Raw genomic sequence first — 114,056 nt, forward strand, 5'->3', positions numbered from 1 at the left:
GCTTGTCCCGTTCGACGAAGCGGCCGGTGGCCACGTCCCGTATCCCCTGTCCCCCCTCCCACCCCCCATCACGATCCACCCCGCACCCAGCCCGCTCCGTCCGCTGCGTTACGAGGTCCGCCGGGCGACCGGCATCGCCACCGGTTACCTCACGGCGGCTGCCGTGCTCGTCGCCTCCGCGATTGTCGCCGTACTGCTCGCCCGGACCGGTCACACGCCGCAGTCCCGTCTCCTGGCGGCCTGGCCGCAGGAACTGCCGCTTCCGCCGGCCGCCCTCGGTGCGGGGCTGCTCGGGGCCTTCGCGTTCGGCGATGAATTCCGTCACCCCGCGCTGGCCGCCGACCGCGGCACCGTCCCCCGTCGCCTGGGACTTCTCTGCGCGAAACTCGTCGTCGCAGCGGCCATCGCCGTCTCGCTGGCCTTCCTCGTCGTCGTGTCCGACGCGGTGCTGCTTCACCTTGTATACGGAGAAGAGCTCAGCAAGGTTCCCGTCGACTGGCTTTCATCGAGCGCGAGTTGGCTCGCGCTCGTCATGGGCTGCGCCTGGGCCGGGGTGCTGGCCGCCGGTGTCTTCCGGTCCACGACGGCCGGACTGGCCGCCGTACTCGCCGTTCCGATCCTCGTCGTGCCCCTCGTACAGGAGGCCTTGGCGGGTCCATCTGTGCGAACGGCGGCGGGACTGCCGTCGCGGCTTCGTGATCTGGCACTTGTGCACTGGCCGTTCGGGGCGGAGCGTTTTCTGGCCGCGGGACTGCGGATGATCGCTCAACCTGTGGGCGGCGCGCTGATGTTGTCGCTGACCGCTCTGCTCTGCGCTTATCTGCTCACAGTGCTGCGTCCCAGGGCTCGATGACGACCGTCCGGCGCCTTCCGGTCCGGCCACGCGCACAACTCCGCGATGATCGCCTATTTCCGTCCGATAAGGCGTCAATTGCGACGAGGTAAGCGATCACCCTTTCGTGTGCTTTTCACCAAAGACCTCAAGGGACTTGGGAGCGGCGCCGACAACAGATCCGTGAGTACCCTTGCGCACACCATGATGACCGCCGCCCGCTCCGCCGACTCCGGCCTGAGCGGCCCGGGCGAACTCGACCGTTACCCCTATGGGGAGGCCAATGGTGCCGACCGTGTCGGCGCCCCTGTTTGGGATGTCGCGGATCAGGATCTCGGCCGGATGGGGCGGCGTGCCGCCGGCAGCCGCGGCCGCGGCCTGCACGGCCAGCTCGTCCAGCAGCTGGGCCAGATGATCGTTTCCGGGGACCTCGGCGCGGACCGCCCGCTCGTCCCCGAGGAGATCGGCCAGCGATTCGAGGTGTCCCGCACCGTCGTCCGCGAGTCGCTCCGCGTCCTCGAGGCCAAGGGCCTGGTCAGCGCCCGCCCGAATGTCGGCACCCGCGTCCGCCCCGTCAGTGACTGGAACCTGCTCGACCCGGACATCATCGAATGGCGAGCCTTCGGCCCGCAGCGCGACGACCAGCGCCGGGAGCTGAACGAGTTGCGCTGGACGATCGAGCCCCTCGCCGCCCGGCTCGCGGCCGGACACGGCCGTGAGGACGTCCAGCAGCGGCTCACCGACATGGTCGAGATCATGGGGCACGCCCTGGGTCAGGGCGATCCGATCACCTTCGCCCGCGCCGACGCCGAGTTCCACTCCCTGCTCATCCAGCTCGCGGGCAACCGGATGCTCGAGCACCTGTCCGGCATCGTCTCCGCGGCCCTCCAGGTCTCCGGGGGACCCGTCACGGGCTGCGACCGTCCGAACGAGGTGGCCGTAGCCCACCACAGCCGGATCGCCGACGCGCTCGCCGCGGGTGACGGCACGGGCGCGGAGGCCGCCATGCGGCAGCTGCTCACCGTCCACCCCGATGTCGAACGTGTGGTCCCCGCGCCCCGCGAGCACTGACGCCTTCCACGGCGATTCGGTGATCGGCGCCTCGGTGCAGGCTCCCGGTGTCCGATGCACCGCACGGTCCGGGTGCGCCCACCATCTGTTCCACATGTGTCGCCGGATCGCGCCTGATCCCCCCGGACCTGGCGCGATCCGGCGACATATGCGTGGACCATGAGTTCCGCCGGTTCGAGCTGGGTACTCAAAGAGTGGCCATGTTTGACCGTATCCATTAGTTTTTGACCGCTTACGGGGTGTGACTCGGGCCACGCAGATTGGGCGTAACGCTCCTCGGAACAGCGCGATGACCTAAGAGGCGACAGTCGAGGAGGGAATACAGCAGCCGCGTATGGCGCTGTCCATCTCCCCGGCCCCCGCCCACGCCGTCGGCCCATCCCCAAGTCGGCGGTCGTCGGCTCCGGTCCTCACAGGACGGGGCCGGAAGCCGTTTTCCAACGTTCCGAGAGGTTGTTCGTGTCGGCCAGCACATCCCGTACGCTCCCGCCGGAGATCGCCGAGTCCGTCTCTGTCATGGCGCTCATTGAGCGGGGAAAGGCTGATGGCCAGATCGCCGGCGACGACGTGCGCCGTGCCTTCGAGGCCGACCAGATTCCGGCCACTCAGTGGAAGAACGTTCTGCGCAGCCTCAACCAGATCCTCGAGGAAGAGGGTGTGACGCTGATGGTCAGTGCCGCGGAGCCGAAGCGCCCCCGCAAGAGCGTCGCAGCTAAGAGCCCGGTCAAGCGCACCGCCACCAAGACTGTCGCTGCCAAGACGGTCACGGCGAAGAAGGTCGCTGCCACGGCCACCCCCGAGTCCCCGGCCGTGGAGGCCGAGGCTGAGGACGCCGAACCCAAGAAGGTCGCAGCCAAGAAGACGACGGCCAAGAAGGCCGCCGCCAAGAAGACCGTCGCCAAGAAGGCGGCGGCGAAGAAGACGTCCGGCAAGAAGGACGACGAGGCCGACGACGAGGCCGAGGAGACCCCCGGCACGGCCAAGGCCGAAGGCGAGCCCGGCGAGGAGGGCGCGCAGGGCTTCGTCCTGTCCGACGAGGACGAGGACGACGCGCCCGCGCAGCAGGTCGCCGCGGCCGGCGCCACCGCCGACCCCGTCAAGGACTACCTGAAGCAGATCGGTAAGGTCCCGCTGCTCAACGCCGAGCAGGAGGTCGAGCTCGCCAAGCGCATCGAGGCCGGCCTGTTCGCCGAGGACAAGCTCGCCAACGCCGACAAGCTCGCGCCGAAGCTCAAGCGCGAACTGGAGATCATCGCCGAGGACGGCCGCCGCGCCAAGAACCACCTCTTGGAGGCCAACCTCCGTCTGGTGGTCTCCCTGGCCAAGCGTTACACCGGCCGCGGCATGCTCTTCCTGGACCTGATCCAGGAGGGCAACCTCGGTCTGATCCGCGCGGTCGAGAAGTTCGACTACACCAAGGGCTACAAGTTCTCCACGTACGCGACGTGGTGGATCCGCCAGGCGATCACCCGCGCGATGGCCGACCAGGCCCGCACCATCCGTATCCCGGTGCACATGGTCGAGGTCATCAACAAGCTCGCGCGCGTGCAGCGTCAGATGCTCCAGGACCTGGGCCGCGAGCCCACCCCGGAGGAGCTGGCCAAGGAACTCGACATGACCCCGGAGAAGGTCATCGAGGTCCAGAAATACGGCCGCGAGCCGATCTCCCTCCACACCCCCCTGGGCGAGGACGGCGACAGCGAGTTCGGTGACCTCATCGAGGACTCCGAGGCAGTCGTGCCGGCCGACGCGGTCAGCTTCACGCTCCTCCAGGAGCAGCTGCACTCCGTCCTCGACACCCTGTCGGAGCGCGAGGCGGGCGTCGTCTCGATGCGTTTCGGTCTCACCGACGGTCAGCCGAAGACCCTCGACGAGATCGGCAAGGTCTACGGCGTCACGCGTGAGCGGATCCGTCAGATCGAGTCCAAGACGATGTCGAAGCTGCGTCACCCGTCGCGCTCGCAGGTGCTGCGCGACTACCTGGACTAGAAGCGCACCGCCCGGACCGGATCCGGTCGGTAGGTCCGTCATCGAAGGGCCCGGCTCCCCCGTGGGGGGCCGGGCCCTTCGATGTGCTCGTGTGCATGACGCACGAAGTTCACTCACGCTGGGTGGGTCGATACAACCCAGAGTGAGGACACCGAATGCGTCGCCCCTTCGCCCGAACGCTGTTCCGGGCACCTGCCCTGCTGGCGGCGGCGGCCTTGCTGCCCCTGGCTTCCCCCGCCCCGTCAGGGGCGGACAGCGTCGTCATCGGGGGCCGGCCGGTCCGGGTGGCCGACAGTCCGTGGGTGGTGGCGCTCTCCAGTCGTGACCGGTTCGGGGGTACGCGATCCGGGCAGTTCTGCGGGGGCGTCGTGGTCGGGCGGTCGACAGTCATGACCGCCGCCCACTGCCTCGGCCCAGAGGTCCTGGGCGCCACGCGGCGCGCCGTGGCTGACCTCAAGGTCATCGCGGGGCGTGATGACCTGCGGACCCGGTCGGGCGCGGAGATCCCGGTGCGCCGCACCTGGGTCAACCCCGACTACGACCCCGAGACCAACTCCGGGGATGTGGCGATCGTCACACTGGACGCGCCGCTACCCGACGGGTACGTGATCCCGATGGCGGGGGCGGGGGACTCTGTGTACGCGGCCGGGACCGGCGCCGCTGTCTACGGCTGGGGCGACACCACCGGGGCCGGTGAGTACGCGACCACGCTGCGGGCCGCGGATGTTCAGGTGCTCGGTGGCTCCGTGTGCAAGGCGGCCTATCCGGGCGGCCCCGAGGGAGCGTTCCTCGCACGCACGATGCTGTGTGCGGGGGCGCCGCGGGGCGGGCGGGATGCCTGCCAGGGGGACAGTGGTGGCCCTCTCGTGGCGCGCGGGCGCCTGATCGGGCTCGTGTCGTGGGGGAACGGCTGTGGACGCCGTGGAAGCCCCGGCGTCTACACCCGGGTGTCGGAGGTAATGCGCGTCATGCCGAAGCCTGTCTGAGGCGCTCAGGGCGCCTCACGGGCATATGTGGGCCTGATGCGAGGACGGGCGGCCACCCCTGTGGTGCAGGGATGGCCGCCCGATCACCGGTCTGGGCCGGAGCTGGCTCGTCGTTGTGCGAGGCGTCAGCGTTCCTCGGTTTCGGCGCTTACCGGAGCGGCGGTCAAGCGCTCCGTCTCGTCCTGTATCTCAGCGGCGATCTTCTTGAGTTCCGGCTCGAACTTGCGGCCATGGTGGGCGCAGAAGAGCAGTTCACCACCGCTGATGAGGACGACACGAAGGTACGCCTGGGCGCCGCAACGGTCACAGCGGTCAGCGGCCGTCAGTGGGCTCGCGGGGGTCAGAACAGTAGTCACGTCGCCTCTTCTCTAGCTCGACGAGCTGTCGTACCAGGGTCAACATCCAACCAGGCCGAAAACGTTCCCGCTCGTGGCTTTTCCTCGAAAAATCTTTCCGAGGGGCTGTCTGCTGCCGGTTGGCGGCGAATGAGCCGTATTGCGTCTCTTACGTGTCTTACGGGTTCGCGCGTTCCGTCAGGGTCGGTCCTCGCCGACTGGCTTGTCGGTTGTTCATGAGGACGTGCCCGGAGCCTAAATGGTTCATGCGCCAAAGGGAACGTGATGTGTGCTTCACCCCATCGAGGGATCGAACATGCATACGATGCTGGACTAGTCTGGGCAGAGGCGAGGGTTGCGTTACAACGGCTCTACCAGGCCTCGGTACCCTCTGAGCGGCGACCGAAGCCGACCCCTTACCCAAAAGGGTTCCAACTGAAATTCAGCGAGGAGCGAACTGCGTGACCGCCGAAACGTCCGTGCCGTCCACAGCGCTGCTGACCGGAGCAGGCGGCATCGTGGACAAGGACAGTTCCAACTACACCGCGCGGCACCTGCTCGTCCTTGAGGGGCTCGAGGCCGTACGCAAGCGCCCTGGTATGTACATCGGGTCCACGGACAGCCGTGGCCTGATGCACTGCCTCTGGGAAATCATCGACAACTCCGTCGATGAGGCCCTCGGCGGTTATTGCGACCACATCGAGGTCATCCTCCACGACGACGCATCCGTAGAGGTGCGGGACAACGGCCGCGGCATCCCCGTGGACGTCGAGCCGAAGACCGGGCTCTCCGGGGTCGAGGTCGTCATGACCAAGCTGCACGCGGGCGGCAAGTTCGGCGGAGGCTCCTACGCGGCCTCCGGCGGCCTGCACGGCGTGGGCGCCTCCGTGGTGAACGCGCTCTCCGCGCGGCTCGACGTCGAGGTCGACCGAGGGGGGAACACGCACGCCATCAGCTTCCGCCGCGGCGTCCCCGGCGCCTTCGCCAAGCCGGGACCCGACGCGACCTTCGACTCCGCCGCGCGGCTCAGCAAGGTCAAGCGGATCCCGAAGAATCGCACCGGCACGCGTGTGCGCTACTGGGCCGACCGCCAGATCTTCCTCAAGGAGGCCAAGCTCTCCCTGGAGAACCTGCACCAGCGCGCCCGCCAGACCGCGTTCCTCGTGCCGGGCCTGACCATCGTCGTGCGCGACGAGTACGGGCTCGGTGACGGCGGCAGCAAGGGCGAGGAATCCTTCCGCTTCGACGGCGGCATCAGCGAGTTCTGCGAGTACCTCGCCGCCGACAAGCCGGTCTGCGATGTCCTCCGCTTCTCCGGACAGGGCACCTTCAAGGAGACCGTCCCGGTCCTCGACGACCACGGTCAGATGACGCCGACCGAGGTCACCCGCGAGCTCGCTGTGGACATCGCGATGCGCTGGGGCACCGGCTATGACACGACACTCAGGTCGTTCGTCAACATCATCGCCACCCCCAAGGGTGGCACCCACGTGAGTGGCTTCGAGCGCTCGCTCACCAAGACGATGAACGAGGTGCTGCGCTCCCAGAAACTGCTGCGCGTCGCCGAGGACGACGTCGTCAAGGACGACGCCCTCGAGGGCCTTACGGCCGTCGTCACGGTGCGTCTCGCCGAGCCGCAGTTCGAGGGCCAGACCAAGGAGGTGCTCGGCACCTCGGCGGCCAACAGGATCGTCACGAACGTCGTGGCCAAGGAGCTCAAAGCGTTCCTGACCTCCACCAAGCGCGACGCGAAGGCCCAGGCCCGCGCCGTCATGGAGAAGGCCGTCGCCGCGGCCCGTACGCGGATCGCGGCCCGCCAGCACAAGGACGCGCAGCGCAGGAAGACGGCCCTCGAGTCGTCGTCGCTGCCGGCCAAGCTGGCGGACTGCCGCAGCGACGACGTGGAGCGCAGCGAGCTCTTCATCGTCGAGGGGGACTCCGCGCTCGGCACCGCCAAGCTGGCCCGGAACTCCGAGTTCCAGGCGCTGCTGCCGATCCGCGGCAAGATCCTCAACGTTCAGAAGTCGTCCGTGTCGGACATGCTGAAGAACGCCGAGTGCGGCGCGATCATCCAGGTCATAGGAGCCGGGTCCGGGCGGACCTTCGACATCGACGCCGCGCGCTACGGGAAGATCATCCTGCTCGTCGACGCCGACGTCGACGGCGCGCACATCCGCACCCTGCTCCTGACCCTCTTCCAGCGCTACATGCGGCCGATGATCGAGGCGGGCCGCGTGTTCGCCGCGGTGCCGCCGCTGCACCGCATCGAGCTCGTCCAGCCGAAGAAGGGCCAGGACAAGTACGTCTACACGTACTCGGACCGCGAGCTGCGCGAGACGCTCCTCGAGTACCAGCGCAAGGGCGTGCGCTACAAGGACTCGATCCAGCGTTACAAGGGCCTCGGAGAGATGGACGCCGACCAGCTGGCCGAGACCACGATGGACCCGCGTCACCGCACGCTGCGCCGTATCAACATCGGCGAGCTGGACGCCGCGGAGCAGGTCTTCGATCTGCTCATGGGCACGGACGTGGCGCCGCGCAAGGAGTTCATCAGCAGCTCGGCCGCGACGCTCGACCGCTCGCGCATCGACGCCTAGGGGCGACCCGGACGCCGGCTCCACCCATGGGTGGAGCCGGCTGATCCACCCACGATCCACCCCAGCTCCGATCCCGTGAGCTGGCCTTTTCCGTAACTTCGAAGACGTTGCTCGACGCCGCTGCTCGGCGTCGTCCGGCGAAGTTCTCGAAATCCTCGAAGTCACGGAAAGTCGGAGGCCACCATGTCCGGGCTCACCAATGTGCTGGTGATCATCGCAGTCGTCGTGCTGGTGGTCGTCCGTCAGTTCAAGGCGCAGCAGATCACCATGGACAAGCGCTGGTGGGTCGTGCCCGCCGTGCTCGTCTTCATGGCGCTGCGCAAGCCGGACCTCCTCGACTCCCACCACCAGGCCCTCTCGGCCTCGCTCATAGGCCTTGAGCTGCTCGTCGGTCTCGCCCTCGGCGCCGGCTGGGCCTGGACCACCCGGATCTGGACCGCGCAGGACGGCACCGTGTGGAGCAAGAGCACCAAGGCCAGCGGCGCCGTCTGGGTCGTCGGAATGGCCGTACGGGCCGGTCTCTACGCCGCCGGCGCGGCCTTCGGTATCAAGCAGGGCAGCGCCGCGCTCATGCTCGCCCTGGCCGCCACACTGCTCGTTCGCTCCGGAGTCCTCATCTGGCGTGCGCAGTCCCTGCGGCCTGCACCCCAGAGGGCCGGGGCGTACGGTGACGGCGTGCCCGTGCCGTCGTGGAAGGACCGTGTGTGACGTCGGGAGCCTGGACCAGCTGGCCCTCGCGGGAGGCGCTCTCCCGCGAAGGGCTCACGCGGGCGCGGCGGGTCCTTGCTCGCGTCGTGAGAGCGGTCGCGCTCACTGCTCTCGTGTGGACCGCGGCAGCGGAGCGTGGCGTGCACGGCTGGACCGTTGCCCTGGCGCCGGTCGCGCTCATCGCCTGCGGCGCCGCGGCCTGGGGGTTCTTCCGGACCACGCTGGAACACCTGCTGTGGCCCTCCGTGGGTCTGCTCGCCGTCCTGCTGGGCGCGGCATTCGCGGCGGAGCAGGCCGGGTTCAGAGGGCCGGCGCTCGTCCTCTGGTGCGGCTGCGCCGTCACCGCTCTTGAGCGGCTGCCCCTGGTCGCGGCCATTCCTCTCACGGCCGGCGCGCTCACCGGGTTCGCTGTCCTGAACAACGACGCATGGTTCACCACAGCGGTCACCACCATCGGGCTCTGCCTTGCGGGATACGTCCTGCGCCTCGACGCGGAGGCCAGAGGAAGTGCGCAGCGGCTGCTCCGCCAGGAACGGGCCGCGCGCGCCGCGGAGGCGGAATCCGCCGCCCTGGCCGAGCGGGCCCGGATCGCGCGGGAGATCCACGACGTGCTGGCGCACAGCCTCTCCGCCCAGCTCGTCCACCTCGAAGCGGCACGCCTGCTCATCGAGCGGGGCGCGGATCTCGACCAGATCCACGAGCGCGTCGTCGCCGCCCGGGGCATGGCTCGCGACGGGCTCACCGAGACGCGCCAGGCACTCTCGGCGCTGCGCGGAGAGATGACCCCGCTGGAGGACTTCCTGCGCGAACTCGTCGCCACGGACGGCGCGACGGTCTCGGTGGAGGGGGTGCGGCGGCCGTTGTCCGTCGAGGCGTCACAGACAGTACGCAGGGTCGCCCAAGAGGCCCTGACGAACGTACGCAAGCACGCGCCCGGCGCGAAGGCCCAGGTGAGACTGGAGTACGGCACCGCCGAAGTGACCCTTGAGGTAAGGGATGCGGGCTCGGCCACGTCGGCGGGGGAGCTCACTGTCAGTGGCTCCGGCTACGGTCTGTTGGGGATGAGGGAGCGTGCGGAGCTGCTCGGCGGCACGCTCGTGGCAGGGCCGTGCGAGGAGGGTTTCGCAGTGAAGCTGAAGGTACCCGCATGAAGGGGACGGACCCGGGGGCGAACGGGACGGATCGCCTGGCGGACTCGGCAGGTTCGCAAGGGGGCGGTGCGGACGCGGAGAGTTCGCAGACAGGCGCGGCGCACGCGGCAGGTTCGCAAGGGGGCGGTGCGGCGCGTAGGGACGCCAGAGTGGTGGTCGCCGATGATCAGACGGTCGTGCGCGAAGGCATCGTGATGCTGCTCGGGCTGCTGCCCGGCATCGAGGTCGTCGGAGCGGCCGGCGACGGCGACGAGGCCGTCGCGCTGGTTGCCCGACTCGCCCCGGACGTCGTCCTCATGGACCTGCGTATGCCGCGCTGTGACGGGGTGGAGGCGACGCGGCGCATCCGATCGAAGTACCCCGGAACCCAGGTCGTCATCCTGACCACCTACGCGGACGACGAGTCGCTGTTCCCCGCGCTCAAGGCCGGAGCCCGCGGCTATCTGACCAAGGATGCGGGCGGCGACGAGATCGTGCGGGCCGTCGAGGACGTGCTCTCCGGGGACGCGGGCCTTTCCCCGAAGATCCAGCGCCGACTTCTGGAGCGTCTTTCGGAGCCGGCGCCGGCCTCCGCGCCCGTGGAGCCGCCCGACGGAATCACCGCGCGAGAGGCCGAAGTTCTGGGGCTCATCGCCGAAGGGCTCACCAATCAGGAGATCGCCCGCGCCCTGCATGTCTCCACCGCGACGGTGAAGACACACATCAACAATCTCTTCGCCAAAACCGGCCTCAAGGACAGGGCTCAGGCAGTGCGGTATGCCTATCGGCACGGCCTTGTTCAGCCACCGGGGTCGGCCATCACCTAATGGGGTGAAGGGAGATGTGAGAAGAGTCCGGGATCTTCCCGTTCTGCCCATCCTTGGGCTCGCGGCCTAAGTGGCCCGCGGACAAGGAGAGTTCGGTGGAGAAGCACGACGGGCGCGAGGCGGCGCAGACCCGGCCCGGTGATCGCGGTGTTCTCGGCGATCCCTGGTACGACGCGCTGGCCTCCGGGTGGGGCGAGTTGGACGGCACGGGGGCACCGGCCCCGGCCGTACCTCCGCAGGCAGCCCCCCCGGAGCGGAGCGCGGCGGCGATCTATCTGGAGGTGCAGCGCAGCGCGGCCTTCCAGGAAGTACGCAGCCGCTACCGGAGGTTCGTCATTCCGGCCGCCGCGGCCTTCTTCGCCTGGTACCTCGCGTACATCCTGGCGGCGACGACGGCCCCCGGTCTGATGGGCAGGCCCGTCGCCGGAGCGGTGAATGTGGCGATGCTGGCGGGCCTCGGGCAGTTCCTCAGCACCTTCCTTCTGACGTGGCTGTACTCGCGCCACGCGCGGTTGCGAAGGGACCGCGCTGCGCTCGAACTGCGCTGGGACACCCAGGAGATGACCCGAGTGATCGAGGGTGGCCAGCGGTGACCGGGAACCATCAGACGCTGGCGCTGCTGCTGTTCAGCGTGTTCGTCGCCGTCACGCTGGCGATCACGACATGGGTGAGCCACAACAGGCACGGATCGGCGGAGGAGTTCTACGCGGGCGGCCGGCTGTTCTCGCCCATGGAGAACGGTTTCGCCATCGCGGGCGACTACATGTCGGCCGCCTCCTTCCTCGGGATCTCTGGCCTCATCGCGCTCTTCGGCTACGACGGCCTGCTCTACTCGGTCGGGTTCCTCGTGGCCTGGCTCGTCGTGCTGCTGCTGGTTGCCGAACTCGTGCGCAACTGCGGGCGGTTCACCCTCGCCGACGTCATCGCCGCCCGGATGCGAGAGCGTCCCGTGCGGATCGCGGCGGGAACTTCTTCGGTGACGGTGTCCGTTCTCTATCTGGTGGCGCAGATGGTGGGTGCGGGCAGCCTGGTCGCGCTGCTGCTCGGCAGCACCGGCGGAGCCGTACAGGCGTGGACCGTCGTCGGCGTCGGCGGGCTCATGGTCGTCTACGTGTCACTGGGAGGGATGCGGGCCACCACCTGGATCCAGATCGTCAAGGCGGTCCTGCTCATGGGCGGGGCGATCGTCCTGACCGTGCTCGTCCTGGTGCGTTTCCACGGGGACTTCGACCAGCTGCTGCGTACGGCGGCGCAGCGCAGCGGGCACGGAGCCGCGTTCCTCGCGCCCGGACTGAAGTACGGCGGCGACTGGACCGCGAGGCTCGACTTCATCAGCCTGGGCCTTGCGCTCGTGCTCGGCACGGCCGGGCTGCCGCACATCCTGTCGCGCTTCTACACCGTTCCGACGGCACGGGCCGCGCGCCGCTCGGTCATCTGGTCCATCGGACTCATCGGCAGCTTCTACCTGATGACCATCGTGCTCGGCTTCGGTGCGGCGGCGATCGTGGGATCCGGCGCCGTGCGGGGTTCGAACGCGGCGGGGAACACGGCGGTTCCGCTGCTCGCGCTCGACCTGGGCGGCGGCCCGGACTCCACAGGTGGAACGGTTCTGTTCGCCGTCGTCGCGGCCGTCGCCTTCGCGACGATCCTCGCCGTCGTCGCCGGGATCACGCTCGCCTCCTCGGCCTCCGTGGCCCACGATCTGTACGCGTCCCTGCGCCGCCCCCACGCCAAGCCGCGCAGCGAGGTCGCCGTGGCCCGTGTCGCCGCCGCCGGCATCGGAGTGGTCGCGATCGCCCTGGGACTGCTCGCCCGCGACCTCAATGTGGCGTTCCTCGTGGGCCTCGCCTTCGCCGTGGCCGCCTCCGCCAACCTGCCCGTACTGCTCTACTCCCTGTTCTGGCGGAACTTCACCACGCGCGGCGCCGTGTGGTCTGTCTACGGAGGGCTCGTGCCCGCCCTCGTCCTGGTGGTCCTGTCACCGGTCGTGTCCGGCAGCGAGACCTCGCTGTTCCCCGGCGTGGACTTCCAGTACTTCCCGCTGGAGAACCCCGGCCTCGTCTCCATTCCCCTCGGTTTCCTGGCGGGCTGGCTCGGCACGGTCACCTCACATGAGCCACCGGACGAGGCCAAGCACGCGGAGACGGAGGTGCGTGCGCTGACCGGGGCGGGAGCCGTCTGAGGACCGCGCCCCACAGGTGTGGCCGGGCCCCCGCGCGGCTGCCCCAGAGCGCTCAGGTCAGGCCACTGCCGGCCGCCTCAGGGCGCCACCCACACATAGCGATGCTCAGGACGCCCGGTGTCCCCGTACTTGAGCGAGAGGTGGAGCCGGCCCGACTGTTCCATGTGGCGCAGATACCGCTGCGCCGTGGAGCGGCTCAGGCCGGTCTCCGCCGCCACGTCGTGGGCGGACAGCGGATGGTCGGCGCGGTGCAGCACATCGCAGATCAGATCCGTGGTCGGCTCCGACTGACCGCTCGGCAGGCCGGGCGAGGTGGGCATGGGCAGCGCCCGTAGCGCACCGAAAATCCGGTCGACCTGCTCCTGGCCCGCGGCGCCGCGGCCGCTGACCCGGTCCACGGTGCGGCGCAGCGCCGCGTACGAGTCGAGCCGCGAACGCAGCGCGGCGAACGTGAACGGCTTCACCAGGTAGTGCAGGGCTCCCTGGCGCATCGCCGCCTGCACCGTCAGGACGTCGCTCGCCGCGGTGATCATGATGACGTCGGTGTTGTGGCCGTTCTCCCGCATCCGGTGGGCGAGTTCGAGGCCCGTCATGTCGGGCAGGTAGTGGTCGAGCAGCACGAGGTCGATGCGCTGGCGCTCCACGGCGGCCAGTGCCTGCGCGGCGTTGTGGGCGCGGGCGACCACCCGGAAGCCAGGAACCTTTCCCACGTACTTCGCGTTGATCTCGGCGACACGGAAGTCGTCGTCCACGACCAGGACGTCAATCATCGGGCCTCTCTCCCTCAAGCCCAGGCGAGCTGTTAAGCCCGTGTTTCGGCTCAGCTGTTGTAGCGCGAGCAAAACGAGCACAACAGTCTCTTGCAAGCAGAAGTCCGCCTTGCGCCCAGAAGACTGATGCGGTGTCCCAGGTCACATCTACCTTCCGGCCATGAGCACAGACACCGGCCCCGCCATCGAACTGCGGGGCGCGAGCAAAACCTTCAGGACGCCTTCGGGCGGCCTGCACACCGCGGTCAGGGAGCTCGATCTGACCGTCGGACGCGGCGAGTTCGTGGCCGTCGTCGGCCCCACGGGCTGCGGCAAGTCGACCACCCTCACCCTCGTCAGCGGCCTGGAGGAACCCACCGACGGCGAGGTCCTGGTGGCCGGCGAACCCGTCGAGGGAGTCGGCGACAAGGTCGGATTCGTGTTCCAGCAGGACGCGACGTTCCCCTGGCGAACGGTGCTGTCCAACGTCATGGCCGGTCCGCGCTTCCGCGGCGTACCGAAGGCCGAGGCGAAGGCCAAGGCCCGTGAGTGGCTGGCCCGCGTCGGCCTCGCCTCCTTCGAGGACCGCTACCCGCACCAGCTCTCCGGAGGCCAGCGCAAGCGGGTCGCCCTCGCCGCCACGTTCGTCAACGACCCCGAGATCCTGCTCATGGACGAGCCGTTCTCGGCGCTCGACGTGCAGACCAGGGCCTTGATGTCGGACGAGCTCCTGGAGCTGTGGGAGGGGACGGGCGCCTCGGTCGTCTTCGTCACCCACGACCTGGAGGAGTCCATCGCGCTGGCCGACAAGGTCGTCGTCATGACCGCGGGACCGGCCACCGTGAAGCAGGTCTTCGACATTGCCCTGCCGCGCCCCCGGAAGGTCGAATCGGTGCGCCTGCTGCCCGAGTTCATCGAGATCTACCGCGAGATCTGGGAGTCACTGGGCGAAGAGGTCCGCATCACGCGCGAGAGAGGTGCCGCCGATGTCGCCTGATGCCGTCACCGCCGTGCCCGCCACCGAAACCGCCAAGCCGGGACGCGCCGTCACCAAGGCCCGCGCCGCCCGTCGGCGCAAGGCACTGATCGGCGGCGCCCGGGTCCTGCTCCTCGTCGCCGTGCTCGGCCTCTGGGAGGTGCTCTCGCGCGCCGCGATCATCGACCCGTTCAACTTCTCGATGCCGTCGAAGATCTGGGACCAGATCTGGACGTGGACCACCCACGGCACGGCGCTCGGCTCGCTGGGCGAACAGGTCTGGTACACGCTCTACGAAGCGCTCGTCGGCTGGATCATCGGCGTGATCGCCGGTGTCGTCTTCGGAATCGCGCTCGGGCGCATCACCTTCCTTGCCGACATCCTCGGCCCGTACATCAAGGTCCTCAACTCGATCCCGAGGATCGTGCTCGCCCCGATCTTCGTGATCTGGTTCGGCCTCGGCCCGGCCTCGAAGGTGGCCTCCGCCGTGGTCCTGGTGTTCTTCCCGGTGTTCTTCAACGCCTTCCAGGGAGCCCGCGAGGTCGACCGGAACCTGGTCGCCAACGCCCGCATCCTCGGCGCCAGCGACCGCCGCGTGACGCTTCAGGTCGTCATCCCGTCCGCCACGTCATGGATCTTCACCAGCCTCCATGTGAGCTTCGGCTTCGCGCTGATCGGCGCCATCGTCGGCGAATACATCGGCGCGACCAAGGGCGTCGGCCTGCTTGTCGCACAGTCCCAGGGCACGTTCAACGCGGCCGGTGTGTACGCGGCGATGGTCATCCTCGCCGTCGTGGCCCTGCTGGCAGAGGGGCTGCTGACCTTTGCCGAGCGCCGCATCTTCCGCTGGAAGCCGGCGGATTCGGACAGCTGACCACCGCCGCTCGGTGCGAGTCACGAGCGCTTCCCCGTACCGCTCTCGCCCCCCTCTCCACCATCTCCGCCCTCTTCAGTCTCTTCACAAGGACGTGAACCACCATGCGTAACACCGCGCGGCTCTGTGCCCTCGCAGCGACCGGCCTGCTCGCCCTCTCCTCGCTCACGGCGTGCGCCAACGACGCCGCCAGTACGAGCACCGGCTCAGGCAAGAAGGCGGACGGCAAGGGAGAGCACGTCAAGATCATGGTCGGTGGCCTGGACAAGGTCATCTACATGCCGGCGATGCTCACGGACCGGCTCGGCTACTTCCAGGATGAGGGTTTGAATGTCCAACTTCTGAGTGAGCCCGCGGGTGTCCAGGCCGAGACGGCGCTCGTCTCCGGCCAGGTCCAGGGGGCCGTCGGCTTCTACGACCACACCCTCGACCTACAGGTGAAGGGCAAGGCCGTCGAGTCCGTGGTGCAGTTCTCACGCGCCCCCGGAGAGGTGGAGATCGTTTCCAACAAGGCGTCCGGGGCCATCTCCTCGCCCAAGGACTTCAAGGGCAAGAAGCTCGGCATCACGGGCCTCGGCTCCTCGACGGACTTCCTCACGAAATACCTGGCGGTCAAGAACGGCGTCCAGCCGAGCCAGTTCTCGCCGGTGGCCGTCGGCGCCGGCCCGACGTTCGTCTCCGCGCTCCAGAAGGGCGCCATCGACGGCGGCATGACGACGGACCCCACCGTCGCCACGATCCTGGACAAGAAGCTCGGCAAGGTCCTCGTCGACATGCGGACCCCGGAGGGCTCCCAGGAGGCGCTCGGCGGCCCGTACCCGTCGTCGAGCCTCTACATGCAGACCGACTGGGTCAACAGCCACAAGTCGACGGTCCAGAAGCTCGCCAACGCGTTCGTGAAGACGCTCAAGTGGATGTCCACGCACAGTGCCGACGAGATCGCGGCCAAGATGCCGGCCGACTACTCGCAGGGCGACAAGAAGCTGTACGCCGAGGCGATCAAGGCCACGCTGCCGATGTTCACGACGGACGGCGTGATGCCCAAGAACGGCCCCGAGACTGTTGAGAGTGTGCTCAAGGCGTTCAACCCGAACATCAAGAACGCCGAGGTCGACCTGAGCAAGACCTACACCACCGAGTTCGTGGACAAGGCCGCCGGCTGACCACGTCAGCTCGATGTACGTGCCTCAGGTGCGGGTCGCCCAGACATAACGGTGTTCCGGGCGGCCCGCATCGCCGTATTTGAGGGTCAGGCCGGCCCGGCCGGTGCGTTCCAGGAGCTTCAGGTAGCGCTGGGCCGTCTGCCGGCTCAGACCCGTACGGTCCGCGACCTCCTGCGCCGAGAGCGGGCCCTCCGCGTCCACCAGCGCCCTGCGGACGAGCTCCGCCGTGCTGAGGGAGTGCCCCTTCGGGAGGTCCGGCTCGGTGTCGGCCGAGAGGGCGCCGAAGATCCGGTCGACCTGGGCCTGTTCGGCCTCGCCGCCGCCGTCCAGGGTGCGGCGCAGCCCCGCGTACGCCTCCAGCTTGGCGCGCAGACCCGCGAACGCGAACGGCTTGACCAGGTACTGCAGCGCCCCGAGTCGCATGGCGGCCTGCACGGTGGAGACGTCTCGCGCCGCCGTCACCATGATCACGTCGGTCTGGTGGCCGCGGCGCCGGATCTCCTGAACGGTCGCCAGACCCGTCTCGTCCGGCAGGTAGTGGTCCATGAGGATCAGGTCGATCTGCGGCCGGGCCTCCACCTCGCGCAGGGCCTCGGCCGAGCTGTGCGCCTCGGCCACCACGCGGAAGCCCGCCACCTTCTGCACGTAGGCCGCGTTCACGCGCGCGACGCGGATGTCGTCGTCCACGACCAGCACTTCGATCATCGCGGGTCCTCCTTCGTAGGGGTGGCCATGGCATCGGCGGCGGTGCCGGCCGTGGTGGTCGTGGGTGCTTCGGTGGCCTCCTGCGCGAGGCCCGGATCCGTGAGCGCCTCGGGCAGGACGACGGTGAACTCGGCGCCCCCGCCGTCCGGTTCGCCGACGTGGACGCTGCCCCCCTGCCGTTCCGCGAGCCGGCGCACGAGGGGCAGGCCGATGCCGCGCTTCCCGTGGGAGGGCAACTTCTTGGTCGACCACCCCTCCGTGAAGATCAACTCTCGTCGGGCGGCGGGGATGCCGGGTCCGGTGTCACGTACCCGCAACTCCACTGTGTGGTCGTCGGTCGCCCGTACATCGACCTCCACGCGCGCGTGGGGCGTGCCCGCGACCGCGTCCACCGCGTTGTCGACCAGATTCCCGACGATCGTGACGAGTCCCCGCGGGTCGATCAACTGGTCGGGGAGGAGTGTCCTGTCGGAGATCCACAGCGCGACTCCGCGCTCCGCGGCCACCGTCGCCTTGCCGACCAGGAGTGCCGCGAGCAGCGGGTCGTGCACCTTCTCGGTCACCTGCTCCGCGGTCGCCCTGTGATCGCCGACCACCTCGCCGACAAACTCGACGGCGTCGTCGAACATCTCCAGTTCGAGCAGGCCGAGCAGCGTGTGCATGCGGTTGGCGTGCTCGTGGTCCTGGGCGCGCAGGGCGTCGATCAGGCCGCGCGTCGAGTCGAGCTCGCGGCCCAGCTGCTCCAGCTCGGTGCGGTCCCGGAGGGTGGCGACGGCGCCGCCGTCGTCCGTGGGCATGCGGTTGGCGATCAGGACGCGCTGTCCGCGGACGGTCACGAGATCCGTGCCCGTGGCCCGGCCCGCCAGCACATCGGTCGTACGACCCGGGCCCAGGGCGTCGTCGAGCGACTGCCCGATCACCTCGTCGCCGATGCCCAGGAGCCGGTGCGCCTCGTCGTTGAGCAGCCGGATCCGGCCGCTCCGGTCCAGCGCGACGACGCCTTCGCGAATGCCGTGCAACATGGCCTCGCGCTCCGACAGCAGCCCCGAAATATCGGAGAACGCCAGGTCACGGGTCTGCCGCTGGACCCGGCGCGAGATCAGGTAGGCGGCCACCGCGCCCACCGCGAGGGCGCCGCCCGCATACGCGAACAGACCCGGAATGGCGTGGATGAGCCGCGCCCTGACGCTGTCGTACTCGATGCCCACGGAGACGGCCCCGACGATGTCGCCCTGTGCGTCGCGCAGGGGGACCTTTCCGCGCGCGGAGCGGCCCAGGGTGCCGCTGTCGATCTCCATGACCTCGTGGCCCGCGAGCGCCTCGCTGGGGTCCGTGGAGACGATCCTGCCGACCTCGCCCGGATCCGTGTGGGACCAGCGGACGCCTTCCCTGTTCATGATCACTACGTACTCGGCGCCACTGGCCCGGCGGATCCGCTCGGCCTCCCGCTGGACGGGACCGTCGACCGTGGGACGTGAATGGCGCAGGTCCTCGGCGATGCTCGGCTGGGCCGCGGTGGTCTGCGCGATGGCGAGCGCGCGGCGCATCGCCTGGTCGTCGAGCTGGTCGCTGAGCGGCGCGAGGAAGAGCCCCGTCGCGAGCACGGCCACCCCGGCGGCGATCGCCACCTGCATCAGCAGCACCTGCGCGAAGACGCGCCGCGGCAGGCCGAAGCGCAGCCGGCGAGTGGGGGGAGTGGGGCTCATATGAAGAACGGTAAGGGGGCGCGCGGGCTACTCCGTAGCGGATGTGGCGGGTATCTCGCGACCTGGGATGCGCCTCGTACGGGGCCGCCGGGTCAGCCGCTCGCGCTGAGGGGGCCTGTGACGGCGGGCGCGGCCTCGTCCACCGCGAGTACGTCCATGCGTGCCGGAGTGCCCAGTGCGGCACCGCAGCTTTCGGGGCGGGGCGGCTGCGAAGCGCTCTGCGCGACGGTGACGTGCCAGCGGCGGCCGTCCGTGTGGGCGACGGTCACCTCCCAGAGCGGAGCCACGGCTCCCTGCGCCACGCCCTTCGTGTGGACGACACTCAGCACTCCTGCGTCATCGATTCCCGCAGACGTGCGCACGGCGAGCTCGGCGGCCTGCCCGGGCCGCTCCCACGCGGAGTTCCCGCGGCACCCGTCGGTGGCGATCCGGCCGGCCCGTACCGCGTCGAGGGTGCCCCTGACGTGCGAGGCGTCGGCACGGCCGTACGCGTACCCGTAGGGCAGGACGAGGAGCGTGGGGGAGAAGCGGTGGCCGCCGAGGTGGGTGACCTCCCAGACGCCGTCCTGTCCGGACGCGGCGAGGTCGGCGGCCAGAGGCCGGCCCAGGAGGGCGCAGCAGCGGTCGCGCTTGCCATTGGTGCAGACGAGGGCGAGCGGCGCGCCCTCGTGCGGCGCGCCGAAGCCGCGGTGATCACCTGCTCCGAGGGCTACGAAGTCGAGGGCGAGCAAGGACTGCGGGGAGTCGGTCATGGTGCCGCGCAGCCAGGTGTTCCCCGGAATGGTGTGGGCCACATACACATGGCGCCGGGTGGCGGCGTGGAAGTCGGCGTGCCGGCCCGGGCGCCGGATGAGGGCGACGCGTACGCCGGTCCCCTCCGCGGCCGCCTCCAGGGCTCTGCCGAGCTCCGGGTCCAGATGGCTGGACGTCAGCGCCTTCACACCCCAGGGGCCCGGCTGCTCGATCAGCAGCCAGGTACTCGCGGTGGCGGCGGTCCCCGCGAGAGGCTCGTTCAGGTCCTGCGAGGCGGTCGTACACGTACTCACGTAGGGGAGCCTAACCTCACTTGGCCGGCAGCGGGGCGTCGGGCGCGGGCAACGGTTGAGGCGGGCGCCGTCCCACGTACTGGCCGCTCGGCCGCATCCGCAGCGGGCGCTCGCCGTACTCCTCCAGGGCGTGCGCGATCCAGCCCGCCGTCCGGGCCACCGCGAATACGGTCTCGCCGGCCTCGGCGGGCATGCCGCACGAGACGGTGAAGACCGCGAGGGCGAGGTCCACATTGGCGTGGAGGTCGGTGTGGCGGGCGGTCGTCGTCACGACGTCACGGGCCGCGGCGAGCGCCGAGTGGGCCTGCGGGATCTCTTCGAGGAGGGCGAACAGGGCCTGGGCGCGCGGGTCCTCGCCCTGGTACAAGCGGTGGCCGAGACCCGGTACGCGGCGCCCGGCCCTCAGTTCGTCCGCCACCACGGGGGCCGCGCTGCCGCGGTCGAGGACTTCGAGGAGCATGCGGTGCGCGAGTCCGCTGGCGGCGCCGTGGAGCGGCCCCTCCAGGACGCCGAGGCCCGCGGACACCGCCGCGTACGCGTGCGCGCGCGCCGACGCGGCGACCCGGACGGCGAGCGTCGACGCGGCGAGGTCGTGGTCGACGAGGAGCCCAAGTGCCGTGTCCAGTGTGTGCAGTGACGGATCGTCGGGTTCGCGTCCGGAGAGGCGACCCCACAGGCGCTGTGCGAGCGGCCCGCCGTCGCGGTGCGTGTGCCGTACGGGCGGCAGGGCGGTCACCAGTGTCGGGATGAGGGTGCGGGCCGTGCCGAGTACGGCCTCTTCGGAGAGGTCGAAGCGCAGCGGATCGGCGACGGCGGCGGCGACCGCGGCGACCCGCAGACGGTCGACGGGGCTGCTGTGTTCCGGCAGGGCCCCCACGGCGCGCCGGGCCGCTGCGAGCGACTGCCGGGGAGCGGTGAACCGGACCCCCGGCCGCAGCACCCCCGTCCACAGCCACTCGGCGACCTCTTCGTAGCTGTGATGTGCGGCGAGCTCGGTCGCGTCGACCCCGCGGAAGTAGTAGCGGTCCTCGTCGATCAACGTGATGCGGGTGCGCACCGAGAGCTCGCCAGGGGCCGAACCGGCCGTGGGTTCCCGCCTGTTGCGCTGCGCGAGCGCCTCCACCTCGGCCGCGTCGAACGTGCTGCCGCGCGAGCCCGGCGCCGCCCGGCGGCTGCTGAGCTGACCGCGGCTCACGTACGCGTACACGGTCTCGGGCTTCACGCCCAGCAGTTCGGCCGTCTCCTTGGTGCTGAGCCGCCGGGCTTCCCGCGCGGGTGCGGGTTCGTGATCCGTCATGCGCGCCACCGTATATCCGCATCGCTTGTATTGATTCAATCAATATTGACAACCATTGAGTCAAGCATGGACAGTCGAATCAAGTCCAGGGAGGAAACATGCCGATCAACGGGACCACGGCCGCCCCTGTCGACGTACCGCGGGGACTCGCGGGCGTCGTCGTCACCGACACCGAATTGGGTGACGTCAGAGGGCGTGAGGGCTTTTACCACTACCGCCAGTACTCGGCCGTCGAGCTCGCGCGGACCCGCAGCTTCGAGGACGTATGGCACCTGATGATCCACGGCGAGCTGCCTGACGCCGCGCGGTCCGCGGCCTTCGCCACGCGCACTGCCGCCCTGCGCAGGCTGCCCGACGACGTGCGGGCCGCGCTGCCTGTGATCGCCCGCGCCGGAGCGCTCTCCGGCCCGCTCGCCGGGCTGCGCAGCGCTCTGTCGCTCTTCGGCGCCTCGCAGGGCTTCCGCCCCGTGTACGACATCGACGACGGGCGGAGGCGCGACGACACGCTGGCCGCCGCGGCGGTCGTGCCGACGCTGCTCACGGCGCTGCACCGGCTCGGCGACGGGCTCGAACCGGTCGAGCCGCGCGACGACCTGTCGTACGCGGCCAACTACCTCTACATGCTGACGGGTTCGGAGCCGGAGCCCGCTCACACCCGTGCCATCGAGCAGTACCTGATCTCCACCATTGATCACGGGTTCAATGCGTCAACGTTCACGGCGAGGGTCATCACATCGACCGGTGCCGATGTCGCGGCCTGTCTCGTCGGCGCCGTGGGGGCGCTCTCCGGGCCGCTGCACGGCGGTGCCCCGAGCCGCGCGCTCGACACGCTCGACGCGATCGGCACGCCGGACCGGATCGACGGGTGGATCCGCGAGCGGGTCCTCGCGGGTGACCGGATCATGGGCTTCGGTCACCCCGTCTACCGCACGGAGGACCCTCGCTCGCGGATGCTGCGGGGTATCGCCGAGGGGTTCGGCGGGCCGATGGTGGAGTTCGCCGTCGAGGTCGAGCGCCATGTGGAGTCGATCCTCGCGGAGCTGAAGCCGGGGCGGGAACTTCACACGAACGTGGAGTTCTACGCGGGCGTGGTCATGGAGCTGTGCGGGTTGCCGCGCACGATGTTCACCCCCACGTTCGCCGCTGCGCGGGTGGTGGGGTGGAGCGCCAACATCCTTGAGCAGGCGCGGGACTCAAAGATCATCCGCCCGGCGGCGCGGTATGTGGGACCGGCGGCTCCGGTGCCGGTGCCAGTCGTGGCCTGAACGCGCCGGAGCCCGGCCCTTCGTGGGGACCGGGCTCCGGGAAGCGGCGGGCTAGGCGTCCGGGATGTCGGCCTTCGCGCGCACGAGCGTTTCGCGGCTGACGATCACGATGCGCTCGTAGTCGGCGCGCGCCGCATCAGGCGGAAGCTCCTTGTCGAGCTCCGCGGTGGCCTCTGTCCCGATGACGGCGAAGTTCCCGTCGCTCAGCTCGAACAGGTCAGGGCAGGTCGCCCCTGACGCACTGCCACGTTCGCGCGGAGGCACACCGATGCGGCGCACGATCTTCAAGGGGTACCGGTCCTTAGGGAAGGCATAGCTCTGACACGTTCCGGGTCAGGCTAGTGCGCCACCTGCGGCCTGTGGGGCGCATGCGAACGGAAGTTGAGGAATTTTGGGGCACATGGGCGTGCGAGATCACCGGTGTGGGTGAAGGGGCTCGTCGACGGCCGGCTGGGGCTCAGAATGTCTGAGGGTCCCCGACGACCCACCACTCGTCCGTGTCCGCCTCCTCCAGCTCTTCGTAGAGCCTGTCTGCCAGGCGTCCGAGCCGGGCTTCGTCGGACGAGTGCTTGAGGGCGATTCGGTGGTTGCGGGTGGCTTCCCAGTACTCGCGAAAGACCGGGCTCTGGAAAAAGTCGCGGAGGTGGCCGTACACCTGCTCCTGGTCGACGAGGCCCGACTGCTCCAGGTGGAAGAGGTTGACGTACCAGGCATTCGCATAGAAGTACTGGCGCAACTTCTCGAGCGGAACATCCGCGCCGTACGTGTTGATCACGACCGCGAGGGACGGGTCGTCGATGGCCTTGACCAGTAGTGCCCAGTGCATGCGTTGCTGATGGGCCCGTGCGCGGCCGCGCTCGGCCACCTCGTCCCGCTCCAGCTGCTCGGTACGCAGCCGCGCCTCCTCGCGGCGCCGCTGCTGCTTCGCGAAGGCCGACGTGGCCCCGCCGAGAGCGAACCCCGCCAGCGCGGCGGCACTCAACGCCCATATCCCATTACTCTGTGTGGCCATGTCAACCCCCGGTTCAGGCGACCGTCCGCCGGTCGTCGGGTGCGGGGCGACGGGAAAGGACCGGCGAGCGGTGGGCGGCGCGCTTGCCGCCCCCCAGGGTGCCGAGCGGCGCTGGTCGGCGGGGAGGCGGAGAGGAGGCACACGGAGGGAAGCAGGGGTCGCTCGTCCGGGCGCCATGCCTGTCGTGTGCCCAGCCCGCGACGCTAACAATCGTTCACTTCGCGGTGTTTCTACGCGCTCGTATCCTGGGGCGGCATTCATTCGTCGTAAGAACGCCGGTATGCGCGTCGGTATGAGACCGGCGTGCGCGTCGGTGTGAGAGAGGTCGCGCGTTGAGTCAGCCGAGGCGGGAGCTTCCGCAGCAGATCCCGGTCGTCGTGCTTGCCGGGTTCCTGGGCTCCGGCAAGACCACCCTGCTGAACCATCTGCTGCACCACGGCGGCGGCACGCGGATCGGCGCGATCGTCAATGACTTCGGCTCCATCGAGATCGACGCCATGGCCGTCGCCGGGCAGCTCGGCGACTCCACCGTCTCCCTCGGCAACGGGTGTCTGTGCTGCGCCGTCGACGCGAGCGAGCTCGACGAGTACCTGGACCGGCTCACCCGGCCGTCGGCCCGCAACGGCATCGATGGCATTGATGTGATCGTGATCGAGGCGAGCGGGCTCGCCGAGCCGCAGGAGCTGGTGCGCATGGTGCTCGCCAGCGAGAATCCGCGGATCGTGTACGGCGGTCTGGTCGAGGTCGTCGACGCCGTCGAGTTCGACGCGACGCGGGAACGGCACCCCGAGCTCGACCGGCATCTGGCCATCGCCGACCTCGTGGTGGTCAACAAGGCCGACCGGATCCCGGAGACAGAGCACCGGCGCGTCCTGGAGCGCGTGCGCGGGCTGGCCGGAGGCGCGGCAGTCGTTCCCGCGACGTACGCGCGCGTGGACCCCGAGTTCCTCTTCGACTGCCGGCCGACGGGGGAGCGGATCGGACAGCTGTCGTTCGACGACCTGCACCGACATCACGAAGACGGTCCCGACAGCGACAGCGACAGCGACAGCGCAGGCGGAGACCGAGACGGGCACGGCAAGCACGACGTGCACGACGGACATCTGCACTCCGCCTACGACAGTGTCTCCGTCGAGTCCGAAGTGCCGCTCGATCCGCGCCGGTTGATGACGTTCCTCGACAGCAGGCCCGAAGGTCTCTACCGCATCAAGGGGTACATCGACTTCGGTGCGGCCGACGCGCGCAACAAGTACACCGTGCACGCCGTCGGGCGGTTCCTGCGGTTCTCGCCGGAGCCCTGGACTCCAGGGGAGCCGCGCCTCAGCCGGCTCGTCCTCATCGGCGCCGGGATCGACGCCCCGCGGCTGAGCAAGGAACTGACCGCCTGCGCCCAGGACGCCCCGCACACCTATGCCGACGAGCACAGCATGTGGGGCGTCCTGAGATACGTACAGGAGCCGAGCGACGCGGAAAGCGACGCGGGCTAGACCGGCCCCGCCACCACCGAGACCGTCTTCGCGAGGGAGACGCCCGAGCCGTCGCGGCGCGGGTCGACCTCGGGCAGCTCGGCCGGGGTGCCGTTCTTCTGCGCCGCGCGGGCCGGTGTCGGGCCCGCCCAGCCCAGGCTCAGGCAGTCCTCGCCCTTCAGGAAGCGCTGACAGCGCACGCCGCCCGTGGCGCGCCCCTTGCGCGGGTACTGGTCGAACGGGGTGAGCTTCGCGGTCGTCTGGACGGAGTCGTCGAGCGTGCCGCGCGACCCGGCCACCGTGAAGACGATCGCGTCGACAGCCGGATCGACGGCGGTGAACGAGATCACCTTGGCGCCGTCGGTCAGCTTGATGCCCGCCATACCGCCCGCGGCCCGGCCCTGCGGACGTACCTGCGACGCCTGGTAGCGGAGCAGCTGCGCGTCGTCCGTGATGAAGACCAGGTCCTCCTCGCCGGTGCGCAGCTCCACTGCGCCGACGATGCGGTCACCGTCCTTGAGGCCGATGACCTCCAACTCGTCCTTGTTCGTCGGGTAGTCGGGCACGACGCGCTTGACCACGCCCTGCTCGGTACCGATCGCCAGGCCGGGCGAGGACTCGTCGAGGGTGGTCAGACAGACCACCTTCTCGTCCGCCTCCAGGGACGACAGGAACTCCGTGACAGGCGCGCCCCCGGAGAGGTTCGGCGCCGAGGCCGTCTCCGGGAGCTGCGGCAGGTCGATGACGTTGAGCCGCAGCAGGCGCCCCGTGGACGTGATCGCCCCGATCTCGCCGCGTGCCGTCGCCGGCACCGCGGAGACGATCACGTCGTGCTTGGTGCGCCTGGCATCCTCGTCGTCCCCGAACGGTTCGGCGTTCGCCGTGCGCGCGAGGAGGCCCGTGGACGACAGAAGCACGCGGCACGGGTCGTCGGCGACCTGGAGGGGCGCAGCGGCGACCGCCGTGCCCGCCGACTCCAGGAGGACGGTGCGGCGCTCGGTGCCGAACTTCTTTGCCACCGCCGCCAGTTCGGCCGAGACGAGCTTGCGCAGCTCGGCGTCGGAGTCGAGGATCCCGGTCAGCTCGTCGATCTCGCCGTTGAGCCGGTCGCGCTCCGTCTCCAGTTCGATGCGGTCGAACCTGGTGAGGCGGCGCAGCGGCGTGTCCAGGATGTACTGCGTCTGGATCTCGCTCAGCGAGAAGCGCTCCATCAGGCGCTCCTTCGCCTGTGCGGAGTTGTCGCTGGAGCGGATGAGGCGGATGACCTCGTCGATGTCCACCAGCGCGACGAGGAGGCCCTCGACCAGGTGCAGCCGGTCCCGCTTCTTGGTACGGCGGAACTCGCTGCGGCGGCGCACGACCTCGAAGCGGTGGTCGAGATAGACCTCCAGGAGCTCCTTGAGGCCGAGGGTCAGGGGCTGGCCGTCGACCAGCGCCACATTGTTGATACCGAAGGACTCCTCCATCGGCGTCAGCTTGTAGAGCTGCTCGAGGACGGCCTCCGGCACGAAGCCGTTCTTGATCTCGATGACCAGGCGCAGGCCGTGCTGGCGGTCGGTGAGGTCCTTGACGTCCGCGATGCCCTGGAGCTTCTTCGAGCCGACCAGGTCCTTGATCTTCGCGATGACCTTCTCGGGGCCCACCGCGAAGGGCAGTTCGGTGACGACGAGGCCCTTGCGGCGCGCCGTCACGTCCTCCACGGAGACCGTGGCGCGGATCTTGAAGGTGCCGCGGCCCGACTCGTAGGCGTCCTTGATGCCGGACAGGCCGACGATCCGGCCGCCCGTCGGCAGGTCGGGGCCAGGGACGAACTTCATGAGCGTCTCGAGGTCGGCGCCCGGGTGCCTGATCAGGTGGCGCGCGGCGGCGATGACCTCGCCGAGATTGTGCGGCGGCATGTTCGTCGCCATACCGACGGCGATGCCGGACGCGCCGTTGACCAGGAGGTTCGGGTAGGCGGCCGGCAGGACGGCGGGCTCCCGCTCCTGCCCGTCGTAGTTCGGCCCGAAGTCGACCGTGTTCTCGTCGATCGACTCCGTCATCAGCGACGTCGCCGGGGCCATCCGGCATTCGGTGTACCGCATGGCGGCCGGCGGGTCGTCGTTCCCGAGGGAGCCGAAGTTCCCGTGGCCGTCGACCAGGGGGAGGCGCATCGAGAACGGCTGGGCGAGCCGCACCAGGGCGTCGTAGATCGACGCGTCTCCGTGCGGGTGCAACTTACCCATGACCTCGCCGACGACGCGGGCGCACTTCACGTAGCCGCGGTCGGGGCGCAGGCCCATCTCGTTCATCTGGTAAACGATGCGCCGGTGTACGGGCTTCATGCCGTCACGGGCGTCCGGCAGGGCCCGGGAGTAGATCACCGAGTACGCGTACTCGAGGAAGGAGCCCTGCATTTCGTCGACAACGTCGATGTCGAGGATCCGCTCCTCGAAGTCGTCGGGAGGCGGGGTCTTCGTGCTGCGGCGGGCCATCGCTGCTGCGGCTCCTTCACAGATGCTGCCGGGGCATGTACGAGAATCTGACGCGCACCATTGTGGACCGCCCCACTGACAACGCTGACCGCGACCCGTCCGTAGGGCGTTCGGTGCTCGCTCTCGGCGTACCCAGTGCGGGAACTTCGCCAGGCGTCAGAACGCTTGCATACAGTGGCAGAACTGGCAGCACATCTGCAGTTTCCGCGATAGTTCAGCGATCGAAGGGACGTACATGCCCATGGGTCACACGGCCACCGCCGAGGCCGGCTCCGGCGGCCTGACAGCGACCGAGCACCGCCTCGCCAACGGCCTGCGCGTGGTGCTCTCCGAGGACCACCTGACCCCGGTCGCAGCCGTCTGCCTCTGGTACGACGTCGGCTCGCGCCACGAGGTCAAGGGCCGCACGGGCCTGGCTCATCTCTTCGAGCACCTGATGTTCCAGGGCTCGAAGCAGGTCCACGGGAACGGGCACTTCGAGCTGGTGCAGGGCGCCGGCGGCTCGCTGAACGGGACGACGAGTTTCGAGCGCACCAACTACTTCGAGACCATGCCGACCCACCAGCTGGAGCTCGCGCTCTGGCTGGAGGCCGACCGGATGGGCTCCCTCCTCGCCGCGCTCGACGAGGAGTCGATGGAGAACCAGCGCGACGTCGTCAAGAACGAGCGCCGCCAGCGCTACGACAACGTTCCGTACGGGACCGCGTTCGAGAAGTTGACCGCCCTCGTCTACCCGGAGGGTCACCCGTACCACCACACGCCCATCGGCTCCATGGCCGACCTGGACGCGGCCACCCTGGAGGACGCGCGGAACTTCTTCCGTACGTACTACGCGCCGAACAACGTCGTGCTTTCGGTCGTCGGAGACATCGACCCCGAGCAGACGCTGGCCTGGGTCGAGAAGTATTTCGGCTCCATCCCGCGCCACGACGGCAAGCAGCCCCCGCGCGACGGCGCCCTGCCCGACCTGATCGGTGAGGGCGTGCGCGAGGTCATCGAGGAGGAGGTCCCGGCCCGCGCGCTGATGGCCGCCTACCGGCTGCCGCAGGACGGTACGCGCGCGTGCGACGCGGCCGACCTCGCCCTGACGGTCCTCGGCGGCGGCGAGTCGTCCCGGATCTACAACCGTCTCGTACGGCGCGACCAGACCGCCGTCGCCGCCGGGTTCGGTCTCCTGCGGCTCGCGGGCGCGCCCTCCGTGGGCTGGCTGGACGTGAAGACGTCCGCCGACGTCGAGGTCCCGGTCATCGAGGAGGCCGTCGACGAGGAGCTCGCGCGGTTCGCCGCCGACGGGCCCACCCCGGAGGAAATGGAGCGCGCCCAGGCCCAGTTGGAGCGCGAGTGGCTCGACCGGCTCGGCACGGTCTCGGGCCGCGCCGACGAACTGTGCAGGTTCGCCGTCCTGTTCGGCGACCCGCAGCTCGCCCTGACCGCCGTCCAGCGCGTCCTCGACGTCACTGCCGAGGAGGTCCAGGAGGTGGCCAAGGCCCACCTGCGTCCCGACAACCGCGCGGTGCTCGTCTACGAGCCCACGGCCCCCGAAGAGGACGACGCGACCGCCGAAGCGTCCAGCACGGACGAGGCCGCGGACGAGACCGTCGGCGAGACGGCAGACGCCATCGAGACCGCAGACAAGGAGGCCGGCAAGTGACCGAGCTCGCGACCATGGACTTCCACCCGCAGCCCCAGGCCGGCACGGCCAGGCCGTGGGCCTTCCCCGCGCCCGAGCGCGGCACTCTCGACAACGGCCTGACGGTGCTGCGCTGCCACCGCCCGGGCCAGCAGGTCGTCGCGGTCGAGATCAACCTCGAAGCGCCCCTGGAGGCCGAGCCCGCCGGGCTCGACGGCGTCTCCACCATCATGGCGAGGGCCTTCTCCGAAGGCACCGACAAGCTCGCCGCCGAGGAGTTCGCCGCCGAGCTGGAGCGCTGCGGCGCGACGTTCGACGCGCACGCCGACCACCCCGGCGTACGGGTCTCCCTGGAGGTGCCCGTCTCCCGCCTGCCGAAGGCGCTCGGCCTGCTCGCCGACGCCCTCAGGGCGCCCGCGTTCGCGGACAGCGAGATCGAACGCCTCGTGCGCAACCGCCTCGACGAGATCCCGCACGAGACGGCGAACCCGGGCCGCCGCGCCGCCAAGGAGCTCTCGAAGCAGCTCTTCCCGGCCACCGCGCGCATGTCCCGCCCGCGCCAGGGCACCGAGGAGACCGTCGCGGCTGTCGACGCGGCGGCCGTACGTGCCTTCTACGACCGGCACGTGCGTCCCGCCACGGCCACCGCGGTCGTCGTGGGCGACCTCGCGGGCATCGACCTCGACGCCCTCCTCGCGGACACGCTGGGCGCCTGGACGGGGAACACGGCCGAGCCGCGCCCGGTACCGCCCGTGACGGCCGACGACACCGGCAGGGTCGTCATCGTCGACCGGCCGGGCGCGGTGCAGACGCAGATCCTGATCGGCCGCATCGGCGCGGACAAGCACGACCGGGTGTGGCCGGCGCAGGTGCTCGGCACGTACTGCCTGGGCGGCACCCTCACCTCCCGCCTGGACCGTGTCCTGCGCGAGGAGAAGGGATACACCTACGGCGTGCGGGCGTTCGGCCAGGTGCTGCGCTCGGCGCCGGACGGGACGGGCGTCGCGATGCTCGCCATCAGCGGCTCCGTGGACACGCCGAACACGGGTCCGGCGCTCGACGACCTCTGGAAGGTGCTGCGCACGCTCGCGGCGGAGGGCCTCACCGACGCCGAACGGGACGTGGCTGTACAGAACTTGGTGGGCGTCGCCCCGCTCAAGTTCGAGACCGCCGCGGCCGTCGCGGGGACGCTCGCCGACCAGGTCGAGCAGCACCTGCCGGACGACTTCCAGGCGGAGGTGTACCGGCGGCTCGCCGCGACGGGCACCGTGGAGGCCACCGCGGCCGTCGTGAGCGCCTTCCCGATGGACCGTCTGGTGACGGTGCTCGTCGGTGACGCCGCGCAGATCGAGGAGCCCGTCAGGGCGCTCGGCATCGGAGAGGTGACCGTCGTCACGGGCTGACCGTGACCGTGTGCAACGAGGGGCCTCGGTGGGCGAGATGACCACCGGGGCCCTTGTTTGTCCGAATTGAACCAGTGGTTGCCTGTCTGCCCTGTGGCATGCGCTACAAAAGCCCGGTTCCGTTTGTTGATTGAAAGTTGCCCCGCTTAGCGTCGGTCCGGCTGTCCGCCAGATGTACGCCGCGCCCGTGGCACCGGACAGTCATCGCCGAGTCCCCCAAGGCGCGAGCCGGGGGAGCCGGGGACCCACCGTCCCTGGGGTGAATCGGACGCCCTTCCCTGAAGGGGGTCCGTAGGAGACCTTCCTGCTCCGAACCCGTCAGCTAACCCGGTAGGCGAGAAGGAAGGAAAGGATCAGCCACCCCATGGCGTTCACCCGTGCGACCGGGAAGCACCGTCGCCCGAGCCGTCTCACGCGCACCACCGCGCAGGTCGCCGGCGTCGCCGCGCTCACCACGACCGGTGTCATCGGAGGCCTCGCCGCCCCCGCCCTCGCCGCCGACGACGCGGCCGTGGAGCAGACCGGCCTGACCAAGGCCATCGCCATCGGTGACTCCCTCGCGGAGCAGATCGACGCGCAGGCCGCCGCCCAGCAGCAGGCCGCCGACGAGGCCGCCGCGAAGAAGAAGGCCGAGGCCGAAGCCGAGAAGAAGGCCGAGGAGGACCGGCGCAAGGCAGCCGCCAAGGCCAAGGCCGAGCGCGAGGCCAAGGAGCGTGCAGCCCGTGCGGCCGAGCGCAAGCGCCTGAACGCCTTCGTCATTCCGGTCACCGGCTCGTACGTGTCCACCGCGTACAAGGCCAGCAGCGGCCTGTGGTCCTCCGGCAGCCACACCGGCATCGACTTCCACGCCGCCAGCGGCACCTCGGTCCACGCGGTGGGAGCGGGCACGGTCGTGGAGGCCGGCTGGGGCGGCGCCTACGGCAACAACATCGTCATCAAGATGAACGACGGTACGTACACGCAGTACGGCCACCTGTCGTCCATCGGTGTCTCCGTCGGCCGGACGGTCACCCCGGGGCAGCAGATAGGCCTCTCCGGAGCGACCGGCAACGTCACGGGCCCGCACCTCCACTTCGAGGCGCGCACGAGCCCCGAGTACGGCTCGGACATCGACCCCGTCGCGTACCTGCGCTCCCACGGCGTGAACGTCTGACCTTCGCCGCGTACCTCGCGAAGACGCACCGAATGCCCCGGCTCACCGAGCCGGGGCATTCGTCGTTCCCGGACCCGCTTGTTCCCGGACCGCTTCTTCCTGACGCCGGTGTCCAAAAAATATCCATGGATTACGGCCTGCCGTCGGAAATTCGCGCCCGCTGGAATAGAGTCGCTGGACAGGCGAGCTGAACAGACGGCAATCGCGCTGTACGGGCGACTATCGACCGCGTTTCGCGGGGATTAAGGCGGAGGTCGGGGCATGCGCATTCCGGCGCACTCGGTATGCACGGCGATCCGCGACGACATCGTCTCCGGTGTCTACGAGCGCGGCGGCAGACTCACCGAGGAGGTGCTCGCCCGCCGCTACGGCGTCTCGCGCGTCCCCGTGCGCGAGGCATTGCGCACGCTGGAGGCCGAGGGCTTCGTCGTCACCCGCAGGCACGCGGGTGCGTGCGTCGCCGAACCCTCCACGCAGGAGGCGGCGGACCAGCTGGAGATCCGCATGCTCCTCGAACCGCTCGCAGCGGCCCGCGCCGCGCAACGCCGCACGGAGGCGCACCTGAAGGTCCTGCGGGGCCTGGTCAGGCTCGGCCAGGAGCGCTCCAGGCGAGGTCAGAGCGAGGATCTGCGCTCGCTGGGCAGCTGGTTCCACGAGACGCTGGCGCAGGCGTCCGGCAGCCCGGGGCTGATCACGATGCTCACCCAGCTCCGCCACAAGATCGCGTGGATGTACACCGTCGAGCAGCCCGCGCGGCCAGCCGACTCCTGGGCCGAGCACGGGGCGATCGTCGACGCCGTGGCGCGCGGTGACGTGGAGCGCGCGCGGGCGCTCACGGCGCAGCACACGGAGCGCGCCGCGGCCGCTCACCGCATGCGCGCCCCCCGTCCGGGTGGCCGTGTGAGGACTTCGCAACATCCCGTCAACACAGTGGGGCTTCAGCATTAACAGAGGCGCCGTATACAAAGAGGGCGGCTCATTTCCAGGGGCTCTGTTTCCGCTGCCCCGGAATTCTGCGAACAGATCTGCAGAAAGCAAAAGGGTCTGCTCGGAAAATCCGAACAGACCCTTTATGCGGCGCGATCTTCTGTGAGCAGGAGACAGCGCCCAAGAATCGGGAGACCCGTGTACAGGGGCCCGTACTAGACGGTCTCGGGAAGCTCCTCGAGCCCCTCGGCGACCAGCTTGGCCAGACGGTCGAGCGCGATGTCCGCACCCTCGACGTCGGAGGCCAGGACGATCTCCTCGCCGCCGCCGGCACCCAGGCCGAGCACCGCGAGCATGGAGGCGGCGTTGACGGGGTTGCCGTCGGCCTTGGCGATCGTCACGGGGACGCCGGCCGCCGTGGCCGCGCGGACGAAGATGGAGGCGGGGCGGGCGTGAAGGCCCTCGGCCCAGCCGACGTTGACGCGGCGCTCAGCCATGTGATGCTGCCCTTCAGGATTCTCACAGTTGTCTAGACCAGTCTGCCACATCGGTGGACGTGCCCGATGTGAGCCCTGCGTACCGCCCGCACACGCCCGTCGGCCCTCATAGAGTGCCTTCGGCCCGCTCGCGCCGCGACCCGTACGACTGTCACCGCTGCGCCGTACGCTGGCCCCATGCAGACCCCGTCGGACCGGCACGCATACCCCGCCCACTGGGAAGCAGACGTGGTGCTGCGCGACGGCGGCACCGCGCGCATCAGGCCCATCACCATCGACGACGCCGAGCGGCTCACGAGCTACTACGAGCAGGTCTCCGACGAGTCGAAGTACTACCGCTTCTTCGCGCCGTACCCGCGCCTGTCCGCCAAGGACGTCCGGCGGTTCACCCATCACGACTACGTGGACCGGGTGGGTCTCGCGGCCACTGTGGGCGGCGAGTTCATCGCGACTGTGCGCTACGACCGCATCAACGCCCAGGGAATGCCCGCCTCCGCCCCCGCCGACGAGGCCGAGGTCGCCTTCCTCGTGCAGGACGCCCACCAGGGCCGGGGCGTCGCGTCCGCGCTCCTGGAGCACATCGCCGCCGTCGCCCGTGAGCGCGGCATCCGCCGCTTCGCCGCCGAGGTGCTGCCCGCCAACACCAAGATGATCAAGGTGTTCACGGACGCCGGATACACCCAGAAGCGCCACTTCGAGGACGGCGTCGTCCGCCTGGAGTTCGACCTCGAACCCACCGAGGCCTCGCTCGCCGTGCAGCGCGCCCGCGAGCAGCGCGCCGAGGCCCGCTCGGTGCACCGGCTCCTCGCCCCCGGCTCCGTCGCCGTCATCGGCGCGGGCCGCACGCCCGGCGGAGTCGGCCGCAGCGTCCTCGACAACCTCCGCGACGCCGGGTTCACCGGCCGCCTCCACGCCGTGAACAAGGCGTTCCCCGACGACCTGAGCGACCTCGACGGCGTCCCCGCCCACCGCTCCGTCCACGACATCGACGCCGACGAGCCCGTCGACCTGGCCGTCGTCGCGGTTCCCGCGGAGCAGGTCCCCGACGTCGTCGCCGAATGCGGCGAGCGTGGCGTGCAGGGGATCGTCGTCGTCTCCGCCGGATACGCCGAGTCCGGCAGCGAGGGCCGCGCCCGCCAGCGCGAACTGGTGCGCCAGGCCCGCTCGTACGGCATGCGCCTCATCGGGCCGAACGCCTTCGGCGTCATCAACACCTCGCCCGAGGTGCGGCTCAACGCGTCGCTCGCGCCCGAGATGCCGCGCGCGGGCCGCATGGGCCTGTTCGCCCAGTCCGGAGCCATCGGTATCGCGCTGCTCGCCCGCCTCCAGCGGCGCGGCGGCGGCGTGACCGGAGTGACAGGTGTGTCGACGTTCGTCTCCGCCGGCAACCGCGCGGACGTGTCCGGGAACGACGTACTCCAGTACTGGTACGACGACCCCGACACGGACGTCGCCCTGATGTACCTCGAATCCATCGGCAACCCGCGCAAGTTCACCCGCCTCGCCCGCCGCACGGCCGCCGCGAAGCCTCTCGTCGTGGTGCAGGGCGCCCGGCACAGTGGCATCGCGCCCCTCGGCCACGCCGTCCGCGCCACGCGCCTGCCGTACGCCACCGTCTCCGCCCTGCTGCGCCAGGCGGGTGTCATCCGCGTGGAGACCATCACCGAACTCGTCGACACCGGCCTGCTGCTGGCCCGCCAGCCCCTCCCGCCGGGCCCCCGCGTGGCGATCCTCGGGAACTCGGAGTCGCTCGGCCTCCTCACGTACGACGTCTGCCTCGCCGAGGGCCTGCGGCCGAAGCCGCCGCGGGACCTGACGACCGCGGCGTCCGCCGAGGACTTCCACGCGGCGCTCACGGAGGCGCTCGCGGACGACAAATGCGACGCGGTCGTCGTCACGGCCATGCCCGCGGTGGGGGAGTCGACCGCCGAGGACGCGGCGCTCGCCGAGGCGCTCAGCTCGGCCGCCGCCGGGACCCCCACCAAGCCGGTCCTGGTCGTGCACGTCGAGCTCGGCGGCCTCGCCGAGGCGCTCTCCGCGGCCACCAGCACCGGCCCGCGCGCGCTCGCCAAGACCCCGGGCGGCCCCCCGGCCGGACGCCCGCCCACGGACGAGCCCGCCCCCACGCCCGCGCTCATCCCCGCCTACCCCGCGGCCGAGCGCGCCGTCCACGCCCTCGCCGAAGCCGTCAAGTACGCCCAGTGGCGGCGCGACGCCGCGGAGCCCGGCAAGGTCCCCGAGTACGACGGCATCGACGAGACGGGTGCCGCCGAGCTCATCACCGCGCTTCTCTCGAAGGACGACGACCCGCGCGGCGCCGAGCTCGCCCCCGAGGACGCCCGCGCCCTCCTCGCCCGCTACGGCATCGACGTACGGCAGACCCTGCCCGCCCCCGGACCCGACGAGGCGGCCGCCGCCGCGCGCACTCTCGGCTACCCCGTCGCCCTCAAGACGACCGCCCCGCACCTGCGCCACCGCGCCGACCTCGGAGGAGTACGCCTCGACCTGGCGAACGAGGAGGAGCTGCGCCGCGCCTACGAAGAGCTGTCCGAAACGCTCGGCAAGCCCGAGGAGCTGCGGCCCGTCGTCCAGGCCATGGCACCCCGAGGCGTCGACACCGTCGTCCGCGCGGTCATCGATCCGGCCGCAGGCGCGGTGCTCTCCTTCGGGCTCGCCGGCGCCGCCTCCGAGCTGCTCGGCGACACCGCGCACCGGCTGATTCCGGTCACCGACCGGGACGCCCAGTCGATCGTCAGGGGCATCAAGACCGCGCCCCTGCTCTTCGGCTGGCGCGGCTCCGCGCCCGTCGACACGGCCGCGCTCGAGGAGGTGCTGCAACGGGTCTCGCGGCTCGTGGACGACCACCCCGAGGTCGTCGCCGTCTCCCTGGAGCCCGTCGTCGTCGCCCAGAGAGGCCTGTCGGTCCTCGGCGCCTCGATACGGCTCGCCCCGCCGCCCGTCCGCGACGACCTCGGCCCGCGCACCCTGCCCGCGTACTGAGCAGACCGGTGAGACGAGCCCCACATACGGGTGTTTTCCGCACCCGTCCACAGGCGCACCGCGAGCCCCCCGCCGGGCTTTAGGATGGGTCCCATGGCCAAGACCAGTACGACGACCCAAGGGCTTCGAGCGGCGATCGAGCGCAGCGGCTACTACCCGGCCCTCGTGGCCGAGGCGGTGGAGGCCGCGGTCGGCGGCGAACCCATCGGGTCGTATCTGGTCCACCAGGAGACCACCTTCGACTCGAACGAGGTCCGCAGGCACGTCACCGTGCTCGTCCTCACCGGCACCCGCTTCATCGTCAGCCACACCGACGAGCAGGCCGCCGACGACACGTCGCCGACGCCGTACGCCACGACGTCCACCGAGTCCGTGAAGCTCGGCCGGATCTCGTCGGTCGTGCTCAGCCGCGTCGTCGCCAACCCGGAGAAGTACGTTCCGGGCACCCTGCCCCGCGAGGTCGTCCTGACCATTGGCTGGGGCGCCGTCGCCCGCATCGACCTGGAGCCCGCGGCCTGCGGCGACCCCAACTGCGAGGCGGACCACGGGTACACGGGCAGCTCGACGGCCGACGACCTGAGCCTGCGCGTCAGCGAGACCGGGGACGGTCCCGACACCGTCCGTCAGACCCTCGCCTTCGCCCAGTCCCTGTCCGAGGCCACCGCGGCGACCGCGCGCTGATGGCCATGCCCAGCTGGGACGACGTGGAGCCGCTCGCCGTCCGGTCCGCTCCCGTGCCCGAGTACGGCGCCGGCTCCCTCGCCGACCTGCTGCCCACCCTCGGCTCCCACCTGGGGGTCCCCGACTGCGCTCCGGCGATACCCGAGCTCGCGCCCGCCGACCGCGCGTGCGTGTTCCTGATCGACGGGCTCGGCTGGCAGCAGCTCCAGGCCCATCCCGACGAGGCGCCGTTCCTGACCTCGCTCCTCGCGTCCTCGCGCGGCGGCACGGGCCGCCCGATCACCGCGGGCTACCCGGCGACCACCGCGACCTCGCTCGCCTCCGTCGGCACGGGCCTGCCGCCCGGCGCGCACGGGCTGCCCGGCTACACGGTCCGTAACCCGGACACCGGCGAGCTGATGAACCAGCTCCGCTGGATCCCCTGGACCCAGCCACACGTCTGGCAGCCGTACCCGACGATCTTCCAGCGCGCCCACGAGGCCGGGGTGCACACCGCGCAGGTCTCCGCCCCCGCGTTCGAGTCGACCCCTCTCACGAAGATCGCCCTCAGCGGCGGCACCTTCCGCGGGCGCCTCTCCGGCGAGGACCGCATGGACCTGGCCGCGGAGCAACTGGCGGCGGGCGACCGGTCGTTGGTGTACACGTACTACAGCGAGGTCGACGGCAAGGGTCACCGCTTCGGCGTCGACTCCGACCCGTGGCGCGGCCAGCTCATGTACGTCGACCGCCTCGCCCAGCGCCTCGCCGAGCAGCTCCCGCCGCGCAGCGCCCTCTACATCACGGCCGACCACGGCATGATCGACATCCCGTTCGACGAGCAGTCCCGCATCGACTTCGACGAGGACTGGGAGCTGCGCGCAGGCGTCGCCCTCCTCGGCGGCGAGGGCCGCGCCCGCCACGTCTACGCGGTGCCGGGCGCCGAGTCCGATGTCCTGACCGTGTGGCGAGAGGTGCTCGGCGAGCAGTTCTGGATCGCGAGCCGGGACGAGGCGATCGAGGCGGGCTGGTTCGGCCCGCAGATCGACGAGCGGGTCTACGCGCGCCTGGGCGACGTCATCGCGGCCGCCCACGACGACGTGGTGATCATCGCCTCGGAGCGGGAGCCCAAGGAGTCGGCCATGGTCGGCAACCACGGCTCGATGACCCCCGCCGAGCAGCTCGTACCGCTGCTCGAAGTACGCTCCTGATCGTCCCCCACCATCGCGGAAAGGCCCTCAACTCCCCATGCCCGAGCTTGTGTTCTTCTCCGGAACGATGGACTGCGGAAAGAGCACCCTGGCTCTCCAGATAGAGCACAACCGCTCGGCACGCGGCCTCAAGGGCATGATCCTCACGCGCGACGACCGGGCCGGTGAGGGGAAGCTCTCCTCGCGCCTCGGCCTCGTCACCGACGCCGTCGAGGTGGCCGACGACCTCGACGTGTACGCGTACGTCGTCGACCAGCTGTCCCAGGGCGGCCGCGTGGACTACGTCATCGCGGACGAGGCGCAGTTCCTCGCGCCCGAACAGATCGACCAGCTCGCCCGCGTCGTCGACGACCTCGGCCTCGACGTCTACGCCTTCGGCATCACGACCGACTTCCGGTCCAAGCTGTTCCCCGGCTCCCAGCGCCTGGTCGAACTGGCCGACCGCGTCGAGGTCCTCCAGGTCGAGGCCCTGTGCTGGTGCGGCGCCCGCGCCACGCACAACGCCCGCACGGTGGGCGGCCGGATGGTCGTCGAGGGCGCCCAGGTCGTCGTCGGCGACGTGGACCGGAGCGACGACGAGGTCGGCTACGAGGTCCTCTGCCGACGCCACCACCGCAAGCGACTGACAAGCGCCACTGCGCACGCGGCGGCCCTGTCACCCGAAGTCCTGCCGATCGCCTCGGCCTGAGCTGTCTCAGGCATCCGTCAGGAGGCCCTGGTCCTCCTCGCGCGGCGCTGACCGTACGAGGGTGAACACCGCGCCCTCCGGGTCCGCGACCGTCGCCAGGCGGCCCTGGGAGCCGTCGCGTGCGGGCTTGAGGACGTGGCCGCCGAGCTCCTCGACCAGGGACACCGACTCGTCGACGTCCGCCACCTCGAAGTACGTCATCCAGTGCGCGCCCCGGTCGCGGGGGAGCGCCTGGCCCACGCCGTGCACCGATGCCACCGGGCTGCCGTTGAGGTGCAGCGTCAGATAGTCGAAGTCGGCGGAGACGACGGCCTCTTCCTCGTAGCCGAAGGCCGCCTCGTAGAACTTGGCGACGCTCGCCGTCTCCTGGGTCACCAGCTCGTTCCACGCCGGCGCCCCCGGCACCCCGGTGAGCGCCATCCCCAGATGCTCCGCCGCCTGCCAGATGCCGAACACGGCGCCCGCCGGGTCCGACGCGATGGCCATCCGGCCCGCCTCCCCGGCGTCGAGCGGGCCGACGCCGACGGTGCCGCCGCAGTGGCGGATGCTTTCGGCCGTGGCGTCCACGTCGTCCGAGGCGAGGTACGGGGTCCAGGCGACGGGCAGATGGCGGTCGGGCGGCATCTGCCCGATCCCGGCCACCTCATGGCCGTCGAGCAGGGCCCGCACGTAGGGGCCGAGCTGCTGCGGTCCCGGCCGGAACTCCCAGCCGAACAACGCCGCGTAGAACTCCTGGGTCGCCGCCATGCCGTGCACCATGAGACTCACCCAGCACGGGGTGCCCGGCGCGCGCCTGGCTGCTGCCTCGGTCATCGTCACTCTCTCCTCGGAACAAAATCACGTGTCGCAACGCGCCCGAGCTGATGGTGGCACTCCGTGCCGCGCGACGCCCATCGGCCGCGCCGCCCCGGCCGGATCCTCGCACGAGGATGCCCGGTGAGATGCCCGCATCCATTGCCGCGCCACGGCCTCGCGCTGTCCGGTCGGTCAACGCTCGGTAGTCGATCGTGCACGCTAGCCGACCGACGGCGCTCGGGCCAGAGCATGAGCAAGGATGGCCCTCATGAATGCCATCATCTCCGCAATCGAACTCGCGAGCGAGTCGACCGGCGTGGCCCCGCCGGTCATCCTCGACATCCGCTGGCAGCTGAGCGTGGCCAAGGCGGCGGGCGCCCCGGCCTTCGACGGACGGGCCGCATACGAGGCCGGGCACATCCCCGGCGCGGTCTACGTCGACCTCGACGCCGACCTCGCGGGACCGGCCGGAGCGGCAGGTCGGCACCCCCTCCCGGATGTGGCGTCCTTCGGCGCCGTGATGCGGCGGGCCGGCGTGTCGGCCGACCGGGACGTGGTCGTGTACGACGGCGGGCAGGGCTGGGCCGCCGCGCGCACCTGGTGGATGCTGCGCTGGACGGGTCACCCGTCCGTGCGAGTTCTCGACGGCGGCCTCGGTGCGTGGGAGGGCCCGCTGGAGACCGCGGTGCCGTCGCCCGTGCCGGGCACGTTCGAGCCCGCGCCGGGCGCAGTGGCGCTCCTGGACGCCGACGGCGCGGCCGCGCTGGCGCGTTCGGGGATCCTGCTCGACGCCCGCGCCGCCGAGCGCTACCGGGGCGACGTGGAGCCGATCGACCGCGTCGGCGGTCACATCCCGGGCGCGGTGTCCGCGCCGACGTCGGAGAACGTGGCGCAGGACGGCCGGTTCCTGCCCGCCGACGCGCTCGCCTCCCGCTTCAAGTCCCTTGGCGCGTCCGGGGATTCGGGCGAGGTCGGCGTGTACTGCGGCTCCGGCGTCTCGGGCGCCCACGAGGTGCTCGCCCTCGCGGTCGCGGGCATCGACGCGGCGCTGTACGTCGGTTCGTGGTCCGAGTGGTCCTCGGACGAGTCACGCCCCGTCGCGACCGGCCCCGAGCCGCAGTAGGGCTTCGGCAGGTGAGTACGCGAGAGGCCCGCGCCGATGGGCGCGGGCCTCTTCTGCGTACCGCTTGCGGCTAGTCCTGCTTCTTGCGGCGCGTGCCGAAGACGATCTCGTCCCAGCTCGGCACGGCCGCGCGCCGTCCGGGACGGACTCCGTCGGCCTCGGCCTGGCGGTCGGTGGTGCCGGTGAGGCGGTCCCGGTGTCCCGCGACGCTGCGCGGCATGAGGACGTCCGCGTAGGCGGAACCCGCTCCCGCGGACGCGGCGGGCGCCGGGGGCTCCTCCGCCTCGGCGGGCTCCGGCTCGTCCGTGACGGGATCGGGCGCGGGCACCGTGGGGCGCTCGGGGACCACGATGTCGCCGCGGTAGCTGGGTACGGCTTCCAGAAGGCTGGTCAGCGAGTCACGCTCGGCGGCGGAGACGGCCGCCGGGCTCTCCTCGGTGATCTCCGGTGCGGGGGCCGGCAGCGTGGGGCGCTCCAACTGCCGGTCGAGGGCCCGGTCGAGCGGGCGGTCGCGGGGCAGCCTCGCGATGCGCGGCACGAACGGAAAGCTGGGTTCCGGCGTGGCGATGTCGTCGGTCTCACCGATGAGCGAGCGGGCCTCGTCGTCGACGGCCTGGACGAGCCGCCGGGGCGGGTCGTACGTCCAGCTCGCCGAGTGCGGCTCACCCGCGACCAGGTAGACGAGCAGGACCTCCCAGGTGCCGTCGTCGCGGCGCCACGAGTCCCACTGGACGGTCTCCTTGTCGGCGCCGCGCAGCACCAGACGCTCCTGCACCGCCTCGCCGAGCTGGGGGCCCGCGTTCTCGCCGGGACGGCGTACAGGGGTCTTCCTGGCGCGCTCGGCCATGAAGGCGCGCTCCGCGAGGACAGGGCCCTCGAAGCGGCGGACGCGGTCGACGGGGATGCCGGCGAGCTGGGCCACCTCCTCGGCGGAGGCACCGGCACGTATGCGCGCCTGAATGTCGCGGGGGCGGAGATGGCTCTCCACCTCGATCTCGATCTGGCCGAGGCGCGGACGGTCGCCGCGCACGGCGGCCCGGAGGCGCTCATCGATCGGAAGCGTGTACTCCGTGCTGTCCGCAGCCTTCAGCACCAGCCGTGTGCCGTCGTTAGAGACGGCCACGACACGCAGTTCGGGCATGGGGACCTCCCGGGTGGTGCCTGCCGACGTCACGTGCGTCGCTGCTTCCGCTAGTCGAGTGTGGCCTGCCCGGGTGCAGCCTGCCACAACCTTGCCGAGTTGCCCGGCGTGTCGGGCATGGGCCCTGGATCGCCGTTATGGCACGGTTACCTGTTCGCAACGCTAAGTGACCGAGCTCGTCACCCTGTGCAACGAACCCCCTCCCGGCGGTCCTGGAAGGCCCCGGGCGCCCTGACGGGAGACCGGACCCAGGGCTCGCAACGGTACTCCATTCGGGCCACTCGGGTGGACCGGCACGCCATCGAAGTTCTCATGGGGGACGGGAGTTGAGTACGGGGCGTCCCTCGTTCGGGGTTCATGGACGTGGCGTGCTTCACGAAATCCCCAGAAACGGAACTAATCACTTCGTCCATCCGTCCCTTTCTCGTGAAGTAAGTCGAGAAAGGCAGGCAAGGGTCGGAGATGGGTGAGAAGCCGGAAACCTCCCAGGATGCACAAGAAAAGCCCAAGGGGAAGCGGCTCGACCTGAATGTGCCGCAGGTGGCGGGCAGCGCCGTGGCCGCCGTGGTGGCCGCCAAGCTGGCCGCCGGGCTCGGTGTGTACGGGACGATCGTGGGCGCGGGCGTGGTGAGCGCGCTGGCCACTTGCGGTGGCTCGCTCTTCCAGCACTTCTTCCGGCGCACGGGCGAGCAGATACGTGACGTCGCGGGCCAGGCGATACCGAAGGGCCGGCAGACCCCGGTGACGGACGACGGGCGTCCGGTACCGGAGACCTTCCGGTCCGACATGGTCCCCGCCTCCGTGACGCCGCCCGCGGCCACGGCGGCGATGCGGGCGGACGTGCCGCCGAGGACCACGTCGTGGGGGATGAGCGGCGCATCGGCACAGGGCGCCGACGCGACGACTGTCCTCCCGGCCCTGGACGCCGAGCGGACACAGCTCCTCACGGCGGATGCCGGCGATCCGGATCGGACACAGCTTCTGACGGCCGGTGGTGCCGCCGCTGAGAAGACCCAGTTGCTGAGGGTCGGGGCCGGAGCCGGTCCCGGTGCCGTGGACGACGCTACGCGCGTGCTGCGTGCCGCACCGGCGGACGGGGGAGGGGTCGGGGCCGTCAGGTCGGAACTGCCGCCTCCGCCGGGCGACTTGGGCGACGAGTACACCGAAGGGACCACGCATCGCGCGCGTGTGCGGAGCTGGAAGCGGCCTCTCGTCGCCGCTGCCGTGGTCTTCGGAGTGACGATGGCCGGCATCACGACGTACGAACTCGCCTCGGGGCAGAGTTTCAGCGGTGACGGGCAGCGGACCACGCTTCGCGAGGCCTTCACCGGCGGAGGCGGCCACCCGTCCCGCAACGACCACACCCCCGTGCCGAGCACCTCGCAGGAGCCGTCGGACAGCAGCAGCTCCGGGACGCAGAGCGGCACGCCGCAGGACGGGGGCGGGAGGCAGACGGGAGACACCGTGCAGCCCACGCCCACGCCCAGCGCGAGCGAGGACTCCCACACCGGTCACGACAACGGCTCGGGCAGCGGTTCCGGGACCGGCGGGGACAAGTCCACGCCGACGCCTGCCCCGACGCCCACTCCGAGCACCTCGGAGAGCGGCGACGGAGCTGACGTGCCGCAGCAGCAGGACGAGACGCCCGAGGGGTGAGCGCGGTCAGTCGCCGATGACCCGGCGCAGATAGTCGTTGGCGAACAGGCGGTCCGGGTCGAGACGGTCGCGCAGCTCCGTGAACTCGCCGAAGCGCGGATAGACCGTCGAGAAGTAGCCCGCGTCGCGCGTGTGCACCTTGCCCCAGTGCGGCCGGCCCTCGTGCGCGGTGAAGATGCGCTCGGCCGCGGTGAAGTAGGCCTGGTACGGGGTGCCCTTGTACATGTGGACGGCGATGTACGCGCTCTCCCGGCCGGACGCCGTGGAGAGCGTGATGTCGTCCGCGGGGGCCGTGCGGACCTCGACCGGGAAGCTGATGCGCAGGTTCGAGCGCTCGATCATGGTCTTCAGCTCGCGCAGAGTCTCGACGAGGGCCGCCCGCGGAACGGCGTACTCCATCTCCACGAAGCGGACGCGGCGCGGGGACGTGAAGACCTTGTAAGGGATGTCCGTGTAGGTGCGGGCGGAGAGCGCGCGGCTGGAGATCTTGGCGATCGACGGGATCGTCGAGGGGACCGCGCGGCCGAGTGAATTGACCGCCTGGAAGAGGCCGTTCGACAGGAGCTCGTCCTCGAGGAAGCTGCTGAACCTGCTGACAGGGGCTTCCGGGCCGGCGCTGCGGTTGTTGCGCTTGGTGTTGCAGTTGCCCGTGTGCGGGAACCAGTAGAACTCGAAGTGCTCGTTCTCCGCGTACAGCGCGTCGAAGTCGCTCGCGACCCTGTCGAAGGTCATCGGCTCCTCGCGGGCGGTGAGCAGGAAGATCGGCTCCACGGCGAACGTGATCGCCGTGATGATGCCCAGGGCGCCGAGTCCGATCCGTGCAGCCGCGAAGACCGCGCGTTCTTCTGCCGTCCCCTTCTCCGAGCAGGTGAGGACCGTGCCGTCGGCGGTGACCAGTTCGAGGCCCTTGATCTGCGCGGATATCGACGCCGATTCTCGGCCCGTGCCGTGCGTGCCCGTGCTGGTCGCGCCCGAGACGGTCTGCTCCATGATGTCGCCCATGTTCGTGAGCGACAGGCCCTCGCGGGCCAGGGCCAGGTTGAGCCTCTTGAGCGGGGTGCCGGCCTCCACCGTGACGGTGCCGGCGTCGCGGTCAATGTTGCGGATGCCGGTCAACAGTTGAGGGCGTATCAACACACCGTCGGTGGCCGCCGCCGCGGTGAACGAGTGTCCCGTACCGACGGCCTTCACCTTGAGGCCGTCATCGGCCGCCGCGCGGACGGCCGCCGACAGCTCCTCCACCGACGCGGGCGTCACCTCGCGGACCGGCCGCGCGGTGACGTTCCCCGCCCAGTTACGCCACGGTTCGTTCCGTGTCCTGGCCTGCCGGGCGTTCGTCGTGTCGCTGCCCGAGTTCCCCGTGCTCATTGGTTCCTCCCCGCTGCGGCACCGGCTGCTTCAGCCGGCGGTACCCCAGGAACCCGACCGCCACCGCGACGGCGCCGGCCACGGCCGGAACCCCGTACCCGGCCTTCGCACCGGCGGCGTCGATCACCCAGCCGGCCGCGGAGGAGCCGAGCGCGACACCGACCGCCAGTCCGGTGCTCACCCAGGTCATGCCCTCGGTCAGTTTCGCGCGTGGTACGTGCTGCTCGACGAGGGCCATCGTCGTGATCATCGTCGGCGCGATGGACAGGCCCGCGACAAAGAGCGCCACGGCCAGAAACGGAAGGTTCCCGACCAGTAGGAGGGGGATCATACTCACGGCCGTCGTGCAGACACCGACCAGCCACCTGCGCGCGGGCGCCCCCTTGAAGTGCAGCAGTCCGAAGACCGCTCCGGCGGCGCAGGAACCCGCCGCGTACACCGCGAGCACGAGACTGGCCGCCGCCTTGTGGCCCTCGTCCTCGGCGAACGCGACGGTCACCACGTCCACCGCACCGAAGATCGTGCCCGTCGCGACGAACGTGGCCACCAGGACCTGAAGACCGCGCGACCTCAGGGCGGACCCCCCGGAGTGCTGTCCGCGCGGATGCGGCACCGGCTCGGTCGCGCGCTGCGCGGTCAGCCAGAAGACCCCGGCAGCGAGGAAGCAGCCCGCGAGCAGGGGCCCCGCCTCCGGGAACCATGCCGTCGACAGACCGATCGAGATGATCGGCCCGAAGATGAAGCACACCTCGTCGATGACGGACTCGAAGGAGTACGCGGTGTGCAGCTGAGGGGTGTCCCTGTAGAGGGCCGCCCAGCGCGCCCGGACCATCGAGCCGACGCTCGGCACACAGCCGATCAGGGCGCTGAAGACGAACAGTGTCCAGTCCGGCGCCTCGAACTTCGCGCACAGCAGCAGACCGGCGACCGCGACCAGCGAGACCAGGGCCGCGGGCCGCAGCACACGGCGCTGTCCGTGCCGGTCGACGAGGCGTGAGATCTGCGGGCCGATGGCCGCCGCCGAGAGTGCCACGGTGGCGGACAGGGCACCCGCGAGCCCGTATCGGCCGGTCAGCTGGGAGACCATCGTGACGATCCCGATGCCCATCATCGACAGGGGCATCCGGCCCAGGAACCCGGCGACCGAGAAGCTCTTGGTGCCGGGCAGGGCGAATATGGCGCGGTAGGGGCTGGGCAAGTCGACTCCGGTAAGGCGCGTAGGTGGCCAAGACAGCTTACGGGTCCCGGGGCTTGCGGGCATGCCCGTTTTCCGCCCGTCAGTGACGGATGGCAGGATCAAAGGCATGTCCGATGCGCTCGATCCCACGCCCTTCGACGGCTACGACGCCCTGCTGCTGCTCTCGTTCGGAGGCCCCGAAGGCCCGGACGACGTGGTCCCGTTCCTGGAGAACGTGACGCGCGGCCGGGGAATCCCCAAGGAGCGGCTCAAAGAGGTGGGGCAGCACTACTTCCTGTTCGGCGGGGTCAGCCCCATCAACGAGCAGAACCGCGCCCTGCTGGACGCGCTCCGCAAGGACTTCGCGGACCACGGCCTCGACCTGCCCGTCCACTGGGGCAACCGGAACTGGACGCCGTACCTGACGGACACCCTCCGCGAGATGGTCACCGACGGCCACGAGCGCATCCTCGTCCTCGCGACCAGCGCGTACGCGTCGTACTCGGGCTGCCGGCAGTACCGCGAGAACCTCGCGGACTCGCTCGCCGCCCTCGAAGCGGAGGGGCTCGAGGTGCCGCGCGTCGACAAGCTGCGGCACTACTTCAACCACCCCGGCTTCGTGCGCCCCATGATCGACGGTGTCCTGAAGTCGCTCGCCGACCTCCCCGACGACGTACGGGACGGCGCCCACATCGCGTTCACGACGCACTCCATCCCGACCGCGGCAGCCGACGTCTCCGGGCCCGTGGGTGACCACGGCGACGGCGGCGCCTACGTGAAGGAGCACCTGGACGTCGCGCGCGCGATCGCCGACGCGGTCCGCGAGGAGACCGGCATCGACCACCCCTGGCAGCTCGTCTACCAGTCGCGTTCCGGCGCCCCGCACATCCCGTGGCTGGAGCCCGACATCTGCGACCACCTCGAGGAGCGGCACAGTGCCGGTGTGCCGGCCGTCGTGATGGCGCCCATCGGCTTCGTCTCCGACCACATGGAAGTCCTCTACGACCTCGACACCGAGGCCACGGCCAAGGCCGCCGAGCTCGGCCTCCCGGTGCGCCGCTCCGCCACGGTCGGCGCGGACCCCCGCTTCGCCGCCGCCGTCCGCGACCTCGTCCTCGAACGGTCCGCCGCCGAGAGCGGCCGGGCCGTCACGCCCTGTGCCCTGGGCGCGCTCGGCGCGAGCCACAACCTCTGCCCGGTGGGCTGCTGCCCCTCCCGTGCCCCCAAGCCCGCGGCCGCGGGCGCCGACAGCCCGTACGCGTAAGGATCCCGACGTGACAGACCTGAAGGCCGAACTCCTCGAGGTCGCCCTGGAGGCCGCCGCCCGCGCCGGGACCTTCCTGCGCGACGGACGCCCCGCCGACCTCGGCGTCGCCGCCACCAAGACCAGCGCCGTGGACGTCGTCACGGAGATGGACATCGCCTCCGAGAAGCTGATCACGGGCTTCCTCGCGGAGCGACGGCCGGACGACGGCGTCCTGGGCGAGGAGGGCGCGAGCACCGAGGGCAGCAGCGGGATCACCTGGGTGATCGACCCCATCGACGGAACGGTCAACTACCTGTACGGGCGCCCCGAATGGTCGGTCTCCATCGCCGCGCTCCAGGGCGACGAGACCCTCGTCGGGGTCGTCGCCGCGCCCCTGCGCGGAGAGACCTACCGCGCGGTCCTCGGCCAGGGCGCGTACGTGAACGACCGCCCGGCACACGCGCGCGTGGCGCCCCCCTTCGAGCAGGCGCTGGTCGGCACGGGATTCGGCTACCTCGCCGCCCGCCGGGCCCACCAGGCCGATGTCGTACGGGAGTTGGTGCCTCACGTGCGCGACATCCGGCGTGGCGGTTCGGCCGCCATCGACCTCTGCGACGTCGCCGTCGGACGCCTCGACGCGTACTACGAGCGCGGCTTGAACCCCTGGGACCTCGCGGCCGGCGACCTCATCGCGCGGGAGGCGGGCGCGCTCACCGGTGGCCGTCCGGGCGAAGTGCCGTCCGGCGAGCTGACGATCGCGGCGCCGCCCGGACTCTTCGAGCAGCTCCAGAACCGCCTTGAGGAGCTCGGGGCCTGGCACGACTGAAGGGCGTCCCCAGCCTGCTGAGCACAGAGAAGGGCCCCGGCGCCTGCCTGGATCGACCAGGCGCCGGGGCCCTTCCGTGCTGCGTCAGACGCGCGAGACGCCGAGCTCCACGCCGTGTTCGGCGGCGAGCCGATGCAGGTCGTCCAGCTCGTCCTGCTCGATCTCGACGAGGAATTCGTCGCCCGTCTCGCGAGCCCGGCTCAGATCGGACTCGGTCGCCTTGATGCGCTGCAGAAGTCCTGCGGTGAATGCGTCCATGGTTGCGCCCCCTCGTCCTGGGTCGTGGGTCGGTGGCACGGGGGTGTGCCCTCGGAAGGGGCGATCACGACTCAAACCGCCCTGCGGAAAGCGGGTCGTGGCACGCCACATACAAAGCGTGATCGCGGGTGTAAATCCGTCCTCCCCGCGCTCACTTCCACAGAAACCTCGACCGGCGAGAAAATCCGCATTCCCTGTGCGCCCCACCGCCTTACAGCCGGTTTATGGCCGAAAGGGGCAGGATGGAGGCCACACTCCACGACCCCGACCTGCTCACAGGTGCTCAAAACCTGCCCGCAGGTCACACAGGAAGGACAGCGACGTGCGCGTACTCGTCGTCGAGGACGAGCAGCTGCTCGCCGATGCGGTGGCCACCGGACTGCGCCGGGAGGCCATGGCCGTCGACGTCGTGTACGACGGCGCGGCCGCCCTCGAGCGCATCGGCGTGAACGACTACGACGTGGTCGTCCTCGACCGGGACCTCCCGCTCGTGCACGGCGACGACGTCTGCCGCAAGATCGTCGAACTCGGCATGCCGACCCGCGTCCTGATGCTGACCGCCTCCGGCGACGTCAGCGACCGCGTCGAGGGCCTCGAGATCGGTGCCGACGACTACCTGCCCAAGCCGTTCGCGTTCAGCGAGCTGACGGCCCGCGTGCGGGCGCTCGGACGCCGTACGAGTGTGCCGCTGCCGCCCGTCCTCGAGCGCGCGGGCATCAAGCTCGACCCGAACCGCCGCGAGGTCTTGCGCGACGGCAAGGAGATCCAGCTCGCGCCCAAGGAGTTCGCCGTCCTCGAGGTGCTGCTGCGCAGCGAGGGCGCCGTCGTCTCGGCCGAGCAGCTCCTGGAGAAGGCCTGGGACGAGAACACGGACCCCTTCACGAACGTCGTACGGGTCACCGTCATGACCCTGCGCCGCAAGCTCGGAGAGCCAGCCGTCATCGTGACCGTGCCCGGCTCCGGATACCGGATCTGATCCCCTGTGGCCTCGTCACCCGCGCCACCGGCCGCGCCTCCGAAACCCACGTGGGACCCCAGAAAAGCCGAGCCGCCCTACCCGTGGCTGCGCCCCACCATCCGCATACGCCTCACCCTGCTGTACGGCGGCATGTTCCTGATCGCCGGCATTCTGCTGCTGTCGATCATCTATCTGCTCGCCGCGCAGGCCCTGAACGTCGGCAGTGACCTGCCGTTCACGGTCACGGGCGGCACGGTGAGCAGCGGCACCTGCCGCAACTTCACAGGTCTCCCCGACCACCCCACGACCAGCCAGCTCAACTCCGCGCTGAACGAGTGCGTCAACGAGATGCGTCAACACGCACTCGACAACCTCCTCAGTCGCTCGCTCCTCGCACTGCTCGGCCTCGCCGTGATCGCGTTCGCCTTCGGGTACGCGATGGCGGGCCGCGTGCTGTCCCCGCTGGGCCGCATCACGCGCACCGCGCGCCGGGTGGCCGGCACGGACCTGTCGCGGCGCATCGAGCTGGACGGCCCGGACGACGAGCTGAAAGAGCTGTCCGACACCTTCGACGACATGCTCGACCGCCTGGAGAGAGCCTTCACCGCGCAGCAGCGGTTCGTCGGCAACGCGTCGCACGAGCTGCGCACGCCGCTCGCGATCAACCGCACACTGCTCGAGGTCCACCTCTCCGACCCAGGAGCGCCGGTGGAGCTCCAGCAGCTCGGCAAGACGCTCCTGGCGACGAACGAGCGCAGCGAGCAGCTCGTCGAGGGCCTGCTCCTGCTCGCCCGCAGTGACAACCAGATCGTGGAGCGCAAGCCGGTCGACCTCGCCGAGGTCGCCTCGCAGGCCATCGACCAGACCCGCTCGGAGGCCGACGCGAAGGGCGTCGAGATCCGCGGCGAGCGCAAAGAGGCCGTCGTCCAGGGCAATGGCGTGCTCCTGGAGCGCATCGCCCTGAACCTCGTCCAGAACGCCGTCCGGTACAACGTCCCGGAGGGCGGCTGGGTCGAGGTCACCACCGAGGCCCAGCACGGCCAGGCGGTCCTCGTGGTGTCCAACACGGGGCCCGTGGTGCCCGCGTACGAGATCGACAACCTCTTCGAGCCGTTCCGGCGGCTGCGCACCGAGCGCACCGGGAGCGACAAGGGAGTGGGGCTCGGTCTGTCGATCGCCCGCTCGGTGGCGCGCGCTCATGGGGGCCGTATCATCGCGGAGCCGCGTGAAGGGGGTGGGCTCGTCATGCGGGTCACCCTGCCGATCTGAGGCCTCCGAGACGCGTGTCACCCGCCGATTCGAGCCTTCCGAGATGCGGGTCGGCGACCGATCTGAGATGCTTCCGCCGACGTGCCGGGCGAGTTCGCTTTTAGCGGAATTTTCGGGACCTGATCCCGGGGAGACCGTGTGTGATCGATCACAAGGGCGAATTTCCGGCCATCTACTCTCCGTGATCGTGAAAGCCCCCGGAAAGCCGGGAAAATCCGGGTTTTCAGGGGTCCGGATCACGGGAAGTACACGGGGTGGCGCCCGTGAGGTGCCACCTTCGGACCGTGTACGGTCCCGATCGCCATCCAACCCGATCACTCATGAGGGATCCGGTTGGGTGTCGATTGAGTAACAGACCTTGATGTGAGGCAAAATCTCCGCCTCAGGTCGGGCACAAAGTCCGGCCTCCCGCGCGTTGTGCGCTGGAGACACCGCATACACCCAGAGGGGGAGAGCGACACATGGCAACGGATTACGACACCCCACGCAAGACCGACGATGACGTCAACGAGGACAGCATCGAGGAGCTCAAGGCTCGGCGGAACGACAAGTCGACCTCGTCGGTCGACGTCGACGAGTTCGAGGCCGCCGAAGGCCTGGAGCTCCCCGGCGCCGACCTCTCGAACGAGGAGCTGGCCGTCCGGGTCCTGCCCAAGCAGCAGGACGAGTTCACCTGCATGAGCTGCTTCCTGGTGCACCACAGGAGCCAGCTGGCCAGGGAGAAGAACGGCCAGCCGATCTGCCGCGACTGCGACTGAGGCAGGGTCGGCCGTGACTGGCTCGACCCCGCCCTGGAAGCGCCGCTCCCGGAAGGACCGGGAAGCGGACGGTGGCCCGTCCGACGACGGCGTGCGTGACGACGAGCGAGGCTCTTCCCCCACTGGAGCAGCCTCGCTCGAGGACGCCGACGACCGAGAGGTGACGGGCGACCTCGCGGCGGCGGGATTCAGCGACCTGCCCGCCGTGCCCACCGCGGGTGACCAAGCGCCGATCGGCGGCCGTGCACAGGTCGCCAGGCGCCGTGTGGCCGCCGTCAGAGACGGCGTCCGCAAGAGCGGCACCGCCGCCAAAGCAGGACTCGGCTACCTCGCCGACCGGATTATCGAGAACGCGCCGCGTGTACCGGTGCGCGATCTGGCGACCCTGCGCAGACAGTTCCCCGGCCTGAGCGCCGAACAGCTCGCGGACAAACTCGTCGCGGGCGCGGCCAACGCCACCTCCACCGTGGGTGCGGGGATCGGCGCCGCCGCGATGATGCCCGTACCGCCCGCGATGCCCGCGGAGCTTGCGGCCGAGATCACCGGCGTCGCCGCCATCGAGATGAAGCTCGTCGCCGAGCTGCACGAGGTCTACGGCGTGCGCCCGCCCGGCGCCCTCAAGGACCGCAGCGCCGCCTATCTGGCCTCGTGGACCGAGGAGCGCGGCATCGAGGTGACGAAGCCCGCGACGATCAACGCGGCGCTCGGCGGCCAGATGAAGCGCGAGCTGCGCCAGCAGATCATGAAGCGCATGGTGCGCAACCTGCCGAACCTGATGCCGTTCATGGTCGGTGCCGCGGTCGGGGCGGTCATGAACCGCCGCGACACCAAGAAGCTCGCGGGGCGGATCCGCAAGGACCTGCGCAAGATCCAGGTCCCCTGGGACGCCCTGCCGGAACTGCCGCCCCTGGAGCGCCCCAGCGACCCGCACCCGCTGATCCCGGGCGACGCGTCCGAGCCCAAGGAGCTCGGAAACTGACCGGTGCTACTTGCCGAGCGCCTTGGCCAGCCCCTTCGGGTCCCGCGTCGACAGGTACAGGTACGGGGTCGGGTCCTGCGGGTCGGTGACGTCCACGCGCAGGGCCGTCGGCACATAGCTGCGCAGCAGCATGAAGGCGCGCGGGTCGGCCTTGTGCGTGCGCCAGGCGCGCGCCCCCTCGGCGTCCAGGATCTCCGCGTCACCCAGCGCCGACAGCGGGATCTTCGCGTCCCCGGCGACCAGCGAGTCCGCCACGACACGGATGCGCACGGAGCCGTACGAACTCGTCACCACCGCCGCCGCGGCCGTCCCGCCGACAAGCCCTCCGAGCAGTGGCAGCGTGCCGAACGGCAGCAGGATCAGGGCGCAGGCGACGCCGAGCAGGAGTGAGACGAGCCACCACGAGCGGGGGGCGGTGAGGCGTTCTTCGAACGGTGCGGTGGAGAGCTCCATGCAGCCAAGCTTGGCACGGTGCGCTTTCTCCCAGGACGCGCGGGTAAGGTCTGCGCCTGTGAGTGGTACTTCTGCAGCTCTGACGCCCCCCGCCGACGCCATAGCGCCCGTGCGGCACCCCGATGCCCCCGCACCCGGCGAGCTCCTCGGCGCGCACTACGGACACTGTTTCGGCTGCGGCGACGAACAGCCGCACGGGCTGCACCTGGCGGCGCGCGCGCAGGACGGCGTCCGCGTCACCGCCGAGTTCACGGTGCGCCCCGCCCACCAGGGCGCGCCCGGCCTCGCGCACGGCGGAGTCCTGGCCACCGCCCTCGACGAGACGCTCGGCTCGCTGAACTGGCTGCTGCGTGTCATCGCGGTGACCGGCCGGCTCGAGACGGACTTCGTGCGGCCCGTGCCCGTGGACACCGTGCTGTACCTGGACGCCGAGGTCACCGCCGTCGCCGGCCGCAAGATCTACTCGACCGCCACCGGCCGGATCGGCGGCCCCGACGGGCCCGTCGCGGTCCGCGCAGAGGCCCTCTTCATCGAGGTGAAGGTCGACCACTTCATCGACAACGGACGCCCGGAGGAGATCCAGGCGGCCATGAGCGACCCGGACCAGGTCCGGCGCACCCGTGCCTTCGAGGTGAACCCGTGACCCGAGCCCCTCTCGACGTGCTGATCAGGCGCGTCGACCCCGACGTACCGCTGCCGTCGTACGAGCACCCCGGTGACGCGGGCGCGGATCTGCGGACCACCGAGGCGTGCGAGCTCGCGCCGGGCGAGCGGGCCGTACTCCCCACGGGGGTGTCGATCGCGCTGCCCGAGGGGTACGCCGCCTTCGTGCACCCGAGATCCGGCCTCGCCGCCCGCTGCGGTGTCGCCCTGGTGAATGCCCCAGGGACGGTGGATGCCGGGTACCGTGGAGAGATCAAGGTGATCGTGGTGAATCTCGACCCGCGCGACAGCGTGCGGTTCGAGCGCTTCGACCGGATTGCCCAACTGGTCGTCCAGCAGGTCGAGAAGGTGCGCTTCCAGGAGGTGGCGGAGCTTCCCGACTCGGCGCGGGCCGAGGGGGGCTTCGGGTCCACCGGTGGTCATGCCGCCGTGGGGCCGGGCCCGGGTGGGCATCAGGGTGGGAATCGATACGCATCGGTCGTATCCGACCGGGAAGGACAGTGACGTGTTCGGACGTCGCAAGAAGAACGGCGCCGCCGATGACGCGGCGGGCGAGGCCGAGCAGGTCGTCGACGGCGTAGCCGGCGACAGCGACGCTGACGAGGGCGAGCCGCAGCGCGTGCGGCTCGAGCCCGAGCCGCGTCCCGACGGCCCCTGGGACGCCTCCGAGGTCCGTGAGCCCGGTGAGGGCCGCGTGGACCTGGGCGGACTCTTCGTACCCGGAGTCGAGGGCATGGAGCTGCGGGTCGAGGTCGCGGGCGACGCGATCGTCGCGGCCACCGTCGTCCTCCAGGACAGCGCCGTGCAGCTCCAGGGCTTCGCCGCCCCCAAGAAGGAGGGCATCTGGGGCGAGGTCCGTGAGGAGATCGCCTCGGGCATCACTCAGCAGGGTGGCGTGATCGACGAGGTCGAGGGTCCGCTCGGCTGGGAGCTGCGGGCCCAGGTGCCGGTGCAGCTGCCGGACGGCACGGGCGGCTTCCAGGTCGTCCGGTTCATCGGCGTCGACGGCCCCCGCTGGTTCCTGCGCGGAGTGATCTCCGGGCAGGGCGCGGTGCAGCCGCAGGCCGCCGGGCTCCTCGAGCAGATCTTCCGGGACACCGTCGTGGTCCGTGGTGAGGGCCCGATGGCCCCGCGCGACCCGATCGTCCTGAAGCTGCCGGACGACGCGCAGATGGTCGCCGAGGGCGTGCAGCAGGAGCCGCAGGAAGGCTCCCGGTTCGCGGGCGGCATGGGGCAGCTGGCACGCGGCCCCGAGATCACCGAGGTGCGCTGAGCCGCACCTGTACGGCCATCGATGGGCCGCGCACTCCTCGGGAGTGTGCGGCCCATCGGCGTTGCGCGGCCGGGCAGTTGAAGGTTGTCCAGACCATTGCGAGACCTTCGCGCAACCCTCTGATGTGCCGCGCACACGGGGAGACCGGTTCGTGGACGTACGGCGGGTGCCTGCCATGGTGCGGAGGAGCGGGCACCACGGCTGGTTCTGTGTGCCGACGGGCTCGCGGTCCTGCTCGCGGCCATGGTGCTCGCCGCGCTCGCCGAGAACGCTGTCGAGGGCGCAGCGCCGGCCGGCCGCCGATCCAGCCGCTGTCGTCGAGGTGTCCGGGGGCTACCGTGCCGCCGGCGGACGGGAGTTGGACCGCGATGTGCGGTCCGCGCTCGACCGTAACTACTTCCCGCACCACACCTGGTCCGTGCTGCGGGCGCCGTCCGCCCGCTCCACCGAACGCCCGTCGTCGAGGCCGCAGGGCGCCCCGCGCCGACGCGACCGTCGCCGTCGTCGCCCTCGAAGGGGCGGGACAGCACGCCGAACTCGTGTCCGGGCGCCGGCCGCGTGGCGGAGGCGACGCGGAGACCGCGCTGAACGAGGTGCTCGCCTCCGAACTCGGTGCCCGCGCGCGTGACAGCTTCACCGTGCGCACCGCCGACAAGAAGCGGCTCCGGCTGTGCCGCTGACCGCGGCCCTGGGTGTCGGGCTCGGTGTGCTGGTGGCCGCCGCGGCCGGTGTGGAGACCTTGATCGGCAGGCGTCGCGGTCTCGGCGCCGTTCTGCGCGTGGGGAGAGGCGATGACTGACACCGACCTGCACAGGCTTGAGGCGCGGGCCCGCGACGCGAGCAGGCCCGCGGCCGACGAGGGTCTGGTCGTCTGCGGCAACCTGGTGCGCGTCTTCCGTACCGAGGAGGTCGATGTGCAGGCGCTCCAGGGCCTGGACCTGCCCACCGCGGGGCGTGCCGGAGTCGCCGGGCACGACCTGCTCGCGATGAGCCGCAGGGAGCGCCTCGGTTACCGCCGCGCACCGTCGGCTTCGTGTGGCAGCAGTCCGGGCGCAACCTCCTGCCGTACCTCACCGCCCTGGAGAACGTCGCCCTGCCGATGAAGTACGCGCGCGTGCCCCGCGACAGGCGGCCCGCGCGGGCCGCCGAACTGCTCGACGTGCTGTGCATCGCACACTGCCGCGACCGGCGCCCCGCCGAGCTGTCCGGGGCGAGCAGCAGCGCGTCGCGGTCGCGGTGGCCACGGCGAACGCGCCGCGTGTCCTGCCGGCCGACGAGCTCGACACGGCGAGCGGGGGGACGTGCTCACGGCCCTGCGCCGTGCAGACGAGGAGCTGGGGGCGACCGTTCTCGTCGTCACCCACGACCCGCTCGTGTCCGGCCAGGTGCGCCGCACGGTCCGCATCCGCGACGGCCGCACGTCGGCGGAGACGCTGCGCGAACGCGGGGGAGAGGGCGAGGAGTTCACGGTTCTGGACCGGGCGGCCGGCTCCAGCTGCCGTGCGACTACGTGGAGCGGTACGGGCTCCGCGGTCGGGTTCGGCTTACGGGTGAGGCGGGCCACGTGGGTGTATGGCCGGATCGCGACGACCGGACCGACAGCTGAACTGCGGCTCTTTCTTCACCTCTTGACGGAAGGCTGGTACGTACCTAGGGTCTCCGGCCAACACCCGTGTTCATAAAGGTACTTCACGTTCACATAGAAGAACGGATGGCCCCCCACATGCCGAACACACCGGCCCCCGCCCGCCACCGGCGCAGACGACGCACCGCCCTCCTCGCCACCCTCGCGACGACCACCGCCGCTCTCGTCGCCACCCTCCTCGCCTGGCCCGGCGCCGACCGCGCCGACGCCGCGCCCGCCACCTTCGCCCACCCGGGCGTCACCGTCTCCAAGGGCCAGCTGGACTTCGCCCGCGACAAGGTCAACGCAGGCGCCCAGCCCTGGAAGGGCGCGTACGACCAGATGCTGGCGAGCAAGTACGCCTCCCTCACGCGCACCGCCAAGCCCCGCGCCACCGTCGAGTGCGGCTCGTACTCCAACCCCAACTACGGCTGCACCGACGAGCGCGAGGACGCGATAGCCGCGTACACCGACGCGCTGGCCTGGTACATCACGCGCGACGACCGCTACGCGAAGAAGGCCATCGAGCTGATGGACGCCTGGTCGGCCACCATCAAGGAGCACACCAACAGCAACGCGCCCCTCCAGACCGGCTGGGCCGGCTCCTCCTGGCCCAAGGCCGCCGAGATCATCAAGTACACGTACACCGGCGGCTGGGCGAACGAGGGCCGTTTCAGGACGATGCTGCGCGACGTCTACCTCCCCAAGGTCATCAACGGCTCGAACTCCAACGGCAACTGGGAGCTGTCGATGATGGAGGCTGCCGTCGGCATCTCCGTCTTCCTGGAGGACAAGACGTCGTACGACAAGGCCATGGCCAAGTTCCGTACGCGCACGGCCGCCTACGTCTACCTCGCCTCCGACGGCGACCTGCCGAAGACCGTGCCGAGCCAGAACCTCGACACCAAGGCCAAGATCGTCAGCTACTGGCAGGGGCAGTCCACCTTCGTCACCGGCCTCACTCAGGAGACCTGCCGCGACTTCGTGCACACCGGATACGGCATCTCCGCCATCTCCCACATCGCCGAGACCAGCCGCATCCAGGGCCAGGACCTGTACGGCACCGACGTCGGGCAGCGCCTCCAGCAGGCCCTCGGCTTCCAGGCCAAGTACGAGCTGGGCGAGGCGCCGCCGAGCTGGCTGTGCGGCGGGTCCGTCACGCGCGGGCTCGGACCCGTCACCGAGGTCGGCTACAACGCGATGCACACCCGCCTCGGCAACGCCATGACGAACACCCAGAAGCTCACCGAGCAGAACCGGCCGGCGGGCTCCAACAACCTGTTCGTCGCCTGGGAGACCCTGACCCACGCCGAGAACCCCAACTGATCCCGGCCATTGCCCGGCCGGGCGCCGCGTGACCATACTGGCGCCCGGCCGGGGAACGCACGGGGGAGCGCACATGAGCGAGAGCACGGAAGCGGGGGCCGCCGTCCTCGACCAGGACGGCGCCGGCCCCATGGTCGTCGTCGAGGACCTGCACCGCTCCTACGGCACCGGGGCCGCGGCCGTGCACGCCCTGCGCGGCGTGTCCTTCGAGGTGCCGCGCGGTGAACTCGTCGCCCTCAAGGGCCGCTCGGGATCCGGCAAGACGACCCTCCTCAACCTTGTCGGAGGGCTCGACGAACCCGACGGCGGCCGCGTCACCGTCGACGGCCAGGACCTCTCCGGGCTCGGCGAGAACGGGCTCCTGGAACTGCGCAGGGACCGCATCGGCTTCATCTTCCAGTCCTTCGGCCTGATCCCGATCCTGTCCGCCGCCGAGAACGTCGGGGTGCCGATGCGGCTGCGCAAGGCCGACCCCCGCGAACGCGAGGAGCGCGTCGAGCTGCTCCTCGCCCTCGTCGGCCTCGCCGACCACGCCAGGCAGCGCCCCGGCGAACTCTCCGGCGGCCAGCAGCAACGCGTCGCCATCGCCCGCGCGCTGGCCAACCGGCCCGCCCTCCTCATCGCCGACGAACCCACGGGCCAGCTCGACGCCGAGACCGGGCTCGCCGTCATGGAGCTGCTGCGCGCCGTCGTCCGCAGCGAACACGTCACCGCCCTCGTCGCCACCCACGACGCGACGCTGCTCGACCTCGCCGACCGGGTGCTCGAACTGCGCGACGGCGAGATCACGGAGATCACCGCAGCGGAGGGGCGCTGACCGAAACGCCGCCGGTGCGGTGCGGCCCGCATCAGAGTTGCGTCAAAGACGCACGTCCGGGGCTCCCTCGCCCCATTTGCCGCAATTGGTGGCCGTAGGGTCGACGCTGCGTACAACACGTGCAGCGGGAAGACAATGGGGCCATGGGACGCGGCAAGCTTCGGATCTACCTCGGTGCGGCACCGGGCGTCGGCAAGACCTACGCGATGCTCTCCGAGGGCCACCGCCGTATCGAGCGGGGCACGGACTGCGCCGTGGGCTTCGTCGAGCACCACGGCAGGCCCCGTACGGAGGTGATGCTCCACGGCCTCGAACAGATCTCGCGCAAGGAGCTCACCTACCGCGGCGCCGTCTTCACCGAGATGGACGTCGACGCCGTACTGGCCCGGCACCCCGACGTCGCCCTGGTGGACGAACTCGCCCACACGAACGTGCCCGGTTCGCGCAACGCCAAGCGCTGGCAGGACGTCGAGGAACTCCTCGCGGCCGGCATCGACGTCGTGTCCACCGTCAACATCCAGCACCTGGAGTCACTCGGCGACGTCGTCGAGTCGATCACCGGCGTCCGCCAGCGCGAGACCGTCCCCGACGAGGTCGTGCGCCGCGCCGACCAGATCGAACTGGTCGACATGTCGCCGCAGGCGCTGCGGCGTCGCATGGCGCACGGCAACATCTACAAGCCCGACCGGATCGACGCCTCCCTCTCCAACTACTTCCGCCCCGGCAACCTCACCGCCCTGCGCGAACTGGCCCTCCTGTGGGTGGCCGACCGCGTCGACGAATACCTCCAGCAGTACCGTGGCGAACACAACATCCGCTCCACCTGGCAGGCCCGCGAGCGCATCGTCGTCGGCCTGACCGGCGGACCCGAGGGCCGCACGCTGGTCAGGCGCGCGGCGCGGATGGCCGCCAAGGGCTCGGGCAGCGAGATCCTCGCCGTCTACATCGCCCGCAGCGACGGCCTCACCGCCGCCTCCCCCAAGGAACTCACGCTCCAGCGCACCCTCGTCGAGGACCTGGGCGGCACCTTCCACCACGTCATAGGGGACGACATACCGGCCGCGCTCCTCGAGTTCGCGCGCGGTGTCAACGCGACCCAGATCGTCCTCGGCTCCTCGCGCCGCAAGACATGGCAGTACATCTTCGGACCCGGCGTCGGCATGACCGTCGCCCGCGAGTCGGGCCCCGACCTCGACGTGCACATCGTCACGCACGAGGAAGTGGCCAAGGGTCGCGGCCTGCCCGTCGCACGCGGCGCCCGGCTCGGCCGGTCCCGGATCATCTGGGGCTGGCTCGTCGGCGTCGGCGGGCCCGCCCTGCTGGCCCTCGCGCTCACCCATGTCGCCACCGATCTCGGCCTCGCCAACGACATGCTCCTGTTCCTGTCCGTGACAGTGGCCGCCGCGCTCGTCGGCGGCCTCCTGCCGGCCCTGGCCTCGGCCGCCGTCGGCTCGCTCCTCCTGAACTACTACTTCACGCCGCCCCTGCACCTGTTCACCGTCGCCGACCCCAAGAACATCGTCGCCATCGTGATCTTCGTAGGCGTCGCGGTGTCGGTCGCCTCCGTCGTCGACCTGGCGGCACGGCGCACCCACCAGGCCGCCAGGCTGCGGGCCGAGTCCGAGATCCTCTCCTTCCTCGCCGGCAGTGTCCTGCGGGGCGAGGACAGCCTCGACGCACTGCTCGACCGGGTCCGCGAGACCTTCGCCATGGACTCCGTGGCCCTCCTCGAACGCGCCGGCGACGTGGAGCCGTGGACCTGCGCCGCCAGCGTCGGCCCGCACCCTCAGGAACGGCCCGAGGACGCGGACGTCGACATGCCGGTCGGCGACCACATGGCGCTCGCCCTGTCCGGCCGCGTGCTGCCCGCCGAGGACCGCCGCGTCCTCGCGGCCTTCGCGGCCCAGGCCGCCGTCGTCCTCGACCGCCAGCGCCTCCAGTCCGAGGCGGACCAGGCCCGCACCCTCGCCGAGGGCAACCGCATCCGCACCGCCCTGCTCGCCGCCGTCAGCCACGACCTGCGGACCCCGCTCGCCGGCATCAAGGCCTCCGTGTCCTCGCTGCGCTCCGACGACGTCGCCTGGTCCGAGGAGGACCAGGCGGAACTCCTCGCCGGCATCGAGGAGGGCGCCGACCGCCTCGACCACCTCGTCGGCAACCTCCTCGACATGTCCCGCCTCCAGACCGGCACCGTCACCCCGCTGATGCGCGAGATCGATCTCGATGAGGTGGTCCCGATGGCGCTGGTGGGCGTCCCCGACGGCAGCGTCGACCTCGACATTCCGGAGAGCCTGCCCATGGTCACCGTGGACAAGGGACTCCTGGAGCGCGCCGTCGCCAATATCGTCGAGAACGCCGTCAAATACAGCCCCGAGGACGAGACGGTCCTCGTCGCCGCCAGCACGCTCGGCGACCGCGTAGAGGTCCGCGTCGTGGACCGCGGGCCGGGCGTCCCCGACACCGCGAAGGACCGGATCTTCGCCCCGTTCCAGCGCTACGGTGACGCACCGCGCGGCGCCGGCGTGGGCCTCGGCCTCGCCGTCGCGCGCGGCTTCGTCGAGGCGATGAACGGCACGCTCACGGCGGAGGACACCCCCGGCGGGGGCCTGACCATGGTCCTCACGCTCACCGCCGCGTCCGGCCACCCGCCGGCCGGCCCCACCAGCTCAGCCATTGCTCAGAGAGGCAGGTACGCATGACCCGGGTGCTCGTGGTCGACGACGAGCCGCAGATCGTGCGCGCCCTCGTCATCAACCTGAAGGCGCGCAAGTACGAGGTGGAGGCCGCGGCCGACGGCGCGGGCGCGCTCCAGCTCGCCGCCGCGTTCCACCCCGACGTGGTCGTGCTCGACCTGGGCCTGCCCGACATGGACGGCGTCGAGGTGATCAGGGGCCTGCGCGGCTGGACCCGCGTACCGATCCTGGTGCTGTCCGCCCGGCACTCCTCTGACGAGAAGGTCGAGGCGCTCGACGCGGGCGCCGACGACTACGTCACCAAGCCGTTCGGTATGGACGAGCTCCTGGCCCGGCTGCGCGCCGCGGTCCGCCGGGCCGAGCCCACCGGCGGCGGCGAGGACGAGGGCATCGTCGAGACCGACGACTTCACCGTCGACCTGGCCGCGAAGAAGGTCAACCGCGACGGCCGCGACGTGCGCCTGACCCCCACCGAATGGCACCTCCTGGAGGTCCTGGTCCGCAACACGGGCCGCCTCGTCAGCCAGAAGCAGCTCCTCCAGGAGGTCTGGGGCCCCTCCTACGGCACCGAGACGAACTATCTGCGCGTCTACATGGCCCAGCTCCGCCGCAAACTGGAGTCCGACCCCTCCCATCCGCGGCACTTCATCACCGAGCCCGGCATGGGGTATCGCTTCGAGCGCTGACCCGCTCATCCGTTGTCCCCGGCCCCCGGTAGGCTTGATTTATGAGTGCTGTCCCTCGTTCCGATACGCCGTCCGAGAAGCCGGCAGGCCGCTTCCGGCGCATGCTCGACCGGCTGTCCTCCTCCCAGGAGGACCTGGAGTCGGAGGAGCTGCGCGAGGACTCGCAGACCACGGGCTGTACCCGCATCGGGGACTGCCAGGACCGGCAGATAGTCACCGTTACTGGTACCTTGCGCACGGTCACCCTCCGACCACGCGCCGGAGTCCCGGCCCTGGAGGCGGAGCTGTTCGACGGCTCCGCGGCTCTGGACGTCGTATGGCTCGGCCGCCGGTCCATCGTCGGCATCGAACCGGGCCGCAAGCTGATCGCTTCCGGACGGGTCTCGATGAGCCGGGGCCGTAGGGTGCTCTTCAACCCGAAGTACGAACTCAGACCGCTCGGACGGGAGTAGCCGGTGACGTCCCTCGACAAGCCGACCGCGGATCAGGACGCCGACTCGAAGGCGGTGACCGAGGCCGCCCTCTTCGAGGCCTTCGGCGGCGTGCGGGGCATGGTGGAGACGGTCGTTCCCGGCCTCCTCTTCGTGACCATCTTCACGATCAACAAGGACCTGCACATGTCGGCCATCGCGGCCCTCGCGGTGTCCCTGGTCCTGGTCGTGGTCCGCCTGGTCATGAAGGGCACCGTCAAGCACGCCTTCAGCGGCGTCTTCGGCGTGGCCTTCGGCGTCGTCTTCGCGATGATGACGGGCAACGCCAAGGACTTCTACCTGCCCGGCATGCTCTACACGCTGGGCCTGGCCGTCGCCTACATCGTGACCACGCTGTGCGGGGTGCCGCTGATCGGCCTGATCCTCGGGCCGGTCTTCAAGGAGAACCTCTCCTGGCGCACGCGCAACCCCGGCCGCAAGAAGGCCTACGCGAAGGCCAGTTGGGCCTGGGGCCTGATCCTGCTCGCCAAGTGCGCGATCCTCTTCCCGATGTACTGGTGGGCCGACACCACGAAGTTCGGCTGGGTCCTGATCGCCCTGAAGATCCCCCCGTTCCTGCTCGCCGTCTGGCTGACCTGGGTTTTCCTGGCGAAGGCGCCCGCTCCCATCGACGTGTTCGCGGAGATGGAGGCGCAGGAGAAGGCCGAGAAGGAAGCGAAGGCCGCCGGCACGGAGACGGGTGCGCGTCATCGCCGGGAGGCGTGAGGCTCGCCGGCGTCCGCGGGCCGGTGGGGGCTTGTCGCGCCCACGCGGCGGAGCCGCACATGTCGCAGCCCCACGCCCCTAGGCGAGATGGGGGCCCGGAGTGTGACACTCCGGGCCCCCATTCGCGTACCTACGGGAAAACCGTCAGCCCGCGACGTCCTCGCGGCGGACCGACAGCAGGTCCTCGAGCTGTTCCTCACGGGCCTGGGCCGCCACGAACAGCAGCTCGTCGCCCGCCTCCAGGGAGTCGTCCTGGGACGGGGCCAGGACGCGGGTCCCGCGGATGATCGTCACCAGGGACGTGTCCTCGGGCCACTGGACGTCGCCCACGCGCGTGCCGGCGAGGGCCGACTCGGGCGGCAGCGTCAGCTCCACCAGGTTCGCGTCGCCGTGGCTGAAGCGCAGCAGGCGGACCAGATCGCCCACGCTCACCGCCTCCTCGACGAGCGCGGACATCAGGCGCGGCGTGGAGACCGCGACATCGACGCCCCACGACTCGTTGAAGAGCCACTCGTTCTTCGGGTTGTTCACGCGGGCGACGACCCGCGGGACCCCGTACTCGGTCTTCGCGAGCAGCGAGACGACGAGGTTGACCTTGTCGTCGCCGGTGGCCGCGATGACCACGTTGCAGCGCTGGAGCGCCGCCTCGTCCAGGGACGTGATCTCGCAGGCGTCGGCGAGCAGCCACTCCGCCTGCGGGACGCGCTCGACCGAGATGGCCGTCGGCGCCTTGTCGATGAGAAGGACCTCGTGCCCGTTCTCCAGGAGCTCACCGGCGATGGAACGGCCCACCGCGCCCGCTCCGGCAATGGCGACCCTCATCAGTGACCGCCCTCCTCTTCAGGACCCTCGGCGAACGCCGCTTCGACCTTCTCGACGTCGTCGGTGCGCATCATCACGTGCACCAGGTCGCCCTCCTGCAGCACCGTCTGCGACGTGGGCAGGATCGCCTCGCCGAGCCGGGTGACGAACGCGACCCGGACGCCGGTCTCCTCCTGGAGCCGGCTGATCTTGTGTCCCACCCATGCCACCGAGGCGTGCACCTCGGCGAGCTGGACGCCCCCGGTGGGGTCGCGCCACAGCGGCTCGGCGCCCGACGGCAGGAGCCTGCGCAGCATCTGGTCCGCGGTCCACCGCACGGTCGCGACGGTCGGGATGCCCAGGCGCTGGTAGACCTCGGCGCGACGCGGGTCGTAGATACGGGCCGCGACGTTCTCGATGCCGAACATCTCGCGGGCCACGCGGGCGGCGATGATGTTCGAGTTGTCACCGCTGGAGACCGCGGCGAACGCGCCGGCCTCCTCGATCCCCGCCTCGCGCAGGGTGTCCTGGTCGAAGCCGACCCCGGTGACGCGGCGGCCGCCGAAGCCGGAACCCAGGCGGCGGAAGGCCGTGGGGTCCTGGTCGATGACCGCGACCGTGTGCCCCTGTTGCTCAAGGGTCTGGGCCAGGGCGGAACCCACCCGGCCGCACCCCATGATGACGATGTGCACCGGCCGCTACCCCGCACTCCTGGTCGCCCCGATGACCTGCGAAAACATCTCGCTCACTCTTCTCTCTCAGTCTGCCGGGCAACTAGAGGCAATCGCGTGCCGCGTTGCCAGGAGAGAGCTTAAGCCGCATGGCCTCCGTTGCCAGCATCCGCGTAGCCGGAAGCTTGATCAGCTTCGCCGCGCGCTGCCCCTGCCCGCAATCCGGGCCGCGTCCCGCCTGAACGCCCACTTCATCTCCGGTTCCATCGCGAAGCGGAACAGGCGCTGCACGGGCGGGATGCACAGGCTGGTAATGAGGCCGGCTGCCGCCGGCGTGACGGTGATCTCGCCGAGCGGGGTGTGCAGCCACTGAAGGTCGTACCAGTCCCGGAAGCGGGAGCCCTTGGCGACGAAGCCCAGGCGGGGGCGCCGAGTTCCTGCGCGCTGTCGCGTCGGTAGAACCAGGCGGCGTTCATGCGCGGGGCCGCCCAGTACGCGAACAGCAGGGCGGCCGTGAAGACGGGGACGGCAAGGAACCGCGCCTCGCGACGCCGTACGAGCTGGAAGTGCTCCGGCTTGAGGACGGGGCCGAGTACGAAGAAGGGGAGGAACTGCAGGACGCGCTGGAGGTCGAGGCCGTCGCCGATGTCGGGGGAGACGGAGGCGAGTACGGCGATGGCCAGCGCGAGCGGCACCGGCCGGCGGACGATCTTCCACAGCGGAGTGGTGAGCCGCCACACGAACAGCGCGACGAGGAACCAGGTCGGGTACCAGGGGTCGAGCAGGCTGATCGGGTACGTCGGGTCGTCGTTCGCCCACCACTTGAAGAAGGTGTACGCGACCTCGAAGATCACGTACGGGACCGCCACCCCGGTCACCAGACGCTTGAGGCGGCCCGGGCTCGCGTCGAAGTGACCGGCCGTTGCGCGGGGAGGCGGCTGCGGGGCATCTCCCGCACCGTAACCACCCCCCTCCTCTTCCGCGTAAACCCGGGCCACAGCGGCGATACGGGCGTCACAGTGCCCACCTAGACTGGGGTCCTCCTTGGCCCGGTGAGCCGAAGCGGATGTGGAAGAGGACGACGACGGTGGTGACGCGCGTACGCGACTTCGGTGACCGGCCCGCCTTCGACGACCCGCCCGCCGAGGTCATCGCGGAGGCGGCCGGTGCTTTCGGGCTGCTCGCGTCCTCGGCCCGACTGCACATCGTGTGGGCCCTCGCGCAGGGTGAGAGTGATGTCACAGGCCTCGCCGAACGCGTCGGCGGCGCGCTGCCGGCAGTGAGTCAGCACCTCACCAAACTGAAGCTCGCCGGGCTCGTCCGGTCCCGGCGCGAGGGGCGCCGTCAGGTCTACTTCGTCGACGACCCGGACATCGTCGCCGTGGTGCGGCTGCTGATCGGCCGCCTCGCCGAACGCGCCGACCGGACCCCGGCCCGCCGGCTCCGCGGGGCCGGGGCCTAGGCCGTGCGATGACGGAGCGCGGCGGGCAGGCCAGACGCCACCCCTGGCTCTGGGGCGCGGTGCTGCTCGTTCTGGTTGCGGCTTGGGCGTGCGGGCGGTCGGGGGATACGGGGGCTGACGGGACCGGTGGGGCCAAGGCGACCACGGGAACCCCTGGGAAGCCGGATGTGTCGGCCCACCCCTCGCGAACGCCCACTCCGAGCCACGCCCCGAAGCCCAGCCCCAGCAGCCCCGCCACCCCCTCAGTGCCCTCAGGCAAGTACGACCCGGCGGCATACGCCCCGCAGGTCCGCTCCCGCGCCGCCGAGGCCGGCGTGAGCCCGCAACTCCTCATGGCGATCCTCTACGACGAGTCGTACAAGCCGCACGACCCGGCCCTGGAGCGCGCCTGGCAGCGCTACAAGCCGGGCGCCGCCTTCGGGATCGCCAATATGCACCGCGCCGCGTTCGACGAGACCAAGCGGGGCCGGCCCTTCGCGGGGCGCCGGTGGGAGGAGCTGCCCGACGACCGGGACCTCGCCGTGCGCGCGGCTGCCTGGTATCTCCACGACCTGGCACGGCAACTGCCCGCGCACCCCGCGGGCCCGTACGACAGGGAAGAGCTGCTGGCCCTCGGCTACAACACCGGCGCGGGCAACATGCAGGCCTTCGCGCGCGGTGCGAAGCCCGGGAGCCAGGCCGCCGACTATCTGGCCCGGCTGCGTTCGAACTGGGACAAGGCGGGGCGATCCGCCTCCCGAACCGGCGGCAACTGAGGCCATAAGCCCTCGCCAGGACTGCCCGGTCAGGCGCCCGGTGTGAGGTTCCGGTGCACTTGAGGGGTGGTGGGTGGGCGGCTCCCCGTTCGAACGCTTACGATCCTCTGCGTGTCCAAACTGACCGACGTGCCCAAACGGATCTTGATCGGGCGCGCTCTGCGCAGCGACCGGCTCGGAGAAACGCTCCTGCCGAAGCGCATCGCCCTCCCCGTTTTCGCCTCCGACCCGCTGTCCTCCGTGGCCTATGCGCCGGGAGAGGTGCTGCTGGTCCTGTCCATCGCGGGCGTGTCGGCGTACCACTTCAGCCCCTGGATCGCGGTCGCGGTCGTGGTGCTGATGTTCACCGTGGTCGCCTCCTACCGCCAGAACGTCCACGCGTACCCGAGCGGTGGCGGCGACTACGAGGTCGCGACCACGAACCTCGGCCCCAAGGCCGGCCTCACCGTCGCGAGCGCCCTCCTCGTCGACTACGTCCTCACCGTCGCCGTGTCGATCGCCTCCGGCATCGAGAACCTCGGCTCGGCGATCCCGTTCGTCGTCGAGCACAAGGTCCTGTGCGCGGTCCTGGTCATCGTCCTGCTCACGCTGATGAACCTGCGCGGCGTGAAGGAGTCCGGGAAGCTCTTCGCCATCCCGACCTACGTCTTCGTGGCCGGCGTCTTCATCATGATCGCGTGGGGTGCGTTCCGCGGGCTCGTCCTCGACGACACCATGAAGGCGCCCACCGCCGACTTCCACATCAAGGCCGAGCACCAGGGCCTCGCGGGCTTCGCCCTCGTCTTCCTGCTGCTGCGCGCGTTCTCCTCCGGCTGTGCCGCGCTCACCGGCGTCGAGGCGATCAGCAACGGCGTACCGGCGTTCCGCAAGCCGAAGTCGAAGAACGCGGCGACCACGCTCGCGGCGATGGGCCTGCTGGCCGTCACCATGTTCTGCGGCATCATCGCCCTGGCCATGTCGACCAAGGTCCGCATGGCCGAGAACCCGGCGACCGACCTGATCCACAACGGCGTCGCGGTCGGCGGGAGCTACGTCCAGAACCCGGTGATCTCCCAGGTCGCCGAGGCCGTCTTCGGCAAGGGCAGCTTCCTCTTCATCATCCTGGCCGCGGCCACCGCGCTGGTCCTCTTCCTCGCGGCCAACACCGCGTACAACGGCTTCCCGCTCCTCGGCTCGATCCTCGCCCAGGACCGCTATCTGCCGCGCCAGCTGCACACCCGCGGTGACCGCCTCGCGTTCTCGAACGGCATCGTGCTCCTCGCGGGCGCGGCGGCGCTCCTCGTCGTGATCTACGGCGCCGACTCGACGCGCCTCATCCAGCTGTACATCGTCGGCGTGTTCGTCTCGTTCACGCTGAGCCAGACCGGCATGGTCCGGCACTGGAACCGCCACCTGCGCACCGAGAAGGACCCGGCCAAGCGCCGCCACATGGTCCGCTCGCGGGCCATCAACACCTTCGGCGCGTTCTTCACCGGCCTCGTGCTCGTCGTGGTCCTCGTCACGAAGTTCACGCACGGCGCCTGGGTCGCCCTCCTCGGCATGTGCATCTTCTACGCGACGATGACGGCGATCCGTAAGCACTACGACCGCGTGGCCGAGGAGATCCAGGCCCCCGAGACGCCGACCGACGACAGCGTCCGGCCGTCCCGCGTCCACTCGATCGTCCTCGTCTCCAAGATCCACCGCCCGACGCTGCGTGCCCTCGCCTACGCCAAGCTCATGCGCAGCGACACCCTCGAGGCGCTCAGCGTGAACGTCGACCCGGCCGAGACGAAGGCCCTGCGCGAGGAGTGGGAGCGGCGCGGCATCGACGTACCGCTCAAGGTCCTCGACTCGCCGTACCGCGAGATCACGCGCCCGATCATCGAATACGTGAAGAGCCTGCGCCGCGACTCCCCGCGCGACGCGGTCAGCGTGATCATCCCCGAGTACGTGGTCGGCCACTGGTACGAGCACCTGCTCCACAACCAGTCCGCCCTGCGCCTCAAGGGCCGCCTCCTGTTCACCCCCGGCATCATGGTCACCTCCGTGCCCTACCAGCTGGAGTCCTCCGAGGTCGCCAAGAAGCGGGCTCGCAGGCGCTCGGAGTGGAACGCGCCGGGCGCCGTGCGCCGCGGCCCCGTCGAGAAGCGCCCCAAGGAGCCCTCGAACAAGGGCTGACCCCCTCGGCTGTCGTGTGGCGAGCGGCCGGACAACACCCACGTAGACTGGTGGGCTGTTGTCCGGCCGTTCGCCGTGTCCCTTGCTTTCTTACGTTGTGGAGTCCCCCGCCATGCAGGCAGAACCGAAGAAGTCTCTGGTCGGGGAGGAGTACGAGGTCGAGATCGGCCCCGTCGCCCACGGAGGCCACTGCATCGCCCGCACGGACGAGGGCCAGGTCCTGTTCGTCCGGCACGCGCTGCCCGGCGAGAAGGTCGTGGCCCGCGTCACGGACGGCGAGGAAGGCGCCCGCTTCCTGCGCGCCGACGCGGTCACCGTCATCGAGGCGTCCAAGGACCGCGTCGAGGCGCCCTGCCCGTACGCCGGCCCCGGCCGCTGCGGCGGCTGCGACTGGCAGCACGCCAAGCCGGGCGCGCAGCGCCGCCTCAAGGGCGAGGTCATCGCCGAGCAGCTCCAGCGCCTCGCGGGCCTCACGCCCGAGGAGGCCGGCTGGGACGGCACGGTCATGCCGGCCGAGGGCGACAAGCTCCCGGCGGGCGAGGTCCCGCAGTGGCGCACCCGCGTGCAGTACGCGGTCGACCCTGACACCGGGAAGGCGGGCCTGCGCCGCCACCGCTCGCACGAGGTCGAGCCGGTCGAGCACTGCATGATCGCGGCGCCGGGCGTCTCCGAGCTCGGCATCGAGAAGCGCGACTGGACGGGCATGGAGTCCATCGAGGCGATCGCGGCGACGGGCTCCCAGGACCGCCAGGTCATCCTGACCCCGCGCCCCGGCGCGCGCCTGCCCCTGGTCGAACTCGACAAGCCGGTCTCCGTGCTGCGCGTCGACGAGAAGGACGGCGGCATCCACCGCGTCCACGGCCGCGGTTTCGTACGCGAGCGCGCCGACGGCCGCACGCACCGCGTCGGCAGCGGCGGCTTCTGGCAGGTGCATCCGCAGGCGGCGGACACGCTGGTCAAGGCGGTCATGCAGGGCCTGCTGCCCCGCAAGGGCGAGATGGCGCTCGACCTGTACTGCGGCGTCGGCCTCTTCGCCGGCGCGATCGCGGACCGCATCGGCGACGAGGGCGCGGTGCTCGGCATCGAGTCGGGCAAGCGCGCGGTCGAGGACGCCCGCCACAACCTGGCCGCGTTCGACCGCGTCCGCATCGAGCAGGGCAAGGTCGAAACGGTCCTTCCGCGCACGGGCATCACCGAGGTAGACCTGATCGTCCTGGACCCGCCCCGCGCGGGCGCGGGCAAGAAGACGGTGGAGCACCTGGCGTCGCTCGGTGCGCGCCGGATTGCCTATGTGGCGTGTGACCCGGCGGCGCTGGCCCGCGACCTGGCGTACTTCCGGGACGGTGGGTACAAGGTGCGGATGCTTCGGGCGTTCGATCTGTTCCCGATGACGCATCACGTGGAGTGCGTGGCGGTGCTTGAGCCGGTGAAGAAGGACGCCTGACCTGAGGTTTCACGAGTGTGAGGCGGCCCCGCGAGGCGAATCGTCGCGGGGCCGTCGGCTTGCTCGTTCAGGCGCTCAGCTGTCCGCCCTTGACCGCTGAGACGAAGGAGGACCAGCCGGCGGCCGGGAACATGAGAACCGGCCCGTGCGAAACCTTGCTGTCCCGAACCGGGACGATGATCGCGAAGTCGTCGGAGACCTCGACGCACTCGCCACCATCCGAGTTGCTGTAGGAACTCTTACGCCAGCTAACGGCACTCAGGTCGACGCCTCGCACGGTACTTCCTCCAAGGTGGCCAGGACGAAATTCCGCGACTCGGCTGGGGACAGCGCCAAGTCGCGCATCGCATCGTACGCACGCTGTAGCCGCTCAACCGGCGAGTGCGCTTCGATGAGTTCGCCACGGTGTGCGTTCTCCGTATATGCCACCGTAAGCCCGCCGGGGAGCCGCAGGAACATCAGTGCGGTGCTGTCCAGGCCATGCATCCCGGCGCTCAGGGGAAGCACCTGCATCGTCACAGTCGGCCTCTCCGCCACCTCCGCGACGTACTCCAACTGCCGCCGCCACTGCGCCACTTCCCGCAACGGCGTCCGCAGCACCGCCTCCGACAGGATCGTCCGGAACGGCGGCGCGTCCTCTCCTTCCAGCAACTCCCGCCGCCCCATCCGTGCCTCGACCTGCTGCTCCAGCTCCTTCCCCCGGAGCCCGCCCGCCGCCAGCACCTCGCGCGCATACCCCGGCGTCTGCAACAACCCCGGCAGCACGCTCACCGCGAAGTGCCACAAGCTCACCGCCTCGGCCTCCAGCGCCATGTACCGCCGGTACCGCTCGCGGAACTGCGTATGGTCCCCGGCGGCGAGCTCCCACAGCGCCAGTAACAGCCCCGGCGTCCCGTAGTGCTGGTCCAGGGCCTGGACGACCTCGGGGCTGCCGAGCGTCTCGCCCTTCTCCATCTTGCCGAACAGGGAGTAGTCCCAGCCCAGCCGCTCGCCGAGCTGCCGCAGACTCGTCCCGCTCCCGGCCCGCAGGGTCCGCAGCTCCTCGGCGAACCTCTGACGCGGCTCCTGGCTGCGGCCGGTGACGACCCGTCGCTGCGGCATACGGCCGACTCCCCTCCGAGCCGCCGGCTCGTGGTCGGTGTGGAAGGTGTGGAACCAGCGCCGTACGGCGGGGAAGCACCGCACGTCCACGGCGTGATCGGTCACATCCGGGCGCATCCTCGTAACACCCGGACTACGCAGCGTAATTCACGCAGCTTGCCGGGGTCATGGAATCAGTCGGACCGACGAATCCGACAGCCCGACCGGCGAAGGACGAGGACACATATGCCCCCCACGCAGCGGCCCCCGCACCACTCGATCACCCCCGCCACCGGCCACACCGCCATCGTCACGGGTCCTTCGAAACCCCGTACGCCCAAGGTCCAGGAAGCGCTCGACGCCCGCGACGCCCTGGCCGGCGCTCTCAGCCGGGCGGGAGTTCAGCTCCCCGCCATGGACGTCCGCACACCGTGGGCGGGCGACGGAGAGGGCGAGAGCCGCTACGCGCTCGTCCACCTCGGGGTCTGCTCGGCGCCCGTGGCGCTGCAGTTGGCGGCTGTGATCGCCAAGGGGGTCGGTTCGTGACGCCGGAGCCGGTCCCGTTCCTGGAGGTGGGAGACGCCGTCCACGACACCGTGCGGGACCGGTTCGGGCGGGTCATGGGTCATGAAGGGCCGTACGTCCAGATCCGTCCGCTGGCCGGTGGCCGCGAATGGGACGCCGAGACCGACGACCTCCGGCTCCTGACCCAGGACGAGTTGCTGCGCGCCCTGGTGGCCGAGGCGAACGCCCGTAGTCGGCACGGCATCTGACGGGGCGGCAGTTCGCCGAGCGCGGAGTCCCGCCGACGCCCTCCTCGTGCTCCCCGTGCTGACCCAGGATGACGAGAACGCTCTCGGCGGCCCGGCGGGCTTCCTGATCCGCCCGCGCGTGGAAACCGGGGGCATGCCCCCACCCGCAGGAGTCTTCTTCGTGCTGCCTGGGGGCATTTCCTTGCCGTCGGTGGCCCGTGCGGGCGAGCGATTCCTGTCGGCCTTCTTGAGAGTGCGGTGACCGTTGGTGTGCGGGTGCCGGCACGCCCTGCATTCCCCGGCGAGAATTCCGCCCCCGCGCGCACGGCCGGAAAGGCTGGGATCCTGTGGGTGGGCGGGCCCATGACTCGGCCCCTGAAAGGCAGCGGTGGTGAGCGCTGTGGCGGAGATCCACGAGGATGCTGCTGGAGCGGCCGGTCAGAGTGTTCCGGGCGTTGATCCTCTGGGGGACTCGTTTCTTCGCACGCGGGTCGCCCTGCCGACGCGACCCGCCGTCTACCTGCGGCGGCAGCGGCTCGACCGGCACCTCGACAAGGCTCTTCGGACCCGGCTGACCCTGATCAACGGAGCGGCGGGCGCGGGCAAGACCCTGCTGGCCGCCGACTGGGCCGCCGGCCTGCCACGGCCGGTCGCCTGGCTCACCGCTGAGGACGAGGACCGGCAGCCCGGTGTGTTCTGGGCGTACGTGCTGGAGGCTCTGCGCGCGTGCGGTGCGCCGGTCTCCGGCGCGGTCGGGGTCCCGATGGAGGCGGCCCGCGTGGACCGCAAGCTACTGGCGGCGCTCGCCGCCGATCTGGACGCACGCGACCAGCCGGTGACCGTCGTGATCGACGAGTTCGACCGCGTGACCACCCCCGAGGTCGCGGAGCAGCTGGAATTCGTCCTGCACCACGCCGGGCAGGGCATGCGCCTGGTCCTCGTCACCCGCACCGAACCCCTGCTGCCGTTGCACCGTTACCGGGCGGCCGGCGAGCTGACGGAGCTGCGCGGCGCCGAGCTGGCCTTCACTCCCGAGGAAGCCGTCTCGCTGCTGGAACTGCACGGTCTGCGCCTGCCGGTCGACGCCGCGCGCGGCCTGGTGGACCGCACCCGGGGCTGGGCTGCCGGCCTGTGTCTCTGCGCCCTGGCCGCGCGGGAGAGCGCGGCCCCGGAGCTCTATCTGAAGGAGTTCGAGGCGGACCGGAGCGCGGTCGCGGACTTCCTGCTGGCCGAGGTGCTCAAGCGGCAGCCGGAGGAGACACAGGATCTCCTGTTGCGCGTCAGCGTGCTCCAGCGTTTCAGTCCTGATCTGGCGAACGCGCTGACCGGGCGGACCGACGCCGAGCCCCTGCTCGTCGAGCTGCACCGAGCGAACGCGTTCGTCGAGGACCTCGGGCACTCGTGGTACCGGCTCCACCCGCTGTTCGGGGAGATACTCCGGGCCCACCTGCGGGTCCGCCTGCCGGGGCTTGAGCCCGAGCTCCACCGACGGGCCGCGCTGTGGCTGCGCCGTTCCGGATCCCTCCCGGAGACACTCGCTCACGGCGCCGCATCGGGCGACTGGGGTTTCACCGCCGGCGCCCTTGTCGACGACCTGGCGATCGGACAGCTCTTCACCGGTCTGCGCTCGGCCGACCTCGACCAGTTGTTCTCCGGGATGGACCCCGAGGCCACCGGCTCCGCGCCGGAGCTCGTCCGGGCGGCCCGTGACCTGTCCCGGTGCAACGTCGAGCGCGGTCTCTCGCATCTGCGCCGCGCCGAGGAGCGGCTTGCCGCCGACCCGCACGCCGGGGCGGCCGCGCAGCTGAGCTGTACGCTGCTGGAGACGCTGGCCGCCCGGCTGACCGGTTCTCCCGAGCAGGCCGAGGCGGCCGCTCAGGCGGCCGCCCGGCTCCGGCGGGAGGTCCCGGAGCATCTCCTGGACAGGCATCCCGAACTCCATGCCCTCCTCATGACCCATCTCGGCTCCACCCGCCTGTGGGCCGGGCGCTTCGAGGACGCGCGTGCCGCCCTGACCACAGTGGCGGGCACCCAGGGCGAGGCGTCCACCGTGCTGCCCCGTGAGGAGTCGCTGGGGCACCTGGCACTGATCGACTACCTGAACGGCTGGATCGGCAGGGCGGAGCGCAAGGCGCTCGCGGGTGCCTCCGAGGCGGAGAGGTTCCGTCTGCCCGAGCCGGACGTCTCCGGTGCCGGCACGGGCGTCGGGTTGCTGGTGCTGGCCGCCGTGGCCGTGGACCGCGACGAGCTGAGCCGGGCGCAGACCCTTCTCGACGAGACGGCCCAACTCCCCTCCGCGACGCACGATCCGGTGATCGCCGCGGTCCGGGCCATCACCAAGGCGCGTCTCCTGTTGGTCCAGGGCCACGCTCGGGCCGCCGTCGAGGCGGCGGACCCAGGCATCCGCGTCCTTGTGGCCTCGCCCTGGGCGGCGGGCCAGGAGGCGCTGGTCGCCTCGGCCGCGCACATGGCCGAAGGACGGCCTCGGATGGCCGCCGAGGTGCTCCAGGATGTCTCCGGCGACCAGCCGGCCTGCGCTGTGGAAGCCGCGCGGATGCTGCTCGCCGCAGGTCGCCCGGAAGAGGCCGTCGGTCTGCTCGACAGCATCGACACCGGGGGCCGGACCGGGCCGGCGGTGACCGTTCGGGCAGCGCTGGTCAGGGCACAGGCCGCGCAGGGGGCGGGAGACGACGCCACAGCACACAGGCTCGTCGCGCAGGCACTCCTCAGCGCCCGGCGCGAGCGGCTTCGCAGACCCTTCCTCGATGCGCGGCCGTGGATCCGGCCGCTGCTGTCCGCCGCGCCGCACCAGGAGCTGGCCGCGGACTGGCTGACGCCCGCTCCGTCGCGTCCTGGTGAACCGGCCCCGGTCGACGCCCGGCCCGCTGCGCTCGTCGCGGAGGAGCTGAGCGGACGGGAGCGGGACGTGCTGGAGCGGCTGGCCCGGATGATGTCGACCGAGGAGATCGCCGCCGACCTCTACGTGTCGGTGAACACGGTGAAGACCCACCTCAAGAGCGTCTACCGGAAGCTGGCGGTGAACCGGCGCAACGAGGCGGTGCGCCGCGCGCGCGAACTCGGACTGGTGTGAAGCCGCGCGCGAACTCGGACCGGTGTGCCCGGGCTTCGGCGGCCGGGACCGAACACGCCGGCCCTGCCGCGACCTCAGTCCCTCTCCCCGTGGCGGGTGAGGCGCGGTGCGCGTACCTAGGCTGCGACGGGTCATTGCCGTCACCGCCTTGGTCGACCTCGTGCTCGGTCTGCTGATCATCACCTTCAAGATCGCCCTGAAGCACTGAGCCGGATCGTCGTGCGCCGGAGAAGGCCGGTCACCTGTACCGGGTGAGGCCGGGCAGGGCGCAGAGGCGGACGCTCGCAGGTGAGGACGTCGCCCACCGCCCCACGCTGCTCGCGGGAGAAGAGCCCATGCGTTACGAGATCCGCGTCGAGGGACACATGTCGGAAACGCTGACCAAGGCCTTCCCTGAGCTGGGCCACGTGATGATGGCCGGCCAGACGGTCCTGTTCGGCCCCGTCGTGGACGATGCGCACCTGTACGGGCTGCTGGCCCGGCTCCAGTCGCTGGGACTGCGGGTGCTGGAGATGCGGCAGTTGCCGGAGGGCATGGCCGACTGATCAGAGGGCGCTCCGCCCTGATCCGACCGGAGCGGCAGGCCGCTCCCAGCGCCTCGACGTCCCGCTCGTTCCGGTCGGCCCAGGACTGGGCGAACCTGGCGAGCGCGCGGTCGGATCGGTCGCTGACGCCCAGGTACGCGGCGATGGCGATGGGGTCGCCGGAGCGGGCGTGGGCCCGTGCAAGGGAGGCCCCGCACAGCCGGCCGAAGAGGGTGAGCAGGCCCGGATCCATGGTCTCCGGCCGTGCGACGCCCTTCCAGTCCCGCAACTGGCGCACGTAGAAGTCCCGGTCCTGCCCGTCGCCGCCTCCGCCGGGTCGAGCGGATCGGCCGGCATCCGTCCGGGCGGCTGTGGGATCGCCCATCTCGTCGCTCTTCGTTCCCGTCCGCCGCACGTTCAGCCGCAGGGCGTGCGAACGCCTCCGGTTGCACCTCATCGCCCTGGCGGCGCCGCCGGATCACCCGCCGTGGGTGACCCGGCGGGCTGCGGCGCGCGGGACGCTGAGGCGGTCAGGTCCCCGCGTATCGCCGGCCCCTTCGGCGGTCCGGGAACGACCCGCTCGATCGTGCGAGGAGGAGCCATGACCATGCCGCGTGGTCCGGCGCCGCAGACCGGACCGGAACCCCCCGCCGGCGGGGCGGCCCCCCGGCCGGCCGACGATCCCGCCGACGCACTGGCGCGACTGGGCCGCTCATGGACCTGGATCCTGGGCTCGGCGGTCGTCACGCTGGTGCCCGGCGTCCTGATCCTGGTCTGGCCGGCGGAGACACTGCACGTCCTGGCAGTCCTCATCGGCCTGTACCTGCTGGCCATGGGGGTGTTCCGGTTCGTGGCCGTCTTCGCGCGGGAGGAGTTCGGCGAACGGCTGTCGGGGCTGCTCCTGGCCGTGCTGTTCCTCCTGGCCGGGGTGCTGTGCCTGCGGAACCCGCTGCAGACCATCACCGCGCTCTCCCTGATCGTCGGCATCGTCTGGCTCGTGTCCGGCGTCCTCACCCTCTACACCGCCATCGCCGCCAAGGACCTGCCGTACCGCGGCGTGCTCCTGGGCGTCGCGGTGCTCGGCATCGTCGCGGGGATCGTCGTACTGGCCCTGCCTGCCGAGTCGGCACAGGCCCTGACCCGGCTGCTCGGCCTGTGGCTCGTCCTGCTCGCTCTGGCCGAGGCGGCGGTCGCCTTCGCCTGGCGGTCCGCGCTTCGCAAGGCGGGCGTCACGGGCTCGCCCGGTCGGGCCCCGACGGCCTGACACCCCACCCACCGAGCTCACCCCCGTCGGGTGAGGCCACCCGGCCGCCGTCGGCCCAGGCTGAAGACGGCAGGCAAAGGCGGCTGGGCGAGCGCCCGGGACGGAGAAGAGACATGAACGCGCAGATGTACCTGGCGTACGACTATCCCCTGCTGAGCGTCTTCTGGAGCATGCTCTGGTTCTTCCTGTGGATCATGTGGTTCGTCCTGTTGTTCCGCATCATCGGCGACATCTTCCGTGACGACGACATGGGCGGCTGGGCGAAAGCCGGCTGGCTGGCGTTCACCATCCTCCTGCCCTTCCTGGGCGTCTTCGTCTACATGATCGCCCGCGGCAAGAACATGGGCCGCCGGGAGATCGCGCAGGCCCGTGAGCAGCAGAAGGCCTTCGACAGCTACATCAAGAAGACCGCGGGCGGTACGGACCGGCCCAGCAGCGTCGACGAGCTGGCCAGGCTGTCCGAGATCCGCGCCCGCGGCGACATCACGGACGAGGAGTTCAGCAAGGCGAAGCAACTGGTGCTGGCCGGCCACGGTCCGGCCGAAGGCCCGGGTACCGACACCGCCTCCGGCTCCTCCGGCTCCGCACGCTGAGCGCGTGCCGGACGAACACGAAACGAGGCACCACCATGACCGCGACACACTCGCAGCCGGCCGACACGACGAAGCAGGCGTGGGCAGGCGGCCTGACGATCTTCGCCGGCGTCATGCTCATGCTCGTCGGTGTGCTCGGCATCTGCCGGGGCATCATGGGGATCGCCAAGGACGACATCTTCGTCACCACACGCAACTACATCTTCCAGTTCGACCTGACCGGCTGGGGCTGGGTCCACCTCGTCCTGGGCGTACTCGCGGTGATCGTCAGCTTCGGGCTGCTCCAGACCGCGACGTGGGCACGCGTCGGCGGCGTGGCCATCGCCGGACTCGTCATCATCGCCAACTTCCTCTCCCTGCCGTACTACCCGGTCTGGTCGGTCGTGCTGATCGCGATCTCGGGCTTCATCATCTGGGCGCTGTGTGTGGTCCGGAAGGACGAGTCCGACTGGTTCTAGGGCGCACCTCACGGCGTGTGAGTGACGCAGAGGGAAACCTGCAGGCGCAGGACAGTTGCCCAGGGGGTCCGACGCGGCCGCCCCGTACGTCAAGCAGCTCGCCCCGACGAGCGCTCCGTCCGCGACGTCTGCTGACGGAGCTGGAGTTGAGCCGCTTGTGCGGCTCAGATGGTCCCATTGACTCGCATGTACTGTGTGATCAGGCTGTTCTGGGCTGCATGTGCGGATTGGGGCGAGGCTGTGGGCGTACTAATGGTGCAGCATGTGCGCGAGGAGGGGCCCTACGCGATCGGTGAGGCACTGGTGGCGGCCGGGCTGCGGCTGCGGGTGTGCCGGGTGTGGGCGGGGGATCCGCTGCCGGAGAGCCTGGCCAGGGTCGAGGCGCTGGTGGTGACGGGCGGGCCCCTGGCCGCTCACAGCGATGCCGGGTTCCCTGCGCGTCGTGCCGAACTGGCCCTGCTGCGCGAGGCGTTGGCCGCCGAGGTGCCGGTGCTCGGGGTAGGTCTGGGGGCCCGGCTTCTCGCCGTTGCGGCGGGCGGCGCGGCCCGTACGGGTGCGGGCTCGCAGCTGAGGTGGGGTGAGGTACGCACCGGCCCGGCGGCCGACCGGGATCCGCTGTTCGCGGGTGCGCCCGAGCGGCTGCGCGTGCCGCACCGGCACGGCGGGACCATGGAACTTCCCGACGGCGCGGCGCTGTTGGCCTCCTGCGAGCGGAATCCGGTGCAGGCGTTCCGGGTGGGCGGCTCGGCGTGGGGGCTGCAGTTTCACCTGGAAGTGGACGAGGTCCCCGTGGACGCCTTCGTGACTGCATGCCCGGAAGAGGCCGCCACCGCTCCCGGCATCCGCGATGCCGCGTCGGGTGAACCGGCCGAGCCGGCCGCGTACCGGGACCTGGTGTTCGGGCGGTTCGCGGCGCTGGTGGCCGCGCGCGCCGCACACACCGCCACCCGTACGTTCTTCACGCCCAGGGCCGATGCCTGGGAGGCGCGCTTCGCCGCCGACGGGCCGAGGTACGCGGCGGCCGTCGCCCGCATGGGACTTCTCCCCGGTCAGACGGCCCTGGACCTGGGCTGCGGCAGCGGACGCGCCCTGCCTGCACTGCGTGCCGGGGTGGGTGACAAAGGGAAGGTGTTCGGGGTGGACGTCACCTCGGCCATGCTCACGGCAGCCGCCCGGGAGGGGCGCGCCGGTCCGGCCTGCCTGCTGGTCGCCGACTGCCACCGCCTGCCGTTGCCGCCGGGCGCGACCCACGGCATCTTCAGTGCCGGGCTGCTCGACCATCTCCCCGCCCCACCCGTGGCCCTGCGGGAATGGGCCCGCGTCACCGCCTCCGGCGGCACGCTTCTCCTCTTCCACCCCTCCGGCCGCGCCGAACGCGCAGCCCGCCACGGCCGTCCTCTGAGCCCCGACGACCCGCTGGGCGAGCCGAATCTGAGGCCCATGCTGGACGGCAACGGCTGGCAACTCGTCTGCTACGAGGACAAGTCCGAGTACTTCCTGGCCCGTGCCGTCCGCGTCGCCGACGAGGTGCACAGCTGAGCGCAACACCCGACCGGAGGGGATTCATGCACACCGAACTCGACCGCGCCGCACGCCTGTTGGACGCCCAGGCCAAGGCCGCCGAGCTCTTCGCCGAGATCGAGGCGAGGAAGCTGGTCGCGCCGAGGGAGGGGGAGCGGGCCGTCAGCGACCGGATCCGCGACCTCGCGAACGAACTGTTCGGGCCCACGCGCCACTGGCACAAGCGCATCGTGCGCTCCGGCCCGAACACCCTCCACCCGTACAAGGAGAACCCCCCCGGACCGGATCATCGGCCACGACGACATCGCCTTCGCCGACTTCGGGCCGATCTTCGAGGAGTGGGAAGCCGACTTCGGCCGCACCTTCGTCCTCGGTGACGACCCCGACAAGCTCCGGCTGCGCGACGACCTGCCCGAGGTCTTCGCCGCCGGACGCCGCGCCTTCGAGGCCGACCCGGACATCACCGGCGCCGCGCTCCACGCCGAGGTCGCCCGGCCGGCCGCCACGCGCGGCTGGGAACTGGGCGGCTGGCACGCCGGTCACCCGGTGGGTGAGTTCCCGCACGAGAAGATCGACGGCGCCGACATCGAGTCGTACATCGCACCCGGGAACGCCACCCGGCTCCGGCGCCCCGACCGGGCCGGACGCGACTGCCACTGGATCCTGGAGATCCATCTGATCGACCGCGAGCGCGGCTTCGGCGGCTTCCACGAGGAGCTTCTCGACCTGGGATGACCGTATGCAGGCCGTTGTGTACGCCGTTCAGGCGCTGTCACTCGTGCGACGGCCTTCTCCTGTCGACATCTCTTAGCGGTACCCGTGTTCACCGTCCGACGGACGGATCCGTGCATGGGCCGGGCTCCTGCCGGACATCGGCGTGCCCCGCACACCACTTGGAGACACGATGTCCATGCGTCACCGCCGACCGCACGCGGCCCTGATCGGCGCCGCCCTGTGTCTGGTCACCACCCTCGCCGGATGCTCGGACTCGGGCGACGGGTCCTCCTCCAGCAGCACCCCGCCCGCGTCCGCTTCCGTTTCGGTGTCCTCCGCGCCGTCCGCCTCCGCGAGTGTCTCCGCCCCTGCCCCGGCGTCCCCCTCGTCCTCCGAGAGCGGAAAGGGCGAAGTGAAGGTCACCATCAAGAACTTCGCCTTCCATCCGGCCACGTTCGAGGTCAGCCCCGGCACGAAGATCACCGTCACGAACGAGGACTCGGCCACGCACACGCTGACCGCCGACGACAAGTCCTTCGACACCGGCGACCTCGCGCAGGGGAAGTCGGCGACCATCACCGCGCCGTCCAAGCCGGGCTCGTACTCCTACGTCTGCACCATCCACCCGAACATGAAGGGCACTCTCACCGTCCGCTGATGTCGGCGCACCCCGCACGCCCTCGTCACCGGGAGGCCCCCGCCATGTCCCATGAACCGACCGACCCCCCGTCCCCCCGCCCCGCGCGGCGGCCATGGCGCGCGGCGGCCCGCATCCTCGCCGCCGCCGGGCTCGCCGTCAACGCGTACGTGCACGCGGACCTCGCCTCCCGCTACGACCCCGTCAGCGCCACGATCAGCCAGGGCTCCCTCTTCAGGATCGAGACCGCGCTCGCCGCGCTCGCCGCCGTGCTCGTCCTGTTCTGGCGCCGGTCCCTCGGTGACGTCTTCGCCTGGCTCACCGCGGCCGGCGGGCTCGCGGCCCTGCTCGTCTACCGCTACGTCGACGTCGGCGCATTCGGACCGCTGCCCAACATGTACGAACCCGTCTGGTACGCGGAGAAGGACCTCGTGGTGATCTCGCAGGTCCTGACCGTCGTGGCGATGACCGTGCTCCTCGTCGGACGGGGTCGCGAACGGCTCCTGACCCGGCGGTCGGCTTCCGGTCACTGAGTGATATCTGTTCCGGCGAGTGCAGAAATCGAGGGCGGGAGGCTGAAGTTTTTCGCGGCGGCAGGGCTGGGAAATTGGAGTTCTGCGGGATTTCGGGGTGGCATGCTACTGTTGGATTTAGTTGCAGTTGTGGTTCCCAAAACTTCGAGTGCCTCCGCCGGATATTCCTTTCCGGCGGGAGCGCTTCTGTGTTTCCGGTGTCTTTCCGGGCGGGGCGATGATCGCGGCGACAGGAGTCCGCACAGTGCGGGCTCCGGGCACTGCCCCGAAGGAGATATGACATGGCTACTGGCACCGTGAAGTGGTTCAACGCGGAAAAGGGTTTCGGCTTCATCGAGCAGGACGGTGGCGGCCCCGACGTCTTCGCCCACTACTCGAACATCGCCGCCCAGGGCTTTCGTGAGCTGCAGGAAGGCCAGAAGGTGAGCTTCGACATCGGTCAGGGCCAGAAGGGCCCGACGGCCGAGAACATCGTTCCCGCCTGACGTCGTCGCTGACGCGTAGCCGTAGCTGGGGCCCGCACCTTGGGGTGCGGGCCCCAGCTCGTTGCTTTTCCGGGTGCCGTTCATCTTTTTGGCATCCAATTATTCGGCTCGTTCCTGCGATTCCCTGTGCTGTTCAAATGTCGCGGGAATTCCTTGACGCGTGCCGTGCATTTTCGTGCCGCGTCCAGGAAGGTTTTGCCGATCATGAAACGTATGTATGGGGCAGGTCGAGAGAGTCGAGCCGGGCGAACGGGCCGGAGTGTGGTTTCCGGGGAGTTCGCGTTGCCGAAGACCGTACGGCCGGGCCTCCCCGCCGTCGCTTCCTTCGGGGAGCTCGCTCTGCCGGACGAGCTCCTGCGGATGCTCGCCAGCCTCGGCATGAACGAGCCGTTCCCCATCCAGGCGGCGACCCTGCCCAACTCCCTCGCCGGGCGTGACGTGCTCGGCCGCGGCCGTACCGGGTCCGGCAAGACCCTCGCGTTCGGGCTCGCACTCCTCGCCCGTACCGCCGGGCGACGCGCCGAGCCCCGCAGTCCGCTCGCCCTGGTCCTCGTCCCCACCCGTGAACTCGCCCAGCAGGTCACCGAGGCACTCACCCCGTACGCGCGGTCGCTGAAGCTGCGGACGGCGACCGTCGTGGGCGGCATGTCCATCGGACGTCAGGCCGGAGCGCTGCGAGGGGGCGTCGAGATCGTCGTCGCCACCCCGGGGCGGCTCAAGGACCTCATCGACCGAGGCGACTGCCGGCTCGACGAGGTGGCAGTCACCGTGCTCGACGAGGCCGACCAGATGGCCGACATGGGCTTCATGCCCCAGGTCACGGCCCTGCTCGACCAGGTACGCCGGGAGGGGCAGCGCATGCTCTTCTCCGCCACGCTCGACCGCAACGTCGACCTCCTCGTGCGCCGCTACCTGCACGACCCCGTGGTCCACTCCGTCGACCCGTCGGCCGGCGCGGTGACGACGATGGAACATCACGTCCTGCACGTGCACCCCGTCGACAAGCACGCGGCCACCACCGAGATCGCCGCCCGCGACGGCCGGGTCATCATGTTCCTCGACACCAAGCACGCGGTGGACCGGCTGACCCGGGACCTGCTCGCCGTCGGTGTGCGCGCCGCCGCCCTGCACGGCGGCAAGTCCCAGCCGCAGCGCACCCGCACCCTGGCCCAGTTCAAGAGCGGCCACGTCACCGTCCTGGTCGCGACCAACGTCGCCGCCCGCGGCATCCACGTCGACAGCCTCGACCTCGTCGTCAACGTCGACCCGCCCGCCGACCACAAGGACTACCTGCACCGCGGCGGCCGTACGGCCCGTGCCGGTGAGTCCGGCAGCGTCGTCACCCTGGTCATGCCCAACCAGCGCCGCGACATGAGCCGGCTGATGCGCGACGCCGGGATCACCCCGCAGATCGCCCAAGTCCGCTCGGGCGAAGCCGAGTTGAGCCGCATCACCGGGGCGCGGGCGCCGTCCGGTGTGCCGGTCGTCATCACCGCGCCGGTGGCGGAGCGCCCTCGGCGCAGCGGGTCGAGCACCCGTGGCCGCCGCAGCCGTTCCGCCGAGGCCCGGCGCGCCGCCGGTCCCTGGCGCGCCGCCGACCAGCCGCGTACGGGGCAGGGCTCGGGAGCCTTCCGGCAGTCCGCGTCCCCGGTCGCCACGGCGTCCTGACCTGTTACGCCACGGCCCCTTGTCCCATTCCGTCATCCCGTAGGAGGCACTTTGACACTGGTCGAGACACATCCGCGCGAGACGGCCCGCCCCCCTTCGGGGGCCGTGTCCCTGAGGCCGTCGGGACCTCGCGTCTGGGCCGACATGACCGTCGAGGTCGCCCTGTCCGTCCTCGACAGTTCCCGTGCCGGCCGGCTTCTCCTCTGCGACGAGGACGGCCGCTGCACCGGTACGGTCAGCCGCGCCGAGCTGAGCGCCGCGCGCGACGGCGCCCGCTACACCGATCGCACCCAGCTGCGGGACATCGTCCACAGCTCCGGACCGTCCTTCTCCCTGTGAGGCCCTCATGCGCTGTGTCATCGCCAGATTCCCCTTCGACCTGTTCAGCAGTGACGTGCTGGACGCGATGAAGGGCGTCAAACCCGAACCCGTCACCGGCGACTCCGTGCTCATCGGGCGGCGCCGCTACCCCGTCAAGCAGGTCGGGGCCGTCATCACCCGGCAGGACCGGCGCGACTTCACCTCCGGTGAGGTGGTCAGGGCACTGACCGCGCTCGGCTTCACCTGTACCGAGGTCTCCGCGGGCGGCTCCACCGGGCCTGAACTCACCCCGCTCCAGGCCGCGTCGGCGCTGATGGGCCTGCCGGCCTCCGCGTAGACACGCCACCGCCGGCCGCCGAGGCCGGGCGGCCGAGGGCCCCGACCTGAGAACCGGTCGGGGCCCTCGGCGTGCGCGCCGCCTCGGTGGCCGGCGCGGTCTTGGGGACGCATGGTGTTCAATTTGCCCGGGGCACGGCCGCCACGACGGCGCCCGGGCCCCTCCATGCGCCCCTCGACGAGGTGAAATGACAGCAGAAGGACCGCTCGGCCGTCTCGACGACGACGACTATCCCGCCTTCACGATGGGACGGGCCGCCGAGATGATCGGCACCACGCCCGCGTTCCTGCGGGCCATCGGCGAAGCGCGCCTGATCACTCCGCTGCGGTCGGCCGGCGGACACCGCCGCTACTCCCGCTATCAGCTGCGTATCGCGGCACGTGCCCGCGAGCTCGTCGACCGGGGCACCCCCGTCGAGGCCGCCTGCCGCATCATCATCCTCGAGGACCAGCTCGAGGAGGCCCTGCGCATCAACGAGGAGTTCCGCCGCGCGGCGGCCGGACCGGAAGCCGGGGCCGAGGGCCGATAGGCCCCACCCGAAGACCCCGCCCCTCAGGCAACTCCCTGCCATGCAGCTTCCTGGCGTGGCCGGATGCGGACAGTGGGGGTGGCGCGGTGATTATCTCTAGGCACGCAGTCGGAACGGCCGCAACGGACCGGACCGGCGCAGGTCAACGCATCGAACGTACGCCGCACCGTACTCGCGAATGGAGACCTCCCATGTCCCGTGCCACCACCCGCTGTACCGTCCTCGCCGCCGCCGTCCTCGGCGGGATCCTGTGGGCCGTGCCCGCGCAGGCCCTCCCCTCGGGGGCGGCCGGTGACGCGCCGAAGGCCACCCCCTCCTCCGCGGACGACTTCGTGTGGCCGACCCCGCCGGCCAGGCCCCTCGACTTCGTGTGGCCGACCCTGCCGCAGCACCTCCCCGGCATACCCGCCTCGCCCGACGACTTCGTCTGGCCCGTCACCCCTCAGCGGTGAGCCCGATGCGGACGACGACGCCCCGTCAGATCCACTCCCTGCGCGTGGCCTGCACGCCGGCCTCGAAGCGGCTCGACGCACCGAGGCGCTCCATCAGCTCGGCCATGATGCGTCGCTCGGTGCGCACCCCGATACCGAGCGCACGGGCCACGGCCTCGTCGGTGAGACCCGTGGCGAGGAGCTGGAGGAGCTTGCGCTCCTGCGGGGTCAGCCCGCCGGGCAGGGCGTCGCCGGGCCGGTCGAGGGGGCAGGCGTGCTCCCAGTACGCCTCGAACAGGGCCCGCATCGCGAGGACCACCGGCTGGCTGCTGAACAGCAGCGCGGACGGCTGGGCCTGACCCGGCAGACCGGCCACGATCGCCGCGGTGTTGTCGACGATGAGCAGCCGCATCGGCAGCGTCGGCGAGGTCCGGATCTCGCTGTGCCGCTCCGCCATCCACTGCGCGTGCGCCTTGGTGACTCGGTCGTTGGCGACGCTGTCGAGGTAGATCGACCGGAAGCGCACCCCCCGCGCGAGCGCCCGCTCGTTGAGGGGCCGGCCGGCCTCGATCGACTCCTGGGTCAGGGCGTTGACCGGGTGGAACGCGAGGGACTCGCGCACGCAGGACTCGGCGAGCGCCTCCAGACGGATACGGATGTCGTCGACGTTGTCGAGGTGTTCCGTGCCGTCCAGGGTGTTCGACCAGCCGGACGCCGTGTACTCGGCGGCGAGCGCGGCCAGCGCGGCGCGGTTCTGCTCGATGCGCTGCTGGCGCCAGGCCAGTTCGTTCTGCTCCCGCTGGAGGAGGACCTTCAGGCCGAGCGACGGGTTCACCGCCCGCAGCCGGCCCGGGGAGTCCGTCGAAGGTGCGAGGAGGGAGAGCTCGGACAGCCTGTCCAGGGCCGCCTCCACCGCCTCCGGTGTGCAGTCGAGCAAAGCGGCGAGGCGCTTCGGATCGTGTTCCTTGTGGAACAGAATCGCGCGGTAGACGCCGAGAGTCTGCTGATCCAGTGACGAGACTTCGTCCACGTGGTGTTTCCCCCTTGAACCACGGTTGAACGTTTATTCAGCGCCAAGCAAAGGCGCCGGAACTCCACTTCATCAGGGCGCGCCGCATTCCCGGCGACGCGCACGTTTCAACCTGTCCACAGATTCCGCACGTTACCTGCTCATCGTATTCCGCGAACAGGGAGTCCTCGTGTCCCACGCAGCGTCCTACGCACCCCCGCCGCTCGACGGCTGCGTCGTCCTCGTCGTCGACGCCACCACCGGCACCGGACGGGTCGTCACCGCACGGCTCTGCGCCGCCGGGGCCGCCGTCGCCGTCGTCGGCGCGGGCCATCGGGGACGCGGGGACGACGCGGCCACCAACGCCGCCTTCCTGTGCAAGGAGCTGGCCGACATCGGTCTCGTGGCGCTGCCCTACCAGGTGGACGCCGAGGACACGGAGGCGGTGCTCGCGCTGCCGGCGCAGATAGCCGCTGACATCGGTCCGCTCACGGCCGCCGTCGTGATCGTCCCGGCCGAGGACGCTCCGTACGGCCTCGCGGACACGTTCCGCGCGGTGTCGGCCGCCGTCGTGGCGGGCCTGCCCGCCCACGCCGTGCACATCGAGATCGACCAGGAGGCCCGGGCCGAGGAGCTGGCCAGGTCGGTGGTCCACCGGCTGCTCGACACCACCGGTTCCGATGCCGATGCCGATTTCGAGTCCGAGTCCAGTACATCGATACGGGGGTAGAGAGATGTCCGTACGCGTGGTCGTAGCCGGTGATCACCAGCTGGTCCTCGAAGCGTTCGCCGAGACGCTCAACGGCACGAACGGCCTGGACGTCGTGGGGCTCGCCACGACCTACGAGGCCGTGCTGCCCGCCGTCGAGCGGCACCGGCCGACCGTGCTGCTGCTCGGGGAGCCCACCATGGGCGGCAAGGCGCTGCGCGCCGCGACGGATGTGCGCTCCCGGCATCCCAAGTGCGGGGTCGCTCTCATGGTCGGCGCGGCCACCCCCGCGGTGGTCGACCGCGCCGTCGCCGCCGGCGCTCTCGGCATCGTCCCCAAGAACGCGCGCCTCCCGCAGCTGATCACGACGCTCATGGGTGTCGCGGGCGGCTGTCTCACCGTCGACCCGGCACTGATGCGGCCGCCCACCGCCGGTGAATCGGCGCTCAGCGTAAGGGAGATGGACGTGCTGCGCCTCACGGCCGGCGGCGCCACGGTGAAGGAGATCGCGGGCGAGCTGTATCTCGCCGCGGGCACCGTACGGAACCTCACCTCGGCGGCCATCAAGAAGCTCGGCGGCCGCAACCGGTTCGACGCGGCGCGCATCGCGAGTGAGCACGGATGGCTGTGAGACCGGGGCGGCCCGGGGCCTCACGCGCGCCGGCCCCGGCACGGGGTGTGCCGGGGCGGGGCGTCCTGGTGCGCGGCGTACGGGCGCTGCTCACGCGCGTACGGGCGCTGCTACTTCTCCAGGCAGAACTCGTTGATCGGGTAGCCGACATGGCGGTCGGCCGTGGGCAGGTGGCCCAGGATGGTGTCGCCCGGCTTGAGTTCGGTGCTGTTGAGGACCGAGGCACCGGGGCCGAGGACGCGGACGTGCCAGTCGTCCTGGAGGATCAGGTTGACCGTCTGGCCGTTGGGCGCGACCGCGTCGATGGAGATCAGCGGACGCGTCTCGATCTTCACCCGGCCGACGCTGACCGGCCGTGTACGGCCCTTCACGTCGACCGCCAACACCGAGCTGCCCGCGTGCAGTTCGCTCAGGTAGTGGGTGCGCCCGTGCTGCGCCACGGTGTACGAGTGCAGCGCGCCGGCGTTGACCCGGAAGGGCCGCGTCGGCATGTACGGCAGCGGGTGGGTCTCGCTGACGCACAGCACCATGCCCTTGGAGTGCGAACCGACGAGGATGCCCTCGTCCTTGCGGAAGTGGGTCGTCGTGTCGACACAGGCACGCTCGCCCATCCCGATGTGCGTGGCGCCGGTGACCGTCAGTTCGACCAGCGGGATCTCCCCGCCGCGCGAGGTCGCCGCGGTGCGCAGGGCGGTGGCGTCGCCCACGGTGCGGCCGCGCATCAGGACGCCGTCCGAGCCCAGTTCGAGCACGCCGTAGACGATCTCGGCCTCCTCGTTGTCGGCCGCGGTCGTGACGATGGAGCCCGGGGCCCCGGTGGCCGCCGCGATGACGATCTCCAGCGGGATCTTCGTCGGGTCGCGGAAGTCGAGGACGCTCCACGCCTCCAGACGCGCCGCCAGGCAGGCGTCCTCCAGGGTGTCGGCGTCGACGATCTCGACGTAGCGGCCGAACTCGACGTCGGGGTGCGCCGCGACGAGCGGGGCCCGCTCGTCCTTGCCGCCGGGCACGATCACCAGGTCGGCCTCGCCGAGGTCGGCGGGGACGGAGGCGGCTCCGTCCTCGAACAGGAGGATCTTGCGGACGGTCGGGGGCAGGCCGGTGAAGGCGGCCGGGTCGGCGGCGACGACGCCGTCGATCCGCTGGTGGACGGCCTCTTCGAGGATGGCGGCGGTGGCGGTGCCGGCGTCGCGGATGTCAAGCCAGCACAGTTTGGCGTCCGTCATGATGCGGACCTCCTGTCAGATCGTGGGAGAGCGGGGCGGTGGTCGGTGCGTCGAGGTGGTCCGGGGTGAGCCGGGCGTCGCTGTCCGTCTCGGCGGACGCGGTGAAGGGGCCCGGCCCGAAGTGCTGTTCGGGGAAGTGGTGGACGAGCCGGGCGACCTTGGCGGCGAGTCTGCGCGGGTCGGCGGCCTGGAAGATGTTGCGGCCCATCGCCACGCCGCCCGCGCCGCCGGCCAGGGCGTCCCGCACGTACGCGAGGACGTCCTCCTCGTCGGCGAGGGCGGGGCCGCCCGCGACGAGCACCGGCACCGGGCACGCCGCCGTCAGGTCGAGCATCTCCGCGGTGGAGCCGAGGAAGACGGTCTTGACCAGGTCGGCGCCCAGGTCGGCGGCGATCGTCACGGCGTGCGCGACGAGCTCCGGGTCCCGGGGGTCGGTGATCCGCGGGCCGCGCGGGTACACCATGGCGAGCAGCGGCAGGTTCCAGCGGTCGCAGGCGTCGGCGATCCGGCCGAGGTCGCCGATCTGCTGCCGCTCGTCGTCGGAGCCGAGGTTGACGTGGACGCTGACCGCGTCCGCGCCCAGGCGCAGGGCCTCCTCGACGCCGGCGACGACGTACTTGGCGTTGGGGTCGAGCGCCTGGCTGGTGCTCGCGTTGAGGTGGATGATCAGGGACATCGCGGCGAACCGCTCCGGACTGATGTGCCGCACACTGCCCTTGTGCACGACGACGGCGTCCGAACCGCCGGCCGCGAGGCGGCCCGCGAGATGGTCGAGTGACATGCCCTTGGACACCACGGGACCGTCACTGATCGAATGGTCGAGAGGGGTGATCATCAGGCCGGCCGTGCTGTGGCGGTAGAGCCGCCGCAGCCGCAGCGACCGGGCGAAGTGGCCGAATGCGGTCATGAGACGCCCTTTCTGGTTCGCGGGATGGCGTGATCGGGCGGGGCGCCCGTGCCGCGTACGCGGACGGGGCCGTCCCGCGCGGTGGCTCCGCGCGGGGAGCTGGTGGCGGGCGCCGGCGCGGCGGCGGAGGCTTTCGGACCGGAGCGTTCGGGTGTGGACGACACCCGGCGCAGATACGCGCGGTCCGGCTTGCCCGACGGGGTCAGCGGCAGCTGCGGCCAGACGGAGATCCGGACCGGGGTGTGCTCCGGAGTCAGCGTCGCGGCCACGTATCCACGCAGGTCGCACGAGGTGCGGGCGGCGCCCGAGTGCAGTTCGACGGCGGCGTGCACCTGCTCCACGTAGTCGTCGTCGCGCACGCCGAACACCGTGGCCTGGCGTACCTGCGGATGCTGGAGGAGCGCGCCCTCGATCGCCGTGGGGTCCAGCTTCAGACCGCCGTGCTTGATCACGTCGCCGACGCGTCCGTCGAGCCGCAGATAGCCGTACCGGTCCCAGTGCCCGAGGTCACCCGTGCGCAGCCAGCCGTCCCTGAGGGTGGCGCCGGTCAGCTCGTCGTCGTCCAGGTAACCGGCCGTCACCGTGGGGGAGTTGACCCACAGCTCGCCCGTGACGCCCCGCTCGACCTGCGGCCCGCCGCCGGGTGTCCTGATCTCCAGGCGCACCCACGGGAAGGGCCTGCCGACCGAGCCGAGCAGTTCCGGCTCCCGGTGGTCGAGCGGGTTGAGGCTGCTGATCCCGCCGGCCTCCGTGGTGCCGTACACCTGGATGAGGACGTCCCCGAAGAGGCGGACGGCCCGCTCCACGCGGCCCGGGGCGGCCGGGGTGCCGCTGTACGTGATGCGGCGCAGCGCGGACAGATCGGTCGCGTCGATGCCCGGGTGGTCGAGCAGCCGGTAGAGGTGCGGGACCGCCAAGTACACGTCGGTGACGTGCTGTTGGGCGAAGGAGCGCAGTACGTCGTCGGGGTCGAAGCCGTCGTGGAGCACTACCGTGCCGCCGCCCGACAGGACGGCGTCGGCCATCGGCGCCGTTGTGTGGCTGATCGGTGTGACGGACAGGAGCGTCGCGGGTCCCCGGGGATCGAGGCCATGGGCGAGGCGGTCGACGAGCTCCTCACGGGTGCCGAACTGCTGCGCGACCATCTTGGGCCGGCCCGTGCTGCCGCTGGTGAAGTCGACGACGGCGAGCGCGTCGGGCCGCGGCGGCGGCAGCCGACCCGGATCGAGGGCCCGGGCGGGAGCCCCGCGAGGGATCGGCAGCACGGTGAGCCCCGGCAGCCGGTGCGCGAGCCAGCGCCCGCGCTCGGCGCTCTCCTCGTCCACCAGCAGAAGCAACGCGCCGAGATCCCGCAGGAGCTGGGTCTGCGTGCCGAGTGAGAACGTCTCCGTGTCGGTCCTCGGGTTCATCGACCGTACGTAGACGGAGGTGGCCCCCAGGAGGTGCACGGCGTACCGGGCGCTGAGCATCAGCGGATGGTTCGGCCCGGTCAGGACGGCCACGGTGTCGCCCCGGCCGACCCCCCGGTCGTACAGCAGGGCCGTGGTGCCGTGGACGGAGTCGCTCAGCTCACCGGCGGCGACGGTGCCGTCCGGCCGGTGCAGGACCGCGCGGGACGGATCCCGTTCCAGCGCGTCGAGAATGCGGCGGACGTACGGGCTTGATCGTGCGGTCATGTTCCCCCCTTTCTCCAGCAATTCGGTGTGCGGAATGGGCAGTTCAAGAGATCTTCATTTGCGCCATCATTCCCATGGCGCTGTGGTCGATCATGTGGCAGTGATAGGGATAGACGCCCTTGTGCGTGTCGAAGGTGAGCTGGAGTCTGGCCGTCTGCCCCGGAAAGAGCAGCACGGTGTCCTTGAGGCCGGCCTCCGCCGGATAGACCGGCTGCCCGTCGCGTTCGAGAATGCGGAACTGCACCAGATGCGTATGGAAGTTGTGCGGAATCGTGGTGCTGGTGTTCGTGACCGTCCAGACCTCGGTGTCGCCCCATTTGATGTTCGTGTCGATGCGGCCGGCGTCGAAGGTCTTTCCGTTGATGTAGGCCTTGTCGCCGGTGCCGGGCTCGTCCATCCGCAGCTCGAAGCTGCGCTCGACGGTCGGCTTCGGCAGGGCGGGCAGGGTGGTGAGGACGTCGGGCACGCGGCTGGTGTCGGGTGCCTTCTCGCCGACGTCGAACCGCATGATCTGGCCGACGAGTTCGGTCGGTCCCGGGCCCAGCATGTTCTGGAGCGTGAGCTGGGTGCCGGGCGCGTACTTGGAGAAGTCGACGACGAAGTCGACGCGTTCACCGGGGGACAGGACGAGGACCGGGGTGGCGGCGGGTGCCGGGAGCAGGCCGCCGTCCGACCCGATCTGGGTGACCTGGCTGCCGTCGTTCAGGCAGAGGATGAAGATGCGCAGGTTGCATGAATTGAGCATCCGGAAGCGGTACTTGCGCGCCTCGACCCTCATGTACGGCCACGGGGCGCCGTTGACCAGGATGGTCGTCCGGTGCTCCGCGTCGTCCATCGTGTAGACCATCTGGCCGGCCGCGTCGAACTGCGCGTCACGCAGGATCAGCGGTACCTCGTAGCGGCCGGACGGCAGGCCGAGCGCGTCCTCCGCCTTGTCGCCGAGCAGATAGAGACCGGAAAGGCCCCGGTAGACATGCTCGGACTCCATGTGGTGGGCGTGGTCGTGCGTCCACAGCGTGGCGCCGACCTGGTCGTTGGCGTACACGTACGTCCTGGAGCGGCCCGGCGCGATCGTGTCCGTCATGCCGCCGTCGTGCTCCACGGGGTTGCTGCCGCCGTGCAGATGGACGGAGGTCGGCATGTCCAGGGCGTTGATCTGTCGGACCACCGCGGTGCGCCCCTTGCGGGCCCGGATGGTGGGGCCGGGGAACGTGCCGTTGTAGGTGAGGACGTCCGTGCGGGTGCCGGGCAGGATCTCGTGGCTGGTGCGGCTCATGGTGACCGCGTAGTAGTCGGCGGTGCTCGTTCTCCGGTACGGGGCGAGGACCTTGGGCACGGGGAGCGGGACCGCGAACGGCGTGACGGCCGGGGCGCCGGCCGCCGTTGCCGCGTTCGCGGATCCGCCCGACGTCAGTGTCTGGAAGAGCCCTCCCGCGGCGCCCACCGCGCCGACGGCACCGGTGGTGAGACCGAGGCGTATTGCATGACGACGTGTAAGCACGGCGGGGATTCCTTAACTGAGGTCGCTCGGCCGAACTTGTCCGGCCGGATGGTGAATTCGTCTTCCGAGCATGCGGACAGGGGCGCGGAATTCCGAGAGTTCGACGCGTCGCGGTGACGGGTGTCATGGCCGTCGATGGTGTACGTCACCGATTTCACGGGAGACAGGGGGAGCGCTTCCCGTTCGGCGTGACAGTGATTTCCGGAGTACGCCCTCAACAGCCGCCTCAACAGCACGCGGCCCTGGGCAAGTCGCCTCAAGGGAACCGGAGATCAGCATGCAGACCGAGAAGACGGCGGAATCGCCGCCGCGCACCGCGCCCGCGTTCCGCGCCGACGTCCGGGTCCTCTTCGACGGGGAGTCGGCGACCCTCGCGGGCCCGGCCACCTCGCTCACCCTGCGACCGGTGCGCGGCGGCATCCGCACCGCGCTCGGCCGCCTCGCCGAAGGGCCGCGCCCCATGGGCGAGTTGCTGGACGGGCTGCGGGCCGCCGAGGCCGTCCAGGTGGAACGGCTCCTCGACCGCGCGGGCCATCTGGTCGCGCGCAGCGTCCTCACCCGGGGCGGACCCGCCGACCGCAGGGAGCTCCTGCGGGTCGAGCCCACCGCGCGTGACGCCGAGCACCGGATCGCCGTGGTGGCGCCGGGCACGACCGTGCGCCTCTCCCGGTTCGCGTTCTGCCGTACCCGCGAGGGCGTACTGGTCCTGGAGTCGCCGCTCGTCAAGTTCCGCGCGGTGCTCGTGGACCGCGCGGCCCGCGAGCTGGTCGCCGCCCTGGGCGAACCCGTGGCGGCCGGCGCGCTCGGCACCGGCCTGGGCGAGGACGACGCCCTCGACGCGCTCGCCCACCTCGTGGGCGCCGGCTTCGTCGAACTCGCCGACCAGGAAGGCGCGTTCGCCTCCGACACGGAGCCGACACTGCGGCAGTGGGACTTCCACGACCTGCTGTTCCACTCCCGCATCCGCTCCGGGCGCTACGACGACGTGTTCGGCGCCGTCTACCCGTACCGCGGCGAGATCGACCCCCAGCCCGCCGTGAAGCCCGCCCCGGACGGACCGGCCGTGGACCTGTACCGGCCCACGCGCGAGGAGATCGCCGGGCGCGACCCCTCCCTCACCACCGCCCTGGAGACGCGCCGCTCCATCCGCTCGTACGGAGAGGGGGAGTTGACGGCCGAGCAGCTGGGCGAGTTCCTCTACCGGGTCGCCCGCGTGCGCGCCCACTACACCCCCGAGGACGGCAGCGGACGCGACGAGGTCGTCTCCCGTCCCTATCCCAGCGGCGGCCAGGGCTACGAACTCGAGCTGTACGTGACCGTGCGGCGCTGCGCGGGGCTCGACGCCGGCATCTACTACTACGACCCCGTGGCACACCGCCTCGTCCTCGTCAACGACGCGGAGACGGACCGGGAGTCCCTCTTCCATGTGGCGTCACGCGCCACCGGGATGGAGGCGCGCCCCGATGTGCTCATCACCGTCACGGCGCGCTTCCAGCGCATGGCGTGGAAGTACCGCGCCATCGCCTACGCGACGACGCTGCGGCACACCGGTGTGCTCTACCAGACCATGTACCTGGTGGCGACGGCCCTCGGTCTCGCCCCGTGCGGCCTGGGCAACGGCGACGCCGACATGTCGGCCCGTGTCCTCGGCCTCGACTATCTGAAGGAGTCGTCCGTCGGCGACTTCCTGCTGGGCAGCCGCAGCCCCGACGACTCCGTGGCCGGCGATCCCGAGGCGGGCTGGGCCATGCTCAACAGCCCGGAATGGTCGCTGCCGGTCAATTCCCCCGTGATAAATGTCAGCGAGGGGGCGCAAAGGCTGGCCACCGAATGACCGGCCGAGCATTATTAATTGCGCAGCCACCGGTTGCGGAAAGAAAAAAGACCCCCGGAAATCTCCGGGAAGGTCGTTCCGGGGAATCCCCGAGAACTCGTGAACTCACGAAAGGAATTCATCACATGAGCATCAACGACATCAAGAACGGCGACGACGCGGAGAAGGCGTTCGACAGCTTCGACGTCGACGAGCTGGAGACCCTTGAGGTCGCGCAGGGCGTGGCCCTTCCCGAGATGGGCGCCTCCAGCGGTTCGATCGGCACCTCGTCGTCCTCGTCCAGCACCTGCTCCGCCTGCTGACTTCCCCTCACCCACCGCTCGTCCACCCCGCGAAGCCACTTCGCGGAACACCGGAAGGAATTCACCACATGAGCATCAACGACATCAAGAACGGCGACGACGCGGAGAAGGCGTTCGACAGCTTCGACGTCGACGAGCTGGAGACCCTTGAGGTCGCGCAGGGTGTCGCGCTCCCCGAGATGGGCGCCTCCAGCGGTTCGATCGGCACCTCGTCGTCCTCGTCCAGCACCTGCTCCGCCTGCTGATCCACCGTTCCAAAGGATGCGCCCATCCAGCCGGGAGCTGGATGGGTACATCCTTGTGTGGGGACCTTTCGCGGGGCCTTCCGCGGGAACTTCGAGGTGCGGCCGCTTCCGCCTCAGCCGCGCACGGCGACGTGGAACGACGAGGCCCACAGCACCAGTGCGGCGCCGAGGCCGACCACCACACGCACGGTCTCCATGGTCGTGCCGGCCGCCGCCACCACCAGGCCGGCCACCGCGACCGCCGTCAGGAAGGCGGCCGTCCACTTGTACTGCCACTGGTCGAAGAGGCGGGCGAGCGGGAAGAAGTGCAGGCCCACGACCAGGCAGATACCGGGCGGGATCAGCTCGGGGTGGCCGCTCGCGTTCGACGCGGCGATGACCACGAAGATCGCCACCAGCTCGGCCATGTTCACCATGCCGACCCCGCGGTTCCACTTCTCCGGGAGCCGCACCATGCGCGAGGCCGGTCCGGCCCCGCCGCGGAAGGCCAGGACCACCGCTACGACGGTCACCGCGGCGGCGAGCACGCCGACCGTCACCGAAACCCCCACGGCACTTATGCCGGAGCCGCCCGCAAAAGCCCACACCAGGGCAAAAACCGCGAGGACGATGGCCCCGCGGCGGCGCAGGTTCTGCGTGAGTGCCAGGCACTCCGTGTCCGTAGTCATGGCCGGAGGGTACAGCGATCTTGGCGCCTGACTGGCCGTTTTCGGCCAACCCGTCCGTGACCCGGCGGGCGCCGGTGTCACGAAAGCGGTGACGTATGTAAGCGGCCGCCCCGCATTCCCTTTCCGGGCACAAGCCGGCGCCACAGAATTCCAGTCAAAACATTCCGCAAGATCTGTTGAAGATTTCCTGGAAGGTGCGAAAAACATGGGGGTTGAAGCGCCGGAGCGCACTGCCGTGAAGCCGGACTCCGCCGGCCTGACGGGAGTGCGGCTCCACACACGGATGCCGATGACACCGGCGTGGCTCGCCAGGCACGTCGTGCCGGTCGTCCGCGCCCTGAGCGAACGGGGCGCCCCAGCCGTCCAGTTGAGGCGCGGCTGGCTGCACGGCCCGCACGTCGACGTCCTCGCCCTCGCGGTGCCGGGCGCCCCCGACTGGACCGAGGTCGCCGATCTCCTCGACGCGGGTCCGCTCGACCCGCCGCGCGCCCTGACCGAGGAGGCGTACCTGGAGCAGGCCCGCGAGTTCGGCCGGCTCGAAGCGGTCCAGCCGCCCTACCTCCCGCTGCACGAGCACGGCGCCGTCTCACGGGTGGGCCCCGCCGACACGGCGTCGCGCGAGCCGCGCCTCGACCAGTTCCGCACCGTCGTGCTCGGCGCCCTGAACAAGCCCCTGCTGCGCATGATCGACGGCATCGCGGCGGAGCCCGCCACCGCCACCGTCCGGCTCGCCGAGGCGTTCGCCGCCCTCGTCGACACGCACTTCCTCGGCCCCGCCTACGGCGTGTTCTCGCCCCGCTCCCACGTCGAGGCGTTCCTCGCCTGGGCCGCGCCCACCAAGGACGTCAGGCCCGTCTTCCAGGAACGGCTCGCCAAGGACGCGCCCCGGCTGCGTACCGTCGTCGAACAGCGCCTGTCCGGCGAGGTGTCGGCCGGCGCCGCCGAGTGGCGGACCGCGTTCGCGTACAGCTCCGGCGCCCTGGAGAGCGCCGTCGCCGCCGGGACGCTCACCCTCGACCTGCTCGACTCCGTCACCGACGGCGTGGACCGCAGCGAGATGGGACCGCCCGGGGCGACCCGCGTCGTGCCGCAGGGCGACCAGCCGGACAGCGACTTCCACCGCGCCGTCGGCGACTCCGGAGTGGTCGCCGACCCCTCTCGCTGGTTCGCCGCCTTCCGCCTCCTGACGAACCTCTTCTACGAGCAGCTGCCGCTCCTGACCGTCTCGCCGATGCAGCGCTACTACATGTGCTTCGCCATCGCCGAGACCGTCGACGACGTCCTCGGCGTGTCCTGGCAGGACCGGCTGAACGACCGCCGAGACCGCATGGCCGCCACCGCGGCCGACCCGACGGGAGCCCCGCGATGACAGGCCCGACCACACCCGAATCCCTCTGGTTCCTGCGGGTCAACCCGCTGCGCCGCGCCCGCCTCGCCGACCCGGCCCAGCGTCGTACTCTCGCCGAACTCGCAGCTGCCGAAGAGGAGTTGAGGCAGGCCGCCGACGCGTGCTCCGACGAGCTGTACCACCGCATCGGCGAGGCCGCCGACGACGCCGAGCGCCGCGACCTCATCGCCCTGCGCCGCTCCATCCACAACGGCCGCGCCCCCAAGAAGCCGCCCACCCCCACGCCGGCCGTCACCCACTGGCTCGCCGCGCGCGACACCAGGGAGCGGCTGCGCGACGCCGTCGTCGAGGGCTACCCGGAGGCCGCCGACCGCGAACGGGCCGGCCTGGCAGCCCTGTTGGGCGACGACGACCTGCTGCGCTCGCTCGCCCTCGTGGCGCCCGAGGTCCACCAGGAGGCCGAGCGCTACCGCGCCGCCGTCCTCGGCCCCGGCAAGGTCTCCGCCCGCACCCGCAAGTCCGAGCGCGGCCTCATCCAGTACGTCACGCGGGCCATGGTCCGCACGAGCCCGCTGTCCCGGTTCACCGCCGTCGGCATCGCGGAACCCGACCCGGACGGGGTCGACCCCGGCGACGTCCCCTTCGAGGGAGCCACCGCCTTCCCCGGGCTCGACCGCGTCATGCTCGGCTACGTGCTCGGCGGGCTCCCCGCGGCCGACACCGCCGACCTCACGGACCTGTGGGTGGGCATCCCGCCCACCTCCGCGCCCGACCCCGAGTCCGGCAAGCTGTTCTTCCTGAGGCTCACCGACGCGGGCATGCGCCGGCTCGCCGTACCCCTGGACGGGCCCGTCGGCGACCTGCTCGACGCGGTGTCCATGGGGCCGCGGCTCTTCCCCGCCGTCGTCGCCCACGTCGCGGAACGCGCCGGCATCCCCGCCGAGGCCGCCGACAAGCGCGTACGGCAGGCCGTGGGCCAGGGCCTCCTGTGCACCTTCCACGAGGCCGAGGACGGCGCCGCCGACTACGACGACCTCCTCACCCCCGACGACCCGCGCGCCACCACGCTCGCCGCCGGGATCCGCGCCGGACTGCCCCGCCTCGCCGAGGCTCCCGCGCCCGAACGGGGCGGTGTGCTCGCCGAGTTGCGCGGCGACCTGGGCAAGCTGAGCCACCTCGCCGGGCGGCCCGCCCAGATCACGGTCGAGGAGGACTACGTCATGCCGCCGCAGAAGGTGGCGACCCGGCAGTGGCACAAACCGCTCGCCGACCTCGGCCCGGCCGTCGAGCTGCTGTCCGTCTTCGACTGGCTGCACGACGTACGCGTCCTGATGACGGCCGCGTTCGTCGAGCGGTTCGGGGCCGGGGCCAACATCCCGCTCGCCGCGAACGCCGCGTTCGTCGTCGGCGAGGTGTCCCGGCGCGCCGCCGCCATGGACGCCGTCTACGGGCCGCACGGCACCGGCGACCCGTCCGCACTGGCCGGCATCGGCCCCGCCGACGGCTCCCTGGAGCGCATGTACCTGCTGCGCCGCGAGCTGACCGAGGCCGTCCACGCGCGTCTGTCCAAGACCGTCGACGCCGGCGACGACACCCTCGTCCTCACCCCCGACGACGTGACGGGCCTGACCGCGTCCCTGCCCGACCGGTTCCGTCAGGACCCCCTCATCTACGGCGTCCTCCTCCAGGAGGGCGACGGCAGGCTCGTCCTCAACGACGGACTGCCGGGCCACGGCATGCTCTACGCCCGCTTCCTCGACGCCGACCGCCGCATGGGCGGCCGCGCCCTGCCCCGCCTCGCCGAGCACCTCCGGCGGGAGTACGGCTTCGACGGCGCCCGCGTCACCGAGGACCTCGGCCTGCACCGCCTCAACGTCAACGCGCACGCGCCGATCCTGCCCGGCGGCCTCACCCCCGAGGACTGGTTCACGCTGCGCCTCGCGCACGACCCGGACACCGACACGCTGCGCGTCGAGGACGCCGACGGCGCGCCCCTGCGCGTGCTCCCGCTCGGCACGGGCCACCCCGGCCTGTTCCCGCCGCCCCTGTCCGTGGCCTCGGGCCTCGCCATCAGCGGCCGCCTCTTCAACAGCCTGCCCAACAGCTGGCACGCGGCGACGCCGTGGGACCGCGCCACCACCCGGACCGCGCCCCGCATGGCCGTCGGCGACGTCCTCATCGGCCGCCGCCGCTGGTACGGCGGCGACGAACTCACCACCGCGGTCGCCGCGGGACCCGACGAGCACGACCGGCTCCTCGCGCTCAACGCGTGGCGCGCCCGCCACGCCGTGGCCGAGGAGGTCGTCATCAAGAACGCGCCCGAGGACGAGGGACCCCTCTCGGTGGGCGCCCCCGACGTGCAGTCCAAGCGGCTCCAGCAGAAGCCGCAGTACGTCGACCTGACCAGCGCCCTGAGCGCCCGCGTCCTGCCGCGCATGCTCGACCGGCGCGGCGCCGACGGCTGCTACCTGGAGGAGGCGCTGCCGGCCGTCGTCGACGGCACGCACGCCACCGAGTGGGTCGTCGAGGTCGGCCGGGAGGCCGGCGGCCGCTTCACCTACCGAGGGGGACAGGCATGACGAACGCCAGGCTCAAGGCCCGCCCCGACCTGCACTTCGCGCCCGTGCCCGGCGGCGTCTACCTCAGCGGCACCCGCGGCCAGGTCGTCCTGCGCGGCTCCGACGTCCTGCACGCCGTGGCCGAGGGCTGCGTCCCCCTCCTGGAGAGCGGCGCGACCGAGGACGAACTCGTCGCCGAACTCGGCACCGAGCGCTCCCGCCCCGCCGTCCGCCACCTCGTCGGCAAGCTGCGCGACGCGCGACTCCTGCTCGACCCCGACGCCCTGACCGCCCCCGAGCCGTCCCCCGAGGAGCGCGCGCCGCACGCCGAGTCGGTCGCACGCCTCGAAGCGCGGCTCGACGATCCGTACGCCGCGTTCGCCCGCCTGCGCTCCGCCCGCGTACTCGTCACGGGCCCGCCACAGGCGACCGGTCCGGCGGCGCGCGGGCTGCGGCGGGCGGGGGTGGGGGAGGTGACGGTCGTGGAGGCGCCCGGTTCGTACGACAACGGGTACGAAGGCGCTGACGCGGTACTGGAGATCCGTACCGCAGCCGATGGTGGGCCGCTCGAACTCCCGGCCGTGAAGCACCACTTGACCGTGTTCATCGGCGACACGATTCACGTCGTGGGTCCCGTTCTCGCGGGTGGTCCCGAGGGTGCCGCGACCCGCGCCGCGTTCCGTGCGCGGGCCCTGTCCTGGACGGATGAGGGCGACGGGCCCGTGCCGCGCCCGGTCGCCGACGCCGTGGCCGGGGCCCTCGCGGGGCAGCTGCTCATCGACACGCTGACAGGGACGGCGGACGCGGGCGAGGCCCACGTCGTGCACGGGGCGGACCTGGTCTCCGACCGGGTGACCGTCGGGGGAGCCCGCATGGCGGCCGCGACCGGCCGGCCGGGCTCCCTCCTCACCGACGCCCCCTCGACGCCGACGCCCGAACCGGAGGAGGCGCGCGAGCCGGCCGTGGCCCTCGCCGGTCGCTGGACCGGTCTGTTCTCCTACACCGCTGACGAGGACCTGCCGCAGATGCCGCTTGCGCTGCGCGCCGTCGACCAGCGTGGGGAACGGGCGGGCACGGTCGTCGCCTGGGGGCCGCACCAGGAGGCCGCGACCGTCGCCGCCGCGCTGCTCGCCCTGCGGGACCGCACCCCGGGGAGGGCCGCCGGTCTGACCGAGGAACACTGGCTGCTCGACGGCGCGTTGCGGCTGCTGGCCCCGCGCGCGGTCCAGCTTGCCGGGGCGGACGCGTCGCCCGACGCCGAAGGCGAGCGCATCCTGTCCGCGCTGCGGCAGCTGGTGGACGGCGAGCCCCGGCTCGTGCTGCACCACGTCTCCGGCGTCGACTGGCGACTCGCCGAGATCACCACCGCGGCCGGCGAAATCCTGGGCACAGGCTGGGGATCCACCACTCAGGAGGCGCTGCGCATCGCCCTGTGCGAGGGCGTCGCCCACGTGCAGACGGGCAGGCCCCCTCAACTCTCCACGGATTCCCTGCTGTTCGCCGACACCGCCGTCATCGGCGCCCTGCGCGCACAGCTCACCACCCACGCCGACGCCCTCGGCATCGCCTTCCGCGGCCACCCCGTCGCGGCGGACCCGGTACTCGGCGAGATCCCCTTCTGGTACGGGCCGGTCGAGGCCGCAGAGCGCACGCGGGAGACCCACGATGCACAGTGACACGGCTGACGTGATCAGCACGCGGCGCGCCCCCGACGCGTACGACGACGAGACCTGGCGGGACGTCGTCACCCGGCTGAGCGCCCTGACAGTCACGGACGGCGGGCGCGTCTCCGTCCGGCGCGGCTGGGACCTCGGCTGGGAGCGCCAACAACTGGACGCGGCCCAGGAGTCGGTCCGCCCGCATCTGTCCGTGCGCATCCACGGTGACGAAGTTCTCGTCGGACCGCTGTGGGTGCCGGGGACCGACGCCGGGTGCGCGGGCTGCGCCGAGGTGCGTGAGCGCACCGTCGTCGACCACCCCCTCGTCGGCGACCTCAGCCACGCGGCCGCCGGAACCGCGCCGTCCGAGGCGCTGCTGCCCGAACTGCTCCGGGCGTCCCTGGAGCATCTGGCGCGGCGGCCCCTCGGCCCCGGCGAGCTGTACGTCGTATCGGCGCGCGGCCTGCGCCGTCACCGCGTCGCCCGCAGTTTCCACTGCCCGCTGTGCGGCCCGGAGAAGGGTGAACTCGCCTCCGCGGAACAGCCTTTGCCGCTTGCGCTGCGGAACCGGCCGGCGTCCCCGGGCGACCCGACCCGGTCCGAAGAGAGCCGTCTCGTCGAGCGGGGCCTGCTGCGCGAGCGTCTCGTCGACGACCGCTTCGGCCCGGTCCGCGCCATCCTGCGCGAGTCCCGCACCCCGTTCGCGATGAGTATGGCCGTCGTGCCGGACGCGCCGGCGATGGGCCACGGCCGCGCCAGGACGTTCGCCGAGACCGAGCCGGTCGCCGTACTGGAGGCGTACGAGCGGCTCGGCGGGTTCCCGTACGACATCCCGGTCCTCACGGACCGCGCGTACACGGACATCGCCGAGCACGCCGTGGACCCGGCGACCCTCGGCCGCTACACGGACGAGCAGCTGGCCCACCCGACCAGCCGGGTGACCGCGCACACGGCCGACACCCCGATGGACTGGGTGTGGGGCCACGACCTCGACGACGGGCGGGCCCTGCTCGTCCCCGCCGACCACGCCTTCTACCAGTACGAGTACGCCTTCCGCAGGGACCGGCGCGCCGCCAGGGCCGTCACATCGCACGAGCGCAAGCACTACTTCTACGAGTCCTCCAGCGGCTGCGCCGTCGGCGCGAATCTCGAAGAGGCCGCGCTGCACTCGCTGTTCGAGCTGGCCGAGCGCGACGCGTTCCTGACCTCCTGGTACCGGGCCGCGCCGCTGCCCCACATCCCGCAGAGCTCGATCACCGACCCGACGAGTCGCGCCATGATCGAGCTGATCCAGGCGCGCGGCTTCGACGTCCATCTCCTGGTCGCCACGCGGGACATCGCGCTGCCCGTGGTCTGGGTCCTGGCAGTGAACCGCCTCAACCCGTTCCCCGCGACGTTCTCATCGGCCGGGTCCGGGGCGGACCCGCAGTCCGCGATCCGCGGCGCCCTTCGTGAGGTCGCCCAGCTCGTCACCAACCCGGTCGACTGGACCAGAGAACAGGTCGAGGCGATGGCCGAAGATCCCTGGTTGGTACAGGAGTTGGAGGACCACGTGCGGTTCTCCTCGATCCCCGAGACGCGAGAGCGGGCCACAGCCGCGCTCGGCGGCGAGAGTGTCACCCTCGACGAGGCGTTCCCCGACTGGCCGCGGCGGCTCGCCGACGCGTCGGGCGGCGATGTGCGGGGCGCCCTGGACTTCGTGCGCTCCCTGTTCGCCGACGCGGGCCTCGACCGGATCGTCCTCGTCGACCAGACGAGCCGCGAGCACGCCGACGCGGGTATCCATGTCGCGCGCGCGGTCGTCCCCGGCATCCTGCCGATGTGCTTCGGCCACGCGCAGCAGCGCCTGGCGGGCCTGCCCCGCCTGGAGGCGGCCCTGCGCGGCACGGCCCAGGAGCACCGGACGTCCCCCTACGACCCCCACCCGTTCCCGTGACCGCGCCCGCGCCGGCCCGGCGTTCCCCCGTGGAACTGCCGGGCCCCGAAGGCGACAACAGCATCGCGCGCGAACCCCTCTGGTACGCGTACGGCGCCGGCGCCGACCGGCCCGGGCCGCCCCCGTGGACCTGGACCCCGGAACCTCCCCCGGACACACACGTCCCGCCCGAGCCTCCGCGTGCGGGCGCCCCGCGCGAGGCCCTCCCGCTCGGCACCGTCGACCTGCTGGAGGCCATGCCCTACCCCGCGCTCCCGCCGCCGCGCGACGTGCCGGACCGCCTGGCCCGCGCGCTGATCACCGCGTTCGGCCCGCAGCGCCGAGAGCCCGAGAACCCGTACAACGACCACCGCCCCTACGCCTCCCCGCGCTGTCTGTTCCCCGTGCACGCGTTCGTGGCCGGGGGCAGTGGCGGGGCGCCCTGGCGTGCCCTCGATCCTGACCGGCACGCGCTGACCGGTGAACCGGGCGGGGGCGCGCCGCGCCGGATCGCCCTCACCGGCCGCTACACGTCGATCCCCGCCGCCTACAAGTGGTTCAGGGGCTCGCTGGTCGCGCTCGAACTCGGCATCGTGCTGCGGGCGTTGGGCGTGGGTCTCGAGCTGTTCGACGTACCCGCCCGGCTTTCGCTGCCCGGGCCCGACGGGCACGAACTCCTCGGGGACCTCGGGCTCGACCTGGCGTGGGAGTGGTCGCTGCCGTTCACCCTCGACGTCGGCGACCCGGCGCCGGTCCTGCCCGTACGGCGTCGCGCGGCCGTACCCGACCTGCGCGACCCGTCCCTCGCCGACCTCGTGCGCGTCAACAGACTGCAGACGTACGACAGTTCACCTGTGCCGGTCGGCCGGGCGATCCCGCGGGAGCTGCCCCCCTCGCGCACCGTCCCGAACTGGGCGGAGCTCCTGTGGCAGCGGCACTCAGGGCGCATGCCCCGCGCCCTGCACGGCATGAGCGGCCGTCGCGCCCGCCTCTCCGCCGAGGCGTTCGACACCGCGCTGCGGTGGCTCGCCGTACCGCCCCCTGGGCCCGACCTCGCGGCGGCCTTCGACGCGGTGAACATCACCGCCGTCGTCCAGGGCATCGACGGCCATGAGGACGGGGTCCACCGCGCGGTCCCGGGCGGCGCCCGCCTCCTGCGCGCCGACCCCGAAGCGCCCGCCCGCCTGGAGGAGCACTACGGGTACGGCGTCTCGCCCGTCAACGGCTGCCGCATCCGGCACGCGCCCATGACCGTGTTCTTCTCCGTGCGCCCCCGCGACCTGTTCGCCCGCTCGGGCCCGGCCGGGTGGGGCGCCGCGCAGCACGCCGTCGGCTGGGCCGCCCACGGTCTGTGCCTCTCGGCGGCGGCCTCCGGCCTCTTCGCCCGGCCCGTGCGCGCGTTCAAGGAGATCCCCACGCAACGCGTCCTCGGCCTCGACCCGGACGAGACGATCGTCCTCTCCGTCGTCGTCGGCGCCCCGCAGGACTCGGGCGGCGCACTCCTGGACCTGCGGCTGTGACCGCCCACGCCCCGACCACTCAGGGAGACCTCATGACATGGAGCTCGTGGCACCTCCACCTCGCCACCACCGCCCGGTCCGCGCACGACCGCGTCCTGGCCGACGTGATCGGCCCCACGATCGGCGAACTCGCCCCCGGCACACCCTGGTTCTTCATCCGCTACTGGCAGGCGGGGCCGCATCTGCGGCTGCGGATAGGGGACTTGGACCCGGATACGTATGACCACGTCGAGGAGGTGCTGCGCGTCCGGCTCGCCGAGGCCGGCGCGCTCCGGCCCGGCGAGGAGCCCCTCGACCCCGACGCCTACCTCGAAGGCGCGGGAGCGCTCGCCTCGGCGGGCGAGCAGGGCGACGACCGGCACGTACGGGCCATGCTGGCGCCCGGCGTCCACCGCGCCGACTACGACCCCGAGTTCGACCGCTACGGCGGCCCCGCCCTGATGTCAGTCACCGAGGACCTGTTCCGCCTCTCCAGCGAACTCGTCCTGCGCCTCGCGCCGAAGGCCTCCTCGCAGCAGCAGCGCGCCCTGCTCGCCCTGCGCGGCACCATGGCTGCCGCCGCGGCCCTGGGCGACACGGCGGAACGCGGCTACTTCTACGCGCACGGTCTGGGCGCCTGGCGCGCCTGGGCGGGGGAGGCCGGCTACCCGGACGAACTCCTCGACTCACTGACGACCATCACCAGGGACGCCGGAGCCAAGCCCGTGGACCCGCTCGCCCACGGCCCGTTCGCGTACTGGCACGACGGGCTCGCCGCTCTCACGGGCGACATCCGGGCGAAGTCGCCGACCCACCCCGGAATGATCCTCTTCTCGCACGCCCACATGCTCCACAACCGCCTGGGCCTGAGCCTCCTCGAGGAGCTGCGCAACTACGCGTGGCTGGCGCATGTCTTCCCGGTCGCGGAGGGCGCCCTCGCCTGACCCGGGAGAACGCACAACGAGGCCCGGCCGGTGAATCACCGGCCGGGCCTCGTTGTGCGTTCTCCCGGGTCAGGCGCGTACGAACACCGCCGTCACCCGCACCCGCAGCCGGGGACCCACCATCGCCCGCATCGCGCTCACCCCGCACGCGTGCCGGTCGACCGTCGCCGACGCGCGGACGAGCGTGCGGGCGCCCTCCGGGACGACCTCGTCGACCGTGAGGACCAGCGGCACCGCGCGGCCCTTGACGGACAGCTGGCCCGGGACGGTCCACGGCTCGCCGGCCGCGGCGAGGGACTCGCCGTCGAAGCGCAGGAGCGGATGGCGCTCCGTGTCGAGGAAGGCGGGGCCACGGACGGCGTCGTCCCGGCGCGGGTTCCCGGTCGTGAAGCCGGCCGCGTCGAGCGCGACGTCGAGGTGCGCGAGACGGCCGTCGCCGTCGAGTTCCGCGGCGCCGGAGCGCACCGGCATCGACCCGGTCACCGGGAGGAGGAGAAAGTGTCGGCCGGTGAACTCGACGGAACTGGCGCAGGGTTCGAGGGTCCAGGCGCCGCCGAGGTCGGCCGGCGCGGTGCGCGTGTGCGGTTCGGTGAGGGACATGCGAGGGGGTTCCCTTCGGGGAGTGGGGGGTGGGGCGGGGTGCCGAGGGGGCCTCCGAGGAGGCCCCCAAGCCGTGCGCGGGGCACGGCGCTCGGCCTACTCCGGCCGCGGGTCCCAGCGGAAGCTGCGCACCGCGATCAGGGCGCCGATGACACCCCAGGCCGCGAGGACGGCCAGGTCGCGCCACTGGTAGCCGGAGTTCTGCGCGAACGGTGCCAGCATCGCGTCGTTGAACGGCTTCACCGGGAGCAGCCCGGCGATGTTGTTGAGCACCTCGGAGTGGATCGGGAAGTAGCTGCCCGAGATGAACACCAGCGGGAACTGGATGAACTGCACCACGGCGGGCGCCGCTTCCGAGTTCTTGATGAGCGAGGCGACGCCCACGCCGAGTGCGCAGAAGCTCGCCGCGCCGAGGACAAGGGTCACCATGATCGCGCCCCAGTGCGTCGGCAGCGGCACGTCGTACAGCGAGCCGATCCCGATGACCAGCGCGACGTCGACGACGCTCACGACGATGCAGTGCACGAGCAGGCCCGTGAAGTAGACCCAGGCCGGCAGCGGCGTCGCGTGCAGCCGCTTGAGCACACCGGTCTGCCGGCGCATCGCGAGGACGATCGCCAACTGCCCGTAACAGGCGCCCAGTACGGACACCGCGGCGATCGTCGGCGTGTAGTACTGCATGCCGGACAGGCCGAAGAAGAACTTGTCGTCGGCGCTGCCGCTGAACACCGCGCCGAAGATCGCGATGATCACGATCGGCAGCACGAACGTGAAGACCATCGACTGCGGGTTGCGCCAGAACGACAGCTGCTCGTAACGGATCTGGTGGCCGAGCAGCGCCAGCGGGCTCCGCTCGGTGCGCGCGGTGCGCCCGGCGCCGGCGGCCGTGGTCGGGGTCAGGGTGGTCATGAGCGGCTCCGTCCGGGTCGGCGCCCTCGTCGCGAGGACGGCCCGCGCCCGCGTTCGGAGGACGGCGAGGATGCTTCCTGTTCCGCGTACTTGCTGGTCAGGCCCAGATAGATGTCCTCGAGCGTGGGCTGCTCCACGGTCAGGCGCTCCAGCGGGGTGCCGCGGCGCAGCGCCCACTCGGTCAGCCGGTGCAGCGCGGCCGTCGGCTCGTCCGACTCCGCCGTGACCAGGCCTTCGTGCACATCGCTGACCGGCAGCGGCACGTCGGTGAGGGCCGCGCCGTGCGGCAGCAGGAAGCGGATCCGGGCCAGCGCGCTGTCCCGGCCGCCCAGCGTGTCGGGCGTGCCCGCCGCGACGATCTCGCCGCCCGCGATCACGGCGACCGAGTCGGCGAGCGCCTGCGCCTCGTCCATGTAGTGCGTGGTCAGGACGATGGTGGTGCCCGCGTCCCGCAGGTTCTTGACGACCTCCCAGGCGCCGCGCCGCGCGTTCGGGTCGAAGCCCGTCGTCGGCTCGTCGAGGAAGAGGAGCTGCGGGTTGCCGACGACGCCGAGCGCCAGGTCGAGCCGCCGCTTCTGCCCGCCGGACAGGTCCTTCACCTTCGCGCCGCGCTTCTCGTCTAGCCCGACCAGGTCGATGACCTCGTCGATGCCGCGGGGCGCGGGGTAGTAGCCGGCGTTGCGCGCGATCGTCTCGCGCACCGACAGATACGGCTCGACGGCGATGTCCTGGAGCACGAGCCCGATCTGCCCGCGCAGCCACTTGCCGTCCGCCTTCTTGCCCGGGTCGCGCCCGAGCACCTCGACACTCCCGCCGTCCCGGCCGCGGAAGCCCTCGAGGATCTCCAGTGTGGTGGTCTTGCCCGCGCCGTTCGGTCCGAGCAGGGCGAAGATCTCCCCGTCCGAGACGGTGAAGTCGACGCCGCGTACGGCCTCGTGGTCCCCGTAGCGTTTGCGCAGGCCCTCCACGGCCACCGCGGTCACCGCGGTCCCTCCGCTTCCGTCACTGTGTGCCTCCCGGCGTCGTCAGATCTCGCTGTCACCTGGAAGTTAGGCCCGGCCAGGGGCCGTTGAGCGGCCGTGGCCCGGTTCCGATGACGGACGTCACGCAAGCGGCGACAGTTGTCAGGTCAGGGGGTGACGGGCGTTGCCGCGCGGGCCGGGAGCCGCCGATGCTCAGGGAGCGGCGAAGGGCGGGACCCCGGACCACCGGGCCTCTCGCACCGCCGCGCACATGGCCGGTACACAGCGACGCGGAAGGCGGTCCCAGACGTGCGGTTCGGGGAAGTGGGCGAAGGGGAACGGCCGCGGATCACTGTGGTCGGCGCGGGCATCGGAGGCCTGGCACTGGCCGGCGCGCTGGCCGCGCACGGACTGCCGTACGTGGTCTTCGAGCAGACCCGGCGCCTCGCGGAGGTGGGGGCGGGCGTCCAGCTCTCGCCGAACGCCATCAGGCCGCTGCTGCGCCTGGGCCTCGGCCCGGCGCTGCGCGAGCACGCCGTGCGCATCGAGGCGATGGAGGTACGCGGCTGGACCGGACGCCCCATCGCCCGTACCCCGCTCGGCGATGACTGCGAGCGGATGTTCGGGGCGCCGTACTACGCGATCCACCGTGCCCATCTGCACGAGGCGCTGCTCTCACTGGTCGACCGCGACAGTCTGCGACTCGGCCAACGCCTGAGCAGTGCCGAGGAGTTGGGGGATGACGGTGCCCGGCTGACCTTCGAGGACGGCACCGTCCGCGACGCGGAGGTCGTGGTCGGGGCCGACGGGATCCACTCGACCGTCCGCGAGACGTTCCTGCGCGACGAGCCGGTCTTCGCGGGGCTCGGCATCTACCGGGGCCTCGTCCCCGTCGACCGGCTGCCCGACGAGGCGCGTGCCGCCCTCGTGCGCCTCTGGCTCGGCCCCGGCGGGCACTTCGTCTGCTATCCGGTGTCCGGCGGCCGCTACCTCAGCTTCGCCGCGACCGTCCCCATGACGGACGCGCCGCCCGAGTCGTGGTCGGCGCCCGGCGACCCGGAGGAGCTGCGCCGCGCGTTCGGCTCCTGGACCGGCCTGGTCTCCGACATCGTCGAGGCCGTCGACGTGACCCATCAGTGGGCGCTCCACGACCGGCCGCCGCTGCGGCAGTGGTCGAGCCGTCACATCACGCTCCTCGGCGACGCGGCGCACCCGATGCTGCCGTTCATGGCACAGGGCGCCAACCAGGCCATCGAGGACGCGATGGACCTGGCGGCCTGCCTCGCCGCCCCGGCCGACGAGCCCACCGGCACCCGCCTCGCCCACTACGAGTCCCTGCGCATCCCGCGCACGGCCGAGATCCAGCGCGGCTCCCGCGGCAACGCCGGCGTGCTGCACCTGCCCGACGGCCCGGCCCAGCGCCGCCGCGACGCGCAGATGGCGGTGCACGCGGCCCTGCGCGACCGCACGACGCTGTACGCCCACGAGACGGGACGCAGCGTGGTGTCTTCAGGGGTGTGACTTCGGGGCGTGATGGGGGAAGGTGACCGGGCGTCGGGCCGGCGCATAGTCTTTTGCGCATGCAGTCCTACACCATCGGGCAGGCGGCGCGTCTGCTCGGCGTCAGCCCCGACACGGCACGCCGCTGGGCGGACGCGGGCCGCGTCGCCACCCACCGCGACGAGGGCGGCCGGCGCATGATCCGCGGCCAGGACCTGGCGGCGTTCTCGATCGAGGTCGGCCAGTCGGGCGGCGACGACGAGGACGCCTCGTACACCTCCGCGCGCAATGCCTTCCCCGGCATCGTCACCGGCGTGAAGCTCGGCGACGTGGCGGCCCAGGTCGAGATCCAGGCGGGCCCGCACCGGCTCGTCTCGCTCCTGACCCGCGAGGCCGTCGAGGAGCTCGGCCTCGAAGTGGGCATGCAGGCCATCGCCCGCGTGAAGTCGACCAACGTGCACATCGACCTCACCTGACCCGGCCCACCGGGCACCCGTATGTGCGGGGTGTACGTAGCAACACCCGAGGTCCGGGCTGTACGCCCCATGTGCGGGAACGCCGCCGTCCCTAACGTCGTAGTCATGGCGCAGACAGCGCCGTGACAACGACGGTGGACGGGGAGAGACCATGTTCCGACGTACGGGCCGAGCGGGCGGCAGCGGACCGGCAGGGCACGGCGGCGAGGCCCTGCGCCTCGTCAAGGTCAGCAAGACGTACGGGGCCGGAAAGGGAGCCGAGAACGCCGTCACCGCACTCGACGACGTGACCCTCAGCCTGCGGGCCGGAACGTTCACCGCAGTGATGGGGCCCTCCGGCTCCGGCAAGTCCACGCTCCTGCAGTGCGCGGCCGGACTCGACCGGCCCGACAGCGGCATCGTGATGGTCGACGGCGAGGAGATGACGGGCGGCACCGAGGCGGCCCTCACCAAGTTCCGCCGCCGCCGGATCGGCTTCGTCTTCCAGCAGTACAACCTGCTGCCGACGCTGACCGTCGCGCAGAACACCAGCCTGCCGCTCAGGCTCGCCGGGCGGCGTGTCAACCGGGCCCGCGCCCAGGACATCCTCACCCAGGTCGGCCTCGGCGACCGGCTCGGCCACCGCCCCGACCAGCTCTCCGGCGGCCAGCGCCAGCGCGTCGCCATCGCCCGAGCCCTCGTCACCGAACCCGCCGTGATCTTCGCGGACGAACCGACCGGCGCCCTCGACACCCGCAGCGCGCGCGACGTCCTGCGCCTCCTCCAGGAAGCCGTGCGCCTGCACGGCAGGACCGTCGTCATGGTGACGCACGACCCGATCGCCGCCTCGTACGCGGACTCCGTGCTCTTCCTCGCGGACGGCCGCCTCGCCGGGGAGATGACAGCCCCCACCGTCGACGCCGTGGCCGAACGCCTCGCGCACCTCGGCGACAACACGCCGGCGGGGGTGTGAGGGATGTTCGCACTCGCCCTGCGCTCCGTCCGGCTGCGCCCCGGACGCCTCCTCGCGACGCTCCTGTCGGCCTTTCTCGGCGCGGCGATCATCATGACGTTCAACTCGCTGCACGACACGGCGGGCGCCGCCGGCGTCGACCACGTCAGCGCGGAGACCCTCACCACCGCGGCGAGTGTCGTCGGCGGTTACGGGACGCTCCTCGTGTTCTTCGCCGTCGCCTCCACCCTGACCGTCAACGTCCGCCGGCGAGCCGACGAGATCACCCTCCTGCGCAACACCGGTGCCACCCCCGCCCAGATCAAGTGCCTGATCGTCGGCGAGTCCGTGATCGTCGCCCTCGCCGGTTCGGCGCTCGCCGTCGGGCCCGCGACGCTCGGCGGCCAGGCCCTGCTCGACGTGTTCAAGGACAGCGGCCAGGTCGCCGACGGCGTCAGCTACGTATTCGGTCCCGTCGCCCTCACGTCCGGCGTCGCCATCACCCTGCTCGCCTCCGCAGGCGCCGCGTTCCTCGCGGTGCGGCGCGCCACGAGGGCCGCCGCCGGGATGCGACAAGGGCGGGGCAGGGCACGGAAGTTCGCGGCCTGGGGCGCGCTCGCCGTCGGCGCCGCCGGTGTCCTTTGCACCTTCGCCATGAAGGCCACCGACGCGGCCCTCATGGCGGCGCCCGCCTACGGCGCGATCCTGCTCTCCGTAGGCTTCGCGATGCTTTCCCCGGCGCTGCTGCGCGGCTTCCTCGGCCGCACGGAACCCCTGCTCACCGCGCTCACCGGCGCGAGCGGCTATCTGACGGTACGAAACATGCGGCAGCGCGCCGACCAGCTCTCCGGCGTCCTGATGCCGCTGATCCTGTTCACCGGCATGGCCACGGCCACCCTCTACATGCAGGCCGTCGAGAGCGACGCGATCAAGGCGTCGGGCGTCGCCAAGTCCGTCGGGGACAAGAACCTGGAGACCCTCAACTTCGTGGTCGTCGGCATCATCGTCGTCTTCGCCTGCGTCATGCTCGTCAACACCCTGTACGCGGCGACCTCCTATCGGGTCCGCGAGTTCGGCCAGCAGCGCCTCGCCGGTGCCACGCCGGTCCAGGTCCTCGGAACGGTCGCGGTCGAGAGCCTCGTCCTCACGGTGACGGGTGTGTTCTTCGGCACGGTGGCGGGCCTCGCGGGGATCGTGCCCTTCACCACCGTCCGCACCGACTCGCTCCTGCCCGACCAGGGCCTCGGGATCTGGCTCACGGTCGTGGCGTTGGCGGCCACGGCCACGTTCGTGACCAGTCTGGGCACGGCCCGCAGGACTCTGCGCGTCAAGGCCGTGGACGCCGTCGCGATCGCCGCCTGACACCGGATCGAAGCCCCCGGCACGGTCCGCACCCGCCACCACGGCGGATGCGGACCGTGTCGCTGTTGGGCTGAACGAGTGACTTGGCGTAAGAATGGCGGGTGCAGACAAAAGTACGAGCCCGGACGGGGTGGGGGCAGTGAACAGCCACGACGTCACTGACGAACAGTGGGAAGGGCTCGCCCAGGTCGTACCTCTGCGCGGCCGTAACGCATGGCCGTCGGCGGTCGACCACAGGGCCGTCCCCGAAGCGGAGACCGAGGCGCGGCGACGGTTCGTCGTCCTGCGGATCAATGTGTTCGCGGACGCCCGCGAGGTCGCCGAGACCGTGATGACGGGCATCCCCGTGCTGCTCGACCTGAGCGGCGCAGAGTCCGATGTCGCCAAGCGCGTCCTGGACTTCAGCAGCGGAGTGGTCCTCGGCCTCGGCTGCGGAATGCACCGCGTCGACCGCAATGTCTTCCTGCTCGCCCCTCCCGGCACCGAGGTGCAGGACTTCGTGGCGGGGGCCGTTCCCCGGGTCTAGTCACCCGGCCCAGGCCCTCCGGTCCCCCGATCGAAGGAAGGTCCGCCCGGAAGAACGGTTCTCCGGGCGGAGTGCCGCCTACCGTCCGGAACATGACCTTGCTCGCGCGGGACGGCGGCGCACCCCCGGCTCCCCAGGACCGGCCGAGCCTCACCGAACTGCGGCTCTCCGCCTTCGCCGCGCACCGCAGCGCACGCTTCCCGCTCGGCCCGCTGACCCTCTTCGCGGGACCGAGCGGCAGCGGCAAGTCCAGCGCCCTGAAGGCCTACGAGGGCCTGGCCCGGCTCGGCGGCGGCGCGGCCCTCGACGAGGTGTTCCCCGACCCGTCCGCCCACGTCCCCGACGGGGCCCGCCCCGACGCGCAGCGACGCCGCGGCTTCCGCATCGGCTGCACCGTCACCGGGCCCGTCGGCCCGGTCCGCCTCGACCTCGCGATCCAGGCCGAGCCCGAACTGCGCATCGTCGGCGAGCGGTTGACCTGCGGCGGCCGCACTCTCTTGGAGACCGCCCTGCGCGACCCCGGACGCCGCGTCGTCCAGGCCGCCTGGCACACGGCAGGGGCAACCCCCGTGACCCGCGCGCCCCTGCCGGACGACCTGCTCGGCACGGCGCTCCTGCCGCTGCGCGTCGCGGGCAAGACGGAAGGCCAGCGGCTCGTCATCGCCGCCGCCGAACAAGTGGTGGTCGCCCTGCGCTCCGTCTTCTCCTGCGACCCCCGGCCCGACCGCATGCGTCGCCCCGCCCCGGCCACCGCCGACCGCCTCCTGAGCGGCTGCGACAACCTCGCCGCCGTCCTGTGGCGCACACGCTCCGAGTGCGGCATCCGGCACGCGCTGCTCGTCGCCGCCGCCCGGGCCGGCTGCGCGGGACCCGTCGTCGACGTCCTGTCGGAGGACCTCGGCAACGGCACGGTACGGGCCGTGCTCGACCGCGGCGACGGTCTGCGCACCCCCGTCGACCGGCTCGGGGACGGCGAGTTGAGGTACCTGGCGCTCGCCCTGGTCCTGCTCACGGGCCCCCGTGTGCTCGCGGTCGACCCGGTGGCGGAGGTGCCCGAGGCGTACCAGACGCTCACCGTCCTCGCCGAC

106 protein-coding genes, 5 pseudogenes and 1 riboswitch (1 of these 112 running past the window's edge) are annotated in these 114,056 nt (G+C 71.2%); of the genes and pseudogenes, 80 read left to right on the forward strand and 31 right to left on the reverse strand.

The window, feature by feature from the left end; genetic code table 11:
* From CG723_RS47270 to CG723_RS00400, 4 genes and pseudogenes are all read left to right on the forward strand, one after another.
* Positions 1-853: pseudogene (locus CG723_RS47270) on the forward strand (ABC transporter ATP-binding protein); the annotation flags it as partial.
* Positions 854-1,015: 162 nt separating this feature from the next.
* Positions 1,016-1,903 (forward strand): FadR/GntR family transcriptional regulator, encoded by an 888-nt coding sequence (locus tag CG723_RS00390; protein WP_100591749.1) that lies wholly within the window; start codon positions 1,016-1,018, stop codon positions 1,901-1,903.
* Positions 1,904-2,362: 459 nt separating this feature from the next.
* Positions 2,363-3,892: an RNA polymerase sigma factor gene (locus CG723_RS00395; RefSeq protein ID WP_100591750.1), complete on the forward strand. Its 1,530-nt coding sequence runs from the start codon at positions 2,363-2,365 to the stop codon at positions 3,890-3,892.
* Positions 3,893-4,047: 155 nt separating this feature from the next.
* Positions 4,048-4,878, forward strand: coding sequence for a S1 family peptidase (locus CG723_RS00400; protein WP_100591127.1), 831 nt, complete (start codon positions 4,048-4,050; stop codon positions 4,876-4,878).
* A gap of 125 nt (positions 4,879-5,003) precedes the next feature.
* Here CG723_RS00400 and CG723_RS00405 read toward each other — a convergent pair whose 3' ends face one another.
* Positions 5,004-5,234, reverse strand: coding sequence for a DUF7455 domain-containing protein (locus CG723_RS00405; protein ID WP_100591128.1), 231 nt, complete (start codon positions 5,232-5,234; stop codon positions 5,004-5,006).
* A 440-nt stretch (positions 5,235-5,674) separates the two neighbouring features.
* On the opposite strand from CG723_RS00405, the gene CG723_RS00410 reads away from it, so the two are divergent.
* The 6 genes from CG723_RS00410 (at position 5,675) to CG723_RS00435 (ending at position 12,657) form a co-directional block, all read left to right on the forward strand.
* Positions 5,675-7,810: a DNA gyrase/topoisomerase IV subunit B gene (locus tag CG723_RS00410; RefSeq protein WP_100591129.1), complete on the forward strand. Its 2,136-nt coding sequence runs from the start codon at positions 5,675-5,677 to the stop codon at positions 7,808-7,810.
* Positions 7,811-7,993: 183 nt separating this feature from the next.
* Positions 7,994-8,518, forward strand: coding sequence for a DUF1453 family protein (locus CG723_RS00415; RefSeq protein ID WP_100591130.1), 525 nt, complete (start codon positions 7,994-7,996; stop codon positions 8,516-8,518).
* Positions 8,515-9,669, forward strand: coding sequence for a sensor histidine kinase (locus CG723_RS00420; protein ID WP_100591131.1), 1,155 nt, complete (start codon positions 8,515-8,517; stop codon positions 9,667-9,669). Before CG723_RS00415 ends, CG723_RS00420 begins: the two co-directional genes overlap by 4 nt.
* A 149-nt stretch (positions 9,670-9,818) precedes the next feature.
* Positions 9,819-10,475, forward strand: coding sequence for a response regulator (locus CG723_RS00425; RefSeq protein ID WP_442802503.1), 657 nt, complete (start codon positions 9,819-9,821; stop codon positions 10,473-10,475).
* Positions 10,476-10,570: 95 nt separating this feature from the next.
* Entirely contained in the window at positions 10,571-11,068 is a 498-nt protein-coding gene (locus CG723_RS00430; protein WP_234374066.1) for a DUF485 domain-containing protein, read from the forward strand.
* Positions 11,065-12,657, forward strand: a complete 1,593-nt coding sequence (locus tag CG723_RS00435; protein WP_100591134.1) for a solute symporter family protein — start codon at positions 11,065-11,067, stop codon at positions 12,655-12,657. Before CG723_RS00430 ends, CG723_RS00435 begins: the two co-directional genes overlap by 4 nt.
* Positions 12,658-12,734: 77 nt before the next feature.
* Here CG723_RS00435 and CG723_RS00440 read toward each other — a convergent pair whose 3' ends face one another.
* Complete coding sequence (locus tag CG723_RS00440) at positions 12,735-13,427, reverse strand: response regulator (RefSeq protein WP_100591135.1); 693 nt, start codon at positions 13,425-13,427, stop codon at positions 12,735-12,737.
* A gap of 160 nt (positions 13,428-13,587) precedes the next feature.
* Between CG723_RS00440 and CG723_RS00445 the strand changes: the two genes are divergently transcribed.
* From CG723_RS00445 to CG723_RS00455, 3 genes are all read left to right on the forward strand, one after another.
* Entirely contained in the window at positions 13,588-14,403 is an 816-nt protein-coding gene (locus tag CG723_RS00445; RefSeq protein ID WP_100591136.1) for an ABC transporter ATP-binding protein, read from the forward strand.
* A complete protein-coding gene (locus CG723_RS00450; RefSeq protein WP_100591137.1) occupies positions 14,393-15,256 on the forward strand; it encodes an ABC transporter permease in 864 nt (287 codons plus the stop codon). Before CG723_RS00445 ends, CG723_RS00450 begins: the two co-directional genes overlap by 11 nt.
* A 104-nt stretch (positions 15,257-15,360) precedes the next feature.
* Positions 15,361-16,419 (forward strand): ABC transporter substrate-binding protein, encoded by a 1,059-nt coding sequence (locus CG723_RS00455; protein ID WP_100591138.1) that lies wholly within the window; start codon positions 15,361-15,363, stop codon positions 16,417-16,419.
* Positions 16,420-16,443: 24 nt separating this feature from the next.
* Here CG723_RS00455 and CG723_RS00460 read toward each other — a convergent pair whose 3' ends face one another.
* The 4 genes from CG723_RS00460 to CG723_RS00475 all read right to left on the reverse strand — a co-directional run bounded on the left by CG723_RS00460 (position 16,444) and on the right by CG723_RS00475 (position 21,173).
* Entirely contained in the window at positions 16,444-17,124 is a 681-nt protein-coding gene (locus tag CG723_RS00460) for a response regulator (RefSeq protein WP_100591139.1), read from the reverse strand.
* Positions 17,121-18,830 (reverse strand): sensor histidine kinase, encoded by a 1,710-nt coding sequence (locus CG723_RS00465; protein WP_100591140.1) that lies wholly within the window; start codon positions 18,828-18,830, stop codon positions 17,121-17,123. Before CG723_RS00465 ends, CG723_RS00460 begins: the two co-directional genes overlap by 4 nt.
* A gap of 92 nt (positions 18,831-18,922) precedes the next feature.
* Complete coding sequence (locus CG723_RS00470; RefSeq protein WP_100591141.1) at positions 18,923-19,876, reverse strand: sucrase ferredoxin; 954 nt, start codon at positions 19,874-19,876, stop codon at positions 18,923-18,925.
* A gap of 16 nt (positions 19,877-19,892) precedes the next feature.
* Positions 19,893-21,173 carry a citrate synthase gene (locus tag CG723_RS00475; protein ID WP_100591142.1) on the reverse strand — a complete coding sequence of 427 codons (1,281 nt, stop codon included), beginning with the start codon at positions 21,171-21,173 and terminating at the stop codon, positions 19,893-19,895.
* Between the two features lie 98 nt (positions 21,174-21,271).
* On the opposite strand from CG723_RS00475, the gene CG723_RS00480 reads away from it, so the two are divergent.
* Positions 21,272-22,438 (forward strand): citrate synthase/methylcitrate synthase, encoded by a 1,167-nt coding sequence (locus CG723_RS00480; RefSeq protein WP_100591143.1) that lies wholly within the window; start codon positions 21,272-21,274, stop codon positions 22,436-22,438.
* 51 nt (positions 22,439-22,489) lie between these two features.
* Here the strand turns inward: CG723_RS00480 and CG723_RS00485 are convergent, their stop codons facing one another.
* Both CG723_RS00485 and CG723_RS00490 read right to left on the reverse strand, forming a co-directional pair.
* Positions 22,490-22,726 carry a hypothetical protein gene (locus tag CG723_RS00485; RefSeq protein ID WP_100591144.1) on the reverse strand — a complete coding sequence of 79 codons (237 nt, stop codon included), beginning with the start codon at positions 22,724-22,726 and terminating at the stop codon, positions 22,490-22,492.
* Between the two features lie 169 nt (positions 22,727-22,895).
* Entirely contained in the window at positions 22,896-23,450 is a 555-nt protein-coding gene (locus CG723_RS00490; RefSeq protein ID WP_234374067.1) for a DUF6082 family protein, read from the reverse strand.
* Between the two features lie 332 nt (positions 23,451-23,782).
* On the opposite strand from CG723_RS00490, the gene CG723_RS00495 reads away from it, so the two are divergent.
* A complete protein-coding gene (locus CG723_RS00495) occupies positions 23,783-24,937 on the forward strand; it encodes a CobW family GTP-binding protein (RefSeq protein ID WP_100591145.1) in 1,155 nt (384 codons plus the stop codon).
* Here the strand turns inward: CG723_RS00495 and CG723_RS00500 are convergent.
* A complete protein-coding gene (locus CG723_RS00500; protein ID WP_100591146.1) occupies positions 24,934-27,390 on the reverse strand; it encodes a DNA gyrase/topoisomerase IV subunit A in 2,457 nt (818 codons plus the stop codon). The genes CG723_RS00495 and CG723_RS00500 overlap by 4 nt on opposite strands.
* Before the next feature lie 241 nt (positions 27,391-27,631).
* On the opposite strand from CG723_RS00500, the gene CG723_RS00505 reads away from it, so the two are divergent.
* The 4 genes from CG723_RS00505 (at position 27,632) to CG723_RS00520 (ending at position 32,524) form a co-directional block, all read left to right on the forward strand.
* Positions 27,632-29,041, forward strand: a complete 1,410-nt coding sequence (locus CG723_RS00505; RefSeq protein WP_100591147.1) for a M16 family metallopeptidase — start codon at positions 27,632-27,634, stop codon at positions 29,039-29,041.
* Complete coding sequence (locus tag CG723_RS00510) at positions 29,038-30,423, forward strand: M16 family metallopeptidase (protein ID WP_100591148.1); 1,386 nt, start codon at positions 29,038-29,040, stop codon at positions 30,421-30,423. The genes CG723_RS00505 and CG723_RS00510 overlap by 4 nt, the downstream gene beginning before the upstream one ends.
* Positions 30,424-30,618: 195 nt before the next feature.
* Positions 30,619-30,774: riboswitch (cyclic di-AMP (ydaO/yuaA leader) on the forward strand.
* 13 nt (positions 30,775-30,787) lie between these two features.
* Positions 30,788-31,576, forward strand: a complete 789-nt coding sequence (locus CG723_RS00515; protein ID WP_100591149.1) for a M23 family metallopeptidase — start codon at positions 30,788-30,790, stop codon at positions 31,574-31,576.
* A 261-nt stretch (positions 31,577-31,837) separates the two neighbouring features.
* On the forward strand, positions 31,838-32,524 hold the full coding sequence (locus CG723_RS00520; protein ID WP_100591150.1) for a GntR family transcriptional regulator: 687 nt from the start codon (positions 31,838-31,840) through the stop codon (positions 32,522-32,524).
* Between the two features lie 194 nt (positions 32,525-32,718).
* Here CG723_RS00520 and CG723_RS00525 read toward each other — a convergent pair whose 3' ends face one another.
* Entirely contained in the window at positions 32,719-33,000 is a 282-nt protein-coding gene (locus tag CG723_RS00525; RefSeq protein ID WP_100591151.1) for an HPr family phosphocarrier protein, read from the reverse strand.
* Positions 33,001-33,177: 177 nt separating this feature from the next.
* Between CG723_RS00525 and CG723_RS00530 the strand changes: the two genes are divergently transcribed.
* The 4 genes from CG723_RS00530 (at position 33,178) to CG723_RS00545 (ending at position 38,556) form a co-directional block, all read left to right on the forward strand.
* Positions 33,178-36,000, forward strand: a complete 2,823-nt coding sequence (locus tag CG723_RS00530; protein ID WP_100591152.1) for a bifunctional acetate--CoA ligase family protein/GNAT family N-acetyltransferase — start codon at positions 33,178-33,180, stop codon at positions 35,998-36,000.
* Positions 36,001-36,093: 93 nt separating this feature from the next.
* Entirely contained in the window at positions 36,094-36,681 is a 588-nt protein-coding gene (locus CG723_RS00535; protein WP_100591153.1) for a DUF5998 family protein, read from the forward strand.
* Positions 36,681-37,868 (forward strand): alkaline phosphatase family protein, encoded by a 1,188-nt coding sequence (locus CG723_RS00540; protein WP_100591154.1) that lies wholly within the window; start codon positions 36,681-36,683, stop codon positions 37,866-37,868. Before CG723_RS00535 ends, CG723_RS00540 begins: the two co-directional genes overlap by 1 nt.
* A 37-nt stretch (positions 37,869-37,905) precedes the next feature.
* Entirely contained in the window at positions 37,906-38,556 is a 651-nt protein-coding gene (locus CG723_RS00545) for a thymidine kinase (RefSeq protein WP_100591155.1), read from the forward strand.
* A 6-nt stretch (positions 38,557-38,562) separates the two neighbouring features.
* On the opposite strand, the gene CG723_RS00550 is transcribed toward CG723_RS00545, so the two are convergent.
* Complete coding sequence (locus CG723_RS00550) at positions 38,563-39,369, reverse strand: VOC family protein (protein WP_100591156.1); 807 nt, start codon at positions 39,367-39,369, stop codon at positions 38,563-38,565.
* A 250-nt stretch (positions 39,370-39,619) separates the two neighbouring features.
* Here CG723_RS00550 and CG723_RS00555 point away from each other — a divergent pair, with 250 nt between their 5' ends.
* A complete protein-coding gene (locus CG723_RS00555) occupies positions 39,620-40,474 on the forward strand; it encodes a sulfurtransferase (RefSeq protein WP_100591751.1) in 855 nt (284 codons plus the stop codon).
* 70 nt (positions 40,475-40,544) lie between these two features.
* On the opposite strand, the gene sepH is transcribed toward CG723_RS00555, so the two are convergent.
* Positions 40,545-41,615 (reverse strand): septation protein SepH, encoded by a 1,071-nt coding sequence (gene sepH, locus CG723_RS00560; protein WP_100591157.1) that lies wholly within the window; start codon positions 41,613-41,615, stop codon positions 40,545-40,547.
* A gap of 462 nt (positions 41,616-42,077) precedes the next feature.
* On the opposite strand from sepH, the gene CG723_RS00565 reads away from it, so the two are divergent.
* Entirely contained in the window at positions 42,078-43,271 is a 1,194-nt protein-coding gene (locus CG723_RS00565; RefSeq protein WP_100591158.1) for a hypothetical protein, read from the forward strand.
* Positions 43,272-43,277: 6 nt separating this feature from the next.
* On the opposite strand, the gene CG723_RS00570 is transcribed toward CG723_RS00565, so the two are convergent.
* Together CG723_RS00570 and CG723_RS00575 are read right to left on the reverse strand one after the other, a co-directional pair.
* Positions 43,278-44,639, reverse strand: a complete 1,362-nt coding sequence (locus tag CG723_RS00570) for a D-arabinono-1,4-lactone oxidase (RefSeq protein ID WP_100591159.1) — start codon at positions 44,637-44,639, stop codon at positions 43,278-43,280.
* Entirely contained in the window at positions 44,566-45,837 is a 1,272-nt protein-coding gene (locus CG723_RS00575) for an MFS transporter (RefSeq protein WP_100591160.1), read from the reverse strand. Before CG723_RS00575 ends, CG723_RS00570 begins: the two co-directional genes overlap by 74 nt.
* A 106-nt stretch (positions 45,838-45,943) precedes the next feature.
* Here CG723_RS00575 and CG723_RS00580 point away from each other — a divergent pair, with 106 nt between their 5' ends.
* On the forward strand, positions 45,944-47,080 hold the full coding sequence (locus CG723_RS00580) for a ferrochelatase (RefSeq protein ID WP_100591161.1): 1,137 nt from the start codon (positions 45,944-45,946) through the stop codon (positions 47,078-47,080).
* Positions 47,081-47,090: 10 nt separating this feature from the next.
* Positions 47,091-47,888, forward strand: coding sequence for an inositol monophosphatase family protein (locus tag CG723_RS00585; RefSeq protein WP_100591162.1), 798 nt, complete (start codon positions 47,091-47,093; stop codon positions 47,886-47,888).
* Positions 47,889-47,972: 84 nt separating this feature from the next.
* Here CG723_RS00585 and CG723_RS46765 read toward each other — a convergent pair whose 3' ends face one another.
* The gene (locus tag CG723_RS46765; RefSeq protein ID WP_199841616.1) at positions 47,973-48,146 is read right to left on the reverse strand and encodes a hypothetical protein; all 174 of its coding nucleotides are present in this window, start codon (positions 48,144-48,146) and stop codon (positions 47,973-47,975) included.
* A gap of 322 nt (positions 48,147-48,468) precedes the next feature.
* Here CG723_RS46765 and CG723_RS00590 point away from each other — a divergent pair, with 322 nt between their 5' ends.
* From CG723_RS00590 to CG723_RS00605, 4 genes are all read left to right on the forward strand, one after another.
* Positions 48,469-49,122: a response regulator transcription factor gene (locus tag CG723_RS00590; RefSeq protein WP_100591163.1), complete on the forward strand. Its 654-nt coding sequence runs from the start codon at positions 48,469-48,471 to the stop codon at positions 49,120-49,122.
* A 6-nt stretch (positions 49,123-49,128) separates the two neighbouring features.
* Complete coding sequence (locus CG723_RS00595) at positions 49,129-50,373, forward strand: sensor histidine kinase (RefSeq protein WP_100591164.1); 1,245 nt, start codon at positions 49,129-49,131, stop codon at positions 50,371-50,373.
* Between the two features lie 461 nt (positions 50,374-50,834).
* Positions 50,835-51,131, forward strand: a complete 297-nt coding sequence (locus CG723_RS00600) for a DUF4193 domain-containing protein (RefSeq protein WP_030357326.1) — start codon at positions 50,835-50,837, stop codon at positions 51,129-51,131.
* Positions 51,132-51,144: 13 nt separating this feature from the next.
* Positions 51,145-52,110 carry a hypothetical protein gene (locus CG723_RS00605; protein WP_100591165.1) on the forward strand — a complete coding sequence of 322 codons (966 nt, stop codon included), beginning with the start codon at positions 51,145-51,147 and terminating at the stop codon, positions 52,108-52,110.
* A 6-nt stretch (positions 52,111-52,116) separates the two neighbouring features.
* Here the strand turns inward: CG723_RS00605 and CG723_RS00610 are convergent, their stop codons facing one another.
* Positions 52,117-52,563: a DUF3093 domain-containing protein gene (locus tag CG723_RS00610; RefSeq protein WP_100591166.1), complete on the reverse strand. Its 447-nt coding sequence runs from the start codon at positions 52,561-52,563 to the stop codon at positions 52,117-52,119.
* A gap of 58 nt (positions 52,564-52,621) precedes the next feature.
* Here CG723_RS00610 and CG723_RS00615 point away from each other — a divergent pair, with 58 nt between their 5' ends.
* The 11 genes and pseudogenes from CG723_RS00615 to CG723_RS00660 all read left to right on the forward strand — a co-directional run bounded on the left by CG723_RS00615 (position 52,622) and on the right by CG723_RS00660 (position 62,841).
* Positions 52,622-53,206, forward strand: coding sequence for a PaaI family thioesterase (locus tag CG723_RS00615; RefSeq protein ID WP_100591167.1), 585 nt, complete (start codon positions 52,622-52,624; stop codon positions 53,204-53,206).
* A complete protein-coding gene (dut, locus tag CG723_RS00620; RefSeq protein WP_100591168.1) occupies positions 53,203-53,730 on the forward strand; it encodes a dUTP diphosphatase in 528 nt (175 codons plus the stop codon). Before CG723_RS00615 ends, dut begins: the two co-directional genes overlap by 4 nt.
* A gap of 1 nt (position 53,731) precedes the next feature.
* Positions 53,732-54,499 (forward strand): DUF3710 domain-containing protein, encoded by a 768-nt coding sequence (locus tag CG723_RS00625; protein WP_100591169.1) that lies wholly within the window; start codon positions 53,732-53,734, stop codon positions 54,497-54,499.
* A gap of 539 nt (positions 54,500-55,038) precedes the next feature.
* Positions 55,039-55,179, forward strand: coding sequence for a hypothetical protein (locus CG723_RS46005; protein WP_159032365.1), 141 nt, complete (start codon positions 55,039-55,041; stop codon positions 55,177-55,179).
* A 111-nt stretch (positions 55,180-55,290) separates the two neighbouring features.
* A pseudogene (locus CG723_RS00630) lies at positions 55,291-56,105 on the forward strand (ABC transporter ATP-binding protein).
* Between the two features lie 117 nt (positions 56,106-56,222).
* A complete protein-coding gene (locus CG723_RS00635) occupies positions 56,223-57,449 on the forward strand; it encodes an alginate lyase family protein (RefSeq protein ID WP_100591170.1) in 1,227 nt (408 codons plus the stop codon).
* A gap of 73 nt (positions 57,450-57,522) precedes the next feature.
* A complete protein-coding gene (locus CG723_RS00640; protein ID WP_100591171.1) occupies positions 57,523-58,266 on the forward strand; it encodes an ABC transporter ATP-binding protein in 744 nt (247 codons plus the stop codon).
* Between the two features lie 143 nt (positions 58,267-58,409).
* A complete protein-coding gene (locus CG723_RS00645; protein WP_100591172.1) occupies positions 58,410-60,965 on the forward strand; it encodes a sensor histidine kinase in 2,556 nt (851 codons plus the stop codon).
* The gene (locus CG723_RS00650) at positions 60,962-61,645 is read left to right on the forward strand and encodes a response regulator (RefSeq protein WP_100591173.1); all 684 of its coding nucleotides are present in this window, start codon (positions 60,962-60,964) and stop codon (positions 61,643-61,645) included. The genes CG723_RS00645 and CG723_RS00650 overlap by 4 nt, the downstream gene beginning before the upstream one ends.
* Before the next feature lie 41 nt (positions 61,646-61,686).
* Entirely contained in the window at positions 61,687-62,097 is a 411-nt protein-coding gene (locus tag CG723_RS00655; protein ID WP_100591174.1) for an OB-fold nucleic acid binding domain-containing protein, read from the forward strand.
* Between the two features lie 3 nt (positions 62,098-62,100).
* Positions 62,101-62,841, forward strand: coding sequence for a DUF3159 domain-containing protein (locus CG723_RS00660; RefSeq protein WP_100591175.1), 741 nt, complete (start codon positions 62,101-62,103; stop codon positions 62,839-62,841).
* Positions 62,842-62,985: 144 nt separating this feature from the next.
* On the opposite strand, the gene CG723_RS00665 is transcribed toward CG723_RS00660, so the two are convergent.
* The 3 genes and pseudogenes from CG723_RS00665 to CG723_RS00675 all read right to left on the reverse strand — a co-directional run.
* Entirely contained in the window at positions 62,986-63,663 is a 678-nt protein-coding gene (locus CG723_RS00665) for a potassium channel family protein (protein WP_100591176.1), read from the reverse strand.
* Positions 63,663-64,334 carry a potassium channel family protein gene (locus tag CG723_RS00670; protein ID WP_100591177.1) on the reverse strand — a complete coding sequence of 224 codons (672 nt, stop codon included), beginning with the start codon at positions 64,332-64,334 and terminating at the stop codon, positions 63,663-63,665. The genes CG723_RS00665 and CG723_RS00670 overlap by 1 nt, the downstream gene beginning before the upstream one ends.
* A gap of 168 nt (positions 64,335-64,502) precedes the next feature.
* A pseudogene (locus CG723_RS00675) lies at positions 64,503-65,224 on the reverse strand (acyltransferase family protein); the annotation flags it as partial.
* Between the two features lie 179 nt (positions 65,225-65,403).
* Here CG723_RS00675 and CG723_RS00680 point away from each other — a divergent pair.
* The 4 genes from CG723_RS00680 (at position 65,404) to CG723_RS00695 (ending at position 70,134) form a co-directional block, all read left to right on the forward strand.
* A complete protein-coding gene (locus tag CG723_RS00680; RefSeq protein ID WP_234374118.1) occupies positions 65,404-65,775 on the forward strand; it encodes an ArsR/SmtB family transcription factor in 372 nt (123 codons plus the stop codon).
* Positions 65,776-66,020: 245 nt separating this feature from the next.
* On the forward strand, positions 66,021-66,530 hold the full coding sequence (locus CG723_RS00685; RefSeq protein ID WP_442802504.1) for a transglycosylase SLT domain-containing protein: 510 nt from the start codon (positions 66,021-66,023) through the stop codon (positions 66,528-66,530).
* 111 nt (positions 66,531-66,641) lie between these two features.
* Positions 66,642-68,690: an APC family permease gene (locus CG723_RS00690; protein WP_100591180.1), complete on the forward strand. Its 2,049-nt coding sequence runs from the start codon at positions 66,642-66,644 to the stop codon at positions 68,688-68,690.
* A gap of 112 nt (positions 68,691-68,802) precedes the next feature.
* Positions 68,803-70,134, forward strand: a complete 1,332-nt coding sequence (locus CG723_RS00695; RefSeq protein ID WP_100591181.1) for a class I SAM-dependent RNA methyltransferase — start codon at positions 68,803-68,805, stop codon at positions 70,132-70,134.
* Between the two features lie 67 nt (positions 70,135-70,201).
* Here CG723_RS00695 and CG723_RS00700 read toward each other — a convergent pair whose 3' ends face one another.
* Both CG723_RS00700 and CG723_RS00705 read right to left on the reverse strand, forming a co-directional pair.
* Positions 70,202-70,411 (reverse strand): DUF397 domain-containing protein, encoded by a 210-nt coding sequence (locus CG723_RS00700; RefSeq protein WP_100591182.1) that lies wholly within the window; start codon positions 70,409-70,411, stop codon positions 70,202-70,204.
* Positions 70,393-71,235 (reverse strand): helix-turn-helix domain-containing protein, encoded by an 843-nt coding sequence (locus CG723_RS00705; RefSeq protein WP_100591752.1) that lies wholly within the window; start codon positions 71,233-71,235, stop codon positions 70,393-70,395. The genes CG723_RS00700 and CG723_RS00705 overlap by 19 nt, the downstream gene beginning before the upstream one ends.
* A 225-nt stretch (positions 71,236-71,460) precedes the next feature.
* Between CG723_RS00705 and CG723_RS00710 the strand changes: the two genes are divergently transcribed.
* The 4 genes from CG723_RS00710 to CG723_RS00730 all read left to right on the forward strand — a co-directional run bounded on the left by CG723_RS00710 (position 71,461) and on the right by CG723_RS00730 (position 75,602).
* Positions 71,461-71,760 (forward strand): hypothetical protein, encoded by a 300-nt coding sequence (locus tag CG723_RS00710; RefSeq protein WP_234374068.1) that lies wholly within the window; start codon positions 71,461-71,463, stop codon positions 71,758-71,760.
* Positions 71,757-71,987: a hypothetical protein gene (locus CG723_RS00715; RefSeq protein WP_442802505.1), complete on the forward strand. Its 231-nt coding sequence runs from the start codon at positions 71,757-71,759 to the stop codon at positions 71,985-71,987. Before CG723_RS00710 ends, CG723_RS00715 begins: the two co-directional genes overlap by 4 nt.
* Before the next feature lie 379 nt (positions 71,988-72,366).
* The gene (locus CG723_RS00725; RefSeq protein WP_100591184.1) at positions 72,367-75,057 is read left to right on the forward strand and encodes a helix-turn-helix transcriptional regulator; all 2,691 of its coding nucleotides are present in this window, start codon (positions 72,367-72,369) and stop codon (positions 75,055-75,057) included.
* 335 nt (positions 75,058-75,392) lie between these two features.
* Positions 75,393-75,602, forward strand: a complete 210-nt coding sequence (locus CG723_RS00730; RefSeq protein ID WP_100591755.1) for a hypothetical protein — start codon at positions 75,393-75,395, stop codon at positions 75,600-75,602.
* Positions 75,603-75,612: 10 nt separating this feature from the next.
* On the opposite strand, the pseudogene CG723_RS00735 reads toward CG723_RS00730, so the two are convergent.
* Positions 75,613-75,909 (reverse strand): annotated as a pseudogene (locus CG723_RS00735) (DUF2252 family protein); the annotation flags it as partial.
* A gap of 273 nt (positions 75,910-76,182) precedes the next feature.
* Between CG723_RS00735 and CG723_RS00740 the strand changes: the two are divergent.
* From CG723_RS00740 to CG723_RS00800, 13 genes and pseudogenes are all read left to right on the forward strand, one after another.
* Positions 76,183-76,845 (forward strand): HdeD family acid-resistance protein, encoded by a 663-nt coding sequence (locus CG723_RS00740; protein WP_100591185.1) that lies wholly within the window; start codon positions 76,183-76,185, stop codon positions 76,843-76,845.
* 113 nt (positions 76,846-76,958) lie between these two features.
* On the forward strand, positions 76,959-77,438 hold the full coding sequence (locus tag CG723_RS00745) for an SHOCT domain-containing protein (RefSeq protein ID WP_100591186.1): 480 nt from the start codon (positions 76,959-76,961) through the stop codon (positions 77,436-77,438).
* Between the two features lie 35 nt (positions 77,439-77,473).
* Positions 77,474-77,896 carry a DUF7144 family membrane protein gene (locus CG723_RS00750; RefSeq protein ID WP_100591187.1) on the forward strand — a complete coding sequence of 141 codons (423 nt, stop codon included), beginning with the start codon at positions 77,474-77,476 and terminating at the stop codon, positions 77,894-77,896.
* 264 nt (positions 77,897-78,160) lie between these two features.
* Positions 78,161-79,435: a methyltransferase domain-containing protein gene (locus tag CG723_RS00755; protein WP_234374069.1), complete on the forward strand. Its 1,275-nt coding sequence runs from the start codon at positions 78,161-78,163 to the stop codon at positions 79,433-79,435.
* Positions 79,436-79,461: 26 nt separating this feature from the next.
* A pseudogene (locus CG723_RS00760) lies at positions 79,462-80,152 on the forward strand (M24 family metallopeptidase).
* A 169-nt stretch (positions 80,153-80,321) separates the two neighbouring features.
* Entirely contained in the window at positions 80,322-80,789 is a 468-nt protein-coding gene (locus CG723_RS00765; RefSeq protein WP_234374070.1) for a cupredoxin domain-containing protein, read from the forward strand.
* A gap of 44 nt (positions 80,790-80,833) precedes the next feature.
* Entirely contained in the window at positions 80,834-81,301 is a 468-nt protein-coding gene (locus tag CG723_RS00770; RefSeq protein ID WP_100591189.1) for a hypothetical protein, read from the forward strand.
* A gap of 281 nt (positions 81,302-81,582) precedes the next feature.
* Positions 81,583-81,786 carry a cold-shock protein gene (locus tag CG723_RS00775; RefSeq protein ID WP_100591190.1) on the forward strand — a complete coding sequence of 68 codons (204 nt, stop codon included), beginning with the start codon at positions 81,583-81,585 and terminating at the stop codon, positions 81,784-81,786.
* A 213-nt stretch (positions 81,787-81,999) separates the two neighbouring features.
* Positions 82,000-83,454, forward strand: coding sequence for a DEAD/DEAH box helicase (locus CG723_RS00780; RefSeq protein WP_234374119.1), 1,455 nt, complete (start codon positions 82,000-82,002; stop codon positions 83,452-83,454).
* Between the two features lie 144 nt (positions 83,455-83,598).
* Positions 83,599-83,793 (forward strand): hypothetical protein, encoded by a 195-nt coding sequence (locus CG723_RS00785; protein WP_234374072.1) that lies wholly within the window; start codon positions 83,599-83,601, stop codon positions 83,791-83,793.
* Positions 83,794-83,800: 7 nt separating this feature from the next.
* On the forward strand, positions 83,801-84,112 hold the full coding sequence (locus CG723_RS00790; RefSeq protein WP_100591192.1) for an SCO5918 family protein: 312 nt from the start codon (positions 83,801-83,803) through the stop codon (positions 84,110-84,112).
* A 187-nt stretch (positions 84,113-84,299) separates the two neighbouring features.
* The gene (locus CG723_RS00795; protein ID WP_100591193.1) at positions 84,300-84,641 is read left to right on the forward strand and encodes a MerR family transcriptional regulator; all 342 of its coding nucleotides are present in this window, start codon (positions 84,300-84,302) and stop codon (positions 84,639-84,641) included.
* 191 nt (positions 84,642-84,832) lie between these two features.
* A complete protein-coding gene (locus tag CG723_RS00800; protein ID WP_100591194.1) occupies positions 84,833-85,093 on the forward strand; it encodes a hypothetical protein in 261 nt (86 codons plus the stop codon).
* A gap of 25 nt (positions 85,094-85,118) precedes the next feature.
* On the opposite strand, the gene CG723_RS00805 is transcribed toward CG723_RS00800, so the two are convergent.
* Entirely contained in the window at positions 85,119-86,102 is a 984-nt protein-coding gene (locus CG723_RS00805) for a helix-turn-helix transcriptional regulator (protein WP_100591195.1), read from the reverse strand.
* Between the two features lie 169 nt (positions 86,103-86,271).
* On the opposite strand from CG723_RS00805, the gene CG723_RS00810 reads away from it, so the two are divergent.
* On the forward strand, positions 86,272-86,811 hold the full coding sequence (locus tag CG723_RS00810) for a hypothetical protein (protein WP_199841617.1): 540 nt from the start codon (positions 86,272-86,274) through the stop codon (positions 86,809-86,811).
* Between the two features lie 4 nt (positions 86,812-86,815).
* Entirely contained in the window at positions 86,816-87,421 is a 606-nt protein-coding gene (locus CG723_RS00815; protein ID WP_100591196.1) for a response regulator transcription factor, read from the forward strand.
* Between the two features lie 110 nt (positions 87,422-87,531).
* On the opposite strand, the gene CG723_RS00820 is transcribed toward CG723_RS00815, so the two are convergent.
* From CG723_RS00820 to CG723_RS00835, 4 genes are read right to left on the reverse strand one after another with little or no spacing between them, the layout of a single operon-like run.
* Positions 87,532-88,647 (reverse strand): 3-dehydroquinate synthase II, encoded by a 1,116-nt coding sequence (locus tag CG723_RS00820; protein WP_100591197.1) that lies wholly within the window; start codon positions 88,645-88,647, stop codon positions 87,532-87,534.
* The gene (locus CG723_RS00825; RefSeq protein ID WP_100591198.1) at positions 88,619-89,554 is read right to left on the reverse strand and encodes a 2-amino-3,7-dideoxy-D-threo-hept-6-ulosonate synthase; all 936 of its coding nucleotides are present in this window, start codon (positions 89,552-89,554) and stop codon (positions 88,619-88,621) included. Before CG723_RS00825 ends, CG723_RS00820 begins: the two co-directional genes overlap by 29 nt.
* Positions 89,551-91,230 carry a class I adenylate-forming enzyme family protein gene (locus tag CG723_RS00830; RefSeq protein WP_100591199.1) on the reverse strand — a complete coding sequence of 560 codons (1,680 nt, stop codon included), beginning with the start codon at positions 91,228-91,230 and terminating at the stop codon, positions 89,551-89,553. Before CG723_RS00830 ends, CG723_RS00825 begins: the two co-directional genes overlap by 4 nt.
* A 43-nt stretch (positions 91,231-91,273) precedes the next feature.
* Complete coding sequence (locus tag CG723_RS00835; protein WP_100591200.1) at positions 91,274-92,731, reverse strand: multicopper oxidase family protein; 1,458 nt, start codon at positions 92,729-92,731, stop codon at positions 91,274-91,276.
* Between the two features lie 277 nt (positions 92,732-93,008).
* Between CG723_RS00835 and CG723_RS00840 the strand changes: the two genes are divergently transcribed.
* The 3 genes from CG723_RS00840 to CG723_RS00850 all read left to right on the forward strand — a co-directional run bounded on the left by CG723_RS00840 (position 93,009) and on the right by CG723_RS00850 (position 95,112).
* Entirely contained in the window at positions 93,009-94,565 is a 1,557-nt protein-coding gene (locus tag CG723_RS00840; protein ID WP_100591201.1) for a SagB/ThcOx family dehydrogenase, read from the forward strand.
* Positions 94,566-94,690: 125 nt separating this feature from the next.
* On the forward strand, positions 94,691-94,867 hold the full coding sequence (locus CG723_RS00845) for a thiazolylpeptide-type bacteriocin (protein WP_100591202.1): 177 nt from the start codon (positions 94,691-94,693) through the stop codon (positions 94,865-94,867).
* Between the two features lie 68 nt (positions 94,868-94,935).
* Entirely contained in the window at positions 94,936-95,112 is a 177-nt protein-coding gene (locus tag CG723_RS00850) for a thiazolylpeptide-type bacteriocin (RefSeq protein WP_100591202.1), read from the forward strand.
* A gap of 113 nt (positions 95,113-95,225) precedes the next feature.
* Here the strand turns inward: CG723_RS00850 and CG723_RS00855 are convergent, their stop codons facing one another.
* The gene (locus CG723_RS00855) at positions 95,226-95,780 is read right to left on the reverse strand and encodes a hypothetical protein (RefSeq protein ID WP_100591203.1); all 555 of its coding nucleotides are present in this window, start codon (positions 95,778-95,780) and stop codon (positions 95,226-95,228) included.
* 205 nt (positions 95,781-95,985) lie between these two features.
* Between CG723_RS00855 and CG723_RS00860 the strand changes: the two genes are divergently transcribed.
* Genes CG723_RS00860 through CG723_RS00885 form a run of 6 tightly spaced genes read left to right on the forward strand, consistent with a single transcriptional unit; the run spans position 95,986 to position 105,702 of the window.
* The gene (locus CG723_RS00860; protein ID WP_234374074.1) at positions 95,986-97,149 is read left to right on the forward strand and encodes a hypothetical protein; all 1,164 of its coding nucleotides are present in this window, start codon (positions 95,986-95,988) and stop codon (positions 97,147-97,149) included.
* Complete coding sequence (locus CG723_RS00865; RefSeq protein ID WP_100591204.1) at positions 97,146-99,707, forward strand: lantibiotic dehydratase; 2,562 nt, start codon at positions 97,146-97,148, stop codon at positions 99,705-99,707. The genes CG723_RS00860 and CG723_RS00865 overlap by 4 nt, the downstream gene beginning before the upstream one ends.
* Positions 99,704-101,362 carry a hypothetical protein gene (locus tag CG723_RS00870; protein ID WP_100591205.1) on the forward strand — a complete coding sequence of 553 codons (1,659 nt, stop codon included), beginning with the start codon at positions 99,704-99,706 and terminating at the stop codon, positions 101,360-101,362. The genes CG723_RS00865 and CG723_RS00870 overlap by 4 nt, the downstream gene beginning before the upstream one ends.
* Positions 101,352-103,280: a TOMM precursor leader peptide-binding protein gene (locus CG723_RS00875; RefSeq protein WP_100591206.1), complete on the forward strand. Its 1,929-nt coding sequence runs from the start codon at positions 101,352-101,354 to the stop codon at positions 103,278-103,280. The genes CG723_RS00870 and CG723_RS00875 overlap by 11 nt, the downstream gene beginning before the upstream one ends.
* A complete protein-coding gene (locus CG723_RS00880; RefSeq protein ID WP_234374075.1) occupies positions 103,277-104,779 on the forward strand; it encodes a nitroreductase family protein in 1,503 nt (500 codons plus the stop codon). Before CG723_RS00875 ends, CG723_RS00880 begins: the two co-directional genes overlap by 4 nt.
* Positions 104,780-104,811: 32 nt before the next feature.
* Positions 104,812-105,702 (forward strand): thiopeptide-type bacteriocin biosynthesis protein, encoded by an 891-nt coding sequence (locus CG723_RS00885; protein ID WP_100591207.1) that lies wholly within the window; start codon positions 104,812-104,814, stop codon positions 105,700-105,702.
* Between the two features lie 69 nt (positions 105,703-105,771).
* On the opposite strand, the gene CG723_RS00890 is transcribed toward CG723_RS00885, so the two are convergent.
* From CG723_RS00890 to CG723_RS00900, 3 genes are all read right to left on the reverse strand, one after another.
* Positions 105,772-106,302, reverse strand: coding sequence for a YceI family protein (locus CG723_RS00890; protein WP_100591208.1), 531 nt, complete (start codon positions 106,300-106,302; stop codon positions 105,772-105,774).
* Positions 106,303-106,398: 96 nt separating this feature from the next.
* On the reverse strand, positions 106,399-107,211 hold the full coding sequence (locus tag CG723_RS00895) for an ABC transporter permease (protein WP_100591209.1): 813 nt from the start codon (positions 107,209-107,211) through the stop codon (positions 106,399-106,401).
* Positions 107,208-108,194 carry an ABC transporter ATP-binding protein gene (locus CG723_RS00900; RefSeq protein WP_100591210.1) on the reverse strand — a complete coding sequence of 329 codons (987 nt, stop codon included), beginning with the start codon at positions 108,192-108,194 and terminating at the stop codon, positions 107,208-107,210. Before CG723_RS00900 ends, CG723_RS00895 begins: the two co-directional genes overlap by 4 nt.
* A gap of 288 nt (positions 108,195-108,482) precedes the next feature.
* Here CG723_RS00900 and CG723_RS00905 point away from each other — a divergent pair, with 288 nt between their 5' ends.
* The 6 genes from CG723_RS00905 to CG723_RS00930 form a co-directional block, all read left to right on the forward strand.
* Complete coding sequence (locus tag CG723_RS00905; RefSeq protein WP_100591211.1) at positions 108,483-109,694, forward strand: FAD-dependent monooxygenase; 1,212 nt, start codon at positions 108,483-108,485, stop codon at positions 109,692-109,694.
* Between the two features lie 59 nt (positions 109,695-109,753).
* Entirely contained in the window at positions 109,754-110,149 is a 396-nt protein-coding gene (locus tag CG723_RS00910; RefSeq protein WP_100591212.1) for a TOBE domain-containing protein, read from the forward strand.
* 151 nt (positions 110,150-110,300) lie between these two features.
* Positions 110,301-111,101: an ABC transporter ATP-binding protein gene (locus CG723_RS00915; RefSeq protein ID WP_100591213.1), complete on the forward strand. Its 801-nt coding sequence runs from the start codon at positions 110,301-110,303 to the stop codon at positions 111,099-111,101.
* A gap of 3 nt (positions 111,102-111,104) precedes the next feature.
* Positions 111,105-112,442: an ABC transporter permease gene (locus tag CG723_RS00920; protein WP_100591214.1), complete on the forward strand. Its 1,338-nt coding sequence runs from the start codon at positions 111,105-111,107 to the stop codon at positions 112,440-112,442.
* Positions 112,443-112,581: 139 nt separating this feature from the next.
* Entirely contained in the window at positions 112,582-112,968 is a 387-nt protein-coding gene (locus CG723_RS00925; RefSeq protein ID WP_107489189.1) for a cell division protein SepF, read from the forward strand.
* A gap of 92 nt (positions 112,969-113,060) precedes the next feature.
* Positions 113,061-114,056, forward strand: partial view of an AAA family ATPase gene (locus CG723_RS00930; protein WP_100591760.1) — the 5' portion only. Its footprint extends 159 nt past the window's final position; only the first 996 of its 1,155 coding nucleotides appear in the window; the start codon lies at positions 113,061-113,063; its stop codon lies off the right edge, out of view.

The organism is Streptomyces sp. CB01635 (assembly GCF_002803065.1).
Taxonomy (GTDB): Bacteria; Actinomycetota; Actinomycetes; order Streptomycetales; family Streptomycetaceae; genus Streptomyces.

Bases quoted from the DNA above. Each gene is read 5' to 3' on its own strand.
- CG723_RS00400 (WP_100591127.1), top strand. From the start codon at position 4,048: ATGCGTCGCCCCTTCGCCCGAACGCTGTTCCGGGCACCTGCCCTGCTG.
- CG723_RS00415 (WP_100591130.1), top strand. From the start codon at position 7,994: ATGTCCGGGCTCACCAATGTGCTGGTGATCATCGCAGTCGTCGTGCTG.
- CG723_RS00440 (WP_100591135.1), bottom strand. From the start codon at position 13,427: ATGATTGACGTCCTGGTCGTGGACGACGACTTCCGTGTCGCCGAGATC.
- CG723_RS00445 (WP_100591136.1), top strand. From the start codon at position 13,588: ATGAGCACAGACACCGGCCCCGCCATCGAACTGCGGGGCGCGAGCAAA.
- CG723_RS00450 (WP_100591137.1), top strand. From the start codon at position 14,393: ATGTCGCCTGATGCCGTCACCGCCGTGCCCGCCACCGAAACCGCCAAG.
- CG723_RS00455 (WP_100591138.1), top strand. From the start codon at position 15,361: ATGCGTAACACCGCGCGGCTCTGTGCCCTCGCAGCGACCGGCCTGCTC.
- CG723_RS00460 (WP_100591139.1), bottom strand. From the start codon at position 17,124: ATGATCGAAGTGCTGGTCGTGGACGACGACATCCGCGTCGCGCGCGTG.
- CG723_RS00465 (WP_100591140.1), bottom strand. From the start codon at position 18,830: ATGAGCCCCACTCCCCCCACTCGCCGGCTGCGCTTCGGCCTGCCGCGG.
- CG723_RS00475 (WP_100591142.1), bottom strand. From the start codon at position 21,173: ATGACGGATCACGAACCCGCACCCGCGCGGGAAGCCCGGCGGCTCAGC.
- CG723_RS00480 (WP_100591143.1), top strand. From the start codon at position 21,272: ATGCCGATCAACGGGACCACGGCCGCCCCTGTCGACGTACCGCGGGGA.
- CG723_RS00490 (WP_234374067.1), bottom strand. From the start codon at position 23,450: ATGGCCACACAGAGTAATGGGATATGGGCGTTGAGTGCCGCCGCGCTG.
- CG723_RS00500 (WP_100591146.1), bottom strand. From the start codon at position 27,390: ATGGCCCGCCGCAGCACGAAGACCCCGCCTCCCGACGACTTCGAGGAG.
- CG723_RS00505 (WP_100591147.1), top strand. From the start codon at position 27,632: ATGGGTCACACGGCCACCGCCGAGGCCGGCTCCGGCGGCCTGACAGCG.
- CG723_RS00515 (WP_100591149.1), top strand. From the start codon at position 30,788: ATGGCGTTCACCCGTGCGACCGGGAAGCACCGTCGCCCGAGCCGTCTC.
- CG723_RS00520 (WP_100591150.1), top strand. From the start codon at position 31,838: ATGCGCATTCCGGCGCACTCGGTATGCACGGCGATCCGCGACGACATC.
- CG723_RS00525 (WP_100591151.1), bottom strand. From the start codon at position 33,000: ATGGCTGAGCGCCGCGTCAACGTCGGCTGGGCCGAGGGCCTTCACGCC.
- CG723_RS00530 (WP_100591152.1), top strand. From the start codon at position 33,178: ATGCAGACCCCGTCGGACCGGCACGCATACCCCGCCCACTGGGAAGCA.
- CG723_RS00535 (WP_100591153.1), top strand. From the start codon at position 36,094: ATGGCCAAGACCAGTACGACGACCCAAGGGCTTCGAGCGGCGATCGAG.
- CG723_RS00540 (WP_100591154.1), top strand. From the start codon at position 36,681: ATGGCCATGCCCAGCTGGGACGACGTGGAGCCGCTCGCCGTCCGGTCC.
- CG723_RS00545 (WP_100591155.1), top strand. From the start codon at position 37,906: ATGCCCGAGCTTGTGTTCTTCTCCGGAACGATGGACTGCGGAAAGAGC.
- CG723_RS00550 (WP_100591156.1), bottom strand. From the start codon at position 39,369: ATGACCGAGGCAGCAGCCAGGCGCGCGCCGGGCACCCCGTGCTGGGTG.
- CG723_RS00555 (WP_100591751.1), top strand. From the start codon at position 39,620: ATGAATGCCATCATCTCCGCAATCGAACTCGCGAGCGAGTCGACCGGC.
- sepH (WP_100591157.1), bottom strand. From the start codon at position 41,615: ATGCCCGAACTGCGTGTCGTGGCCGTCTCTAACGACGGCACACGGCTG.
- CG723_RS00565 (WP_100591158.1), top strand. From the start codon at position 42,078: ATGGGTGAGAAGCCGGAAACCTCCCAGGATGCACAAGAAAAGCCCAAG.
- CG723_RS00570 (WP_100591159.1), bottom strand. From the start codon at position 44,639: ATGAGCACGGGGAACTCGGGCAGCGACACGACGAACGCCCGGCAGGCC.
- CG723_RS00580 (WP_100591161.1), top strand. From the start codon at position 45,944: ATGTCCGATGCGCTCGATCCCACGCCCTTCGACGGCTACGACGCCCTG.
- CG723_RS46765 (WP_199841616.1), bottom strand. From the start codon at position 48,146: ATGGACGCATTCACCGCAGGACTTCTGCAGCGCATCAAGGCGACCGAG.
- CG723_RS00600 (WP_030357326.1), top strand. From the start codon at position 50,835: ATGGCAACGGATTACGACACCCCACGCAAGACCGACGATGACGTCAAC.
- CG723_RS00610 (WP_100591166.1), bottom strand. From the start codon at position 52,563: ATGGAGCTCTCCACCGCACCGTTCGAAGAACGCCTCACCGCCCCCCGC.
- CG723_RS00635 (WP_100591170.1), top strand. From the start codon at position 56,223: ATGCCGAACACACCGGCCCCCGCCCGCCACCGGCGCAGACGACGCACC.
- CG723_RS00640 (WP_100591171.1), top strand. From the start codon at position 57,523: ATGAGCGAGAGCACGGAAGCGGGGGCCGCCGTCCTCGACCAGGACGGC.
- CG723_RS00645 (WP_100591172.1), top strand. From the start codon at position 58,410: ATGGGACGCGGCAAGCTTCGGATCTACCTCGGTGCGGCACCGGGCGTC.
- CG723_RS00650 (WP_100591173.1), top strand. From the start codon at position 60,962: ATGACCCGGGTGCTCGTGGTCGACGACGAGCCGCAGATCGTGCGCGCC.
- CG723_RS00655 (WP_100591174.1), top strand. From the start codon at position 61,687: ATGAGTGCTGTCCCTCGTTCCGATACGCCGTCCGAGAAGCCGGCAGGC.
- CG723_RS00665 (WP_100591176.1), bottom strand. From the start codon at position 63,663: ATGAGGGTCGCCATTGCCGGAGCGGGCGCGGTGGGCCGTTCCATCGCC.
- CG723_RS00695 (WP_100591181.1), top strand. From the start codon at position 68,803: ATGCAGGCAGAACCGAAGAAGTCTCTGGTCGGGGAGGAGTACGAGGTC.
- CG723_RS00705 (WP_100591752.1), bottom strand. From the start codon at position 71,235: ATGCCGCAGCGACGGGTCGTCACCGGCCGCAGCCAGGAGCCGCGTCAG.
- CG723_RS00710 (WP_234374068.1), top strand. From the start codon at position 71,461: ATGCCCCCCACGCAGCGGCCCCCGCACCACTCGATCACCCCCGCCACC.
- CG723_RS00730 (WP_100591755.1), top strand. From the start codon at position 75,393: ATGCGTTACGAGATCCGCGTCGAGGGACACATGTCGGAAACGCTGACC.
- CG723_RS00740 (WP_100591185.1), top strand. From the start codon at position 76,183: ATGACCATGCCGCGTGGTCCGGCGCCGCAGACCGGACCGGAACCCCCC.
- CG723_RS00745 (WP_100591186.1), top strand. From the start codon at position 76,959: ATGAACGCGCAGATGTACCTGGCGTACGACTATCCCCTGCTGAGCGTC.
- CG723_RS00750 (WP_100591187.1), top strand. From the start codon at position 77,474: ATGACCGCGACACACTCGCAGCCGGCCGACACGACGAAGCAGGCGTGG.
- CG723_RS00765 (WP_234374070.1), top strand. From the start codon at position 80,322: ATGTCCATGCGTCACCGCCGACCGCACGCGGCCCTGATCGGCGCCGCC.
- CG723_RS00770 (WP_100591189.1), top strand. From the start codon at position 80,834: ATGTCCCATGAACCGACCGACCCCCCGTCCCCCCGCCCCGCGCGGCGG.
- CG723_RS00775 (WP_100591190.1), top strand. From the start codon at position 81,583: ATGGCTACTGGCACCGTGAAGTGGTTCAACGCGGAAAAGGGTTTCGGC.
- CG723_RS00780 (WP_234374119.1), top strand. From the start codon at position 82,000: ATGTATGGGGCAGGTCGAGAGAGTCGAGCCGGGCGAACGGGCCGGAGT.
- CG723_RS00785 (WP_234374072.1), top strand. From the start codon at position 83,599: ATGACCGTCGAGGTCGCCCTGTCCGTCCTCGACAGTTCCCGTGCCGGC.
- CG723_RS00790 (WP_100591192.1), top strand. From the start codon at position 83,801: ATGCGCTGTGTCATCGCCAGATTCCCCTTCGACCTGTTCAGCAGTGAC.
- CG723_RS00795 (WP_100591193.1), top strand. From the start codon at position 84,300: ATGACAGCAGAAGGACCGCTCGGCCGTCTCGACGACGACGACTATCCC.
- CG723_RS00800 (WP_100591194.1), top strand. From the start codon at position 84,833: ATGTCCCGTGCCACCACCCGCTGTACCGTCCTCGCCGCCGCCGTCCTC.
- CG723_RS00815 (WP_100591196.1), top strand. From the start codon at position 86,816: ATGTCCGTACGCGTGGTCGTAGCCGGTGATCACCAGCTGGTCCTCGAA.
- CG723_RS00820 (WP_100591197.1), bottom strand. From the start codon at position 88,647: ATGACGGACGCCAAACTGTGCTGGCTTGACATCCGCGACGCCGGCACC.
- CG723_RS00825 (WP_100591198.1), bottom strand. From the start codon at position 89,554: ATGACCGCATTCGGCCACTTCGCCCGGTCGCTGCGGCTGCGGCGGCTC.
- CG723_RS00830 (WP_100591199.1), bottom strand. From the start codon at position 91,230: ATGACCGCACGATCAAGCCCGTACGTCCGCCGCATTCTCGACGCGCTG.
- CG723_RS00840 (WP_100591201.1), top strand. From the start codon at position 93,009: ATGCAGACCGAGAAGACGGCGGAATCGCCGCCGCGCACCGCGCCCGCG.
- CG723_RS00845 (WP_100591202.1), top strand. From the start codon at position 94,691: ATGAGCATCAACGACATCAAGAACGGCGACGACGCGGAGAAGGCGTTC.
- CG723_RS00850 (WP_100591202.1), top strand. From the start codon at position 94,936: ATGAGCATCAACGACATCAAGAACGGCGACGACGCGGAGAAGGCGTTC.
- CG723_RS00855 (WP_100591203.1), bottom strand. From the start codon at position 95,780: ATGACTACGGACACGGAGTGCCTGGCACTCACGCAGAACCTGCGCCGC.
- CG723_RS00860 (WP_234374074.1), top strand. From the start codon at position 95,986: ATGGGGGTTGAAGCGCCGGAGCGCACTGCCGTGAAGCCGGACTCCGCC.
- CG723_RS00865 (WP_100591204.1), top strand. From the start codon at position 97,146: ATGACAGGCCCGACCACACCCGAATCCCTCTGGTTCCTGCGGGTCAAC.
- CG723_RS00870 (WP_100591205.1), top strand. From the start codon at position 99,704: ATGACGAACGCCAGGCTCAAGGCCCGCCCCGACCTGCACTTCGCGCCC.
- CG723_RS00875 (WP_100591206.1), top strand. From the start codon at position 101,352: ATGCACAGTGACACGGCTGACGTGATCAGCACGCGGCGCGCCCCCGAC.
- CG723_RS00885 (WP_100591207.1), top strand. From the start codon at position 104,812: ATGACATGGAGCTCGTGGCACCTCCACCTCGCCACCACCGCCCGGTCC.
- CG723_RS00890 (WP_100591208.1), bottom strand. From the start codon at position 106,302: ATGTCCCTCACCGAACCGCACACGCGCACCGCGCCGGCCGACCTCGGC.
- CG723_RS00895 (WP_100591209.1), bottom strand. From the start codon at position 107,211: ATGACCACCCTGACCCCGACCACGGCCGCCGGCGCCGGGCGCACCGCG.
- CG723_RS00910 (WP_100591212.1), top strand. From the start codon at position 109,754: ATGCAGTCCTACACCATCGGGCAGGCGGCGCGTCTGCTCGGCGTCAGC.
- CG723_RS00915 (WP_100591213.1), top strand. From the start codon at position 110,301: ATGTTCCGACGTACGGGCCGAGCGGGCGGCAGCGGACCGGCAGGGCAC.
- CG723_RS00920 (WP_100591214.1), top strand. From the start codon at position 111,105: ATGTTCGCACTCGCCCTGCGCTCCGTCCGGCTGCGCCCCGGACGCCTC.